Raw genomic sequence first — 98,747 nt, 5'->3', positions numbered from 1 at the left:
CCTATACACGTTATGTGGATATGGGCAGGCCTGGACAGTTGAACAGGCAGCAGGTTGAAAAGTTAAAAGAAGAAAATGGCTCTCCTGTTGCAAAACGGGAAATTGAAATCAAGCCTAATTCCGGGTATTCCCAGGAGTTTGATATCCGGGAAAATGATGTTATCCTGGTAAACTTTATTAAAAAATCTTAACCCATGAATATATTAATACCAAAGTTGAAAATAGTAAAGATAACCTGCAGCTGTATGCTTTTTTTTTGCTGCTGATAATAGGAATGGCAAATGCACAGCAAAGTCTGAATAATAGCAAGCAGGAAGAAAAAATCCGTTCCCTGATCAGCCAGATGACTTTGCAGGAAAAAGTCAGTCTGTTGCACGCGAATTCCAAGTTTTATGTATCGGGAATAAAAAGGTTAGGTATACCGGAATTCGCATTGAGATAGATTTTTAAAAAGAAGGTTTGATTTTTCTTTGGGAAAGTGTTCAAAAAATTTCAAATGCTGGTTTTTTTGAACACCCTCAATATTTAATATTATCCAGGTTAGAATAACACAGGAAATCAACAATATCGGTTAAATATTGTCTAAAGAACCATTATTCGCTGCGTGCGCGTTTTTTCTCCCTGTTAGTGTAACTCCGGCACTTGCAACAATAATCAATGCTACCGCAAGCCATTCGTAAAAAGACAAGTGTTCATGCAGGAAAAAGAGACCAGAAAATGCCGCTACGGCGGGCTCTAAACTCATTAAAATACTAAACGTTTTTGCAGGGATTTTCCGTAGCGCATGCATCTCAAGCGTAAAAGGAATGGCGCTTGAGAGCAAAGCCAGCGCAAATCCTGGCAACAGCATCACAGGCCTGAAATTAATTAATAATCCGTTGCTTATAGCTATTGGCAATACCAGGATAGATGCAAAAGTCATCCCAATAGTTACGGCTTTTCCTGCATCCATTATTTGGGATATGCGTCCGCCCAGTAAAATATATGCTGCCCAGAGTGCGCCGGCAAGCAAGGCAAGTAGTACACCAATAATATCCAAACCTTTATTGCTCCATGGTGCAACCAGTGCTATCCCTGTGGCTGCAAGCAGAACCCATAAAAAGTCTATCACGCGTTTAGAGCTGGTCAGGGCAAGCGCCAGGGGGCCTATAAACTCAAGGGCAACACCCAAACCAAGCGGTATGCGGGCTATTGCTATATAAAAAATGATATTCATTGCCCCTAACGTCAAACCGTACAAAGCAACAGCCTTCCATTGCCCGGTTGTCAAATTTAGGAGGTTGGGCCGGTTAAAAATGACCAGGATGATGGCGGACAAAACTATTCTTAACGAAGAAGTTGCAGCTGCACCAAGGACAGGAAATATGCCTTTTGCAATAGCGGCGCCACCTTGAAAACTAATTATAGCTAATAGTACCGCCAGCACAGCCGGAAATTCAAGCCCTTTTTTATTCTTCATTTTAAGGATGTTTTTCGCTGAAAATAATGTTTTCGCTGATAACAGATGTCAGTATAAAGTCAGTTCATAATACGATATTAGATATGAATTTATGAAGTAAGGACCACATCGCAACAAAATCACCCAAAACAACAAAGCCCGATATTTTGATACCAGGCTTCTTGTTCGATTCTAAATGTACTCCCCAATGGTACAGATTTCAAATCATTTTGTCAATGATTTGGAGTTGTTAATTAGCTTGATTGCATGGAATCAATGAATTTGAAAATAGAATGGGGAATTTATCGAACCATTTTGAAATAATTTTGCGGTTGAGGATGACGCTCACAGCTGATAATATTATGAAGCCACGGAAAGAACAAAGCAACCCATGTAAAGGACTAAATGCAGAAATGACTTTTTTTCGCAGGGTGCATTTGTACAGCCCGTTGCAGGCGAAGCCGGAAAGTTTATCTTTATGGAAGATGTATGGAACAAAACCAATCTGGAAAAGTCTGCTTATTAATGGTTAACTTTAAGTATAAGCGATGGCAAGATAGAAATTTATAACCCTTAACTTATGGTGACCGGATTTAGGACTAACATTTCAAAAAAAAATATTAATATGAACTTTATTAATAAAGTTGCATGTGCCTGCATGCTGGTACTATTTATTGCAAAAGGTGCCAATCTTCATGCGCAAACAAAAGCAGTATCTAAACCTTTGTTTGACGATCCCCTGGAGCATGGCGCTGCTGATCCGGTTGTCATTTACAACAAACAGCAAAAAATGTGGTGGATGTTTTATACTAATCGTCGCGCCATGTTAAATGATTCAACTGGTGTTCAATGGGTACATGGTACCAAAATAGGGATAGCCGAATCAAAAGACGGCAGGGTATGGAAATATAGAGATACGGCAAATATTAATTACCGCGTTAACCCTGGTTACACATTCTGGGCTCCGGATATCATTGAAAATAAAGGTTTGTATCATATGTATTTAACCTATGTGCCCGGAATATTTACTGATTGGAACCATCCCCGGGAAATTGTGCATTTAACCAGTACCGACTTATTTAATTGGAAATTTGAATCTGTTTTACCATTAGGTACGCATCACGTCATCGACGCCTCGCTCGCCAAAGTTTCAGACGGGTTATGGAGGCTATGGTATAACGATGAAAAGAAAGGTAAAGCAATAGCATATGCCGAAAGTACTGATCTGTATAACTGGATAGATAAAGGCACCGCCATACCGGCAAATGGCGAAGGTCCTAAAGTTTTCAGATGGCACAATAAGTATTTCATGATTGTGGATGTATGGAAGGGTATGGAGGTTTACAGTTCTGATAATTTATTGACATGGACCAAACAGGAGGACCGTATTTTAGAAAAACCGGGTAAGGGTGTGGATGATCAGGCAATTGGTGGCCATTGCGATGTAGTGGTAAATAATAATAGGGCTTACATTTTCTATTTTACCCATCCTGGCCGAACAAAAGATAAACCGGCTGTTAAAGGTTCATTCGGGAATAAGCGGAGTGTAATCCAGTTAGCCGAGTTACATTATAGCAATGGGGTGATATCCTGTAATCGTGATGAACCGGCCACTATCCATTTAGTGGATAAGTAAAACCCAGCCAATGGGACTTCCTGTATAATTTCTCCCAAGGCGTCTTTCGCTTTTCTCGCAAATTTTAATGAATTGGTTCGATCTGCCCACTTTCAGGAGCCACAAGCCTCACAGGAGGCTGATACCGGTGGCAGGTTTTTGGCCAAAAAGTAATAAACATAGAAAGAATGCCAGGAATGTTTGATAACCTAAGTTCGATTAATAATTGTTTAAATGGTCATGAAATTATCGTTCCTTTTACAAAATAGCAGTTTTCGTTTCTAATAGCAATTTTTGTTCTTTCAAAAAATAGTGTTTCATAATTGGGCCTGATATGATCATGGTTGCCACTGTCATTACCACTACCCCTTCAAACACAGGCTCGCTGATGATCTTTGCCTGCAATGCCAGCAATCCTAAAACAATTTCCTGCGATCCTCTCGCATTCATGCCGAAGGCTACTGCTATTGATTCGTTTTTGGTCATGCCGCTCATGGCGCTGCCAATACCTGCACCAACGAGTTTGGCAAGGCAGGCTATAATAAGGATGATCACTACAACCTCTAGATTAAAATTGGCTATAAAGTTCAACCTCAATCCAACTGAGGCGAAAAACAACGGCGCCAATACGTTAATGGTAAATTGATGTAGCACATGTTTATGTTTCTCAGTAAAATATGCAGAATCGTTGATGCCAACGCCAACCAGGAAAGCGCCAAATATACCGCGTACCCCAAGCCCTTCGGTAATGCAGGCGCTGATCAAACAAAGACAAACGGCCATGGTGAGTACCCTGCCCGGTTTTTCACTCTTGCCGGCAAAAGCCAGCAGCTTATGAATAAGCCAGCGTCCGGCTGTTAACATGAAAACTGCATAAAGGATAACTATGCTTACTGCCCAAAAGGAGGCTTCACCTTTTCCAACATTCATTAGCTGGATGATAACGGAGAATAATATCCAGCCCAAAAAATCATCAACCATAGCCGCTGTTAATACGATGTTGCCTATGCGGGTGTTCAAAATATCCAGGTCGAGCAATATTTTGGTGATCACCGAAAGCGCGGTAATGGACAGCGCTGTACCGAAGAACAACGAGGTAACCAACTGGTTATTAAAGCCGTTTGCAAAATGGCTCTGGTACAGGTACCATACCGCTGCAAAACCGATGGCAAAAGGAAATATAATACCGGTAAGGCTTATGCTGATTGCCTGTTTACCATTCTGCCTTATCTGTTTCAGATCTACCTCAAAGCCGGCTATGAACATCAGCAAAATAATACCAATATTGGCGATGCCATCAAATGCCTCGAAAGCATGCGGGGTAGCCAGGAAAATATCTTTAAAAACAGATGGAAATAACAAACCCAAAAGGGTAGGCCCAACAATGATACCCGCGAAAATTTCACCAATAATAGCGGGTAGTTTATACCTGCGGCATAGTTCGCCCAGCAGCCTCGCTGGTATCAGGATGATCAAAAGAATAAGCAGGAAATGAATTATCTCTGATGAGTTAAGTTTAGAAACCATATTTGAATAAATTATTGCAGGTTTTCTTTTACCTCAATTCGTAATTGATGGGTATTAAAAACATGTGAAAAAGGCTGGACGCTTTTTGTTAAAAACACACTGCCTCCAATTACACTATGGTGGCCAATAACCGTGCGGCCGCCTAAAATGGTACTGCGGGCGTAAATAACCACATTGTCCTCAACAGTGGGATGTCGTTTTGTTTCGGATAGTTCTTTACTTACCTGCGCGGCACCTAACGTTACGCCCTGGTAAATAGTTACATGTTTGCCAATAACACTGGTTGCACCAATAACTATCCCGGTACCGTGATCAATACAAAAAGGCACATCGATTTTTGCTTTGGGATGAATATCAACCCCGGTTTTACCATGCGCGTGTTCAGATAAAATCCTGGGCAAAATAGGAATTGCCAACCGGGTAAGCTGATGCGCTATGCGGTAAACCGCTATAGCATAAAAACCAGGATAGGATACAATAACTTCATGCACGCTTGTGGCTGCAGGATCTTTTTCGTATATCATGGAAGCATCCTGCCGCAAATCCTGGTAAATTTCATTCAATGAATCGTAAAATGAAATAACAGCTTCCTCAATATCAATATCGTTTGGGTCCAGGTAGCTTAATAATATATTTTCGAGGTCTATCTGGTTCTTTTTTAAATGGCCGCCATATATAGATAGTTTATTGGCATGGTTATTTGGAAACAGGAACTCAAAAAGATCAGACAGCCATCCAACGCAAGCTCTGATCTTTGGTGTAGCCTCCCATTCGGCTTTATGGGTTTCATAAAGCGTTTGTATAAAGCTGTCAAATTTATCGTCTTTCATGGGCCGGTTTATCTTTTAAGACTGTGAAGGGTATTTACCAGCAAATCTATTTCGGCACAGGTATTATAAAATGCAATTGATGGCCTTACCGTAGCTTCCACACCGAAACGCCTCAAAATAGGCTGGGCACAATGATGACCCGAACGTACGGCAATACCTTGTTGGTTTAATGCCGCGCCAACTTCTTCGGTTTTGTAACCATCCAGCACAAATGATAAAACACTGGCTTTATCGGGCGCTGTACCAATCAGGCGGATGCCTTTAACCTCTTTTAACAATTGGGTGGCATAAACCAACAGGTAATGCTCATATTGAGCTATAAGCGGCATTCCCAAACGGCTTACGTAATCAATTGCCGCACCTAGACCAACTGCATCGGCAATGTTACCGGTGCCTGCTTCAAATCTGCCTGGTGCATCATGGTATTGGGTGTGCTCAAAAGTTACATCCTTGATCATATTGCCCCCTCCCTGCCAGGGCTGGGTTTCATTTAGCAGATCCTCTTTGCCATAAAGCACACCAATACCCGTTGGGCCAAATACCTTATGCCCTGAGAAAACAAACCAATCGGCGTTTAAAGCCTGTACGTCAACCGGCATATGCGATACAGATTGTGCCCCGTCAACCAATACCTTGGCTCCCGCCAGGTGAGCCAGGTGCACGATTTGCGCGGCTGGCGTAACCGTACCTAAGGCGTTTGATACCTGGGTAAATGAAACCAGTTTGGTTTTAGGGCCCAGAAGTTTTACGTACTCATCAATCAATACCTGGCCGTCGTCATCAACAGGGATAACTTTTATTTTTAAACCCTTCTTTGCCGCCAACTGCTGCCACGGAACTATGTTGGCATGATGTTCCAGCTGGCTTACAATGATCTCGTCACCGGCATGCAGGTATTGCTCGCCCCAGCTTTTGGCCACCAGGTTAATAGCCTCTGTGGCGCCGCGAACAAATATGATCTCGTTGATGGAAGCCGCGTTTAAAAAGCGCTGTACCTTTTTGCGTGCACCTTCATAAGCGTCGGTTGCCCTTGCGGCCAGTTCATGCGCCGCGCGGTGGATATTGGAGTTTTCGTGCTCGTAAAAATAACTGATGCGGTCAATTACCTGCCGGGGTTTTTGCGTTGTGGCAGCGTTATCTAACCAAACCAGTTGTTTACCGTTCACCTGCTCCTGTAATATCGGGAAATCGCGCCTTACGAGGTTTACATCAAACGGCGGACTAATGATATTACTAAGGCCTGTCAGCTTAACCTTTTGCTGATCGGATTTAACCGCGGGTAAGCCATGATTGCCTGATAAAAAATAAAAGGGGACGTCCATAACGATAGGAGCACCGGTAAATGGCAACGCATTTGACGGACCCGATGTACGGATATCGCTTAATATTTTTTTCAGGTCGGTATCAAAAGCCTGATCCTGCTGATATGGCAATTGCACCAGGCTTTCAGGGGTTGATGAAAGCTGCTCAACCGGGAAGTTCTGCTTTAAAAGCATGTCTGGTATAAGATCTGTTTTCACCAGGTATGAGTCATAACCATAGCCTGGCTGTGCAGGAAATTGACCACCGAACGCTGTGGGTATGCTTTTCTGAACGGGGGCGGACGGGTTAGGGTGATCATTTAAATTAGGATCAACGAAACTGGTTTGCGGATCTTTAAGATTAACAGCATTATTTTGGTTAATTGCAGATGGCGAAATACCGCCGCCTCCAATTGTACTTGATGGAACTGACGCGGCGGGGGGATTTACCGGCGGTGCGGCTTTAAACAACCCCACATCCGCTATATTGCCGGGCAATTGAAAACCTTCTGTGCCTTGTTGAGCAGGCAATTGGTTTACAATACCGCCCGGTCCCGATTTAAAGAATTGGTTGGCCAGTTGCTCCAATTCCTGCAGGTTGGGTAAATTGTCTGGATTAATATTTGTACTCATGGTAATTACCTAAATCAACATCCTCTAAAACAGCTATAGCATCATCAACCAATACCGCTAAAGAGCAATAAAGCGAAACCAGGTATGAAGCAATTGCTTTGTTATTGATACCCATAAAGCGGACAGATAAACCAGGTGATTGCTCGCCCGGAAGACCAGGTTGGAACAAGCCTACAACACCCTGGCGGCTTTCGCCCGTGCGTAGCAGGATGATCTTTGATTTGTTGTTAACAATAGGCAGTTTATCTGAAGGGATTAGCGGTATTCCTCTCCATGTAATAAATTGTGAGCCAAACAAAGAAACCGTTGGCGGCGGTACACCGCGGCGGGTGCATTCGCGACCAAAAGCGGCAATGGCTAAAGGGTGTAACAAGAAAAAACCGGGCTCTTTCCAAACCTTCGTGATAAGTTCATCCAGATCATCGGGAGTAGGGGGGCCTAACCTGGTTTTAATTTTTTGAGAGGCAACAACGCTGCTTAATAAACCATATTCGGTATTGTTGATTAGCTCACTTTCCTGCCGCTCTTTAACAATTTCGATAGTAAGGCGCAATTGTTCACTTATCTGGTTATAAGGCTTGCTATACAGATCAGATACACGGGTGTGCACATCCAGTACAGTATTTACCGCGCTTAGGTTATACTCCCTTGGGTTTTCTTCATAATCAACAAAAGTTGATGGCAATTCACGTTCATCGCGGTTGGAGCAGTCTACTTCTACATTGTTAGCGTCTATCACCTTGTTTAAGCGGTAAACGCCCGATTCAACAGGGACCCAATTCAATAAATGGGTAAGCCAGCGTGGCGTAATTGTTGATAATTGTGGAACGGTACGGGTTGCTACCGCTAACTGCCTTGCGGCTACATCACCAAGGGCTGTTTGTTTTGCTTTTTGCTCTGCCATTTTTTAGTTAATAGGAATATGCTTTAAATAATGAATTTTAACGTGTCTTTAATACACAAATATACGACGTACAATTATAGTATATAAATTCTATAGATTTAATATACAATTGAATTTTTTCTGAAAAATAAATTTTATTAATATACCTGATGTTGAAGTTTAGGTATTTTAAGGTTGAGGAAATAAGAGGTAAACTGTTGTTTTTGTGCTGTTTGAAATAAGACTGTCTGTAGCTAAAGCGTTTTATAGTCAGCCAGTGTCATTTATTAGGATGCAATACAGCAACTCTCCAGGATGTAGTTAAAATAAAGAAAGTAATATTTATTACTATAAATTCTATGGAATTAGTAGTAATTATAAAATCTTTTTTTACATTTGCCCCTGTAATTAAATCACAACAATTAAATCATTTAAAAGCAACCACCATGCAACCCGAACTTTTACCTAAATACGGCCTTGCTAATTACCAGTCGACAGCTATTGCTTTTGCCTGCTGTTGTATGTCTTGTTGTTGCTGTTGATATAGCACAATAAGGATTTATTCCTTCCTCCTGAACCCGCTATTCATTGCGCCGTTCTGCTGATCTTTAGAATTTATTTTTTCACTAACAGGTGCCTTTGCCGGTATGTGCATCGTCATGCGGTATCTATACTATTTATCACTTAATACAGCTCATTATGACTATTAACGACGTTTCCCTGCTTGGAAAAAAGATATTGGTTGGCATCATTGTAACACTGATACCTTTCATTATCATTTTCGGTGGCCTGTGGCTTACCCGTAAACTGCTGGAGCGAAGCTCCAAAACCAAAACAGCACTGATTGTTCAACCTCAAAACAACCCCTCATGAAACTAGAACAAGCTACTAAAACACGGATAATTAAAAACGCCTTGTTGAGCCTGCTGCTTTACACGCTGCCCATTGTGCTCATGTTTGCCACATTTTATATAACCGGCGAACACCCCTGGGAAAAGAAACAGGTGCATAAAGAACAGAATACCATAAAGAACAAAACTGTAAACACACAACCACAAAGCAATGATTGAACAGATAAAACAACTAATAGAAAACCTTAACGGTTATGGTTTTTCCGTTTTGGTATTGGTGCTCGGCGTGCTCGAGTTTTCATTTGGCCTTTATAAAAAACGTTGGAACAAAAACGAAAAGTGGGTGGATATTGCCTGCTTTACGGTTCCCAAGCTTGTGGTAAAACCTTTGGTTGCTTATTACGGGCTTAAGGTACTGCCCGCCATACTGCCAGGTTTTAAAGATACCTTTAACTGGGTGCCGTTTTTCTGGGGATTTATTATTATAGCAGTTGCCGATGATCTTACCCAATACTGGTACCACCGCTTGCATCACGAAGTGCCGTGGTTGTGGCGTTTCCATCGTACGCACCATTCGGCATCATACATGGGTATGGCAATGGCCAGCAGGCAAAATATCATTTATACTATTTTCTTTTCGCAAACCTATTTAACAACTGCGTTGGTTTATCTTGGTTTGGGTATTCCTGCTGTTATTGTTAAGGGAATTAAGGGTACCATTACTACGCTGGCCCATTCAAGTATTCCATGGGACAAGCCGTTTTATCAATACAAAATATTACATCCGCTGGCCTGGGTACTTGAACGCACCATATCAACCCCGGCAACGCACCATGCACACCATGCCGCCACTACTGATGATGGGGTAGGCTACTACAAAGGCAATTTTGGCAATATGTTTTTTTTGTGGGATGTCATTTTTGGTACGGCACATATTTCGCGCAAGTATCCCAAAGCCTATGGCATATCACATTATGAAGGCGATCAATGGTATGCGCAGCTGGCCTGGCCTATATTTAAATCAAAAGTACCCGGAAGTGAGCTTGCTGCCGATGGTCCTGTGATTAAAGCGGATGTTCCTTTGCAGCCACACCAGTTATATAGGCCCGATCCTGTGGCTGAAACCGAAGCCAAACAGGTTGAGGCACCTTATCGGTTACAGCCTGTAAAAGCTTAACGAATAAGATAGTATTTATGCAGATACAGGTGTCATCCATACCAGCCATGCGGGGTTGGTATGGATAGTAGTGCCAGCCTCAAGGACATTGGTGCCGTTAAATTATTGTATTAATTAATGGTATGGAATATCCCGGTGTTGGATAGGCGAGTAAATTAAAACAATACCCCGAAATAAATAATTGATCTGCCTGTTTAACAGGCATAATGAGAAAGGAACATGAAAAAATAAAATAATTACTTACTGCAAATAGGGGAAAAGCAAGCTTTTCCCCGGTCATTAAAACAACGAAACAGGAATCGATTGGCGTTGAGCCTGTTTCAATTGTGTCATTTTAACTATTCAAATCTATGCAAAATATTGCAAAAGCAGGGAAAGGCTATGCCTTGCCTTTTTCCCGGCCTGCAGCATCTTTTACGCTGCAAATAATCGAGGGCGCTTTTCGTCCACAACAACTATACATCCCGTTTTATACGGTTATTGATCAGTCGTCCGGTTTTTCATCCTTTAAAAACCTGTCGACATGAGAAAACTTTTATTAATTACGCTCTTAGTACTTATTGCGTTCCCGCTGGTAACGTTTGCGCAGCAAACGCAACCTATTATCAATTCAAGACTGATTGGCCGTGTTATTGACGGTGCTACCAAAGAGCCCTTGCCCGGCGCAGTGGTACGTATCGAGGGTACCACACACGCGGTAACAACTGATATTGAAGGCAAATTTAGCTTTGTAACCGGGCAAAAATTCCCATATAAACTCATTATTACTTTTACCGGTTACGAAAAACAGGAGTTTATTGCCGATGGCAGCCCGGTAGAGATCCGTTTAAAAGATGCCCAAACTCAGTTAAACCAGGTAGTTGTAGTAGGTTATGGCTCGCAAAAACGTAAGGACATTACCGGTTCGGTTGCTTCTGTACCAGCGTTGGCTTTAAAACAACCCGTTCCCTCGCTCGACAGGGCTTTGCAGGGCTCGGTTTCGGGCATACAGGTTACACAGGCCACCGGGCAACCGGGTGCAGGCGTTACTGTACAAGTGCGTGGTGTAAACTCCATTAATGCCGTTGCTGAACCTTTGTATGTAATAGATGGTTTCCCCACGTCAAACAGCAATTCGTTAACCGATGCGGGTGTAACTAATGGTCCTAAAATCAATCCATTGGCATCTATCAATACGTCGGATATCGAAAGCATCGAGGTTTTGAAGGATGCTTCGGCTACGGCTATTTATGGTACACGGGGTGCAAATGGTGTTATCATCATCACTACAAAAAAAGGTAAGGCCGGTGTATCATCCATTAATTACGATGGCAGCTACGGTAAACAGGAGGTGATCAAAACCCTATCACTGCTTACCACGCCACAATGGGAGGCCTTACGTAACGATGCGCTGGTGAACAGCGGGAAAACCGCCCAAACCGAGGGGCAGCTTAACCCTTATAATGCCAATACCGACTGGCAAAACGCTGCATTCCGCAAAGGGAGCTCGCAAAACCACAGCCTTTCTATATTTTCGGGTACCGAAAGAACCCGCCTGGCTTTTTCGGGCAACTATTTTAAACAGGATGGGATCCTGCAAAATACCAATTTTGAGCGTTATGCAGGTCGTGTAAATGTTGAGCATGATTATAACGATAAGTTCAAGATCTCGTCATTTATTACAGGCAGCCGCACCAGAGCCCAGATAGCTCCGGCCGGTGTAGTACCAGCCATTTTATTGATGACGCCCACTACGCCCATTTATAATGCCGATGGATCTTTCTTTATCAAAAATATATTTGAAGGCACTTACGGTAACCCCATCAACACGCTGTATAACCAAATCAACAACACTACAACAAGTCGTGTTTTGGGCAATATCTCCGGCGATTATAGGATCACCGAAAACCTTACCGCGAGGGTATTAGCGGGTATCGATATCATCGATAATAAACAAAACCGGTACCTGCCCGCTTCAGTATATGAGGGCTCGGGTTATTCCGGTCTTGGCGAAACAGGCACGCTTAACTCATTCAACTGGCTTAATGAAAACACGCTTACCTACAATAAAAAATTTGGCAGGCACTCATTGAATGTACTGGCTGGTTTTACCCAGCAGCAATTCAAGGCAGAAGGCTCTATCAACGGAGCATCGGGTTTTGTTAGCGATTATGATACTTACAATAACCTTGGTTCGGGTAGTATCCCCTCTATATCTGGAAGCGGCTTTGCCATAGCCCCATCTACATCCTCAAACACCTGGGCCTTGAAATCATATCTCGGCCGCGTGAACTATGGATTTAACAGCAAATACCTGCTAACACTAACTTTGCGTGCCGATGGTTCATCGAAATTTGCACCAGGCCATCAATGGGCGTCGTTCCCTTCGGCAGCTGTAGCCTGGAATGCTTCGAGCGAAAGTTTTCTTAAAAACGCCACAGCCATTAGCCAGCTAAAGCTGCGCCTGAGCGCGGGGCAAACAGGAAACAGCGATATCCCCGCATACCAGTCATATTCGCAATTAGGTTATTACCGTTACAACTTCGGCAATACCACTGTTGCCGGCTTTGCGCCTAACAGCCTGTATAACCCTAATCTTACCTGGGAAAAAACCGCTCAATATGATCTGGGTTTCGACCTGGGTTTATTTAGAGACCGGATTAACATAACTGCGGATGTATACTACAAAAAAACCACTAACCTGTTGCTTTACCTGCCGCTGCCTGCAACAAGTGGCTTAACCGTTATTACCAATACTTCAATCACCAATCCGCAACAGTATGAAAACGTGGGCTCGGTGCAAAATAAAGGGTTCGAGATCGGTATAAACTCCCATAACCTAACAGGTGATTTTGTATGGAGTACCAACCTCGTATTCGCCGTTAACAGGAACAAAGTATTAAGCCTTGGCGGCAATGGCGTTAACCGATTCATTCCAGATTCGTCTCTGCCTTCTATCATTAAAGTTGGCGAGCCTATCGGTTCATTCATCGGTTATAAAACCAATGGTTTAATCCAGGCGGGCGGGCCGGTACTTACCCCGGCGGCCAACACATCGCCCGGTGCCCAAAACTACCAGGATATCAACGGAGATGGCAAAATAACACAGGTGGCCGATAGGGTGATTCTTGGTAACGCACAACCTAAATTTACAGGTGGTATTACCAATACTTTTTCCTATAAAGGCATCGACCTGAGCATATTCCTGCAGGGTTCATACGGTAATAAGATCTATAACCAGCAACGTAATGTATTGGAATTAGGTACAGGTTACACCAATGCTACCACCACTTTGCTTAACCGCTGGACACCAACTAACACCAATACCGATGTACACAGCGCTTTCCAGGATCCGGCGGCAACCATATCCGACAGGTTTGTGGAGAATGGCTCGTACCTGCGCCTCAGAAGCCTCAGTTTAGGATATACTTTCCCGCAATCGGTATTTTCCAAATCGCCAATCAAGAAAATCAGGATCTACGCAAACGCGCAGAACCTGGCTACCTGGACTAAGTATACCGGGTACGATCCGGAGGTGAGCAGTAATGAGCAGTCGGCCATTACCTCGGGTGTTGATAACGGGGCATATCCAAACAACAAGTCGTTTATTGTAGGTATAGGGATCACCCTGTAGCGGTTAACTTTTGATTTTTTAAAACATGAAAACTAAAAATATTAAATACCTGATCTTACTAATAGCGCTTGGTGCTGTTTCATGCGCTAAGCTCAATGAAGATCCCCGGTCATTTATACCGGCAAACCAGTTTTATAAAACCCAGGCCGATGCCGTGGCTACGGTTACAGCTGCTTATTCGTTATTGAACGCCGGTGCAAATGGTGTGCAAACGCCATATAATACCCTTTTTAATACCGGTATGAATTTTATGGGCGATGATGAAGGTCCTGGTCCCGGCGCTACAAACGCCGATGTGCGTTCACAGGCTGTGCTTGGGCATTCGGCATCGGGCTTACGTATTTTGCAGATCTGGCAGCAGCACTACGCGGCTATCAAAAAAGCCAATATTGCCATTGATACCATACCCAATATCAAATTTGATGCAACGCTAAACAAAAGACTTGTTGCCGAAGCGAAGTTTTTAAGGGCATTGTACTATTTTAATTTAGTGCGTTTGTATGGCGATGTCCCTTTGGTACTTCATGATCAAACATCCATTAACCTATCTGACCTGCAGGTTCCCAGAACAGCCGCTGCTACGGTTTATAACCAGATAGAGACCGACCTGACCGCGGCCGCTGTCGATTTGCCGAATAACTATACCGGTGCAGATGTTGGCAGGGCTACTGCGGGCGCCGCTTATTCATTGCTGGCCAAAGTTTATCTTACCGAGCGTAAATGGGACAAAGCCGTAACCCAGGCCGAAGCAGTGATCAATGGCCCATACGGGTACGACTTATTTGCCAACTATGCCGATGTGTTTTTGCCTGCAACCGAAAATGGTAAAGAACATATTTTCTCGGCCCAGTTTAAATCAAACTCGCAGGGGCAGGGCAATAACCAGGCACCTCGCTCGGTGCTGAACGGCATACCCGGCATGGTGGGCAGTTATGCCGATCAGGTGGTGTTTTACACGGTACCTGATGCTACCAAACCGGGTGGCGTGGATAAGTTTTTCAGCATCTATAAACTGTATCCGGCTAATGATAAGCGCAAACGGGTAAGCTTTGTAACCCGTTTCCAAAGCCCCACAACCAACCTGTATTATGGTAAGCTGAATGATGCCACTATCGCTAACGACTCGATCCCTTTCTTTAATAAATACTTCGACCCGGGCGTTGTGGCTAATGAAGCCGAATCGGGTGCTAATGTGCATATTATCCGCTTTTCGGATGTGCTGCTGATCCACGCTGAAGCCGAGAATGAACTGAACGGGCCAACGGCTAAAGCTTACGCATCTATCAACCGGGTAAGGAAACGTGCCGGCCTCGACGACCTCTCGGGGCTTGACCAGGCTGCTTTCCGTGATGCGGTTTATTTGGAACGCAGACTGGAATTTGTATTTGAATACCAGCGCTGGTTCGACCTGATCCGCGAGCGGGATGCATCAGGCAAGGGCATTCTTGAGGCAAGCTTGCTTAAAGTTGGCAAAACCAACGTAACCAAAGGCGCGGCGGGCAAATTTTACCTGTTCCCTATACCTCAGCAGGAAGTAGATAACAGCAACGGCAAACTCACCCAAAACCCTGGCTGGCAATAAAAGCACAATACCAAAGAGAACGGCAAATGGGGAATAAAATTCAGATCAAGCTATGCCGAATAATATCAAGATTAAATTAAATATTATGAAAAAACTAAACATCATTATTCTGCTGCTCCTGGCGGTTACAGGTATACAGGCTCAAACTTACGTACAAAAAAGATCGGCTAAAATTATAGTAACACCCGAAGTAAGTAAAAAACTGCTTGCCGAAGTACAGCAGCGCAAAGCCTACCTGGTAGATGTGCGCAGCCCGGATGAATATAACCAGGAGCATTTAAAGTATGCCACCAATATCAATATCAAGTCTGCTGATTTTGCCGATCAGATCAAAAAATTAGATAGAACAAAGCGCATATACCTGTATTGCCATTCTGGTAACCGGAGCGGTAAGGCTGCCGATTCCCTGGTAACGCTGGGGTATAGTTTGGGCTATAATATTGGCGGCATTGATAGCTTAACAAAGGTTGGTTTCCCTGTTCAACAGTTTCAATTTAAACCATAACATAAACATCTCATGAGGATATTAAATAATTTCATTCAAAAGCTACCGGGAAATTCCGAAACCGGTTATTTAAAAAAAATATGGCCTCTTACAATGGTCATCGGTTTAATTGGGTTGCAAAGTGCAAAGGCCCAAAATAATCAACCTTATGGCGGCGTGGTGGGCAAAACGCTTGATGATTCAAAGGAGTGGTGGCCCGAGCCTCGTAAAGCACCCACCGGCGCGCCAAATGTATTGTGGATTATTTTAGATGACGTTGGCTTCGGCGCATCAAGTACTTTTGGCGGCATCATCAAAACCCCTAATTTTGATACGCTCGCCAATAACGGCCTGCGTTATACTAACTTTCACACGGCTGGTATTTGCGCGCCTACACGCTCGGCCTTGCTTACCGGCCGCAATCACCATTATGTTCATGAAGGCGGGTTTTCGCATGTTACCCTGTCGGCCGGTTTTCCGGGTTACGACGGGCGTATCCCATCTGACAAAGGAACAATTGCCGAAATATTAAGGGAGAATGGCTATAACACTTTTGCAGTGGGGAAATACGGACTTACGCCCGATGAGGATGCTACTGATGCCGGTCCATTCGACCGCTGGCCCACAGGTAAAGGTTTTGATCATTTCTTCGGATTTTTAGGATCGGCCACCGATCAGTACAAGCCAGATTTGGTAGAGGACAATGCCCATGTAACACCAGATGGCCGCCACCTTACCGACCAGATAACCGATAAGGCTATATTCTATTTAACCCGCCAGCATAAAGCAGCGCCCGATAAACCATTCTTTTTATACTACGCACCAGGTGCCACCCATTCGCCCCACCAGGTGGCTGCCGAGTGGAGTGACTTATATAAGGGCCAGTTTGACAGTGGCTGGGACGATTTCAGGGAGAAAGTAATCGCAAGGCAAAAGAAACTGGGCATTATCCCGGCATATGCCAAACTGCCCGAGCGCAACCCGCGCATCCCGGCCTGGAACTCATTGCCTGCGGCAGAGAAAAAGCTGTACGCGCGCTTTATGGAGGTATACGCCGGTTACCTTACCTATACCGATCATGAAGTTGGCAGGCTTATCAATCATTTAAAACAAAGCGGCCAACTGGATAATACGTTGGTATTTGTGATTATTGGTGATAACGGGGCCAGCAAGGAAGGTACGGTTCACGGGGTTATCAACCTCAAAAAGAACTCGGCCAAACTGGTAGCAGAAGATACTTACCTGAAAACGAATATTGAAGATATTACCGATATAGGCACACCACAGGCAAGTACCAACTACCCCCTGGACTGGGCGCAGGCAGCTAATACACCATTTAAATATTGGAAACAGGATGCCAATTCAGAAGGCGGCACCCGCAACCCGCTTATTGTGTATTATCCAAAAGGCATTAAAGGTAAAGGGACCATTCGTACACAATACGGCCATGTAATTGACGTGCTGCCTACCACGCTTGAGTTTACCGGGATTAAACTGCCCGGGGATATCAGGGGTATTAAGCAAGATACCTTACAAGGCACTTCGCTGGTTTACTCATTCGATCATCCCGAAGCGCCGGCCCGCCACGTTTTACAGCATTATTATATTTTTGGTTCAAGGTCGGTTTATGTCGATGGCTGGAAAGCAGAGGCCGCACACCACCCGGACAATGTGGAACTGGGCGACTTTAAAGTGGGGCAGAACGTGCCGGATAAAAGCTTTGATGAGGATGTATGGGAACTATACAACCTGAACCAGGATTTTAACGAGCGTGTTGATCTTGCAAAAAAATATCCCGAAAAGCTAAAGGAGCTCAAAGCGGTTTTTGAAGAGCAGGCAAAGAAGAATAACCTGTATCCATTTATCGACTGGTACGATGTTTATCACCAGCGCATCCACCAAAACTATAAAAAATAAACCTGTAATCTTTTCAATATGAAAAACGCTTATAGAATATCATTAGCTGTTATAGCTTTTGCACTGGGCGGGACGCCGGCAATAGCGCAAACCTCAAAAGTAGGGGCCGCAAATATTCCGCCATCTGACCCGGCTACTTATAAAGGAGTTGAGGGCAAAACCCTCGCCGAATCAAAAGAATGGTGGGCAAAACCATTAAAAGCCCCTAAAGGCGCACCAAACGTTGTTTGGATTTTGTTGGACGATATAGGCTTTGGCGCATCGGGAACTTTTGGCGGCCTCATCAGTACACCAAATTTTGATACGCTTGCCAACAATGGTTTGCGGTATACCAACTTCCATACCGCGGGTATTTGCGCGCCAACACGGTCGTCGTTACTTACCGGGCGCAACCATCATTATGTGCATATGGGTAATTTTGCCCACGCCTCAACTGCCGCCGGTTTCCCCGGTTATGATGGCCGCATCCCGCCTGATAAGGGCACTATTGCCGAAGTATTACGTGCAAATGGATACAGCACCTTTGCTGTGGGTAAGTGGGGCGTAACACCCGATGAAGATACAACCGCCGTTGGCCCGTTTGATCGCTGGCCTACCGGCAAGGGTTTCGACCATCACTTCGGTTTCCTGGAATCGGCAACCGACCAGTATAACCCGCCACATTTGGTGGAGGATAACTTCCATATCAAACCGGATGGCCGTAACCTTAACGAACAGATCACCGACAAAGCCATAGCCTATATCGATGCTGCGCACAAGGCAGCGCCCGATCAGCCTTTCTTTTTGTATTATGCCCCCGGCGCCACCCATGCCCCGCACCAGGTAAGCAAGGAGTGGAGCGATTTGTATAAAGGTAAGTTTGATGAGGGCTGGGATGTATACCGCCAAAAGGTTTTTGACCGCCAAAAGAAGGCCGGCTATATCCCCGCGTATGCCAAATTACCCGAGCGTAACGAGCGTATCCAGGCCTGGAACAAACTGCCGGCTGATCAGCAAAAATTGTACGCCCGTTTTATGGAGGTTTATGCGGGATACCTTACCTATATCGACAACCAGGTTGGCCGGGTGATCAGCTATCTGAAAGCTTCGGGCCAGTTTGATAATACATTGGTTTTTGTGATGATAGGCGATAACGGTGCAAGCAAAGAAGGAACCGTTCACGGTGTTATCAATCCTAAAAACTCCGCACTTACCACTCCCGAGGCTGATTATATTAAAAAGAACGAAAGCGATTACGAAACCATCGGTACACCCGAAGCCTCAACCAATTATCCTTTAGGCTGGGCACAGGCAGCTAATACGCCATTTAAGTATTGGAAATCGGATGCAGATGCCGAGGGAGGTACCCACAACCCGCTGATTGTTTACTATCCAAAAGGCATCACCGAAAAAGGAGGCATCCGTACACAATACGGCCACGTTTCGGATATCTTCCCCACAACCATTGAGGCTGCGGGCTTAAAACTACCTGGTTATATCAAAGGCATTAAACAGGATACACTGCAGGGCAAATCGTTGTTCAGCTCGTTTAACAATGCCCAGGCAAAATCACTGCATACCCAACAATACTATTACATTTTTACCTCACGATCTATCTATAAAGATGGTTGGAAGGCCGAGGCGGCACATCGCCCGGATAATGTGGACCTGCTGAACTTTCCGCAGGGAAAAACTCTCCCTGAACGTAACTATGACAAGGATGTTTGGAAGCTTTATAACCTGAACGAGGATTTTAATGAACGTGTCGACCTGGCCAAAAAATACCCGGAAAAGCTGAAGGAATTGAAAGACTTATTTGATGCCGAAGCTAAGAAGAACCACATCTACCCATTTATCGATAGGGATGATATTAACAACAAAAGAATTCATCACCTCGAAAACAATAATTAAGCTTATGAAAAACTTAAAAACTATATTGCTGGCTCTGCTGGTAATTTTCACCGGCGAAGTAAAAGCACAATCGCCTGCGCTGTTATCAATTGAAGCTTTTGCAGCCAAATTAAAACAGGCCAAAGATCCGCAGGTACTTGATGCCCGCTCTGCCGAGGAGTTTGTGCAAAACCATATTAAAGATGCTATAAATGTTGATGCCAAAGCCGCTGATTATCAGCAAAAACTTGATGGCCTGGATCAGGATAAACCAACATTTGTTTATTCGATAGCCAACGGCCGCAGCGCTGTGCTTTCGCGCGAGTTGCGCGCCAAAGGTTTTAAAGATGTGGAAGAGCTCCCCGGCGGTTTGGCCAATTGGATTGGTTCGGGATATCCTATTATTTCGACTACAAAAAAAGGTGTATCGCTTTCCAAAGCACAGTTTACCGAACTCGCGGCCTCATCGCCATTGGTTTTGGTTGATTTTGGATCGAGGTATTGCGGTGCCTGTAAAAAGCTGGTGCCCGTGCTCGACTCTTTGAAGGCTAATGCCGCCTTTGCACCCAGGGTGATCAGCATTGAAGTTTATGACAATACCGCCCTTGCCAAAGAGCTAAAGGTAAACGTGCTGCCAACATTGGTACTATATAAAAACGGCAAGGAAGTTTGGAAAAAGCAGGGCTTTTCATCAACCACTCAAATTAAGGCCGCTACCGAACAAGTTAAAACCGGACTGGCTGCCAGCGGTAAATAAAGCACAGCTATGCTAAAACGAATCTGTTACTTACTTATCATTATGTTTTATATGGGGCCTGCATTTGGGCAGGCCCCTAAACAAAAGCCCAATATCGTTATCATTTTGGCCGACGATATGGGCTTTTCTGATATCGGCTGTTTTGGCTCCGAAATCAGCACCCCCAATATCGACAGGCTGGCCCGCGAAGGCCTTAAAATGATCCAGTTTTATAATGCCGGTAGATGTTGCCCATCACGCGCGGCGCTGTTAACCGGTTTGTACCCACACCAGGCAGGTGTTGGCGATATGGTAAAATATAAAGGCTCACCCGCATACCAGGGATTTTTAAATGAAAATAGCGCTACCATTGCCGAATTGTTAAAGGATGAGGCAGGTTATAATACCATTGTTTCGGGAAAATGGCACGTAGGTTTGCAGCAATCAGCACTGGCATATAACCGCGGGTTCGATAGGTCGTTTACGATGTTGAACAACGGCAGCAGCTACTTTAATTCGGCACCGCTGTATAATGATGGCAGCAAGATCACTTTTATGCTTAATGATAAAGAAGTAACCCGCAATGATACTTCAAAATACCTGACGCAGGCCATTACAGATTTTGCTGTCAAATCTTTAGATGAGATCAAAGAGCAGCAAAAACCTTTCTTTTTATATGTAGCCTACAATGCGCCGCACTGGCCTATCCAGGCCTTGCCCCAGGATATTGCAAAATACAAAGGCCAATACCTCAAAGGTTGGGATGTTTTGCGAAAACAACGCTATGAAAAACAGGTGGCTGCGGGTATCATCAAAAAACAATGGCAATTATCTGCCCGTGATGAGCGTGCACCGGCCTGGGATTCACTATCTCCCGAAGAAAAAGATAAATGGGACACCCGCATGGCCATCTACGCGGCGATGGTTTACCGGATGGATGCCTGTATCGGCCAGATCATAGCCAGTCTTAAACACCTGGGAAAGGATAAAAACACAATTATCCTTTTCGCCTCAGACAACGGCGGCAGTGCCGATGAAGTGAAAAGTCTGTCCACGGTTATCCAAAAATCTGGCTTGCCGGGCTCGGTAAATTCCATAGACAGTTACGAGATCCCATGGGCCAATGTAAGTAATACGCCGTTTAAGTTGTTTAAGCGCAATACGCATGAAGGTGGTATAGCAACACCACTCATAGCCTGGTATCCGGGGCAAATCAAAGCAGGCAGCATCAATAGCAGTCCTGGTCACCTGATAGATCTGATGCCCACCTGTCTTGATCTTGCAGGGGTAAAATATCCAACTCAGTTTAAAAACAGGCAGCTTACACCCTTGGCAGGTATCAGCCTGGTTAACGCTTTCAGAAACAAATTTTACAAAGGAAATAAAACACTATTTTGGGAACACGAAGGCAGCGGGGCTATCAGGAAAGGCAAGTGGAAGCTGGTGGCCGAACCTGGCCGGCCATGGGAGTTATATGATCTTAATGCTGATCGATCTGAAATAAAAAACCTGGCCGTCAAATATCCGGCTAAGGTCAAAAATCTTCAAAACGAGTATTCGGCCTGGGCGAAAAGTGTAGGGGTGGTTGATTGGGATACGATAAAGAATCTTTGAATTATGTATTATAGTCATTAGGAATGGATACTAATTTCTTCTTTTTCAGGCTTGCTAAAATATACGCATGACTTTTTTAGTATGTGTATTTGTTATTCTAATACAAAACAAATACTTTTTTTTATTCCCTACAACAATTCTGCTTGATCCCTTTATATGCGGCTTTTGAGAGGGGCTATAATGAAAAAAGCCCTAAATCATTGATTTAAGGGCTTAATGAAGCGTTTGACATCAGCTTCAGTACTCAGAGCGGGAATCGAACCTGCTTTGTAAGTCCCTAAATTATAATAAGTTATAAATTTCTAAAAGATCATTCAACGATTTATACAACACCATATTTAGCCATTAATCATTGTACTACAAATATAAAAAACTTTTGATCTTAGAAAAATTCAAACGATGATTTTTTATAAAAATTGGACCGACTTGAGCCGTATCCAATTATTTTCAATATTTTAAAATTTTCCAATAGTGATAATTTCCGAATTTTCCAGAAATGATTTGATACAGTTATTGCCTCCTCATAAAACCTGATTTTCGTTTTGGATACCTAAGCGTCGCTAAGAGCCATATTTATAATCAAACCAATGCCTCGACATTAAGTACCTTAAGAAAAAACAACAAATATTAAGAAAGTGTAAACAAATGAAAAAGACCGCATCATTTGTAATATGATACGGTCTCTTTTTATTAGTAGCCCGGATTTTGGACAATGTTAGGGTTTAAAGAACGCTGATCATTTGGAATTGGAAGCAGGTAATGCATTCGCTTAAAATTTCGATTGCTGGCTGGGTCCACTATAACCGCACCAGTTTGACTATCRACACCGTAAACAAATTTATTAGGATTGTAGATCGGATTATGGGTAATAGGATTCGTGCCGGTCGCGGTTTCCGTTGGTTGGCCGTTGTATTGCACAACCATACCCTCAATTGGCTTATTCAACTCTGTTTCGGCTATGCCCCACCGCTTCAGGTCATCATAGCGGCTGTTTTCCATGTAAAGCTCAAGTGCACGCTCCCTTCTTATCTCTCCCAGCATGGTAAGACTTGCGTATGGAGCAATCAAGGCATTGGTAAGTGGGGCAACCGAGTTACGTGCCCTGATTTTGTTAATCGATATGTTCAGATCTGCATCTGAAATAGAACCTCCGCTCAACTCACATTTGGCTTCGGCGTAAATCAAATAGACTTCAGCAAGGCGTATTTGCGGGTAATCATAAGATTCCTGGTAATCGGCCCTTGTAGATTCTTCAGAACAGAATTTACGATTCCCGTAGCCGCCGTTTATATTCGAATATAAATCCGGATAGAAAGGCTTTATTATAGCTGGAAAATTGAATGTTGTAATATAATTGGCCAAATTATAATTTGCGCCTGTGCTTGCACCAAATCCCCAATATTTATTTTTAGGAATATACACAAGGCTGCGTAGTCTCCATTCACGATTTTCAAATTCGTCGGTCATTTTCGCATACCCTTTAGCCAGTGGGGACACTGTAAAAGGAAGCCCGTCTGTGCATAGGTACATGTCCATCATTTTCCTTGAAGGTCCCCACCCCCCTAAGGTGTGGGTTAAATTAGCGTTGCCTTGTAAAAGCGTAAAGTCATAGTGGCTTGACAGGAGATATTCTTTATTAGCTACTTTGGTCAGCCCTTTCGGGTTTGAATTGGCGTCGTCGAGGTTGAACATGTAATAATAGCTCAGCGTGTCGACTCCATTGAACAATGAATAGGTATTGTCTGTCATTACCTGCGAGGCTAAGCTTGCAGCCTGGGTCAGCCATGTTGTTGTACTATCGGCCTTTTTCTGGTTTTGTGCCCAGTCGGTAGTGGTATTAACATACTTTTCCCAGGTTGCCTCATAAAGCAGAACGCGTGCTTTAAAAGCTTTGGCAGCTTGCTGGCTTACTTGTCCTTTATCTGCTGATGCAATGCTCGCCTCTAATGGTAAACCTGCAATAGCAACATCGAGATCCCTAAAAATCTGGTTTGCTACCTCGTAGCGGGTGTTTCTTGGTGCCTGAAGGTCGGCGGAATTTACAGATAGTACTTTAGTGGCAAGTGGTATTCCGCCAAATCGCTTCAACAGCAAAAAATGGTGCCATGCGCGAAAGAAATAGGCTGCTGCCACATATTGTTTGATCGCGGCCTTGTCGCCAGTGTAATTAGCCGCTGCTTCAATCAATACATTATTGGCCCGGATATACGCATAGGTATTTAACCAGTAAATATCAGTTTGCGGTGTCGATACTGCACCTTGGCCGTAAGCGCTGATTGCTAATGTCAAATCCGAGCCTGCATCCATGTAATCGTAAATATTACTGTTTGCGGCACCCTGAACATCTGACTTAACAGGACGGAAGCCTATCATTTTGTTGTAAAAATCATTAGAAAACGATTTGAACTGGGCAGCATTCTGAAAGAACGAGGCCGTAGTAGGCTGGTCGATCGGGTTCAGATCCAAAAATGTTTTTTTGCATGCGCTGGCTGAGATAATCAGGGAGAGCGCTATTATATAGTTTAACTTTTTCATTTATCCACAATATTTTAAAATCCAACTTCCAGTCCAAATGTATATGTCCTGATGAAAGGGTAACTGCTGTCAGAAGATGTTCCTCTTTCCGGATCGAAGCCGTCCTTAACAGAAGAGAATGTCAGCAAGTCGTTCCCGGAAACATATGCGCGTATCCGCTTTATGCCCAATTTGTCCATCAATTGTTTTGGAAGGGTATATCCGATGATCATATTTTTCAGTCGAACATAACGGAGAGTTTCCATGTTTACGTCATTAACTGCCCAGTTCCAGTTATTCCGGCTATTGTCAAATGACAATCTTGGGTACAGGGCATCGGTGTTGTCTGGTGTCCATGTTTTTCCAATATAGTACGTATTGATATTTAGGTAGTTGCGGAAAAATGGAGCTCTGCCATTCCCGCCACGTAATAAATTTTGTTTAAGTACTCCCTGGAAGAAGCCGGAAAGGTCAAAATTTTTCCAGCGTATGCCAAGATTTGTGCCGAATGTATAGTGCGGATCAGCATCACCTGCAAAATACAGGTCACTGGTATTCAAAACGCCGTCACCGTTCAAATCAACAACGCTTAGGTCGCCGGCACGCAGCTTACTATTTCCGGTCATGGATCCAAGGTTGCCAGCTGTGTTCGCGGTGTATTTCGCGGTATATGCGTCTGCGTCTGCCTGCGTTGGGAATACACCATTCGTCTTGTAAAGGAAAAGCGAATTGAGCGGATATCCCTGTAAAGGCAGGTTTTGTCCTGGTGCAATTGCAGTTGCGCCGGTTCGCTTAACCAAAAGATTTTTGTTGTTGCTTAAATTCAGCCCGATATTGTAGGAAACCTCGCCTATTTTATCACGCCAATTGAGTGTTGCTTCAAACCCGCGTACCCTGAGGTTGCCCGCATTGCTTGGGGGCGCATTTGCACCTAATACGCCAGGATAAACTAAACTGAGAATTAATCCTGTGTTTTTACGTTCGTATACATCAAAGGATCCGCTAAGCTTGTTGTTGAACATAGTGAAGTCGATTCCGATATTCTTGTTCAGCATCCGTTCCCAGGTCAGTGCAACATTGTATATATTGGAGATTGAATTGGTCCCCTGTACCGCTGCTGTATTACCGAATATTGCGGTTCCGGCGCCGATGCCGGACACATAGTTGAAAGCGCCAATTGCTCCATTTGTGCTTGATAAGCCATTGGTACCGCCCCCGAGTCCGCCGGTTTCTCCATAGTCCGCACGCACTTTAAGGAAGTTCAGGAACTTTAACGGTTTCATGAACTTTTCTTCCGATAAGACCCACCCGGCTGAAACGCTGTAAAAGTTTTGCCGGCGGTGATCTGCATCGAAGCGGGAAGAGGCATCACTACGGCCGATCAGTTCCAGAAGATAGCGTTTATTATAATCGTAGTCGAAACGCCCAAGGTACGATGTAAGTCCTACCTTAACGTCTGAGCTGTTATTGGTCGCGTTTACCGGGGTCGCTGAATTCAGGTCATACAGGCCCGGGTATAATAGGCTTGTACGTTGAGCGCCTAAAACCCTGTCTTCCTGTAGCTCGGCAGTACTGCCCAATGTAACTGCCACATTGTGCTTTTGCGCAAAGGTCTTATTGTAATCCGCAAGTACACCGAAGTTGTTGTAAACGGTATTTGAGATTGTTTCCCCTACGAAGGCTGGATTATAAATTGTTGAAGTTACACGGTCTCCCGTCCAGCTGTAAAGATTATAAGTTTGATTATATTCGTTTTTCATGCCGTCGCGCTTGGTGATTGCCGCCGTTCCGCTTATTGTTAAACCGTCAATGATATTTGCCGAGAGCCTGGTATTGAAACGGAAGAAGTTGTCTGTATTCCTGATACGACCACCGGCTTGTGTCATCGCCACCGGGTTACGGTAGCCATAATCATCATAGTAGTTACCAAGGCTGTTGTAAACGGGAAAAATGGGGGCATCAAAAAAGCCTGCTCCAACGCCATTTCTCGGGCTTTTTACCGATCTTGTATCGTACGCGATACCGGATTGCCATTTTACTTTTTTAGAGATCTGGTAATCATAGTTAAAGCGGGCATTATATTTTATTTCGCCGTCATAAGCTGTTTTAAGAACTGACTTATTGTTAGAATACCCCAAAGAAGCTGCATAGCCGGTATTATCTGTTGAGCCTGTAAGCGAGAGATTCTGTAGTTGAGAAGCTGAATTGCCATAGAGCGCGCTTTGCCAGTTATTATCGGCATAATGCGATACCAACCCGCTCGGTTGGGTATAATCAAATGATTCGCCGTTTGACATTCTTTGAAGGTTGGCAAGTGTCCATTGCGGAAGAAACTGAATTGGGTTGCCTGATGCGTCCACCCTGTCTTGCATTGATGTTTCAAGATAAAGGCTGGCCCATTGCATCATACTACCCCAGGGAACTGTTTTAGCAACTGTATTAATGCTGTAACTGGGATTGTAATTAACCTGGGCTTTTCCCTTACCTCGTTTGGTGGTAATCAATAATACACCTCCCTGCGCACGTGCACCGTAAATTGCGGCAGATGCATCTTTAAGCGCGGTTACTGATTCAATGTCATTAGGGTTTAAGGTGCTGATCTCAAAATCTGCTACCGTAGGCACACCGTCAATAATAATCAGCGGTGAAACAGCCGAAGTAGATGATTCCCCGCGCAGCCTGATGGTCAAATTTTCATTGCCCGGTCTGGGGGAATTTCTTGTAACAACCAAACCGGGAATCTCTCCCTGCAATGCAAGCGCCGCGTTGGGTACAGGCCTGTCTCTGAATACTTCAGATCCGACCTGGGAGATGGCACCGGTGAGTGTTTCTTTTTTCCTGGTGCCATAGCCCACTACGATTACCTCGTTCAGGTCATTCGGCACAGCGCTAAGGCTGATGTGCATAGTGGTTGTGATGTCTGCTTCAACTTCTAATGAACTGAAACCCACATAGCTGATTTGCAGGATTGCACCCTGCGAAGCGGCTATCTTGAAATTGCCTTTAACATCAGTTGCGACCGCTGTTGATGTTCCTTTTACCTTCACTGTGGCACCGATGATGGTTTCGTGGGTCTTTGCATCGGTGACTTGCCCCGATACCGTTGACTGGCCATAGCCGCGAAAACTTACCAATGCCAGTAGGATGGTAAATAACGTAGCATACAGCTTGTAATTAAGTACTGCTTTTCTCATAATTTATTCATTGTTTAATTAATTGGTTGTGCTGTTGGTTAACTAACGAAACGGCTGCTATTGCCGCCTGTTGGTGAAATGGAAAACACACGGCGTATCACACTTAGATGATTTCGCCATTCGGCTGTAATTTTAAGTGTGTCATGCATGATAGCAGAATCTTCAATAAGCGTAACAGGTGATTTCTTGGTTTAAAACGACTCATGGTTTAATTTTTGATTATCAGAAATATGATTTTTAAAGCCTGAATTGCGCTTCTTCAAGGATGACTTCATCCTGCGAAGCGGCATACTCATCATATTAAAATTTTTATCAAAAAAACAGTAGAAGAGCTGCCGGTTCTGATAAAAGACCACAAATTCCGTTTGAAATGATCAAGCGGCGCGATTCATACAGGTACTTAAGGACAGGTTAAATGTAATTCGCCGCAGAGCAGCCGGTTAATCGGCTTTGAATGTGGAACCTTCACGGACATTAATTTTAAAGGGGACAGGTTTCGGTAACCACATTCTGCCATTTCCGATTTCCACCGGCATCCAGAGATATCTGGAATCCCATTGGGACCTGGGCTTCCAGATATCTCCGAGAAATACAACAGTCGTATCTTTCCTTCCCGAAATTTTAAGTAGTAGTGTTGACTGTGAATTATACGTGTTGGTTTCTTTTGGCGCGATATCCTTGAAATCAGACCATGGTCCTTCAAGCGACGTGGCGGTAGCATATTTGTTCGCATTCGGTCTCCAGCCAGTTAATGCTGAGCCTATTGCATAATATAAGCCTTGGTAATGAACAATTGCGCCGCCTTCCATGTGTTGGCGGATCAGACACATTTCCCGTTCTATACCGAGGCAATCTTCTGTAAGTTTAACAATATGGAAGCCAAGTGGCCGGTCTTCAAATACAAGGTATTGCGCTCCGTCATCGTCGACAAATTGCCCGATGTCCCTGCTTTCGTGATCCAACGGGCGGAAGCTTTTCAGATATCGGAACTGCCCGTCCGGACGATCGCAAACCGCTATCCCAACCCGAGCATATTTATACGTAGCGTTATCGAGATGAAAATACATAACGAATTTGCCGGTTTTTTTACTTAAAAATACTTTCGGACGCTCAAGTATCCATTTAGGTCCCAGGTTTTCAGGGTCTGTAAATGCCACTACATCCCTCTTGAATTTCCAGTTCATAAGGTCTTTAGAAACGTAGCAGCTTACATAACGTATATTGCTGTCCAGTCCCCGTCTTCTTTCTTCACCATACCAGTAATATTTGTCTTTTACTTTGGTTATCCCGCCACCGTGGGCCTGTATATGTTCCCCATGATCGTCAAGCCATAATTCTCCGGGGGAAATATGGTCAGCATGCTGCGCGCGCGTTGTTTGCACGTTGAACATAGCAGCAAAGAATATTATGAATGGAATTGAATTTTTTTTGAGGAGCATATTCAAATTATTTAATTTTTGTTAGAAAGGGTGTTCCATGGCGAAATATCATTAAGCAAGGCCTCTTTTAAGAAGCCTCCAAAAACAGTGTCGGATGTTATATGGGAAGGACGAATTCTTACAGCCGGTTATACTCATTTATTTTCGTTTAATTTGGTACTCAGTTATTGTTGTTATCGCATACAACTACGCCGATATATTTTCCCACTTTATTAAGGCCGGATTACTTTTTGTGTTTAATGCGCCATTCAAAATCAACTCAATGAGTTGAGTATATTTTGGCTATTGTTTTGTCTTATTTTATAATAAGAGAGATTATGTTTTATTCAAAAAAGTATATTGTAACGTTATTAGGCTTTTTGTCTGTGCTCTTCGCATCAACGGCATTCGCCAAAAACACCGGCGCGGCTCAACTTATCACCTCGATACATTCTCCGGATGGACGTACCGTAGTTCAAATCAAGCTTAATCAACGGAATCGCCTTGTTTACAGGCTGACATCTGGCGGCCGGGTGATCGTTAATTGGTCGGCGCTGGGAATTAAAACGGACGGGCCAGTTCTTGACTCGCTTCGGTCCGCCCCTCTGGTAAGCAAATTAAAAGTCAGTTCCAGGTTTTCCTGGCCGCTTGGTGAAGATGCAGTGATTGAAGATAATTACGAGGCGGGCATTTTAAAGTGCCATACAGCAACCGGAATGTTCCAAATTTACGTGAGGTTATATAATGGCAGCCTGGCCTTTCGGTATGCTTGTTATAATTTGCCGAGGCGGCCGGTACGCCTGCTGGAAGAGGGTACAGAGATGAATTTTGCAAACGTAAGCACAATCTATCAATATCACGAGGAATCGGTATTCAGGCTTGTAAAGGTCGATTCTCTGGCGGGAGCCAGTGACCTTCCTTCAACACTAGTTGCGGCGGGCTGTGGTTATATCAGCGTTGGGGAAGCTGATAACAGAAATTACACCAAATGCGTGCTTATACGAGGGGAAAAGCCCAATAGCCTTGCATTCCGGTTTTATGTGGATACGCTTTATAGGGGACACAATGCTCCCTCCGTTCAAAAGGATACCATGGTCGTTTTCAGGGACAGTTTAGTGACACCATGGAGAACTATCAGTTTCAGCAAAACAGCGGCCGGACTGCATGATTTTAGTCAACTGAATTTGAAACTTGTTAATCCTCTATCAGCCAGGGTCCCTTCAGCCGTGGTGCCCGGAAAAGTATTCCGGGTACCCATCAACACCCGGGGCGCCCTCGATGGCGTTGATTTTGCTTCAAAAATGAATTTTCAATATATATTGATCGATGCAGGCTGGTACGGCGCCGAGTTCAGAACCGTATCTGATCCCACCAGGCCTTTGCCCGAATTTGATTTACCGCAAATTATTGCCCACGGTAAACAGAAAGGCATCGGTGTCATTCTTTATGTCAATTATGTTGGACTTAAGGCGAAGTTAGATACGCTGTTACCACTCTATAAAAAATGGGGCATCGCCGGTATTAAATTCGGATTTGTTGATGGTGGCACACAAAGAGGGCTATCATGGCTTGATACGGCTATGAAAAAAGTAAACAATTATGGTTTTGTGTTGAATGTACATGATCATTACAAACCTACCGGACTAAGCCGAAGGTATCCTTTTGTGCTCAGTTCCGAAGGCATTCGTGGCGATGAAAACAGCCCGGACGCTTTTCATAATACTGTACTTCCGTTTACACGTTTTCTTGCGGGTGCTGCTGATTTCACTTTTTGTTATCCCAACATGATCAATTCATACAATAAGAATGTTAACGTGAGTAAAGCGCAGCAACTTGCCCTTACTGTCATTTATTTTGATCCGTTACAAGCCATATTCTGGTATGGGCGTTCTCAGGACTACCAGAATGAACAGGAGATAGAGTTCTTTAAGTACGTCCCGACAGTGTGGGACGAAAGCAAATATGTTTGCGGTGATATCGGAAAAGGAATTTGTGTCGTCAGGCGCAAGGGCAACGACTGGTTCCTGGGAGGAGCGGCGGGTTTGGAGCCATGGACCGGGAAGGTTAGGCTCGGTTTTCTCAATAAATCAAAGTCGTATCGGGCAACGATATATGAGGATGACGATAATGGCGGGATTCGCAAAAGGACTACCAATTTAAAATATACAGAAATTTTGAACGTCAGTCTTAGAGCAAAGGGTGGAATAGCTGTTATTATCAGGCCATTGAATTAGCCCGTGAACGATATCTAAAACTATGTCTTTTATATCCAGCTGCTGCGCATTCAGATCAGGGATTTAAAAACCACACATAAATCATCATACTACCATGTACTTCATTTAATGATTTTCGGCAATTTGCTCAGATAAACTACGGGGTCAAAAAAATGATTTACCGCGTTTTAAGCTAAATTTTTACGTGTTATCGCTGCTACAGCTTACACAGGTCATTAAAAATCCCAACTCCGACTTTTCAGCCGGTTTATAAGCGTAAGCGGTTGATATTATTCCTCTTACATGACATGATACAAAATATACCATTGGTGGGCAACTGTTGCGCGATCGTTTTTAAGAGATATAAAAATTCGGATAATAAAAATTTATTTACTGAAGGTAGAGTATGAGGTTCTTTTTAATCAGTCATATTTTTATGATACATAACTTCCGCTTATCATGTGATGCTAGAAAGAAAAAGATCAAGCATGCACGTCACAGCGGGCTTAATTTGAAATTTTAGAAATATATGCTTTGTAAATAAATATGACCGTATCCAATTTCTTCAAAAAAATCGCTCTTTTATTGGTATTTGCAGGGCTTATCTATCGTACGTCTGCACAGGAGTATCCAAAGGCTATCCTAAGAGGTGATTATCCGGACCCGAGTATTATGCGTGACGGGAATGATTTTTACATGACGCATTCGCCGTTTACATATTCTCCCGGCTTTTTAATATGGCATTCGAAAGACCTGCTTAACTGGGAGCCGATAACACGGGCCATGCCAGATCTGGTTGGATCGGCCATGGCTCCCGACCTGTTGAAATATAAGGGTAAGTATTATATTTATTTTCCGGCCAATGGGTCTAACTGGGTGATATGGGCGAATGATATACGCGGTCCCTGGAGTAAACCCATTGATTTGAAGGTGACGCGTATTGATCCGGGACATGCAGTAGGCGAAGGCGGCAAACGTTATTTGTTCGTTTCTGCTGGCGGCATGGTTCCTTTATCAGATGACGGGCTTTCTGTAACAGGCGATCTGAAAGATGTTTACGCAGGTTGGGATTATCCAACAGATTGGATTACCGAATGCAAATGCCTGGAATCTCCGAAGATTTTTAAGAAAGGAGATTATTTCTATATGCTATCTGCCGAAGGGGGTACTGCGGGCCCGGCAACCAGCCACATGGTGGTAGCAGCGCGTTCAAAAAGTATTCAGGGCCCTTGGGAAAACTCACCTTATAACCCTATTGTACATACCTATAGTGCAGATGACCAATGGTGGTCTAAGGGGCATGGAACACTCATTGATGATGTAAAAGGAAACTGGTCGATAGTATACCATGCTTATGAAAAAGGATACCATACCTTAGGCCGGCAAACCCTTATTGAACCTATTGAATGGACGGCAGATGGCTGGTTCAAAACAGCAAAAGGAAAAATGGATTCCGGGGCCAAAGAAAAACAGCATTCATCGGGCTTTACGTTATCAGACAACTTCAATAAAAAAACGCTCGGACTGCAATGGACGGCCTGGAAAGGCTATGATACTAATGCTGTTCAGCTCAAACATGGCAGCCTTTATTTAAAAGCTAAGGGTTCTGGTCCAGAGGATGCGCAGCTTTTATTAACCACAGTCCCGGATACAAGTTATGAAGCACAGGTAGAAGTGAGTTTAACCGGGAGAAGTACCGGCGGGTTGATTTTGTTTTACAATGAGGAAGCTTTTGCCGGCCTTACATCCAATGGTAAAAGTGTTACCATTTATAAGAATGCAGACGCGCATCTCAACAAATCTGTGGCACTGGGAAGGCATTTTTATCTTAAAATAAAAAACAACCGGAATACCTGCGATATGCTTGCCAGCAAGGATGGCAAAAACTGGGTAATTTTCCAATCCGGCTTACGGGTATCGGATTTCAACCATAACAAATATCACGGCTTTTTTGCACTGCGGCCAGGTTTTATGTCAGCCGGAAAGGAAGGCGCTGTGATATTCGATAATTTTAGGTATGAGTCTGTCAACTAAGTGATATCCCAATAAAATAGTCATTATGCGAATATTAACATTAGCAGCGGTGCGCTAGGGAGGCCTTTGTTACCTGAGCTCTAATGGAGAAAATAGGCTGCCTGCGCATGCCTCGTATTTCGTTTACGAGTCGCGATCAGTAGCATTGAAAAATGGTTGGAAGTGATCGGAAACTTAAGTAAGTTACTCTTATGAATAATAGTTTATTAAAAAATTTAGTCTTATTATGGCTATTGTTTGTTGGGCTTGCAGTTAAAGCGCAGCAGAATAATCAGCCTTTACCTCAACCGGTTATCCCGGATTATGTTGCCGACCCCTCCGTGGTTAATTTTAACGGTACGTACTATTTGTATGGAACGGCCGATATTGACCGTGATTTGCAGGAAATGGGGCCACCTGTTGTATGGACCTCAAAAGACCTTGTTAACTGGAGCTATAAAGGAACGCTTTTTCAAGGTATTGATTGGAATAAACCTTACACCTATGGCCCCGAAGGAAAAAAGAAAACGGGATATTTCAGGTACTGGGCCCCTGGTGTGGTAATTAAAAAAGATAACCTTTATCACCTGTATGCTACCATTGTTAAGCCTGATGCAAGGCTCGGTACTTATCATTTAACGGCAAAGAGGCCGGAAGGCCCTTTTAAATTCAGCAATGGATCAGGTGTTTTCTTTAATCAGCCGGAAAAAGAAAGTGAAGAGACTAAGCCTGTCGTGGCTGATATAGATGGAGACCCCTTTGTAGATGAGGATGGGCAGGCTTATATTTTCTGGCGCCGAAGAAAAGCGGCTAAACTGAGTAAAGACTGGAAAACTATTGAAGGCCCGGAAGTATCTATTCCAACCAAGAGATCCGGTTATTCTGAGGGGCCCTTCTTATTTAAGCGAAACGGTATTTATTACTATTTTTATACATTATCGGGCGGAGCCAACTATGCTTATGCCTATATGATGAGTAAAACCGGCCCATTGGGCCCCTTTGTTGCCCCGGAGCAGGATATGGTGTTCAAATCCGATGTTGCGAAAGGCGTTTGGGGCCCGGGCCATGGTAATGTGCTGCGTATCCCCGGTTCAGATAATTATCTGTTTTTTTATCTGGAATACGGCCAGGGAGGCACAACCCGTCAGGTTTTTGTTAACCGCTTACAGTTTAACGCCGATGGAACCATTCAGCCCGCACAGGTAAATACTACCGGGATTGCGGGAATACCCAATTTGAACAAAAATACCCTCATACATCCTGTTAAAGTTACGGCTTCGAGCTCGAGAAGGGATACCGTTATCAAAACAACTATCGACACGGTAATTGATAAGTTGATTGCTATGCCTCCCAAATTTGTTGAAACTGAACTTGTAAGCGTTCAGCGTATAATGGATTTTAAACCAGAAAATGCTATTGACGGTTCAAACGGAACTTTTTGGATGAGCGACAATGCCGATAAGGAACCTTGGTATCAGATTGATCTTGGCACAATAAGGCGGGTGAATAGCCTGGAGCTCTTTTTCGTAAAATCTACACTGGGGCATAGTTTTAAAATCGAGAAATCGGAAGATGGGCATGCATGGAAAACAGTAAATACACTCGCATCGCAGGTGATTCACTCTCCCGAAGTGGTCAATAAAATAGGGAAAACCCGTTTCCTCAAATTAACCATCTTGTCCGGCGCGCCCGGTTTGTGGGAAGTTAAGGTGTATTGACAACATGGTAATACCTATGTACCCGTGAACTGGAATATAGAAATAGAACAATCCCGTTAACTGGAGATAAGTCTGTTTTATTTTTATATAAATAGATAAATAAGCAATCAACAAAAGGAAATCACACAGATAAATACACTTATAACTAAATGAATCGAATTTTAAAGCTCGTCGGAATACTTCATGTGTTGTTAATACAGTGCGCTTTTGCTTCAAAACCTGTTCTGGTTGATCAGCCCGATTCCGTTTATCTATTTTCGTATGGAGCCAATAACCCTTCGGTGGGCCTTCAGTTTGCATGGAGCCCTGATAAAAAGAATTGGAACCTGATTGGAGGAGGAAACGGATTTTTACGAAGCGATTATGGCCCTGGTGGCTCCCAGAAAAAGATGTTTAATCCATTTGTGATTTTTGGTGCAGATAAGATGTGGCATTGTATATGGAGTTTGAATGCTACTGAACAGATTTACGCCCATGCAGCATCAGAGAATTTGATTGACTGGAATCGTCAGAGTTATCCGGCGGTAAGCAAAGGGCAGAATTTTCTTCGCCCCGGAATTAAATTTGATTTGAACCAAAAAAACTATTTGGTTACTTATACAGATGCCAAGGGGAAGTTTTTCGCCGTTGAAACGAAAGATTTTAAAAGAAACGACCGCGGAAGGGAAATTTCCGCTGAAGATTACATCCCTTCAGTTGATGTTAACCTGCCTTCCAGTAAAGTAAGCGGGCAAATTCATCGGGTTAAATGGGCTGTAGTTGACCGGCTGATTAAAGCGTACGAACTCAGAAATTTCAAAAATATTGCAAAGGAGGAAACGACGCAGCAAGATGCTTACCGGTTTGCCGGACTAAAACCAATTGAAGCAAAATTTACTGTGAATGCAGAAAACGCCAAACCAATAAGTAATACCTTGATAGGCATCTTTTTTGAGGACCTCAATTATGCTGCAGACGGGGGATTATATGCAGAACTCATTCAAAACAGGGACTTTGAATACGATTTGCACGATAAGTTTGGAAGTGACAAAAGCTGGACTCGTTCTCATTCCTGGACTTCAGCAGGAGTGGGGGTTAGTTTTACAATTGATTCTATTGCCCCTGTTCACCCCAATAATCTTCACTATGCGGTATTAAAAACAAGTGCGAATGGAGGCTCACTTATCAATTCTGGCTTTGACGGCATAGCTTTAAAAAAAGGTGAAAAGTATAATTTCTCTCTATTTGCTAAACTATTAGATAAAGGGAAAGGAAATCTGAAAGTTCGTTTAATTGGGAATAATGGAGACGTGTTTGGAGAAACCATAATAGCTGTTGCTTCAGGCCCCTGGAGAAATTCAAAAGCTGTTCTTACTTCAAATGCCACCGTTACCGATGCGAAATTGGAATTGCAGGCTATTCAGGCTGGCAGGCTGGCCATTGATATGGTTTCTCTATTTCCTCGGGATACTTATAAAGGCAGAACGAATGGGTTGCGGGCCGATCTGGCAAAAACTATCGCTGATATTCATCCTCGTTTTGTCAGGTTTCCCGGTGGTTGTTTAGCCCATGGAGATGGTTTAAACAATATTTATCGTTGGAAAAATACCATTGGGCCGCTGGAAGCGCGCAAACCACAACGTAATATATGGCATTACCATCAGTCTGTTGGATTAGGTTATTTCGAGTATTTTCAATTTTGCGAAGATATAGGGGCGGAGCCTGTCCCGGTAGTTGCCGCCGGCGTTTCTTGCCAAAATTCCCGAGATGGAGGAAACGGGCAGCAAGGCGGAATCCCAATGGAACAAATGGATGAATACGTTCAGGATATAATCGATCTGGTAGAATGGGCAAACGGGGATGTTAATACCAAATGGGGGAAAATACGTGCTCAGGCCGGGCATCCCAAACCTTTTAATTTAAAGTATATCGGCGTTGGGAACGAAGATTTGATAACCGATATATTTGAAGAGCGATTTACAATGATTGTTAATGCTTTGAAAAAGGCTCATCCCGAGATTATAGTAATCGGAACTGCCGGGCCAAGTTTTGAAGGTACAGATTATCGGGAAGGCTGGGATGTTGCATCCAGGTTAAAGATTCCAATAGTTGATGAGCATTACTATAATAAAGCAGGCTGGTTTATTAATAATCAGGATTTTTACGACAGTTATGACCGGTCAAAACCTAAAGTTTACCTGGGTGAGTATGCAGCAACGGTGCCAGGGCAGGGCGCTAATTTTGAATCTGCCTTATCTGAAGCTATTTATTTAACTTCACTGGAGCGTAATGCTGATGTGGTAAGCATGAGTTCTTACGCTCCCTTACTTGCCAAAGAAGGCCACACCCAATGGAACCCTGATATGATATATTTTAACAATACTGAAGTTAGGCTCACAGCTGCTTACCAGGTGCAAAAACTTTATGGCCAAAATTCGGGAGACCAATACCTGCCAGCTTCGGTAACCCTGTCTAATAGCCAGGATGCGGTAAAAAAGCGGGTGGCTATATCAGTTGTACGCGATTCAAAATCTAAGGACCTGATCATTAAATTAGTGAACTTGCTTCCTGTTGCCGTTAAGGCGCTTACTGATTTTAAAAATATTACGCCTCTGGGAGAAAAAATAACGAAAACTGTATTGCAGGGGCAACTTACTGATAAAAATATCTTGCCGGCAGTTGCAGAGGCTCCACTTGCCGAAATTAATTCAACAGAATTGCCTCCGTATTCATTCACGATACTGAGAGTTAAAACGAAATAGAATTTCCGGAGAACTGGTCTTAACAAAACAAATTAATTTAACAATGAAAATAAGAATAATAATAGCCATTAAGCTTTTAGTCGTCGTAACTTTTATATCCCAACAGGCTATAGCCCAGAAAAAAATTAAGGAGAAAGATATGAGCGCTTACCTGATGGTATATTTCAAGGACGAGACACATAGCCTTTATATGGCATTAAGTAAAGATGGTTATTCATTTTCAGATATAAATAACGGGAAGCCGGTAATGGCGGGAGATACAATTGCCTTACAGAAAGGAATTCGCGACCCCCATATTTCACGTGGCCCTGATGGCGCATTTTATTTAGCAATGACAGATTTACACATCTTTGCTAAAAAAGCGGGCTATCGCGACACCGAGTGGGAAAGGGATAAGGAGTATGGCTGGGGAAATAATCGCTCGATGGTGCTGATGAAATCATGGGATCTGATCAATTGGAGCCGCAGCATAGTCAGGGTGGATCAGGCGTTTCCTGGCCTGGAAGATATAGGTTGTGCCTGGGCGCCCGAAACCATTTATGATAAGGATCAAAAGAAAATGATGATCTATTTTACTATGCGTTTTAAAAACGGCAAAAACAAAATATATTATTCTTATGTAAACGATGATTTTACCAAACTGGAAACAGCTCCGGAATTATTGTTCGAGTATCCGAAAAATGTATCCTATATTGATGCAGATATAACCCGGGTAGGGAAAAACTATCACCTGTTTTATGTGCCTCATGATGGTACTCCCGGTATTAAGCAAGCGGTATCCAAATCACTAAATAAGGGATACGTTTACGATGCTAAATGGTACGACCCGGAACCTAAAGCATGCGAAGCACCAACGGTATTCAAACGGATCGGCGAAAAAAAATGGGTTCTTATTTACGATATCTACGGCATAACGCCTAACAACTTCGGCTTTAGTGAAACCAGCGATTTTATAAATTTTAAGAATCTTGGACATTTCAACGACGGGCCCATGAAAGCGACTAACTTTTCTTCTCCTAAGCACTGTGCGGTTATTCAGCTAACAAAAAAGGAGGCAGAGGCTTTGGCTAAAAGGTGGAATTTTAATGCTCAATTTTAACAACGCCTAAAGCAGGTTATTGACGTGCCTATAGCTTACGGCGTACTTTAAGAGTTGAAGTTAATTTCTAAACTTCGACTCTTTTCTCTTTAAACACTACGCATAGTGGCAGAATTTGCAATGGGCTTTTTATGGGCCCATTAATCAAATCATGTTTTTACTTGACCAGGATACCCCGCCGATACTAAACATCTGATTCAGGGAGCTTCTAATTCCTTATTTCGTTATATAATTCCTTTTAAATTAACCTTTAGGTTCAATTTAGAAGGAATGCCTGCGTCAATAAATCTAAGTTATCTAATTAATGTATAACTAACCAAAACGAGACATTAAGCCCCGTAGGTTACATTTTAAGACCTCTTTAGCCGAAGGGGCGATTTAATTATTCCCAAAGTTTCTTTAATTATAAGCGGCGATGACTAAAGCTTAATCCATTCATTCCCTGCATTAAAAATTAAAAACTGACAGAAGGTAAAATCAGGCCCGTTTTGATCTATTATACCCCCTTCGATTGGCCGTTCTAGGCCTCTCAGCGAGTTCCAATTTGCGATAGTTTAGCGTACTCCACCGGCTAACAACCTTTTTTAACGGCATAACAATTTAGCGTTTAAAAGGTGGTTAGGAACTCCCTTACCGCTCGGGCAGATAGGAGTTTTGGAAGAATACAGAACCAATATAAATAAGAAAATATCAACTCGGGGTATTGCGAGATACTAATTGAGAAAACCATTATGATGAAAAATTTAGAGGAGCTATCCAACCTTTGGAGTGAGGTTTGTATAGGAAATAAACGTTCGTATTCCATAATCCATCAAAATCTTTATCCTGTGCTATATGCTTTAGGCAACAGGATGGTAAATGACGAAGAGCTTACCGATGATCTGATACAGGAGGTGTTTATTAAATTATGGCTAAGAAAGGAATCAATTGGTCCAATTGGAAATGTTAAAGGATATTTCTTTGCTGTTATGCGATCAGTTTGTCTTGGAAGCGACGCTTAAGCAAAGTAGAATGATTGAATACGCGTTAAATCGCTTGCCCGACCGCCAGCAGGAAATAATTCGGCTCCGATTTTTTGAAGGACTGACTTGTGCCGAGATTGGATCGATGACTGGTATAAGATATCAATCGGTTGTAAATCATGTATATAGGGCGGTTCAAACGTTGAGGGAATTGTATGGAGCCGAAGATGAACTACGGGTAGCCTGACATTTTGTACAAACCGTTTTGCCATCACTTAGTTTGCGTGCATTAGAATTACAAATAAGTTTTAGATGAAGTATATTTGGTTGTAGGTAGTACGATCATTTTTTAGTAAATGGGTTTAATGGTTCGGACAAAAAGCGGCGAATAATTATGCCTTTTTCCTTAACTTGTGTTTGTGTTGATTATAAAGATTGTTGTTGCAACATTTCATTTTGAGCCACTGTAACCCTATTAAACGGAATTCATAATGCCCTGTCGATCTCTTATTATTTTTGTTTTTCTCTTCATCGCATTTATAAATCCGTCTTTCGCCCAAAATCTCGGTTATTTAGGTTTAGAACAAGGATTATCCAACAACTCAGTAACCAGTATTTATAAAGACAAATATGGTTTTATGTGGTTTGGCACGTTAGACGGGTTGAATCGCTTTGACGGTTATAGTTTTGCAAAATATAGAAAAAGAGTTCGTGATCCGTATAGTTTGAACGATAACACTGTATATGGTATAACCGGAACCCCCGATGGTAAATTGTATGTAGGAACATCGAAGGGGCTTAGCATTTTAGATTATAAAAGTCTGAAATTTTCAAATGCAAGCTATATATCTGCAAGTTTGCCTGATCGTTCTGTTTTGCCTTTTAGTACTTGGGTACAGTGTTTAAAGGCCCGGAAAGACAATGATGTTTTTGTGGGATCGACTGGTTCTGGCTTATTGGTTTTGAAACACTCTTCTATGGTATTGCATCAAATACCTTTGTATGATAATGCTGTTATGCGGACAGATTATAGTGTCGAATCACTTAGCTTAGATAAAAACTCCAACGTTTGGCTATTAAGCAGGGGAGTTGGCTTATGCATTTACAATTCCAGATTGAACCGTGTTGAGATTGTCAATTCAACTATAAAAAACGGAAAATGCATGACGTTCGACTCAAGCGGCAACCTGTGGATAGGTTCCAATGCGGGGCGGCTGCTTAAATTCTATAATGGTACTGATAAAATAGAGCCTTTTGACATTCCAGGTGGGTTGACTGTGAACCGTATCATGGACGTCTGTTTCGAGAATGGCCGTGTATTATGGGTTTCAACCGACGGTGACGGACTGTTCTCCATAGACGTTGTTGCGAAAACCGTATTAAAGGCCTTCACGCAATCTGAAAAATCTTTATTAAGTAATGCAATAAGTACAATTTTTATTGACAAGGAATCGCGAAAATGGATAGGAACGATTAGAGGAGGAGTTAACATTATTGACCAAAAGAAGGATATTTTTAAAACTATCAAAAATGAACCTTTTAACAGTAATAGTTTAGCTCATAACACTGTTTTTTCATTCTGTGAAGATGGTGATGATATCTGGATTGGAACGGACGGCAAAGGGATTAGTATCTGGAACAGGAAAACCAATAATTTTAGAAATCATCTTTTTAAAGTTGATAAAGGTCATTTAGGAGCCAATCAAATTCCATCGATAATAAAAGACGATAAAGGCAATGTTTGGATTGGATCATATGGTTCTGGGGTTACCAGGTTTAATAAGGCAACTCAAACATTTGAAGAAGTTCAGTTTCAGCAAAAGAACATGGGGAGTATATATGCTTTCCGGTTATTTATGGATAGGGAAAAGGATATTTGGGTAAGTTGCCTCAGAGGCCCTTCTGCACGTAATGTAACAAAAGGATTGTATAAGTTTGATGCAGCAAGCAAGCAGTTTAAAAGTGTTCCGTATGCTGTTTACAAGGATATATTTTCCATTGCAGAAGACCACTCGGGTAACTTTTGGCTTGGTACAGTAAATAGCATTTTAAAGCTTAACAAGAAATCCGGAGCAGTTATTCAATATCGCATAGGTAGTTGTGTAAGAGCCATTAGAATTGACAAAACCGGTAATGTATGGATTGGATCACAGGGAAGTGGTTTATGGAAATTAACACCAGGAAATAGCAAATTTTCCGTTTATACCGAAGAAGATGGCTTGCCCAATGACGGTATTTTAAATATAGAGGAAGATAATCAGGGCTATATCTGGCTGGCAACTAATAATGGTTTATCCAAACTTAGTCCGAAGCAGTTAAGCTTTGAAAATTATCATGCTGATGATGGTCTTCAGTCAAATCAGTTCTACTATAATGCTTCGGCGAAATTAAGCTCTGGCGAATTATTATTCGGCGGCATAAAAGGCTTTAATGTGTTCAACCCATCTGCCATTAAAGCAGATAAAAATTTCCCGGCCCTAACTGTTACTGGTGTTAACGTCTTAAATACCTCCATAACAGCACAGAGTGAGTATGTTGATAATGTTATTGGTATTCAGGAAGTTAGTCGTATTTCGTTACCATTCGAGAAATCATTGTTTTCGCTGGAATTTGCAGCTTTGGAGTATACGTTTCCAGAAAAAATACAGTATGCCTATATTCTAAGAGGAAAAGACAAGGCCTGGAATTATATCAAAAACGGAGTTCGGTCTATCAGTTATGCAAGTTTAATGGACGGTAGTTATACACTCGAAATTAAATCTACCAATGCATCCGGCGTTTGGAATCCCCAAAGCCGTATGGTCAGGATTACTGTTTTACCTCCGTGGTATCGAACCTGGTGGATGTACTGCCTCTATCTGACACTTGCCGGAGGGGGGGTATACACTTATATTCGTTATCAAAGACAAAAAGATTTTTTTAAATATAAAGTTAAACTAACTGCTCTTGAAGCGGCCAAGGAGGCTGAATTAAATGAAAAACGAATATCATTTTTTACAAATGTTGCTCATGAACTAAGGACGCCTTTAACCCTGATTGTCAATCCGATAAAAGACTTGCTTAACAGCGATGGCGTAAATATTCATTCTGTTGATGTGGGCGCAGTTTACAGAAACACACGGCGGCTTTTGAGCCTGGTAGATCAGTTATTGTTATTTAAAAGCGCCGAGAACGATGTATCTGAGCTAAAGCCCGAGATATTAAATTTAAGTGAACTGTGCAATGAAGTGTTTTTATGCTTTAATAACCAGATAAAGGCAAAACACATCAAATATCATTTTGATAATGTAACAAACAGTTTGCCTGTTTTTGCCGATAGGGAGAAAATCGAGATAGTGTTGTTTAATCTTTTATCTAATGCGATTAAATATTGTGGCGAAAAGGGGAGTGTATCTTTTGTTTTAAGGGATGATGTTGATAGCGTTTCGGTGTTAGTGAAAAATACAGGGCCTATCATCCCCCCTCATGTTGGAGATCAATTATTTGATAAGTTTTTCAGGCTTAATCACCGTAAAGAATCGGCGAGGAAAAGTGGTTTTGGTATTGGCTTATTTGTTTCCAAAAAAATTGCGGAAATGCAAAAAGGAAGCTTAACCTATACGAGTGATGACGAGGCTGGAACGGTGTTTACTTATCAATTGCCAAAGAACATGGATAACATTTCTCCGGATTTTCAAAACGAAAAAAAATCTTCCGATGCTCATCTATTTGGCGAACTGTATATTGATTTTCCGGAGCCTGCATCTAAAGACGAAAAAACCATTTCAAAGAGTATGGATCAAGTTTTTAGCGACGTTGTCGAACGAAAACCTAATGTCCTTGTAGTGGACGATAATACCGAAATAAGGAATTTTCTTGAACAAATTCTTCATGATCATTATAACGTTTTTAAAGCAGAGAACGCCGAAGATGCCTTCAACATTGTCAGAAGCAAAGAATTAGATATTATAGTATCTGATATCGTTATGCCCGGAATAAGCGGCGTAGAATTTTGTTCCAACGTTAAAGAATCAGATGAGTTTGGCCACATTCCTGTAATTCTGCTTACCGGAACGACATCACCGGAGATTAAACTTAAAGGTATTGAATGCGGTGCAGATGATTATATTACAAAGCCGTTTGAAAGAGAATTACTTTTAGCCCGGATTAAAAGCATATTGAAGGGACGTGATTCATTAAAAAAATATTTTATTAATGACGTTACGCTTCAAAATAATAACGAAAAAGTTTCTGAAGAATATAGTGCTTTCCTAAAGAAAGCGACTGAGATTGTTGAGCTGCATCTTAAGGATAAAGATTTTAATGTAAAAGTATTAATCCTGGAAATGAGAATGAGCCGATCGAATGTGTTTAGAAAGGTTAAATCTATCTCAGGCCTCTCTATCAGCGAATTTATCCGGTATATCCGGCTTAAAAAAGCAGCCGAACTGATGATCAAAACAGATATCCAGGTTAAAGAGGTTGCGTACGAAGTTGGTATCAATGATTCCCGATATTTCCGGAAACAGTTTCATAGGGTTTTTGGAATAAACCCTTCAGAGTATATTAAAAAATATCGTCGTAATTTTTTAAAAGCCCCGGGGAGTTAACAAGGCAAACGGATCTAAATAGTTAACGACGATTAGCTGTTATTAATAATAGCTAACGGAATAGCTTATAACGTAAGGAAGATATAAGCATCAAACGATACCTTTGTTTTTATTGCCTGATCCTGGTTAAATGATCCAGGTCCCTTCGGTACCTGTATTGGCCAACAAAAGGCACAAATATTTGAATGCGCCTAAATTGCGCGATACATCAGTTTAGTGTTAATTATGTAAAAAACGTAATTCACTGATTGTTAAGTGTTAATATCGTGTTGTGTTTGAAATGTGTTAAGCTATGTTAACCCACTTTGGGGGAGTTAATATCTAACATTGCCGGATTCGGCCACTCATTTATTATAGTTTTACTCAGTTTTCTGATCTCCTTTCTGCTTGATATCTCAATATGCATTGGCGGGCGATGTGCTTAATCGAACCGCATTGGCATACATTTTCAGGAAAAGAGCCTTGAGCGCTTTTTGTCATAACCCATATTATCCATTTGGTAGAACTACCCAAATCTCCATGCTGTCTAAATTCAATTTGCACAGCCTGATTTACAAACCGGTTGACTGATCAACTGTCGGAATTAAATAATAATCTTTTTTTACCGAAATCTCTACAGCACAGAGTATTTGATCAATACATCATCAGTCATATGTAAAACTTTTCATGAGTTTCTAACCTAAGTTAAAACCCCGATATGATGAAACATTTACTTGACCAATTGAAACGGATAAGGCAAAGAAAATCCGTTTTTCTTTTACTAACCAGTATCGGCCTGATTCTTTCAGGTATTTCACCTGTGAAGGCCCAAACTTTTGTACATCCCGGTGTGGCCTTTAACCGGGCCGACCTGGACCAGCTCAAAGCCAATATTACCAAAGAGCCCTGGCTTTCGGCTTACAATACATTTAAGAGTGACTACCATTCCCAACTAAGTTACTCTCCTGCTGCGCCGCAGCAAACCGTAACCCGTGCTCCCGATTTGAATAACGGACAATGGAAGAATGATATGATTGCTATCCACAACCTGGCGTTTATGTGGTGGTTTACAGGAGATTCAACTTATGCCCGAAAAGCTACTAATATACTTGATGGCTGGGCGGTAACCAATACCACCTGGGGTGGTAATGAATCTATGCTGGATATTGGCGATTATGCCCAGTATTGGGGCGTAGGTGCCGAAATACTCCGCTCTACTTTTCCCGGCTGGACCGCGGCCAATACACAGCATGTAAAAAATTATTTTGCTAATGTGTTATTTCCAACTTCCTGGGTGCCTGGTCCCTTACGCGACCAGAACAAAGGCGCTCTTCAGTTAAAAATAGCCCTGGCTGCGTCTGTTTTTTGTGATGATGCCACCCGGTTTAATCAGGCGGTGGAGGTTTACAGGATGGATGCCGGGGGAGGCATGCGCAATTCACTGCCCAATGGCGAAGTTGGGGATGCAGGCCGCGACGACCATTGGCGCGTGCAGGCAGCTGCCCTGGCCTGGGGCGCAGAAGTTGCCTACAAGCAGGGGATAGATATGTTTGCCGAACTGGATAACCGGGTATTGGCAATCGGCGAGCTTTATCATAAATACGCCTTTGACGGAGCTACCATGACTTATATCCCGTTTGGGGGATATGCAAGTTATTGGACCAGCTGGGGGATTCAGCCCGGAGCAAGGGCCGGCGATATGACCAACCTCATTTACAGCGCTTATAATGTACGTAAGGGGGTAGCCACCCCTAATACCGACAGGATGAGGGCCGCATTGATGCAGTCCGGGGCCACTAATTATTCTCCGGCCGGTGGTGATTTTTTATATCTGAAATCATCCGATACTTCTACCGCACATAGTTTATCTCCTGTTTATTATCCTGCCGATCATGTGCAGGCGGTGAGCAACCTCACCAATATAGATATCGGTAATACCGGGTTGGCAGGCAGCGCTTCATACAGTAACGGGATCTGGACACTTAAAGGGGCCGGCACATCTACCAGTACAGCTTTCAGCTTCAATTTTAAAAAAGTTAGCGGCGATGCCGGTCTTGTGGTAAAAGTTGAGAATATGTCGCTTACTACCGGAGGCTGCGGTGTCATGTTACGCGAGTCATTAGCCCCCGGTTCAGCTTTTTATGATCTTTATCTTAACGCTACCGGCGGTGCCGGCAGGCATTGGCAACCCAAAGCTCCCTGGTGGCTAAAAATTGAGCGTGTAGGCACCCGCATATTTGTGTATCATACGCAGGATGGTGTTAACTGGACTAATGATGGTTGCTGGTATTCTGCAACGGGTTTTCCAACTAATTTGTACGCAGGATTTTATACCCTCTCAAACAATACGTCGGCGTTAAATACTGCCACGTTCAGTAATGTGGCCTATAGTCAAACCGCGCCAGCCGGCTCTCCGGAGATCAGCAGTGCTACCACAGCCACAGCTACCATTGGTGCATCGTTTAGTTATAGCATTATTGCCAGTGCTAATGCATCTTCCTATAGTGCCAGTGGCTTGCCGGCAGGGCTTAGCATTAATACGGCAACCGGCATTATTTCTGGTACGCCAATCACAATAGGGCAAAGCGAAATTTCCATAGCTGCTACCAATGCCAGCGGAACAGGTACAGCAACGCTGATACTTAACACGATAAATAACCAAACGCCCGCGGCGCCTGCTTCTGTTGCGGCATCGGTTGTTAACACTACACAAGTTAATCTTACCTGGGTAGCTTCAGCTAATGCAACCAGTTATTCGGTAAAACGGTCGCTAACTCCCGGGGGAACTTATACAACAATTCAGACAGGAATTACCGGTACTGGTTTTACGGATGTATCTCCTGTACCGGAAGTGAATAACTATTATGTTGTTACGGCCCTTACAGGGGATAAAGAAAGCGGTAATTCAAACGAAGTTTTTGCTGCCGTTCCTCCTGCAGCCCCGGCACAACCCACAGTGGTTAATAAAAACAACGAAGTTGATCTGAGCTGGAACAGCGCTTCAGGAGCAGCTACTTATAATGTAAAACGGGGCACAGTAAGCGGAGGCCCTTATATTACCGTAGCCAATGTGTCAGCTAATACCTATGCCGATATCAATGTTAGTAATGGAAATTCTTATTATTATGTTGTCTCTTCTGTAGGCGCTACAAAAGAAAGTGCTAATTCGCCGGAAGCTTTTGGCGTACCTGGTGCAAACTCATTTACATGGAGCCCAACAGCCATTACAGATTCGTTGAACCTTGCAGGCAACTGGGTTGAAAATATAGTTCCGGTAAATCCAGCCATTATAACTTTTGGTGCGGCAAGTGATAGCCTTTTAACTAATGATATTACTGGTTTGGTAGCCTCAAGAATTCAATTTGGCGCAGCTGCCAACGGAAATATCATCTTTGGTAATGCCCTGACAATGAAGAATGACCTGGTTAACAACTCATCCAGACCTCAGACTTTAGCCACTCCGTTACTGCTAACTAATCAGTTAAACGTAAATAGCGCCGCAGGCGACGTTGTTTTGAACGGAGGTATAAGCGGAACAGGTTCCTTAATGAAATCCGGGGCGGCTGTTTTATACGTTAAAGGAAATAGTAATAATACCTATTCAGGAAACACAATTATTAGTGGTGGTACTGTAGCGGCAGCGGGCCTGGGAACCGGAACTGCAAGCAATCCTACAGCAGGCCCATTGGGTGTAGGCAAAATTCAGATGAATGGAGGGGCGCTGCAAGCTACGGCCGGTGCCGACCTCAAATTGTATAACGACATAGAAGTATTGCCCGGAACCAGTTTTATGTATGAAGATGTTAATTCAATATCTCTTTACGGAAAACTATTAGGCTCCGGTACCCTGCAGCATGACGGGAATGATTATGCAGGCCTTAATCTCCTGGGCGACAATAGCCAATTTACCGGCACCTTTATCTCAAAGTTGAGAAGCGGTAAACAGCGAATACGTTTCGGAGTTCCCGAATCAGGTAGTGCAAACGCAAACTGGTTATTAGATGCGAATGCCGTTGATTGTCAAAGTATCGGTTTTTCAAGTGGAACGCTAAACTTCGGTGCACTCAACGGTCGTGGTTATATCCGTGCCGATGCGGGCGGTGCGCCTGTTATCAGTATTGGCGCCCTTAACACTTATTCCAGTTATGGCGGAACCATTAACGCTAATGGCAGTAGTTTGATAATTGAAAAAATAGGTACCGGCGTTTTAGAAATGTGGGGTAACCAGGCTTATGGCGGAACTACCACCGTAAAAGGAGGGAAATTATTGATAAACAATAACCCAACCAGTGGGGTTTTTGTTAGTCCGGTAATTATAGAACAAGGTTCACTGGGAGGCTGGGGACTAACTCAGTCCTCGGCAACTCTTGGAACCGGATCTGGTGCAGGTGCAATATTGGAGCCGGGATTTTTAAAGGTGGGCACTTTAAGTGTTGCAAGCCTTACCTTAAAGTCTGACGCTACCTACCAGGCCGAACTGAATTTGGGTACAGGTGTTGGCGATAGTGTTACAGCTAAAACAGTGACGTTGCTAAATAAGCCAAAGCTTGCATTAATTCCTATTGCGGGTACACTGCCATCAGGAGCTTCATATACGATTATTAACAATAGTGGAACTTCGCCTATTAACGGAATTTTCAACAACCTGCCCGAAATGTCTCTTATTTCGGCAGGAGGGTATAGTTTCCGTATCACTTACAGAGGAGGAACAGGTAACGATGTTCAGCTATTGGACGACCGTACCATACCGGTGGCGATTACCAGTGCATTAGCAGATACCGCGTTGATTGGCAGATCATTCTCTTACAGTATTACAGGTATTAAATCGCCAACCAGCTTTAATGCTACCGGGCTTCCTGCCGGTTTAAGCTTAAATGCTACTACCGGCGTAATATCCGGAACTCCAACTGTACCGGGAGTTTTTGCTGTTTCTTTAATCGTTTCAAATCAAGCCGGGGCAGATACAGCTGCCTTATCATTAACAATTTTAAGCACTACGGTACAAGGTGTTATAGTTGCCTCCGGCGATGCTAAGAATATAGTTGAGTGGAACCCGGTGGTAAACTTTAGCTACCATGTTAAACGTTCAACTACCTCGGGGGGAACTTATACTACCATCGGTTCGGTTTCGGGTACAAAGTTCACCGATACAAACGTGAGCAATGGAACCACGTATTACTATGTAGTAGCTGCTGTGGATAGTATAGGCGAAAATCCCATCAGTGCCCAGGTAGTGGCAACACCAAATACCGGGCAACTTACTTACCTGAAATTTGACGAAGCGAGCGGAACCCGGAGCATAGATAGCTGGGGTGCAAACCACGGAACATTAGCAGCCACTGCAAGCGGTAGTACTGGCAGAAGCGGACAGGCACTTAAACTGGATGCAACCGCTACTTCATATGCTACCCTTCCAACGGGTATAGTGAAGCCTTTATCTGATTATACCATATCCTCATGGGTGAAAATGGATGCATTAGCAAACTGGATGCGTGTATTTGATTTTGGAACAGGAACATCCAAGTACCTGTATTTATCCGTACAAACCGGAATTGCCGGCCAGGTACGTTTCGGGATTAAAAATGGAGGTTCAGAACAAGGGCTGAACTATACTTACACTGTTCCGCTTAATACCTGGACACACTTTGCAATTACTCAGTCGGGTACTACATTCAGTATGTATATTAACGGCTCTTTAGTTACTACTACTACAGCTATTACGATCAAGCCAGCTGATATTGACAGTACCACCCTAAATTACTTGGGTAAATCTCAGTTTCCTGATGCTATGTTTAAAGGTTCAATTGATGAATTTAAGATTTACAACAGGGCTTTAAGTGCATCTGAAATTGCTGCCGGTTATTTAAGTCAAACCATAACGCTAAATTCTATTGCCTCAAAATTAATGGGCGATGATGATTTTGATCCTGCTGCTACCGCCTCTTCGGGCCTTCCGGTAACCTATACCAGTTCGGACACTACGGTCGCAAAAATTTTGAATGGTAAAGTTCACGTTCTTTCTACCGGAACCTCAACCATTACCGCTACCCAAGCTGGAAATAGCGTTTATTGGCCGGCGCCGGCACAAACAAAAGTATTATCGGTTGCCATTACCAACAATACTCAGCCTACAACTTTAATTGGCAAAACATTTACTTATACCATTACCACTAAGCCGCTCAGCAATTTTGCGGCAACAGGCTTACCGGCAGGTTTAAGTTTAAACAGTACTACGGGTGTAATATCCGGTACGCCTACCGTGTACGGTACTTTTCCTATCGCCTTAACTGCCAGCAATGGTAGTAGTACAGGTACGCAAACTATTACGTTAACCGTACAGAATACTGCAGTAAGTAATGTTATAGTTGCAGCAGGCGATGCTAAAAACATCATGGAGTGGGATGCTATTCAGAATTTGACGTATAATGTTAAGCGTTCAACCACATCTGGCGGGCCTTATACCACTATCGGAAATGTGAGCACTACCAGGTTTACCGATACCAATATTGCTAATGGAACTACTTATTACTATGTAGTTGCTTCGGTTGATAGTGTAGGTGAAATGCCTCCGAGCGCTGAGGTAGTGGCATTACCTAATGTTGGTCAGGTTAGTTACCTGAAATTTGACGAAACAAGCGGAACTCGCGCCATCGACAGTTGGGGAGCCAATCACGGTACATTAGCAGCCACTGCAACCCGGAATGCAGGACAATACGGAACATCTCTTAAACTGGATGGCACAGCTACTTCATATGCAACGCTTCCGGCGGGTATTACGAGTACGTTGAATGATTTTACCATATCTGCATGGGTAAGAATGGATGCACTGAGCACCTGGATGCGTGTGTTTGATTTTGGGTCGGGCGCTACGCAATATATGTTCCTTACGGTTCAGGCCGGTGTTTCCAGTGGTAAGTCCATTATTCGTTATGGTACCAAGAACGGTTCGACTGCAGAACAGAGTCTTAGCTATAATTACACGTTCCCATTAAATACCTGGACCTACCTGGCGGTAACACGGGCAGGAAACACCACTACGATATATGTAAACGGCGCATCCGTTGCTTCATCAACAAACATTACTATTAAACCGTCGGTGCTTGGAAATACCACGCTTAACTACCTGGGTAAATCTCAGTTCTCCGATCCGATGTTCAATGGGTCCATCGATAATTTTAAAATATACGGCAGAGCGTTGATTTCCTCAGAAATAGCTTCAGATATGTTAGGCGATCAAATTATAAATTTTGCCGCTATACCTGTCAAATCTGTAACAGACGCAGACTTTGCTCCCGGTGCTTCGGTAACTTCTGGTTTGCCCCTGAGTTTTAACAGCTCAGACACCACAATTGCAACTGTTGTTAATGGGAATATCCATATTAAATCAGCAGGAACGGCTGTCATTACCGCTGCCCAGGCCGGAAATACTGCTTACAAAGCGGCAACTTCAATAAATCAAACACTCACGGTTCAAAAAGCAGTTCAAACTATCGCGTTTAATGTACTTCCCTCGAAAAATGTAAATGATACCGATTTTGATGCAGGTGCCACTGCAAGCTCAGGCCTATTGGTATCCTACGCAAGCTCCGATACCACAGTTGCAGCCATCGTAAACGGGAAAATTCACATCAAAGGAGCTGGTACGGTGAGCATTACTGCGCTGCAAAACGGAAGTGCTATCTATCTTCCTGCAACTTCGGTAACGCAAAGCCTTACGGTAAACAAACTGGCTCAAACTATTACTTTCAATTCCCTGCCTGCTAAAAGACCAGGCGATGCTGATTTTAGCATTTCCGCAACCGCTTCATCGGGCCTGCCGGTAAGCTTTGGCAGCAGTAATACAAACGTTGCCACCATAACAAACGGACTGGTTCATATTGTAGGAACCGGAACAACTGTTATTACTGCCAGCCAGCCGGGTAATGCAACTTATAAAGACACAACGCGTAGCCAAACCTTTACCGTTATCCCGCTTAACCTGCAGGTGCAGTACCAGGATGGCGATGCCGGACAACTGACCAATAACATCGCCCGCCCATATGTGAAGGTAGTGAATGCCGATTCTGTTGGCATAGCCTATAGCGAATTAACCATGCGTTACTGGTTCACTGCAGAGAATTATGCCGGCATTAATACCTGGATAGATTATGCCCAGCTGGGGAACAGTAATGTAAAAATGAAATATGTTCCGTTGGATCAGCCCCGGAATGGTGCCCTGGGTTACGTGGAATATAGCTTCACCGCAACAGGTAACCTGGGTGCTAACAGCAATACCGGGCAAATACAATCCAGGTTTGCCAACCAGGACTGGGGATTATTGAACGAGGCGGATGATTATTCCCATCAAAGCAATACCAGCAGCTATGCTAATAACAATCATATTACGCTTTACCGCAACGGGATGCTGATATGGGGAACCGAGCCGGCTGTTGCTACCCCGCTTACCAGCCTGAACGTGTTTTACCAGAATCAAAACACAGCTACCAGCGGCAATACCATCAGCACCTACCTGGCCATTAATAATACCGGGAATGTACCGGTAGCTTTTGGCGACATTACAGCCCGTTACTGGTTTACCAAAGACGGTACCCAGAACCTGAACTATTGGATAGATTATGCTAAAAAAGGCAGCGGTAACATCAGGGGCAATTTTGTACCATTAGGTACTGCGCTTACCGGGGCCGATACTTATTTGGAGCTTGCGGTAAATTCCTCAGCTGGTACCCTTTATCCTTTAAGTTCATCGGGCAACATTCAGTACCGTATTGTCAAAGCAGACTGGTCGAACTTTAATGAGCTGAATGATTACTCCTACATGGCCAAAGATGTGATGAAAGAGAACAACCACATTACGGTTTATTACAAAGGGCAGCTAATTTACGGGACAGAACCTTCGGCAGGCTCCATGTCATTCAAGAGCGCCCCGCTGGCCCTGGCTCCGCCGCAGCGCGACATCATCAACGAAGGAATTGTAGTGCACCAGGGCCTTTCGCCCAATGGGGATGGTATTAATGATGTGCTGATCATAGACGGATTAACGGCTTACCCGGATAATAAATTAACGATCATGAACCGCAGTGGTGTTAAAATATTTGAAGCAAAAGGCTATGATAACAGCTCGAAAGTGTTCGACGGGCATTCCAGCATAGGCGGCGCCATGCAGCAGCCGGGCACCTATTTTTACACGCTGGAATATAAGAAGGGTGAAGAAAATAAACATAAAACGGGTTTCATCATCATTAAATACTAATAGCACGGCATGATCCCGGATATGAATAAAATTTATAATAACAAGAAACCCCTGCTTGTTGCATTAAGCCTGTGCCTGTTACTTATAGTAACAGGCAACAGCGCTGGTGCCCAGCAGCAGGCCTTCAGTTATACGCAGTACATGGATAACCTAACGCCGTTTAACCCGGCCTATTCGCTTTTAGATAAAGTAGGCTCAATTTATACCCTGGCACGCAAGCAATGGGTAGGGATAGACGGGGCGCCGGTAACCTACCTGATCAACGGGAACCTGCCTATCGAATCGATTGATGGTGCAGCAGGACTAATCGTATTTAATAACCAGTTGGCCATTGAACATCAAACCGAAGTAAATGCCTATTTTGCAAAAGGGGTTCAGTTAAATTCAGAGAGTTATTTAGCGGTGTCGATCAATGCGGGTGTACGGAGCTATGCAGCCAATTACTCTACATTGGATTCTTCAGATCCAACCTTCAGGAATGATGTTAGGGGAACCAAGCCCAATATTGGCTTTGGCGTAATCTATTATACCGGTTGGTACTACCTGGGAATCTCGGCACCCGAGCTTACCATAACCAGTTTGGGAACCGCATCTGTACAAAACAATTCCAATTTCAGGAGCCATTATTACTTTTCGGGGGCATTGCTTGCCAATATCAACGAGGATATCAAATTTAAACCGGCAACATTGGTTGCCTACGCAAAAGGAGTGCCGCTTATTGCGGATATATCTGGTACATTGTATATAAAAGAGACCCTGGGGCTTGGCATCAACTACCGTACCGATAAGACCATGGCGGGGATTCTTACATTAAACATGAATGCCTTTCACATCGGTTACAGCTACCAATTAGGTACCTCATCAGCCAACCTCGGCGGCTTTAATAATGCTACTCATGAGATATCACTGAGCTACCGGTTTGGTAGGATAACCACTACTCCAATACTCTGAATAAAACTAATTCTTCCACGATCTGCCCCATAGACAGATCACGATAGAGAATGCGAATGATACTATACGTATTCCATGAGTATCTGGAAAGAAATTACTCGTCTTAGTTAATATAAAAGCTATACACTTTACATGACAACCATTAAAAGAATAATTCGCCTTTCGCTTTCCCCGGTTATTTCACTTTGCTTTTTTATTATAATCACCCCAGTTCGGGCAGAGAAAATTCAAAATCAGCTTAAAGCTTATCCGGCACCAACCGGAGCGGTTCAAAACAACGATTTCACCGTTCAAGTCCGTCAACCAGGTGGAAAATGGCAGGACCTTCCCGAATATCTTATTAAAGTTGACCGGGTTGTTGGCACGACTCACCAGGAGCAAAATTCCTCCCTGGCATATTTTGACTTTGCTGGTGATGTGGAGGTATCAGTTACCTATAATAAAGGAGCCATTAATGCGGCAAAAATAAGACCGTTGTCGTATGATATTAAACATCAGTTAAAGGGGCATACTATCTTTTTCAAACTATCAAAACCTGCAAATCTCTCGGTTGAAGTGAACGGTGATATCTTTCATAATTTGCAGTTGTTTGCCAATTGCGTGGAAGACTTCGTTCCCGACCCGAAGGATCCTGACGTGATTTATTATGGTCCGGGGATACATGAAGTTGCAGGCGGAGAATTAATGGTCACCTCTGGAAAAACGCTCTATCTGGCCGGAGGTGCGATTCTGAAAGGAAGGATTTTGATTCAGCATTCGTCGGATGTGAAGGTTTTAGGAAGAGGGATCATCGAGCAAGCGCCGTCCAGGGGCGTAAGAATAGCCTTTTCTAAAAATGTGACGATTGATGGGATTATTTGTTCACAATGTTTTACCGGGGGCTCGGAAAATGTGATCATTCGAAACGTAAAGGCAATCAGTTACTATAAATGGGGCGATGGCATGAATGTGATATCCAGTAATAATGTATTGTTTGATGGCGTATTTAATCGGAACTCCGACGATTGTACTACCGTGTATGGTACTCGTGGTGAATTTACCGGAGGCTGTAGCAACATTACTATGCAAAATTCGACTTTATGGGCCGACGTCGCTCATCCTATCCTGGTAGGAACACACGGCAACACGCCCAATCCGGACGTCCTGGAGCGACTCAATTATATAAATATCGACATCCTTGATCATATGGAAACGCAGTATGATTACCAGGGCTGTTTAAGCCTAAATGCAGGAGACAGTAACCTCATCCGAAATGTGCGCTTTGAGAATATCCGAATAGAAAATTTCCGGCATGGACAACTCGTGAATTTACGCGTTTTTTTCAATAGGAAATATTGCACCTCGCCGGGTCGGGGAATTGAGAATATAGTATTCAAAAACATCAGCTATAATGGTAACAATGCATTGACATCGATTATTGCGGGGTACGATGATCAGCATAAAGTAAAAAACATTTATTTTGTAAACCTCATGATCAACGGGAAAGTGATCAGCGATCACATGCCTGGTAAGCCGGGATGGTATAAAACTTCCGATATGGCAGGCTTTTTCGTAGGAGAACATGTAGAAAATATTTCATTTACCACCAACAGTCAATAACCCTAAAGTTGTTTGCCGCATTTTCCTAATTTTAACTACGAACGCGCCTCAATTATGAGGCGCATTCGTTGCAAAGAGATTTATTAGCTGCTTTAACGGACGTACATACTCGTATTCTTGGGGATTCCGGTCATTAAACCGACTTTGGATGGTGTAATTCCACTTTTTCGGCTCTTTAAGAGGTGGGGCAAGATTCAATTTTCAAAAAACAAGGAGTCCCCAATAGGCCTCAAACCACTTATAATTGATGCCAAGAAAAAATTTCTGTTTTAAATCAGATAAACTAAAGCTATAATATATCGTTTATTTAGGTATATTAAAATTTATGCCTTCAGAAACCTATTTTAAATTCCGTGACCGCTTTGAGCTATTTCCTCATCGTTACGATATCAGCTGGCCGATATTTACAGACAGGATTTTCGGTTTAAATTTCTTTGTAGATAAGATCTATAAAATTAGGGAAGATGAGTATGCTCCGTTTTACAGTCACCAATTAAATCACTACCTGGAAGAGAACGCTGGCCAGGAAGAGGCTTTTTTTAAGGTAACTATATACCAGTTGGGACAAAGAAAAATTTTTAAATTAACTGAATTATAGGTATATTTAAGACATTATGCCCCCGTTGACAGCTTTGTGCGTGGCCACGTTGCAAAGAAATAGGGGGCATTGTTCATTTGAACTTTTTAGCAAAATGAAAGGTCAATGAGTGTATCATGGCAGACAATTCTCTTATTGAATCCTCTGTATAATCTGTTTTTGCTATATCGTCTTTAAACATAACCAATCGTATTACATCGTCAGGAGCTACACCTAAAAAAACATCATTATCAATTATTCGATGTGCTAAAATATTTCTCTGCTCCATCGCTTTAAAAATATCAGCTTTCATGTGCTTGCCGAATGCATTATAACTGTCATACCATTGTTTGTCATTATTTTGGGCAATTTGTACAAAAATATCGAGCTTTGATTTAAATCCTATTCTTTCATCACCTAATATTAGTATTTGCATTTGATTTATTTTGTCATTGTTTTGACCACAAAAAAACTTTGCTATATACATATTTAGTAAAAGTTCCATATTTGCAAAGTCGTTTAATATTTGTCCTCTAAAACGAATGGATTTGTCAACTTTCTGCTTATAGTTATTTGCCATAGGCTATAAACCTACAAATATATTATTAAATAAATTAGGTAGTTATTGGGACAAATGTTATCTTTGTATAACAAAACGATAAAGCAATGACAACTAACTTTAAAAACCTTATCCAACTACTTGATTTCTTCAAAGATGAAGCAACATGTATTAACTACCTTGCTGTTTCTCGTTGGGGTGCTGAAGTTGCTTGCCCTCATTGCGGTAATGTTGGTGCTTATACTACTAACAGGGGTTACAAATGCAAAGCAAAAGAATGTCATAAGAAATTTACCGTTACCACTGGCACCGTGTTTGAAAACACTAAAATAGAATTGCGTTACTGGTTTGCTGCGATTTACTTAGCCACAGCCCATAAAAAAGGAATTTCATCTTTACAGCTATCACGTGATTTAAATATCACTCAAAAAACAGCATGGTTTTTATTACACCGTATACGCTTAATGTTGACTAACAATGCACCTCAAATGTTAGAGGGAGGTGTTGAGGTTGACGAAACATTTGTAGGTGGCAAAAACAAAAACCGCCATGCTAACAAAAAGATTGAAGGATCACAAGGCAGAAGCGCAGCAGACAAAACTCCGGTTGTGGGTATCGCTGAAAAGAATGTTTACACAATAGTAGAACGCCCACACAAGCTAATTGCAGGCCGTACAGTTAAAGAGAAAGTATACACAAAATATTCAACTGTAACCTTACAGGTTGTTGAAAATACAGAGGCCGCAACATTGCAACCGATCATGTTMAAAAACGTTAAGGCTGATAGCAAAATAGTAACCGATGCTTACAAGTCATATTGTGGATTAGTTAACAACTATGACCACGTAGCTATTAAGCACACAGAGGGCAATTACATCACAGTTGGCGAAGATCACACCAATACTATTGAGGGCTTTTGGTCATTGCTTAAACGGGGCATAATCGGAATCTATCATCAAGTCAGCCCGAAACATTTACACCGCTATTGCCATGAATTTGGCTATCGCTATAACGCCCGCGTTGTTAAAGATGTTATTAGATTTGAAGATTCAATCAAAAACATAAATGGCAAGCGTTTAACTTACAAACAACTAATCGCAGAATAATGGCAAAGGAAAAAAAAGAAAAAACACCGAAACCCAGGGCCGAAAAGTACGAAACCAAACTCGCTATAAATGGCGGGTTTGATGACGTTATTAAAGCTTCTTTTTTAGGTAAACCACCTGTAAAACAAGACAAGTAGAATCGAAACTTTATTTTTTTATAAAGTACTTTTGTTTTCAAAGTAAATTTTATACCTTTAATAGGCTTCATTTAAGTGGCCTATTAAAGGTATATTAACCATGATATTAGATTTGAAAATAACATTAGAGGGGCTTTTAGCTGTTATAGACAGTAATTCTATTCCTGAAATAACAAGAAAAGAAGCATTAAAATCAATTAATCATGCATTGGGCGTACCTAAGGCCGATAGCGGATCAACTCAAAATCATAAAAATCCTGAGATACAAACATCCCGGTAACCTTATTAATATACCTAACAAAATACACGTTAGTATAGTCAGTGCTTTTTGATAAAATAACCATTTGTTTATGTGGTTCTAAAGAACTGGCGACCATATCGCCGGATTTAAATGTTTCTTCCATGTTGGTTTAGTTTTTTCCTAAACTACGAAAATAAAAAGGTTGTCCCAACTGGTATATAGTTACCTTTTTTAATGATGTTTATGATATTATAAACAACAGGATCAAGTACTATAAAGGCCTTAAGCCATCAGGTAGCGCCTATGCCAAAGGATTGATTTTTACAGCTAAACTGGAAGTGTTTCTGGCATTCCTTAAAACCATTGATCAGTGGCATAAAACACAACCGTTGGAATCGGTCATCACCGATAAAAATAAACTGATCGACCAGTTAAAGACAAGAATAAAAGAACTGGAAAGCCAAATAAAAGAGTCCACTAAATACGAAGCCGGTGAAAAGATCGTGATTAGTAAAGGAGGCCTGCCGGTGTTTATAGATTTGGTTAATCAGATCAGAACATTGATCCTGCCCAATGATAACAAACTCGTCAATAGCCAAACAGAAAGCCCCTGGTATAAACTGATCGCCAAGAACTTTGTACATGGTGATAAACCCATCTCCATCGATACCGCCCACAACTATTTTCCCGCTGATAAAGATAATCCGCCGCCGAAATACACGATCATCTCTGAAAAAGACAAGCTCTTCAAAATTATTCAAAAGACTAAGAAATAGGCTTTTGTCTTTTCATTCGTGACCAAACGCCTCCAATGGTCATTCATTTTGCTGTTTTAGCCCTCACTTTTGAACCATTGTATTCAGTGGCTGGCATTTTATTGTTCTACTGAACAGGTTTAATAAAGAAAGGAGGGCATTGCCATGCGAAACTAAGCAAGATGTAATAAACAAAAATTGGGGGTCACCCTATCAAAGTCCCCAAGCAATAAAATAGGGCTTGCCCAAATTTGGGCAAGAATTATTCACAAAAAAAATATATTAAAATGACAGCAATTGAATTGATCACTAAGGAGGATTTAAGGGAGTTTAAAGGGGAGTTATTGAAGGAGATCAAACAACTGATGCAGCCGGGACAGGGGCAATCTAAGAAATGGCTGAAGAGCGTCGAAGTGCGGAAGCTATTGGGCATCTCGCCCGGCACACTTCAAAACCTTCGAATTAATGGAACACTGCGTTTTACCAAAGTAGGCAGTATCATGTACTACAAGCTGGAAGACATCAACAAGATCCTGGAGGGTGAGGGCAAATGAAGTTGCAAAAGGAAATTGTTAAAGAACTGGCAGGGTATGCCAGTCTCGTTAAGCGAATGGAGAAAGATAACCGGCTGCTGCCAACCCATCTAAGTTTGTTCACGGGTTTGTTTGTTTGCTGGCAGCGGGCTGGTTTTGTAAGCCCATTCAGTGTGACCCGGAAAACGCTCATGGCGTTTTCCAAGGTCGCATCCATCGCAACGTATCACAAGTGTATCAAAGAACTCGACGAATATGGTTATATCCGTTACCGACCGTCTTACCATCCCAGACTCGGCAGCCAGGTTTACTGGCCTGCCGGTTGGGAAGTGTAGCCTGATACTTTGTATCGGTATATATGTATACCGGGCTATACGGATAGCTGCATATCGGAATAACTGGTTATTCCGATATATGGTTAGACAGATATCCAGCTATATAAAATCCGGTGCAGCCAGGGGCTGCACCGGTAATGATTTGCTTCGCAAATCAGGAAGAAGAGCGGCGGTCGCTTCGCGAAAGCGAAGTGAGCGAGCGGGAGTCAGGTTACACCTGACTCTTCCGCTCGCCCTGCGGGGCCAGCACGGTTTTTAGTATACCAGAGGTATACTTTACCCCTTAGGAATAGCCATAAGGGCCGTTTTTCGTATACTTTACAGTATACCGTGGTTTTAGTGATTAATTACCGTTAATGAGAAAAGAAAAGTCGGAATTTCATGTACAAACAGTCAGACCAAAATATAAAAACGATACGGTTCCCGGTAACAGCCGATAACAAGCTGCAAAAAATGGCTGAAAAATGTGGCCTGACCAAGATTGAATTTTTTATTGCGATGGTAGATTATTTCTATAAGAGCAAGAAAGACCCTCGGGACCTGAACGATGAACTGTTAAAAAAAGAACTGGTTAAACGCAGCGATAATATTATCGGGTTTATCAGGACAATGGAAGATCAGTTATTACAGCCCTTGGTTAAATCATTTGAGGGGATGACCAATTCACAGATCAGCATCGTTAACTTTTTTAATCAGCATATCATTGCCCATAATAAGGATCAAAAGGCCGCCTATGCGGACCAGCAATCCACGCTGAACAGCATACAGACTTCGGTTAAGAACATCGAAAAGGCGCAGTACACCAAAGATGTCACCAAACGAAATTGTCTTGAAATTTTAGAATATTATATTCAGCACCGGGAAGCTATGGGGATGATGACCAAACAGGCCGATAAGGACAGCCTGATCCAAAATGTCCGGCAACAAATAAAGAACCTATAAAACAACTGCCATGCACATTAATATCAGCAAGAGCGAAACGGGCAATAATAAAGGCAGCAGCGGGCAGCTGGTCAGTTACCTTGAAAAAGAGAACCGGCAGCTTTATGAACAAAACCCGCAACTGGAACCGGAATACTGGTTTAACCAGGAAAGTCAACGAATTCAGCCTTACCAGGTACGTTATGATATTGACCACAATACCGACCGGCTATCCAAAGATGAGGCTAAGTTTTTCCTGGTCAATATCAGCCCGAGCGAAAACGAGCTGTTATTTCTTAAAGAGGAATTTGGCGAGAAAGGTGCCAGGCAGCAATTAAAGCAATATGCTAACCAGGTCATGAATGAATATGCCCGAAACTTTAAAAAGGATAAGGTGCAGGGCAATAGAGATATATTATACTTTGGCAAGCTGGAAAATCACCGTTATTATACCCATAAGGATGAAGAAATCAAACAGGGGCTCGTAAAACGGGGCGAACAAAAACCGGGTGAGCAAATGCACATACAGGTCATTGTCAGCAGGAAAGATATCACCGACAGCATCCGCTTAAGCCCCATGAACAATTCCCGGGGCAAGAATGCGGCACACAGCCTTAAAGTCGGGCAGTTTGACCGGGTGGCTTTCAAGCAGGCTGCCGAACGGACATTTGATCGGGTGTTTGATTATGACCGGGAACTCAAAGAAACTTTTGTCTATGCCAATACTTTAAAGCATGGCGACTACGAACAGAAATTAGAATTAAAGCAGCTGGAAAAACAGGAGCAGGAGCAAAAGCGGCAGGAAAAGCTGGAATTGGAAAGGGCGTTAAAACTACAGCAGGAACAACAAAACAGGGGGCGGAGCAACGGTTTAAAGATGGGCGGCTGGTGAATAGATCGGGAACAAATGCTCGGCTAAGGGCGCTGGGCAATTGATATTACAGACAGGGGAATTTGGCCTTGCAGCTGCGGCAGGTGGTTGTATTTCACCACGGGCTGCGCTCCGGGTTTCATTCCGCCATCAGCCTCGCTGTAGCACGTGCAGGAGTGTATTCGTTCCTCATACACACCTGCCTTTCCCCGGCGCGCAGTTGTCGGTTAGTCACAGCACCGCAGTCACAAAATTAGCTCACGCAGGAAAACGGTAAAGGGTATATGAACGGGGCAGGGGTGTTTTGTTTTTTTATTGGATTGCCCCGCCCTTGACCGTTTCCCTGCTTTAAGCTCCGGTTGTTTAAGCGGTGCAATGACTGGGTGTGTGTTGTAAATTCAGGATGGCCTAAAGTCCATTCGACTGCTGAAGTAATTCTACTTTTTCTCTTTCGCTGGCAAGAAGTTGCTCATAAAGCTTTTTATTTTCGTCATAAATCTCAATGAGCTTATCAATTGGGTTAAAAGTGCATTATATGACCTGAACTCGAACCACCATGATAGGTGTTTCCTATTATATGAACATTGCTTCTTATAATTTACAGTATACCTATAAGTTGTCAGGTTTAAAGCCAATTCTTGTTCGTTTTTGTGAGACAGCATCAGCTGCCATATGATCAAGATACTTAAAAACAATTTCCATATTTTGATCCTGCTCATTCAGTCTCGATTTAATTATTTCAATGTCAAGCTTTAATTGCGAATGATCCAAGAGTATCTGACGAATACGTGTAAATATTCGAATGATCTGTATGTTTACGTTTATTGCCTTTTCACTGTTTAAAATGCTGGATAACATGGCTACACCCTGTTCTGTAAAGCAAAATGGAGCATAACGGAGCCCCATAATATCTGAATTGGAGGTCACAAATTGTGACCTCCAATCTGAAAACTCTTCAGTCGTCATTTCAAACATAAAATCCTCCGGGAACCTGCTTATGTTACGTTTCACTGATTGTTTTAAAACTTTTGTGGCTACGTTATAAAGATCTGCCAGATCCCTATCAAGCATTACTTTTTGACCTCGTATGTGATAAATCTTCTTTAAAATATATTCTTCTGTTATTATTAAATTTTCCATTTGTTCGATGCTTTTTTGATTATTGAAGTACTGTTTAATTAGCAAGCTCTTTTTATAAGGGTTTCAATTATTAAACTCTCTGGCTACGTTTGGTAATTAGTTGGTTTATATCATCACTTACTTTGTTATCAGTTAGTTTCGCATAATGTTGCGTCTGTTTAATCGATGAATGCCCTAATATTTTTGAAACGGTTTCTATAGGTACTCCATGACTTAGCGTAACCGTAGTAGCAAAAGTATGCCTGGCGATATGAAATGTAAGTGGTTTTTCAATATTGCAAGAGTCTGCTATTTCTTTCAGGTAGGAGTTCATCTTTTGATTGCTTAAAACGGGCAGAAGCAATCCGCTTACAATGCATTTTGGATGTCCTTTATATTTTTCAACGATTGCTAATGCCTCAGGCATTAGGGGCATTCTGGTCGGAGTGCCGGTTTTCTGCCGGTTTGTAAATATCCAGAGATTTTTATCGATGCCGATGTTAAGTTCGTCAGATCGCAGTTTTTGGACGTCAGCATACGAAAGGCCTGTGTAGCAACTGAAAATGAAAATATCCCTCACATTTTGTAATCGTTCATTTTTGAAATTTTTAATAGTGATCGCGTTTAACTCATGTTCGGTTAACGCTAATCGTTGCACCGGTTTTTTAGTGAATTTGAAATTTGCAAAAGGATCTGACAGCAGCCATTTATTTTTAACGCAGATTAAAACGATCTTTTTGAAATTTGACAGGTATTTCATTGTCGAATTATGATTGCATTTTTGAATGCCTTTTAGCCAGAAATCAAATTCTGTTATCGTTTCATGGTCCAGTTTTTTGATATCAAGGTCCTCTGTGCCATATTTCCATTTTAGGAAGCACTTTGTATGCTCCAGGGTTGTTGTATATCGTTTAATGGTATTGTGTGCAAATTCAGTCCCTTCAAGCGCTTTAAGTTGCTGGTTATGTTTAGTGAACACCTCAATGATTGTTCTTTTTTCTTCATCTGTACTGGTAAGGTTTCTTTTTATGGAATCGGAAGTTAATTCCTTATCGGCTTCTATCAACCGGCGTTTAGCCTGGTAAACTTGCTGGGCAAGCGCATCCAGGAAATGGTTTAATTCTTTCGTGGTTTCTTTACTACCGGTAGATCGCCCTGTTTTTGCATTCCAGGCGGAGGTGTGACATTTTCTCTTAGTAGATAGTTCACTGGCCTTGCCATCAACTGTAATTCTTACGTAAATAGGGTAGGAGCCGTTTAGACTGTTTTTAGGTTTGCGCATAAAGAACATTAACCCGAAGCTTTTTTCCAACATAATCATTCAATAAAAAGGTTAAACAAATGTCGATTTTGACGGCTTTATTATCAAGATGTTTAGTTATTGAACATCTTGATATACAGTTGTTTGTAAGGTTTTCGTTGAACGATTTTGATTGCTCTTGCGAGTTCAACGAATCGTTCAACTAAAACATGCGATTGAATGAATCTTTTGGAGGGGTTTTTAAATAGAAAAGCCCCTAAATCATTGATTTAAGGGCTTTTTGAAGCACTTTGCCTGTGCTTTTGTACTCAGAGCGGGAATCGAACCCGCACTCCGTTTACGGGAACAGGATTTTAAGTCCTGCGTGTCTACCAGTTCCACCATCTGAGCAGGTGAGTAACCTTTTAAAAATAAAACCCTTCTTTTGATGGAAGGGCTTTGAGCGAAAGACGAGAYTCGAACTCGCGACCCCGACCTTGGCAAGGTCGTGCTCTACCAACTGAGCTACTTTCGCATTGGTATTTTTCCTGCTTTGAGTTGCTTTGCGGTTAACCGTTTGCCTATCTCGTTTGCGGGAGTGCAAATATAGACAGAAAAGCATACTCTGCAAGGAAAATTTTCACTTTTTTTTAAATAGTTTATAAGTCGCTGGCTTTCAAAACGTCAGCAATGATGTCGGCCTCGTATCCCCGGCTCATGGCGTACTGTTGAAGTTTATACCGGCGCTTAAGTTGATTTTTTTCGGTGAGTGTGTTAGCCTTTTTATCCAATAACCTTGTTAAGGCAGCCAGATAATCATCCGAATCAATAGTTAAAAGTGCTTTTTTTATCAGTATATCGGGTACCCGCTTTAGTTTAAGGCCTTGTTTTATCTTTATCCTGCCCCAGGCTTTCTGGCTAAACTTGCCCTTTGTATAGGCTTTGGCAAAGCGGTCTTCGTTTAAAAAGTTACCTTCTATCAGCTGGCTAATTACTTGCTCAACAGCGTCGGGCCATAATCCCCATTCATAAAGCCTGTCGCGTACTTCCTGTTGCGATCGTTCCTGGTAGGCACAAAAATGTTCGGCTTTAGCCAGTGCTGCTTTAGGGTCGGTGATCTTGATTTTTTTAGGGCCATCCATCAGAAACCAAAATTCGTTAAAAAATCTTCTATTGTTAGATTAATATAAGCAAATTCGTACCATGTTTAGCAATCAATACCCCATAACCCAGGTAAAGGAAATTATTAATGCCGGTGGTAATATTGTAAAGGAATATATAATTAGTATACTGTTTACCGATAGCCGGCGGATAAATAATCCTGCCGAAGGTTTGTTTTTTGCTTTAAGCGGCAGGCGTAACGGGCATGAGTTTGTTGCCGAGGCCTATGCCGCCGGTGTGCGTAATTTTGTGGTAGAGCATGGCCCGGAGTTTAACCTGCCCGGGGCCAATTTTTTAATAGTGGCCAATCCTTTAGTCGCCTTGCAGACTTTAGCCGCTTACCATCGTAACAAGTTTAGTCTGCAGGTGATAGGCATAACCGGGAGCAACGGTAAAACTATAGTAAAAGAATGGCTTTACCAGTTGCTGGTAGCCGATAAGAATATTGTGCGCAACCCCAAAAGCTATAATTCCCAAATTGGTGTACCGCTTTCGGTATGGCAAATAACCAGCCGGAACGATCTGGGTATTTTTGAGGCAGGTATCTCTACCATTAATGAGATGGTTAAGCTGGAGGCGATTATTAAGCCCCAGGTAGGCGTACTAACCCATATTGGCACCGCGCATGATGAAGGTTTTAGTAATCTGCGGCAAAAAGTACTTGAAAAATTACAGCTGTTTAAAAACTGTGAAAAGCTTATTTATAATTACGATCAGCTGATGGATTACCAGGCTGATATTACAGCCAAAGAAACATTTACCTGGAGCCGCAAATTTAACCAGGCCGATTTGTATGTTTTTAGCGAGACCGCGATATCAAAAAACTATTATATGCGGGCTTATTACCAAAACCGGGAAATAGAATGCCTGATCCCTTTTTCCGACCAGGCATCTATAGAAAATGCCATTGTTTGCTGGGCAACTTTGTTGGCGCTGGATTATAGCGCGGTTGAAGCAGATAAGCGGATAGAGCGCCTTACCCCGGTTAGTATGCGCCTTGAGCTAAAGAACGGGGTAAACAACTGTTCGGTAATTGACGACTCCTACAATTCTGATCTGCAATCGCTCGAGATAGCGCTTAACTTCCTGGGGCAGCAAAATCAACATCAAAAAAAGACACTTATCCTGTCAGATATTTATCAGTCTGGTTTACAACAGGACGTTTTGTACCACCAGGTGGCGAATCTTATAGGTGGTAAAGAGGTTGATAAATTTATTGGAGTGGGGGAGGCGTTAATGGCCCATCAAGCCTATTTCAATATAGCAGAGCAGCACTTTTTTAAGGATACCGCAACAATGCTGCTGCAACTGAAACAACTTGATTTTAAAGAAGAAACCATCCTGATCAAGGGCTCGCGCAGTTTTGAGTTTGAGCGGATTAGCCGGGTATTGGCGCAAAAAGCCCATGAAACTGTGCTGGAGATCAACCTGAATACGCTGCTCAATAATCTTAATTTTTATAAATCTAAATTAAAACCAGGTGTAAAAGTGATGGCCATGGTGAAGGCATTCAGCTATGGCAGCGGTACTTTTGAGGTAGCCAATATGCTGCAATACAATAAGGTTGATTATTTGGCAGTGGCGTATATTGATGAGGGCGTTGCCCTGCGGCAAGCAGGTATTAACCTGCCAGTAATGGTGCTTAATCCCGAAGTTTCGGCGTTTGATAAACTCACAGAGTATAAGCTGCAACCGGTAATATATAGTTTTGGTTTGCTTGACGATTTTGTAGGATATGCCTTAGGCCGAAATATTATAAATTACCCGGTACATATCAAAATAGATACAGGGATGCACCGTCTCGGTTTCGAAAATCATGATATTGCAACCCTTTGCGATATGCTGGAAGAGAACCGCTATATCCGTATCCAGTCAGTATTTTCGCACCTGGTGGCAAGCGAAGCGGCAAAGCATGATGAATTTACCAAAACCCAGGTAAAACGCTTTGAAAAAGCTTTTAAAGAAATAGAGAAAGCGCTTAATTATAAGGTGGTTAAGCACTTATGTAATACTGCGGGCATCATTCGCTGGCCTTCTGCGCAATATGATATGGTTAGGCTGGGGATTGGTTTATACGGAATAGATTCGGCAGTGCCTGCCGCGGATAATGCCTTGCAGCCCATTGCCAGTTTAAAAACAAGTATAGCGCAGGTAAAAAAAATCAAAGGCGGAGATACCATCAGCTATGGCAGGAGCGGTAAACTGATAAAAGACGGAAAAATAGCCACCGTTCGCATTGGTTATGCCGATGGCTACCTGCGCGCATTTGGCAACGGCATAGGTAAAATGCTGGTGAAGGGCAGGTTGGTACCAACAGTTGGTAACATCACCATGGATATGTGTATGCTTGATGTAACCGGTCTTAATGTACAGGAAGGCGATGAGGTAATTATATTCGACGGGCAGCACCAGCGCATTGAGGAACTGGCAAAGCAAATAGGCACCATCCCTTACGAAATATTAACTAATGTTTCGCAACGGGTAAAAAGGGTGTACTTTTACGAGTAGAAATAATGAGGCACTTATGAACAGATTTGCGCGGGGTTTAGTCACATATTTTGCAAAGGGATTATTGGTAGTTGTGCCCATAGGTGCGGCAATTTTTTTGATGTACTGGGGAGTATCAACAATTGATAAGGCATTAAATTTAAGCGATCTGCTGGTTGATAAAGCTGGAAAACACCTGTACATTCCCGGCCTGGGTATTTTAAATGTGGTGGTTGTGATCATGGTGGCCGGCATACTGGTTACCAACGTAATTACTGATCCTATAAAACGTTGGTTCAAACGCTGGTTTAACCGTTTGCCTATTTTCGCGTTCCTGTACTCATCGATAAAAGACCTTACCGAAGCCTTTGTTGGCGAAGAAAAGAAATTTAACGAACCTGTTTTGGTTGAAATAAATGAATTTGGCCTTAAAAAAATTGGATTCCTGGTTCAAAAGGATCTTGCGGTTTTAGGTTTACCTGGCGAGGTGGCTGTATATTTTCCGTATTCCTATTCGTTTGCCGGGCAGGTGATCATTATAGATGCCAGCAAGGTAAAACCCATTGATAAAAGCGCCGCCGACATAATGAAATTCGTGATATCGGGTGGGGTAAGTGGGTTGGATTAGGCAGCTTTTACCGTTGTTGCCTTTGCGGCCGGCACTTTCTTAAAACTCCTTATCGCCAGGAATACACTGATCAGCATTAAAACCGCCCCAAGGATATATGGTGCGCCGGGAAAGTATATACTTATACCACGGTGTGTAAACAGGTGGAATACCGAACTCATCAGCAAAGGCCCGATAATGACCGCCATACTGGTTAAACTGGTTAATGAGCCTTGCAGTTCGCCCTGCTCTTTAGGGGATACTGTGCCCGTGATAAGCCCCTGTAAGGCCGGTCCGGAAATACCGCCAAGGCAGTAAGGGATCATATACAGGTACATCATCCAGCCCCGGCTTACAAAAGCGATAAGCGTTAAGCCAATGGTATAAAATAATAACCCTGCTACAATATTTTTTTCCTGCCCAAATTTGGGTATGGTCCACCTTATCAATCCACCTTGTATGGCTACCAGCACAACCCCGATAAAGATACCCAGAGTTCCGATGCTGGGTAGCGTCCAGTTAAATTTCTCTATTAAAAAAAAGGATAGCACATATTCAACAGCTTTTTGTGCCACATAAACCAATGCAAATGCCCCAACCAATCCACTAAGGGCGGGGTATTTGGTAAGGCTGCGCAATGAACTTATGGGGTTTGATTTTTTCCACTCAAACCTGCGCCTGTTTTTAAGGCTTAATGACTCCGGCAATACAAAATATCCGTAGCCGGCATTTACTAAGGCAAAAGCCGCCGCCGCCATAAAGGGGAGTTTAACATTTAGTTCGCCAAGGTATGCACCCAAACCAATACCTAAAATGAAGCCCAGACCAGATGCTGCGCCAACTAAACCAAAATTAGCCGCACGGTTTTTTCCTGTGCTGATATCGGCAATGTAGGCAGTTGCTGTTGAGGTACTTGCGCCGGTAATGCCTGCAATGGTTCGCCCAAGAAAAAGCCAGCCTATGGTAGGGGCAAAGGCCATAAAAATATAATCGATACCAAAACCAAGTAATGAGCTTAACAATATGGGCCGCCGGCCATACTGGTCGCTCAAATTACCCAATATCGACGAGAACAGAAACTGCATGGAAGCATACGTGAAGGTTAAATAACCACTATATTGGGTAGCCGTGCTTACATCCACATGCCCCAAAGTTTCCAGTAACTTAGGCATCACAGGAATAATAACTCCTAAACCAAGCACATCAATAAACAGCGTAACAAATATAAATCCCAGCGCCGCCGATTGCTTTTTTTTAGGTTTTTCAGTCATTAATTTGATAAATGAATAATCGTTATAAAAGTTTTAGAATAAGTATAATAAATTGATTCCCAAAGGGCAATTATGATATTTAGTATTAAGATGACTTCTTTTTAAAACTCCTGATAGCCAATAATGCACTCACCAGCATCAGTAAGGCACCCAATATAAATGGCGCGCCGGGCAAATAAAGGTGATTTTTAAAATTGGTAAAATAATAAAAGAGGGTAGTCATTATCCAGGGGCCAAATATAGAGCTTAAGCTCATGAGGCTGGTTAAGCCACCCTGCAATTCGCCCTGTTCATTGGGGGGTACCTGGTTGGTCATTAAACCCTGCAGGGCAGGGCCTGCAATACCGCCCAGCGCATAAGGAATCATAAACACAAACATCATCCAGCTTTGGGTAGCGAAGGCAAATAGTATCAAGCCAAAGCTATAAAATAATAAACCTGTCCAGATGCTGCGTTCCAGACCTAATTTAGGTAAAGCAATACGGATAAGCCCGCCCTGTACCAGGGCTATCATCAGGCCGACAAAACCTAATGAGTATCCAATCAAATCCTCGCTCCATTTAAATCTTTCAATGGTAAAAAATGTCCATATACTTTGAACCGATTGGGCAGCAAAGTAAAGTAGGAACAAAGAGACGGCCAGGCCGATAACCGATGGATATTTCCTTAGCTGTAATAATGACCCAAGCGGGTTAGCCCTTTTCCACTCAAACGGACGGCGATGTTCCGCCGAAAGTGATTCGGGCAGGATGAAAAAACCATAGGCCGCATTTAACAAAGCTAACCCCGCAGCAGCAAAAAACGGGTAATGAACATTCCATTTACCCAAAATTCCGCCTAATACAGGACCGATAATGAAGCCCATACCGAAGGCAACCCCAATGAGTCCGAAATTTTGAGCACGTTTTTCGGGCGTGCTGATATCTGCGATGTAGGCCGATGCCGTAGTAAAGCTTGCCCCCGTGATCCCAGCAATAGTTCGGCCTACAAATAACCAGCCTATAGACGGGGCAAAGGCGAGAAAAAGATAATCTACCCCAAAACCTAAAAGCGAGATTAGCAAAATTGGTCTGCGCCCATATTTATCACTAAGGTTTCCAATAGCGGGCGAAAACAGGAATTGCATTACAGAATAGGCCAGCAACATCAACCCCGAATACAGTGAGGCTTCGCTTAGTGAACCATGTATAAGTTTTTCTATCAGCGCGGGCATTACCGGTATAATGATGCCAAAACCAATAACATCTATCAGCATGGTAATAAAAATAAAGCCTAATGCAGCCTGTGGTTTAAGTTTGGCAGGTTGATCCATAGCCGCAAAATAACGATAAATTGTTACCGGGAGGATAATAACTTTCAGAAAAATCAGGCCCCGCAGTTAAAGAATACCTATTCTCCCGTTTCAAAATCATTGCTATTTTTTTTATGTTTGAAAAGTTTTGGCAAATCATAATGCCTTGAAATGATTAACCTTTACCTCAATACCTTTCAATGACAACAACCATTAAAAACAGGATAACATCAATTGATTTTCTTCGCGGTACCATCATGATCATCATGGCGCTTGATCATGTAAGAGATTACTTGTATTACGGCTCGTTTTTGTTTGATCCGCTCGACCTGGAAAAAACCACTGGCGCGTTATTTTTTACCCGGTGGATAACGCATTTTTGTGCACCTATATTTATGTTGCTTGCCGGTACATCGGCATTTTTAATGAGCCGGAAGAAAAGCAAAGCAGAATTGTCCGTTTTCCTTTTAAAGCGCGGCCTTTGGCTGGTGTTTCTTGAACTTGTTGTAGTAAATTTTGGCTGGAATTTTAATATCACCTTTCCCATGCTGTTGTTTATTACTATATGGGCATTGGGGATAAGCATGATCGTACTTGCAGCGTTGATTCACCTCCCCAAAAAGCTGATCCTTGCTTTTTGTATCATACTTATATTCGGTCACAATTTGTTTGATGGATTTCATGTAAACGGCAACACATTACCGGCCTTTGGCTGGTCGTTGCTGCATGAGCAGCGCCCTTTTATGTGGCACCATGAGCTTCTCTTAATCGGCTATCCTATAGTTCCGCTGGTTGCTATTATGCCCCTGGGCTATTGTCTTGGCGAGCTGTATGCCCCGGGATTTGATGTTGAGAAAAGAAAAAAGATGCTCTTTATAATGGGTGCTTCGGCCATTGTGTTGTTTATACTGCTCAGGTTTAGTAATGTATACGGCGACCCTGTAAAATGGAGTGTTCAAAAAAATGCCTTTTTTACTTTCCTGTCGTTTATTAGAGTGAATAAATATCCACCCTCGCTGTTATATGTTTTAATGACGCTTGGCGCCGCCTTTTTATTCCTGGCATTTACAGAAAAATTGCAAAATGCAGTTGTTAAAGTTGTATCGGTTTATGGCAGGGTACCTATGTTTTATTACCTTATCCATATTTATATCATTCACTTAATAGCTTTGGTCGCATCCGCGTTAACTCCCGGGCAGAACTGGAAAATCTGGATCCTTGATCAGCCAATATGGTTTACAACAAGCCTTAAAGGGTACGGGTTTTCGTTACCGGTTGCCTACTTTGTATGGTTTATTATTGTGGCCGCATTATACCCCTTCTGTAAACGTTATGATGCCTACAAACAAGCCCACAAAGAAAAATGGTGGCTAAGCTATTTGTAGCCGCTTATGGGCTAGGGCACCAAGCAAAAAGTATTGCATAAAAAATGCCGCCTTTTCTGTGGCGGCATTTTTTATGCAGATAATTTTAAAAGTTGGGTTTCAACACGTATTTGTTGTAGAAACGTGTAATGTGCTCAACAGCTTCTTCGGCCGTATCAACCACACGGTAAAGCATCAGGTCGTCGGAGTTGATGGTGTGCTGGTCGTTCAGCATTTTTTCCTCAATCCAACTAAACAGGCCTTTCCAGTAATCGATACCAACAAATATAATCGGAAACCGGGCAATTTTACCGGTTTGTATCAGCGTCATAGCTTCAAACGATTCGTCCATAGTGCCAAAACCACCAGGCAATATGATAAAGCCCTGCGAGTATTTCATAAACATTACCTTACGGATAAAGAAGTAATCAAACTCCATGATCTTATCCCTGTCGATATATTTATTGTGGAATTGCTCAAAAGGCAGCTCGATATTTAAACCTACCGATTTACCCCCGTTTTCATAAGCGCCTTTATTAGCGGCTTCCATAATACCGGGGCCGCCGCCCGATATTACGCCATAGCCATGCTCGGTTAGCAGGCGGGCGGTTTCTTCGGCCAGTTTGTAGTACTTATTGTCGTTATGGGTACGTGCCGATCCGAATATAGATACACAAGGGCCAATTTTTGCCAGTTTTTCAAAGCCGTCAACAAATTCGGCCATTATTTTAAATATCTGCCAGGAATCGGTAACCTTAATTTCCTGCCAGTTTTTGTTCTCAAATGCTTGTCTTATTTTATCGTCTCCGGTCATATCGTTTGTTTTGTAGTCCTTGTAGTCCGAAAGTCGGGAAAGTCCGAAAGTCCGGAAGTTGTTTAATTCAATGATAATGCATTATTATTACTTATAAGCTGTGTGTCTTAAATACTTTCAGACTTTCGGACTTTCCGTCTTCCGGTCTTTCGGACTCGAGCTCAGCAATAAGCCGACAAATGTAATTAATCCGTTTACAATGATAAGCTCATTGCTAAAAACATATCCGCCTAAAAGTGTTTTTGATTCGGCGTTTAAAAAGTAACAGATGGCAGGCGATGCCATGCAAATAAATGGTACCAGTTTATCMTTAACCTGCCTGTTACCCACAAATAACCCGAAGGAGTAAAGCCCTAATAATGGCCCGTAAGTATAGGAGGCTACAGCGAATATGGCGCTCACCACAGCCTCGTTGTTTATGGCATTAAATATAATGATGGTTAAAAACATGAGCCCCGAGAAGGCGATATGTACCGTATGCCTGGTACCAACCTTCTTTTTGCTGTTCAAATCCTGGCTTTTGTTAAAGCCTAAAAAATCAACACAAAATGAAGTGGTGAGCGCCGTTAGGGCCGAATCGGTTGTGGCAAATGTAGCGGCTGTAAGCCCAAGCATGAAAACCATGGCCGGCACAATACCCAAGTATTGCAGGGCGATGGTAGGGTACAGGTAATCGGTTTTATCTACATGAATGGCGTATTTGTTGGCATACAGCCAAAGCAAAGCGCCCACGCTTAAAAAGAAGATATTGATCACCACAAACACCGCCGTAAAGCTGAACATGTTTTTCTGTGCTTCTTTTATGTTTTTAAGGCTGAGGTTTTTCTGCATCAGGTCCTGGTCAAGCCCCGTCATGCCCACGGTGATAAACAATCCCCCTAAAAACGCTTTGGTAAAATGGAATTTACTGCTCAAAAAGTCATTAAAGAAAAATAATTTAGAGTAGCTGCTGTTTTTGATGGCATCGGCAGCTTCAAAAATGTTCATGTGCAGGCTGTCGCAAATAAAGTAGATGGATAAAAACACCGACAGCACCAGGAAAAAGGTTTGCAAACTATCGGTAATGATAATCGTTTTTAATCCCCCTTTAAAGGTGTACGACCAGATAAGCGCCAAACAAATGAGCACCGTTACGGCGAAAGGAATATGATAACTATCAAAAATGAATTTCTGCAATACAATTACCACCAAATAAAGCCTGAAAGCTGAACCAATAACGCGGCTGATGAGGAAGATGCCGGCAGCGGTTTTATAGCTCCAGGTGCCTAACGCGCCCTCAATGTAACTATAAATAGAGGTAAGCTTTAGCCTGTAGTAAAGGGGGAGCAATACCGTGGCGATGATAATAAAGCCCGCGGCATTACCCAGCACAAACTGGAAATACGAGAACTGATCGCCGGATGGGGCGCCTACTTTGCCCGGTACCGAAATAAAAGTTACCCCACTCAAGGCTGTACCTATCATCCCGAAGGCAACCAGGTACCATTTAGAATTACGGTTGGCCACAAAAAAGGTATCATTATCTGATGCCTTGCGCGATGTTAGCCACGAGATAACCAGTAATACCGCAAAATAACCGATGATAAAAGAAAGTAATACTCCGGGAGACATATGTTTTATTTATTCCGAAAAAGCCAAAGTCAGGCAATCCGGGTTGTTTTTTTTAAAGGTGCTTATAATATGCAAAATACACAAGTAGGAGTAGATGATTGGGGAGAAATTGTGATTCTTGAATGAAGGGTTCAGTAGAACAATTAAAAAATATCATTATAAGTACCTGATAGGTACGCAATGACGACTTGTTATATTTTTTCTATATTGAGCCTTCAACCGCTAAATATTTATCATGATCCGTAACATCCTACTGGTTACTTACCGCAATCTGGTTAGAAATAAAGTTTATGCCTTTATTAATATAACGGGTTTGGCGCTGGGCATGGCAGCGTTTATATTGATTTATGCCTATGTGAATTTCGAGAAAAGTTTTGACAGGCAACACCCGGATGCCGCCAATATTTACCGTGTTGAAAGCCAGTTTTACAAGGTCGATAATTTAACCGATAGCTGGCCAACCAGTACCAATGGCTACGCCCCCGCCATGAAGGCCAACTTTCCCGAAATTGCATCATATACCCGCATTAACTGGAACAACTCAGAGCGGGTTGTAAAATTTAACAACATCAAGTTTCGCGAACAGCATGTTTGCTTTGCCGATAGTAATTTCTTCAGTTTTTTTGCATACCCTTTATTAAACGGCGATAGGTTAACAGCGCTTACCCAAATTAATTCGGTAGTTATCTCCGAGTCGGCAGCCAAAAAGTATTTTGGCAATGCCGATGCCATGGGCAGGGTTATAGATATAAGCACCCTTGATAATACCCTGCATTGTATGGTTACAGGTGTGTTTAGGGATCTGCCTGTAAACTCAACCATGCGGTTCAGCATGCTGGTATCATGGGCCAATACCTCTGAATTTGCCAAAAACTTTTGGTATCAGCATGAAAGCTACACTTTTGTGAAACTGAAACCAGGTGCCAATATACCGGCGTTGGAAGCAAAGTTCCCGGCGCTGGCCGAGCGTTATAAAACCGGCCCGTCTTTAAAAGAATTGAAATGGGCCATCCATTTGGTGCCGCTAATACAGGTTCATTTAAACCCCGCAAAACCATACGAAATAGAAGCAAAAGGCAACCGTTTTGCTGTCGGCTTTTTAAGCATCATAGCGTATGTTATCCTGTTGATAGCTTGTATCAATTATATCAACCTGGCAACCACCAAATCGGTCGACCGGGCCCGTGAGGTTGGCATCCGTAAAGTAAGCGGCGCCCATGCATCCCAATTAATCACTCAGTTTCTTACCGAATCGTTAATTATTAATCTTGCTGCACTATTTATTGCAATTATCCTGGTGATAGTTGCCCGCTATAGCTTAGTACATTATTTGTACAGTGAAGGCAGCTATGGCTTACTATTCAACAACGCGTTGTATTTAAAAATAGCAGCGGTGTTTGCGGGCAGCATTTTGCTTTCGGGCATTTACCCAGCCACTGTTTTAGCAAGAATGAAACCCATAGCTGTGCTTAAAGGCCGGTTTGCATTCTCTAAAAGCGGCGTGTTGTTACGCAGGGGAATGGTAGCCTTCCAGTTTATGGCATCAGTGCTGCTTATAGCAGGCACATTTGCGGTTTACAGGCAAATTGTTTATATGAGCACACAAAATATCGGGGTAAATATCAACCAGACTATCGTTATAAAAGCACCTGTAAATACACCAGATTACGGGCAAAAAATAGTTGCTTTTAAAAATACATTACTGGGCTTTGCAGGGGTGAAGGCTGTAACCATGTCGGGAGCTGTACCGGGCAAAGAAGTGGGCATGTTTTTAGCCAACAGGCGTTTTGGAGCGCCAAAATCGGAGGAACGTACTTACGAAATGCTTAAGGTTGATCATGATTTTATGCGGGCTTATAATATGCAGTTGGCAGCAGGCAGAGCTTTTGATAAAAGCCGCCCGGCTGATTCAACCGGTGTGGTGATGAATGAGTCGGCAGTGAGACAGTTCGGTTTTGCATCGGCAGAGGAGGCCGTTGGTCAGAAAGTGTGGATTGAAACCATTGATAACCATCCCGAAGAAATTATTGGGGTGATAAAAGATTATCACCAGCAATCGCTGCAACAAAAATATACCCCGCTTGTACTTTTCATGGACCCGGCCCTGTCATGGATCCCCGCAAACTATTTCTCCATAAAAGTAAGCCAGGGCAACATGCCCCAAATGGTTGATAATATTAAAAACACCTTGAACAATACTTTCCCCGAATCATCATTTGATTTCTTTTTCCTGGATGACTTTTATAACCGCCAGTACCGGCAGGATATTCAATTTGGCCATTTGTTTACATTGTTCTCTTCATTGGCCATATTTATTGCCTGTATAGGCCTGTTTGGTTTAACTGCCTATTCTGCCGCCCGTCGTACCAGGGAAATAGGAGTGCGTAAGGTTTTGGGGGCATCGGTACAAAATATTATATCCCTGCTCACCTGGGATGTGGTAAAACTTATCCTTATATCAAGTTTAATTGCCGTCCCACTGGCTTACCTGTTCATTAATCAATGGTTAAACGGTTATGCTTTCAGGGTTAAGCTTACCTGGTGGCAATTTGTACTGCCTGCATTTGCATTGGTTATAATAGCGGTGGCTACTACATTTTACTTAACTTTTAAGGCGGCGCTAACTAATCCTGCTACAACATTGAGGAATGAGTAAAGACCTCATCCAACCCTTTTTTAAGGTGAGGTTTTTGATTTGCATGTTTATTTTAACTTTAATTTTGGGGATTTTTTAGAATCCGTTTTTTCGTGAAGCATATGCCAAAAAAGCTGAATGTTTTGGCCATTTTCTGTTAATTTTTTACCTGTAAACCTTATTTCTTTGTATTGCCAATGTAATGCTTTTAAAATTATGGGTCACAGATATTGTTTAACGCTTGATTTGGTTGATGATGCCAACCTGATTGCCGAATACGAGAAATACCATCAAATCATCTGGCCCGAAATTCATAAAAGTATTACCGACTACGGTATTACCAGTATGGAAATTTACCGTTTTGACGTAAGATTGTTTATGATCATGGAGACAGATGATAGTTTTAGCTTTGAAAAGAAGGCTGCCGCTGATGCTGTCAATCCCAAAGTGCAGGAATGGGAAGCCCTGATGTGGAAATATCAGCAACCTTTAAAAGGTGCGCTCAAAGGCGAAAAGTGGGTTTTAATGGATAAAATATTTTCGCTTTAAATTATTGCCAATTACACAACTAAACATACACATCTCATGCTAAAAAAACTGCAATTATTAGTAATGCTGGCGCTTATAACCGCATCCTCGGTATCGGCCCAAAAAATGATAGGTAATGAAACCGACGCCCAAAAGGATAAACGTATGGAGTGGTGGAAAGACAGCCGCTTCGGGATGTTTATTCACTGGGGCTTATATTCGGGCGCCGCAAGGCATGAGTGGGTAAAGCATAATGAAAAGATTGATAATGCAGGTTACCAAAAATATTTCGACCAGTTTAACCCGGATTATTTTGATCCGCAGAAATGGGCCCGCCAGGCTAAGGCTGCAGGTATGAAATACGCGGTGCTTACCACAAAACATCACGAAGGTTTTTGCCTTTTCGATTCAAAATATACTGATTATAAAGCGCCAAACACCAAAGCCAAACGCGACCTCGTACGTGAATATGTAAATGCCTTCAGAGCTCAGGGGCTGAAAGTAGGTTTTTATTATTCACTGTTAGATTGGCATCACCCTGATTATACTATTGACGAGATTCACCCGCAATCACCTGCTGATAAAAGCGATGCCTCATATGCTAAGCTGAATAAAGGCCGCGATATGGCCAAATACAGGCAGTACATGCGTAACCAGATCACAGAGTTGTTAACTAATTACGGTAAAATTGATATCCTTTGGTTGGATTTTTCATTCCCGCGCAAGGACGGACATGGCAAGGGAAAAGATGAATGGGGAGCTGTTGAATTGTTAAAACTCATCAGGAAATTACAGCCGGGTATCATTGTTGATAACCGCCTTAACCTTGAAGAATATAAAGATGGCGCCGATTTTGAAACCCCGGAACAGGTAAGCACTGCCGAACTGGCCAAATACCGCGGCAAAACCTGGGAAACCTGCCAGACATTTTCGGGCTCATGGGGATATTACCGCGATGAGAATACGTGGAAAAGCCATCGTCAATTACTTGATCTGTTGATTACTTCGGTAAGCAATGGTGGTAACCTCATCCTGAATGTTGGCCCTACCGCCCGCGGCGAATTTGATTACAGGGCAACAAGGGCGTTGGATAGCCTGAGTCATTGGATGCATGCCAATGATAAGTCAATTTACAACTGTACCTACGCACCCGATACTTATAAAGTACCCGAAGGCACCAAACTCACCTATAACAAAGCAACCAAACGTTTATATGTACAGTTGTTTGATTATCCAAAAGGAAAGCTAATTTTGCCCGGCTATAAAGGAAAGGTGAAATACGTGCAGTTTTTAAATGATCACTCCGAGCTGTTATTCAAACCCTCGGGATCGGATGACCTGGAAGTAACCCTTCCGGCTAAGCCTGATTACGAGATCCCGGTTATTGAATTAACGCTCAATAATTAAGATAAAGATTAAGACAAAGGAATTTGATATAATGTCGCAAAAAGAAACATTTTTAAAAATTCACCCGCATGATAATGTGCTGGTAGCCCTGCAAAACCTGGAGCAGGGAACTATAATAGACTTTGAAGGGTCAACCTTTCCGTTGGTTGATCGTGTGGCCGCCAAGCATAAGTTCGCCATAAACGAATTAGTGCAGGGCGCCGAAATTTATATGTACGGCGTACTGGTTGGTAAAGCCACCAGTACTATATCAAAAGGAGGTGTACTTACCACTGCCAACGTACACCATGCTTCAGACAGCTTTCGGTTAGGCGAGCGTAAATTGAACTGGCATCAACCAGATACCGGTAATTTTAACGGCAAAACTTTTAACGGCTATCACCGCACCGATGGCTCGGTTGGTACGGCCAACTACTGGATAGTAGTTCCGCTTGTATTTTGCGAGAACCGCAACATCCAGGTATTAAAGGAGGCCTTGGTTGATAAGTTGGGCTATAAAAAAGCTAAAAGCTATGAAGGGGATGTTGAGCAATTGATGGAGCTTTACCGGGCAGGAAAATCTGTTGAGGAGATATTGAATGCCGATATACAGGCAAGCATTGATAAGCCAAACTCAAAACGGTTGTTCAAAAATATTGATGGAATAAAATTTTTAAACCACAGCATGGGCTGCGGTGGCACCAAGGATGATTCTGTTGCGCTGTGCGGGTTGATTGCCGGTTATATAACCCATCCAAATGTTGCAGGGGCAACAGTGTTAAGCCTGGGCTGCCAGCATGCGCAGGTGAGCATATTACAAGCCGAGATTGCAAAACGCGATCCTGCTTTTAATAAACCAATGGTGGTGCTGGAGCAGCAAAAAGTAGGTACCGAAAGCGAATTGTTACAACAAGCTTTGAAACAAACATTTGCAGGTTTGGTACAGGCCAATCAAACCCAGCGCGTGCCTGCGCCGCTTTCAAAATTATGTATTGGTTTGGAATGCGGTGGGTCTGACGGTTTCTCTGGTATTTCGGCTAACCCGGCTTTGGGTTATGTGTCTGATCTGTTGGTTACTTTGGGCGGTTCGGTAATTTTATCTGAGTTTCCGGAGCTTTGCGGGGTTGAACAGGAGTTGAGCGATCGTTGTACTGATGAGGATATGGCCAATCGTTTTATGCATTTAATGACCACCTATAACGCACGTGCCGAGGCCGATGGTTCGGGCTTTTATGCCAACCCTTCTCCGGGTAATGTACGGGATGGGTTGATAACCGATGCCATTAAATCGGCGGGAGCAGCAAAAAAAGGTGGTACATCGCCGGTAACCGCGGTTTTGGATTATCCAGAAAAGGTAACCAAGCCGGGATTGAACCTGTTATGTACACCCGGCAGCGATGTGGAAAGTACTACGGCCGAAGTAGGGTCTGGTGCTAATGTGGTATTATTTACCACCGGTTTGGGTACACCAACGGGTAACCCGATTACCCCGGTGATCAAATTATCAACTAATACTGTTATGTTTGAGCGCATGCCCGATATAATTGATATCAACTGCGGTACCATTATAGAGGGAAATGAAACCATTGAGCAGGCTGGCGAGCGCATTTTAAATTACGTGATCCAGGTTGCCAGCGGCGAAGCCGAACCAAAATCAGTAAAGCTTGGCCAGGATGATTTTATACCATGGAAGAGGGGAGTGTCGTTATAAGTGCCTAACCCAACCCTCTCCAAAAAAAGAGCTTTAAAAAATTGGCAATATAAATTTGTCATGCTGAACGAAGCGAAGCATCTGTTCGCCACTATGCACATTAATTATGCATAGTCCGCTGATAGATCCTCGTTCCTCAGGATGACTGTGAATATGAAGAGATAAACGTTAAACTCAATATGTTTAAACTAACTAATAAATCAGTAGTAATAACCGGCGGCGGCAGTGGGATAGGTAAGGCCATGTCTGTACTTTTTGCGCAGCAGGGCGCTACTGTGCATATCATCGAACTAAATGATAAAGCTGCGGCCGATACAGTAAGCGAAATTGAAGCTGCAGCCGGTAAAGCCAAAGGGTATGCCTGCGATGTAAGCAACCAGCAACAGGTTTTGGATACTTTTACACAAATAGGGGTAATTGACATTTTAATTAATAACGCGGGTATAGCGCATATTGGCCGCGCGGATACCACCAGCACTGCCGACTTTGAGAAAGTGTTTAATGTAAACGTAAAAGGTGCATACAATTGCCTATACGCTGTTATCCCGATGTTAAAAGCAAATGGCGGCGGGGTTATATTAAATACTGCATCAATTGCAGCCAGCGTTGGCATTACCGATAGGTTTGCCTACTCGATGAGTAAAGGTGCTATACATGCCATGACGCTATCTGTTGCGCGCGATTTTCTGCATGATAATATCAGGTGTAATTGTATTTCGCCGGCACGGATCCATACACCTTTTGTAGATGGCTTTATTGCTAAGAACTATGCCGGGCAGGAAGCTGAGATTTTTGAGAAACTTTCCAAAAGCCAGCCAATTGGCAGGATGGGTAAATCTGAAGAGGTAGCTGCATTGGCACTTTACTTATGCTCAGAAGAAGCCGGATTTATTACCGGGACAGATTACCCAATCGATGGCGGATTTATTACCCTAAACAATTAGAAAACAGATATTAACAATACCAACATATGAAGCTTATCCGATTTGGCGAAAACGGCAAAGAAAAAACAGGAGTGATCCTTGAGAATAAAAAATACGATACTTCGGCTTTTGGCGAAGATTATACTGAGCAATTTTTTGAAACAGATGGACTTGCCCGTTTAGCAGCTTTTATAAAAGACGCACAACTGCCACAGGTTGCGGATGATGTGCGTTTAGGCAGCCCAATTGCCCGTCCGTCAAAAATTATCTGCATTGGTTTAAACTACGCCGATCACGCCCATGAAACCAATGCGCCGCTACCGCCCGAGCCGGTAATTTTTATGAAGGCTACCACAGCTATAGTTGGGCCGTTTGATGATATAGTTGTACCCAAAAATTCTGTAAAAACAGACTGGGAAGTAGAGCTCGCTGTAGTTATAGGCAAAAAAGCATCTTATGTAGATGAGGCCGGCGCAATGGATTATGTTGCAGGATATGTATTGCATAATGATGTATCTGAGCGCGAGTTTCAATTGGAGCGTAACGGCACCTGGGATAAAGGCAAGGGTTGCGATACCTTTGCACCGCTCGGCCCGTTTTTAGCAACTGTTGATGAAATTGAAGATCCGCATAACCTCAACCTTTGGTTAAAAGTTAACGGCGAGATCATGCAAAAAGGCACTACCTCAAATTTTATATTCAACTTACCACAAATAATATCATATACCAGCCAGTTTATGACCTTGCTGCCTGGCGATATTATTTCAACAGGAACCCCTGCCGGTGTCGGCCTGGGTATGAAACCTCCTGTTTATTTAAAGCCAGGCGATGTGGTTGAGCTTGGGATTGATAATCTTGGTGAATCAAAACAAAACGTAATAGCATATGGATAAAATAGATTCGCACCAGCATTTCTGGGTGTTTGATCCGGTCAGGGACAATTGGATCAATGATGAAATGGTGGTGCTCAAAAATGATTTTTTACCTGCCCAACTGTTGCCTGTTTTACAAAAAAACGGGATAGATGGTTGCGTAGCAGTACAGGCCAGTCAAACAGATGACGAAACGATGTTTTTGTTAGAGCTGGCTGCCGAAAACCCTTTTATAAAAGGTGTAGTAGGATGGGTTAATCTCATGGCTGATAACATCGAAGAACAACTTGAGGCGTACGGACAGTATAACCAGCTTAAAGGTTTCAGGCATATATTACAGTCCGAACCGGATAAGCAATATATGCTGCAGCCTGCTTTTCAAAATGGTATTTCTGCGCTGCAAAAGTATGGTTATACTTATGATATCCTGATATACCCCGAACATTTGCCCTATGCGGCACAATTGGTTAGTAGTTTCCCCGATCAGAAGTTTGTGGTTGATCATATGGCCAAGCCACCCATCAAAACTAAGGAAATCAAAGACTGGCAGAATGATATCGAATCATTAGCCAAACATCAAAATGTATATTGTAAAATCTCGGGCATGCTCACGGAGGCCAACTGGGCCCACTGGGAAGTTGCAGATTTTACCCCATACCTTGATGTAGTACTTAACGCTTTTGGCGCAAACCGCATCATGTTTGGTTCCGACTGGCCGGTTTGCCTGCTGGCAGGGGCCTATAAGGGTACCATGCAGGTAATGCACAACTTTATTGAAAAATTATCTGCTATTGAGCAGGAATTGTTTTTTGGCGGTAACGCCGTTTCGTTCTATAACTTATAGTCATATCAAATTGATAGTACCACTTTCATTTTGATAATTCTAAGCTTACTGGCTTAAAGCTTCGTAAGTTTTTCATTGACAACCTTATGCCGGTCACCTATGTCGGCATCTATAAGGTTTACAAACATTGTAAGCAGTTTCTGACCGGGGTCAGGGCTAACTTTCTTACAAATGTGCACACTCCGCATCTACCTTTATTTTTATTGAACAGTAACAATTGCTTAAGAATAGGCGTTGGTATATTATTGGCACATATTTAGCTATATGATTGTTATGATTGCTGCTGAAATTTTAAACCGATAAGTAGTTCTACTTTATTTACCGTTTTAGATGTGCATTCTAAATAATTTATTTAAAACGTCATGTATATTATTTTATTCCAAATTGCCGCCCTGCTTGCTGTAATCATTTTACCGGTATTCATTATTCGTGCTAAAAGGCGTAAAAAATCCAAAAACGTAGTTAAGTACAGGATTGATACTGATACCACTTATGCCCGCTATGCCATCAACGAAAATGGTTTTCTTGAAGAAATAAACCAGGATAAGCTTTACAAGCATAAACATTAGTATTTATACAGCACAAAATGAAAGACGACTGTCCCAAATTAAGGGCAGTCGTCTTTTTAGTATCGGGGGAGTATCAAGTATTTAGTATCAAGTATCAAGTAAAAATTGCAAGGTATTTCCCTGCCTTGATACTCACTTTTGTGTCAGGTACCACATTATCTGCAAGGTGTATTTTCCTGTCTTGATACTTGATACTAATTACTTGATACTTACTAAAATTAATGCTCATCAGCACTTGGGCCGTAGCTGCCTGGTATAGGAATATTAAGCAGGCGTAAATACACGCCTAACTGCGCCCGGTGGTGCACAATTTGCGAATAGGTCATCCTGATCACCTCGCTCTTTGTGGATTTATTTAGCACCTGGTCGCCGTTGCTCAGCGTCCATGTTTTAGAAAATTCCTTTTCATCGGCTTTCTCTAAAGTGGCTTTACCGCTTGCCAATGATTTTTCATAAAACTTTAACAGGTCGGCAGTATTGCCTATCGGTTCAACTTTATAGGGGTTACGGGCAAAATCAAGTCCGTCGGTAGTAAGCGCCATGGTAACCCAGGCTGGTAGCTCGGCAATGTGTGCTGCCAGGTGCTGTACGGTCATGCTTTTTTCATGTGGTTGCCACTGAAATTTTTCGGTTGGTACACGCTCAAGCATTTTTCGGGTGGTTTGAGCTTCCTGCTCCATTTCTTTTAATAACATTGGGATGATTGACATAGCTTTTTGTTTTTGATTATGATTCAAAGTAACAACCGGCCAATGACAGCCCTATGTCAGCAGGGTTTTATAAAAGATAAAAAACTTTAAATTAAGTTTGTTAACTAATTTTAAATAGGTCAATCTGTTGCAATTGATAATTAAGGTCTTATGAAGCAATCCCAAACTAAGTAGGTCGGATCTGCGAAGCTACTCTGTAAGTTGGGGATTGCTTCGTGCCTCGCAATGACGGTCTTTTTATTTATTTTTAAACAGCTTCTTAGCTTTTAGCTTTGTGTATTCAGCTTTTAGCTTTTTTTTGCTAAAAACTGGTGGCTTAACTTATATTAGTAGAGGTTTTAAACCCGCCTTTATGAGAAAGATATCCTTGTTTTTTTTACTGTTAAATTTTACCGCCTATGCCCAGCAACATAAAAAAGCGGTCATTATGCTTACCTATGATGATGCGCTTGCATCTCAATTAAATATTGCTATCCCGCAGTTGGATTCTTTGGGGCTTAAAGGAACTTTTTTCCTTATAGGCAATATCGGGCAGGCTACCATCCCACGTTGGCGCCAGGTAGCTTTAAAAGGGCACGAGCTGGCTAATCATACTTTATATCATCCCTGCCTCCTTACTTCAGTTAAAGGCAATCCGGCAAATAACTCGGCCAACTATACGGTTTATACGATGATCCGTGAAATTGCAGAAATGAACAACCTGCTGTTCGCCGTAGATGGTAAAACAAGCCCGCGTACTTATGCTTATCCTTGTACCGAAGTAACTGTTGGCGGCATTAAATATGTTGATTCATTAAGGCAATCGGGTCTGGTAAAATACGCCCGCATTGGCGGCGGTCCCGATGCGGTGATCACCGATTTTAAAAAGCTCGATCCGTTACTGGTACCTGCCTGGGGAATACCGACAGGTGTTACCGGCGATGAGCTGATTGCTTTTGTAAAGAAGGTGCAGCATAGCGGCGGCGCGGGCGTACTAATGTTTCATGGCGTTGGGGGCGATTATCTTACTACGCCTGCAGCTGCCCATAAGCAATTACTGTTATACTTAAAGCAGCATGAAAAAGAAATTGAGGTAACCACCTTCCGGGCAGGGATGGATGGGGTTGCCAAAGCCAATCATGATTAATATACTTGGTTCTCCAATTATAACCATGAAACGTATTTTTCTTTACCTCCTGTTTGCTTTGCCGGCTACATGCATGGCACAAAGCCTTGTTGTTGACAATTTATCGTGCGAATACCTGATAAACCCGGTAGGTATCGATATAACACATCCCCGGCTAAGCTGGAAGATAGTTTCAACACAAAATAACACACTACAGCAGGCCTATACCATTACAGTTGCAACTGATGCCTCTTTTTCATCGGCAAAAACGGTTTGGAATACAGGTAAGGTAACTTCCGATTCATCGATACTGATCACCTACAACGGCACGGCTTTAAAATCGGCTACGCGTTATTACTGGCGGGTAAAGATCCGGGATAACCACAACCATACATCGGCCTGGAGTAAACCCGCGTATTTTGAAACCGGCCTGCTTGCCACAAGCGACTGGACGGCCAGCTGGATACAGCCCCTGCAGGATAGCCTGCGCAAAGTACCTGCCCAAATGTTGCGTAAACAATTCACCGCATCAAAAAAAATAGTATCGGCAAGGGCTTATGCAACCGCGCATGGTTTATATGAATTATACATTAACGGTCGCAAAGCAGGCAACCAGGTGCTCACCCCGGGTTGGACGGAGTATAAAAAACGCTTGCAATACCAGGTTTATGACGTAACCGCTATGCTGCAACAGGGCGATAATGTGATTGGGGCTATGCTTGGCGATGGCTGGTTCAGAGGAACTGTAGCCTATAAAAACCAATGGGGCTTTTGGGGTAAAAAACTTGCCTTACTATGTCAATTGCAAATCACTTATGCTGATGGAACGGTAGAAAACATCAATTCTGACAGTTCATGGAAAAGCACCCAAACCGGCCCCATAACACTTAACGGGATTTACGACGGCGAAAACTATGATGCCCGCAAAGAGATACCCGGCTGGGCAAATAAAGGATTTAACGATGCCGCCTGGACACCTGTAAGCGTTGTGGATATAGATAAAAAAACACTGGTAGGAGTTGAGAGCGTTCCGGTACACAGGATTGCTGAACTTAAACCTATAGCCATTTTTAAAAGTGCCAAAGGCACCCAAATAGTCGATTTTGGGCAAAACCTCACTGGTTGGGTCCGCCTTAAAGTAAACGGTCCGGCAGGAACAACCGTCAATATCAAACACGCCGAGGTGCTGGATAAATTTGGTGAGTTTTATACGGCCAACCTGCGTGGAGCTACTTCAACAATCAATTATACCCTGAAAGGCGGTGGAGATGAAGTATTTGAACCTCATTTTACCTTTATGGGTTTCCGGTATATTGCTGTGGAAGGCTTCCCGGGAGAGTTGAAACCCGGCAACTTTACCGCGGTGGTAGTGCACTCAGATATGGGCGTAACCGGCGAATTTACCTGCTCAGATACCATGATCAACAAACTGCAGCACAATATTTTATGGGGACAAAAAGGAAATTTTTTAGATATTCCTACCGATTGCCCGCAACGGGATGAGCGTTTGGGCTGGACTGGCGACGCGCAGGTTTTCTCGCGTACGGCAGCATTTAATATGAATGTGGCGCCTTTTTTTGCCAAATGGATGAAGGATGTCGCGGCAGATCAGTTCCCGGATGGAGGCGTGCCTTTTGTGGTGCCCGATGTTTTGCAAACCAATAATACAACTTCGGCAGGTTGGGGAGATGTAGCCGTTATTGTGCCCTGGACAATGTACCAGGTTTATGCCGATAAACGCATCCTTCAAACGCAATACCCCAGTATGAAAGCTTATGTTGATAAGATCATCAAAAGAGCCGGCGCGAACCGGATCTGGAAGGGCGGCAGTGTTTTTGGCGACTGGCTATTCTATCGTCCCGGCATCTATGATTTTTCGGAACCTAATGGCTATACCAATCCGGATATGATAGCTACGGCTTTTTACGCGTATTCATCAAAACTACTTAGCCAGGCTGCCGGTGCTTTGGGTAATACTGCCGATGAAAAAAAATATGACGATGTTTTTGAGGAAGTAAAAAAAGCATTTATTCATAACTATATGACGCCTACAGGCCGCATATTTGCCGATTCGCAAACGGGCTATGTGCTGGCCTTAAAGTTTAACCTGGTGCCCGATAGCTTAAAGAGCAGGGCAGCCGCTTATTTGGTTGAGGATGTTCGCAGCCGTAACAACCACTTGTCTACCGGGTTTTTGGGTACACCTTACCTGTGCCAGGTACTATCACAAAACGGCTATGCTAATGTGGCTTATGACCTGTTGCTGCAAAAAACCTATCCCTCCTGGTTATACCCTGTAAAAATGGGTGCAACCACCATTTGGGAACGCTGGGATGGCATCAAAACCGATAGTACCTTTCAGGATAAAAGTATGAACTCCTTTAACCACTACTCATACGGCGCCGTTGGCGATTGGATGTACCAGAACATAACCGGTTTGCAGATTGGCAAGCCTGGCTACAGGTATATTGTACTGAAGCCGCAGCCAAACCCTAAATTTACATTTGCCAAAGCCACTTTCGAAACCATGTACGGGCAGGTGCTTTCGGCCTGGGAAGTTAAGGATGGTGTAATGCAGGTGCACGTTAAAATTCCGGCTAATACAACAGCGGGTTTAACCCTGCCAAAGGCTCACCCCGAAGATGTAAAACAGGATGGTAAGCCGGTAACCGGCGCCAGTACCGATGTTGATGGTGTTACTGTACAGCTTGGGTCTGGCGAGTATACATTTAATTATCCCTGGGTGGTGGTGAATGAAAAGATTGCCTCAAAGCAAATCAGATAAATATATTATTCAACCAACTGGTTAAACAACCTATTTAGTGTTGCCTCCGCATCAGTACACAAACCCGGATGCACCTTTGACGATTGTACCACGGTGCTGCGCGTGGCTGTAAGCCAGCGAAAACGGGAGGCTATATCCAGTTTGGCTATAGGGCCTGCAAGTAAGTCGCCATTGGTGATTTTTTCAAACGAGTTGATATTATCCTTCAGGCATTCCAGATCCAAACCAGGTGCAAAAGCGCTGATCCTGGCTTCATCAACCTGCAGCATGGCTTTTAAAAACTTTTGCTTTGGGCAATAAACTATAACGCCGATATTTATAAACTCCTCGCGCTCTACCCTTGGTACAACGCGTATTACGGCATACTCAAATAGTTGATCGGGCATGGTTGGCTTCATTTACAAATATTGCCGATGATGCAATACGGGTTATTAAAAATTGAGTGTAAACTTCCCTGCGTTCCGCCGGCGTACCATTTCCAGATTCATCTGTAAGCCAGTCGTCAGGAATTAAATTTACAATATTACGAATATGTTCGGGTGTTAAAATGTCATGAAACTCAGCATCAACCACATCCAATTCTGATGCCTGGGGTAGCAGCACATGGTCTTTAACCTGTACAAAGGGTCTTTTAGCTGATTCTTCCCAGTTATGCCAGGAGTGATGGAAATACAAGGCAGCGCCATGATCAATAAGCCAGAGCTCCTTATGCCACATCAGCATATTGGTATTGCGCGGGGTTCTGTCTACATTGGTCAGCAGGCAATCGAGCCATACTATTTTTGATGCCAGCTTTGCATCTAAGGTATTAACCACCGGGTCGTAAGTTATAGCACCCGAAAGATAGTGTAAGGCAAGGTTAAGCCCGACACTAAACTTCAGCAGGTCCTGGATCTCTTCATCCGCTTCCGACCGGCCAAAGGCTTCGTCAAGGTTGGCAAATACCAGCTCGGGTACTTTTAAACCAAGCAGGCGCGCAATTTCGCCGCCAATAAGTTCGGCAATTAAGGCTTTAACACCCTGCCCGGCGCCGCGAAATTTAAGCACATATAAAAACTCATCGTCACCCTCGGCAATGGCCGGTAGTGAGCCGCCCTCGCGCAGGGGGGTTACATAGCGGATCACTTTAATGGTTCTGAGTTGTGGTTCAGCGTAATTCATAGACAAGGCGAAAATTAGGGCAAATTTTTGAGAAATCAGTAAGCCGATTTTTTATTTCCTTCATCCCAAAGATAAATCCTATTTTGGGCGTATATAACAACATGCAGGCATATATTTTAGGTATCGATATTGGCACAGGCAGCACAAAGGCTGTTGCGGTTGCTTTAACCGGCGAGGTATTAGGCGTTACGCAACAACATTATGCTATTAACAGTCCCGAACCCGGTTACAGCGAACAGGATCCCGTACTGATATGGCATGCTTTTGTGGAATGCCTGCAGGAGGTTACCACTAAGATAGGGTTTGGGCCACAGGCTATAAGCTTTAGCAGCGCCATGCACAGTATTATACCTGTTGATGAGGCTGGAATACCATTAGCCCCGATGATAACCTGGGCCGACGCGCGAAGCGAAAAGATAGCACAGGCTTTAAGGGATTCGGCAAAAGGAGAAGAGATTTACCGGATAACAGGTACGCCAATACATGCCATGTCGCCGCTATGCAAGCTCATGTGGATGCGTACTAATAAACCGGAGCTGTTTTCCCGGGCCGATAAGTTCATCTCGATAAAAGAGTTTATCTGGTTTAACCTGTTCAATAGCTTCCAGGTAGATTATTCCATTGCATCAGCAACCGGACTATTTGATATTTTAAAACTGGAGTGGAGCGGGGAAGCCTGTACTTTGGCAGGTATATCTCCTGATAAATTATCGCGCCCGGAGAACACTACTTATTATCGTAACGATTTAGATGCTGATAAAGCAACCTTGCTTAACATCCCGCAAAAAACAAATTTTGTTATTGGTGCAAGTGACGGGGCCTGCGCCAACCTGGGGAGCCATACCACCGGACCAGGCATTGCAGCTTTAACAATTGGAACCAGCGGAGCCGTCAGGATCACCAGCCCGAAGCCGGTTTACAATTTCGAGGGCATGACCTTTAATTACCTGCTTAATCAAAATACTTACGTATGCGGCGGCGCGGTAAATAATGGCGGCATTGCCATTAATTGGCTGCTGAATAACTTTTTGCAAAAGGATAAACTTGCCACAACAGATTACGACGAGCTGTTTAACGCTATTGATACTGCACCGGCCGGGAGTGATGGCCTGCTGTTTTTACCTTACTTGTATGGAGAGCGGGCCCCCCTTTGGGATACCAAAAGCAGCGGGGCATTTATTAATATAAAACCGGTACACACCAGGGCGCATTTTTTAAGGGCGGCATTAGAAGGGGTTTGTTTTGCTTTGTACGATGTGCTTAAAACTGTTGAGGATGCCTCGGTTAACATTATCCAGGTTAACATTAGCGGGGGCTTTGTAAGCTCGGGTACGTGGACGCAGGTACTGGCTGATATCACCGGAAAAAAACTGATGGTATCGCAACCCGAAGATGCATCGGCAGTTGGGGCGGTTTACCTGGCCATGCAGGTGCTGCATGCTGAAAGTTACAGCAGTTTAAGCCACATTAATAGCCAAACGGCCATCCAACCAAATGAAGAACATCACAAAATGTACAGTAAACGTTTTGTGCTATTTAAAAAGCTTTATAAAGATTTAAAACAAACGATGCACCTGATGAACGATATGGATGTTTAGTAAACGCCAATGCACTTAAGTTGCATTGTTTTTACCCTGTTTTACCTGAAGCCGAGCGCACGTGTAAAGCGGTAACAACAGTAAACTATAACGGGTGCCGCAAGTATATCTACAGTGTAATGGATGTGTTGAACCATCAGTAGCAGCATTACAATTAAAGTAGCTGCAAGCGCAATACGCTTATCGTTCTTCCGCTCAAGGTTAAGGTAGATCATAACCAGCGTTGCAGTATGACCCGAAAAGAAAAGATCTTTAGTAATAGCTGCATGGCCGTAAAAGTAGCCTGTGAGGGGATCAACCAAAGGAATTAACCCAGCAGGTGGGTCAAGTTTTACAAAACTCAAAGTTATAAACCGGGCTATACAAACAAATATAAGTGTCCAAAGATAGGTCATGCCCAATGCTGGTTTGTATAGTGCCCTTATCATCATGAGTATCGCCATGCCCCATATAATGGCAAAAATGGGTACCGATACATCAAAGGCAGGTAAATGAGCCAGGAACCAGTCATTTAATACCATGCCGTGTCTTTGTTCAATACTCCTGAAAAAGGAGGGCATAATATTAAGGATGGCCACAATAAGCATAGTACCTACAATAAGCCTGACACGCTTTAAGCTCGTGTCAAATGCATTTTGCCAGTTAAGTTTTATTTTGTATAGTGCTATCAGTGTCACAGTTTCATCATAGTAATAGTCTGCAAAAGTAATTTATTGACGCTTGTATTAAAAATATGTTACAACAATGTTAATTTAATTTATCAAAAATAATACCATATATTAAAAGCAATATTGTTGCATTTGATTTATATTTGCAGCATGGATCTTCATAAAACCTCTGCCCGGTTGGATAGCATTGGAATAACAGCCTCAACTATATGCGCCATTCATTGCGCCGTAGTGCCATTATTATTTACCAGCCTGCCGTTAATTGGCCTTGGCTTTTTAACGCGCCCGTGGATAGAGTGGGGGATGATTGTTTTGGCGCTGCTGATAGGCGTGTATTCGATAGGTTTATCCTTTCTCCGCAATCATCGCAAGCCAATGCCCTTAATTTTATTGGTTGCAGGGTTTTTTATTATAATACCTGGTCATGCTTTTTTAACCGGTGTAACGGAGAGTTTTATTGTGCCTGTTGGAGGGTTAACAATTGCTTTGGCACATTATGTAAACTATAGATATGTGGGTGCGTGCAGGCATGAACCTTCACGTTATAAATAAATCATACCGAACTCGTTTCGGCACCCCATAAGCACGGTGTACAGTATGCAGACTGCCCATCCTGTGAAATATTGAAACAAGTTACCCATGGCAAGTAGGAGAATCCCAGACTTACGAAGTTTTTAAAACTTCGTAAGTCTTTCGCCGATTTGTCATTCCCCCTTCAGAATTTCGCGAAATTTTACCACTCAGGATAGCAATTGGAATTTAAAACCCAAACTCTCCATACTCTACAACTGCCGAATCGCAAATGTAGGTGGGGACAATGCCGGTGGCAATTATCCGGTTCTCGGCATCAAAAGGCAGGGTATTACCTGATAGCACCAGGACTGTATCCAGCCCAAATTTATTGCCGCCTAAAATGTCGGTTTGCAGGGTATCGCCAACCATAACTATATCTTTTTTGCTGATTGGCCTTTGTTCGCGCAGCAGGTCATAAGCAAACATGAACATCTGCGAATCGGGTTTACCAAAGCGGATAAACTCTTTGCCAACAATTGCTTCAATCATGCTGGCCAAACCACCAACGGCAATGGATACATCGTGCTTGGTTCGTGGATAGGCCCGGTCTGTATTGGCTACAATAGCAGGTATGGTTCTTTTGCGTAAAATATTTACGGCCTTGTTCAGGTCATCAAACCAATCAAAGCCTTCGTCGTCCAAAAATACCAGGGCGTTTACCTTATCAATATTGTCCTCGTTTATCTGGCTTACCGGCAACGTATGCAAACCCGAGCTATCGATATAATGTGCCGAATCGGGTGTACCCAAATAGGCCACAATACCATCGCTTACCTTCAAATCAAGATAATCTTTGGTAAGCATGCCCGATGATATGATCCTGTTGGGAGTTATGGCAAGCAGGCCTTTGGTATTATATGATTCTGCCAGTTGCGCCGGGCTTCGTGATGCATCATTGGTAACAACGTAATATTCTTTATTTTGCTGTTCCAGGTAGTCGAAAGTGCGCTCTATACCGGGCAGCAGGCCCTTATAGTTTTTGAGTACACCAAATGCATCAAAAAAAACAACTTTATACCTGTCAACGATGGATTTAAAGTTTTCTATTCGTTTCATGCTTATGTTTGATGTAATGAGGCTGCAATATGCTTAAATATTAAAGCATTGCCTATTTTAATTTAAGTGCATCGATGATCTTTTCTGCATCAAAGTCCCTGTCGACCGACGGAAGGTATGTATTAAAGGCCTCTGTTTGCAATTTTTGGGCATATTGTTCACTAAAAAAGTGTTTTCCATCTTTTATTACATAGTTCAGGATAAAAAAGCGGTAAGCCTCCTTCATAAACCTGATCTCATCGGCGGTAAGCGGGTTTACCTTGTGATATTCTTTCAGGAACAGTATAAACCTGTCTTCCATCATGGTATTGATCACATAGCTAAATACCGTGCGATCTCCTACGTTTGATACCACACGACTGAAAAAGTAAAAATCCAACACCCGGTAGCTCATCCTGAACCAGTCATAATCCCAGCGCGAATAAAGTTCAAGATTTGGAGTAACCGAGAAGTTGCCTATGTTCCAGTCGATGAATACCGGGATGATCTCGAACGAGCTCATGTTGTATTTCGACCGGTTTTTCATAAAGGTATCGCAGTGATACTTCAGGAAATCGGCCTGCATGGCGCTGCCAAACTGTTTCTCGTTGGTTTCCAGCTGGTGCATCAAGGCAGAAATATCGGTACGTAACGTTTTTGAGGATTTGGGTAATACATTTTTGACCCTTGAACAAGCCTTATGAAATTTACCAACCTGCTGGCCAAGCTTTTTAATTTGATTTTCGTCCAATCTGCGCGGTAAGCGGTTTAATATGCGGGTAGGATTATAAAAAACCACCCAGGCATCTGTTTTGCCGTGTTTGTAATGGTAAATATATACCCTGTTATTTTTAAGCAGGGAACGGGCAAGTAAATTTTCGAACGGGTAAAGCAGGTTATTGGCTAACGTTTGGATGATGCGGTGATCTTCTTTAAAGTTTTCAAACTTGCCAAAATAAGATAGTTTAGCTATGATGATATCATCATCATCAAAAGTAATGCGGTACACATGGTTGGTAGATACCATTGCGCTGATATCCTCAATAAGCCTGATGGTTTTTGAAGCATCATAACCTTCCCATGCTTTTTTAACAATGATGGAATAATCCATTTTTAAAATTGGTTTATAATTAGAATTTTGCGGGTGCAAATGTGCGCAATAATAATCAGATTATCTCAAAGTACCTTTTCAATTCCCAATCCGTAACATGTTTTGCATATTGGCGGTGCTCCCACAGGCGTGTTTGGGTGAAGTGCTCTACAAAACCCTCTCCAAAAAGCTCCCTGGCAACAGGCGAGTTTTGCATATCTGTGGCGGCATCAAACAGGTTTTTGGCCAGCACGCCGTTGCTTTTATCCTCATAGCCATTACCTACGGTAGGCTGTATGTTTAATGGTAATTTATTTTTTATACCGTATAAGCCCGAAGCCAAGGCGGCGGCAATAGCCAGGTAAGGGTTGGTATCTGAACCTGGTATGCGGGTTTCTAACCGGGTATAACCAGGTGTTGTGTTTATAACGCGCAGTGCCGTGGTACGGTTATCTACCCCCCAGGTAATGGTGGTAGGAGCCCAGGCACCTTCAACCAAACGTTTATAACTGTTAATGGTTGGGGCATACATAGGCAGCAGGTGCGGCAGGCAGTATAACTGACCAGCAAGATAATGCTTATGCAGATCGCTCATTTTGTTTGGATCATTGGCATTGTAAAACAGGTTGTCGGCTTTATCTTTACTCCAAAGGCTTTGGTGGATGTGGCCGCTGCAGCCAGGCAGGTTTTCGGACCATTTGGCCATAAATGATGCCATAATGCCGTGCTTATAAGCAATTTCTTTAACGGCGGTTTTAAAAAGTACAGCTTTATCGGCAGCAGCCAAAACCTCATCATGAGCAATGGCTGCTTCGTAAACGCCAGGGCCTGTTTCGGTATGCAAACCTTCTATCGGGATATTGAATTGCGTAAGCAGGTTAAACAGGTCGTAATAAAAATCGCTGTTTTGCGAGGTTCGTAATATGGAATAGCCAAACATTCCCGGCGTAAGGGTATTGATACTGGTAAAGCCCTTGTCGTTGATGGATTGCGGTGTTTCCCTGAAGTTGAACCACTCAAACTCTTGTGCAAATTCGGCGTGGTAGCCCAGGTCTTCACATTCTTTTACTATTTTTTTTAACAAACTACGCGGACAGGCCGGGAGTGCATCGCCGTTAGGATCGCTATAATCGGCCAAAAAGAAGGGGATATTGTCCTGCCACGGTATGTTACGAAGGGTATTCAAATCAATACGGCAAAGTTTATCGGGATAACCGGTATGCCAGCCGGTAAGCTTTACGTTATCATAACAGGCATCACTGCTATCCCACCCAAAAACCACATCGCAAAAGCCATAGCCGCTTTGCAGGCCTTCAATAAATTTTTTAGGATGAATAACCTTGCCACGCAAAACACCATCAATATCGGCAAATGCAAATTTTATTTTCTGGATGTTATTTTCTTCTATATACGCTTTAATCTGTTCGTGGTTCATGGTATAAAATATAAGGCCGGTTTCAATTTAGCAAGGCCGCCATTATGGTGTAAACATAAAAAAATGCCTTTAGTGTTTACAAATATTCATACGATTTAGGTATTACCTTTGTTTGCAACAGTTTTATTTAATGTCAACAACAAACCAGTATTTATTTGTTTATGGAACGCTGCTCATGAGTGGAAATGAGTTTGGCAATTATCTGCAGCAACATTGTACGCCGGTGGGGCTGGGCAAATTTAAAGGCAGGCTTTATGATGTTGGTGAATACCCGGGTGCTATAGCTGATACAAATACACAACAATATGTTCATGGCGGTATTTATTTAATGGATGAGCCAGGCAGCATATTGAAAACAATTGATGATTACGAGGGCATTGGCCCCGCCGAACCACAACCTCATGAGTATGTAAGGGAGTTGGTTGAAGTGGAAGCAGCTCATGGAGTTGTAACCTGCTGGGTTTATCTGTATAATTGGCCGGTTAACAAACTTGCACAAATAGTTAATGGCGATTATTTGCAGCACCTTACTAACAGAGCTGATATATAAGGCATAAAAAAATCCCCTGGGTGTTTTACAACCAGGGGAAAATTAAAATTAGAAGTATATGTGGGGGATTAAACTTTAGCTGTTTTTACAGTTTTAATAATCACCGCTGCTACTTTATATGGATCAGCAGCCGAGTTAGGACGACGATCTTCAAGGTAACCACTCCAGTTATGCTCAACAGCGTAAAGTGGGATACGGATAGAAGCACCACGGTCAGATACACCATAGCTGAAATCGGTAATTGAAGCAGTTTCGTGTTTACCGGTTAAGCGCTGATCGTTATCGGCACCGTATACAGCAATACACTCAGTAACCGCAGGACGGAATGACTCGCAGATAGCTTCGAAAGTAGCTTTGCTGTTTGCAGTACGTAAAGTTGTATTTGAGAAGTTAGCGTGCATACCAGAACCGTTCCAGTCTAATTGACCAAGCGGTTTGCAATGCCAGTTGATAGATACGCCATAGCTTTCGCCAATTCTTTCTAATAAATAACGTGCAACCCAAATCTGGTCACCAGCTTCTTTAGCGCCTTTAGCAAAAATCTGGAATTCCCACTGACCTGCTGCTACTTCGCCATTAATACCTTCAACATTTAAGCCGGCTTCTAAACACACGTCTAAGTGTTCTTCAACAATTTCGCGGCCGTAAGCATTATTTGCGCCTACAGAGCAATAGTATGGACCTTGTGGGCCTGGGTAACCGCCAGCCGGGAAACCAAGTGGTTTATTAGTTTTAGGATCCCATAAAAAGTATTCCTGCTCAAAACCGAACCAGAAATCATTATCATCATCCTGTATAAGGGCACGACCGTTTGACTCATGAGGTTTACCTGTTGAATCTAAAACTTCGCACATTACCAGGTAAGCACTTTTTCTTTGTGGATCTGGCACTACAAAAACTGGTTTTAAGATACAATCTGATGAGCCACCTGGTGCTTGTTCGGTTGATGAGCCGTCAAAGCTCCAGTTATCCAGATCTTCTACTTTACCGCTGAAATCTTTTACGATCTTTGTTTTGCTACGCAGGCTTTGTGTTGGTTTGTACCCATCAAGCCAAATGTACTCGAGTTTAGTTGCCATTTTTAATTAATTTGTAAAGTTGGGGTTCTATTGATAGTTTTTGTATTAATCTCGCCAATTAATAAGGCGAATTTAAATCTTTTTTACAAAAATCACTATGATTTAATGTTTTTTTTATAATTTTTTTCAGTAAACACCACTAATTAACTGTAAATACATAATATTTAACTTAAGAAACCG

72 protein-coding genes, 2 tRNA genes and 1 pseudogene are annotated in these 98,747 nt (G+C 42.8%); 49 read left to right on the top strand and 26 right to left on the bottom strand.

Features of this window, described 5'->3' with window-relative positions:
- A pseudogene (locus AC1DQW_RS21230) lies at positions 1-191 on the top strand (GH39 family glycosyl hydrolase); the annotation flags it as partial.
- Between the two features lie 380 nt (positions 192-571).
- Here AC1DQW_RS21230 and AC1DQW_RS21225 read toward each other — a convergent pair.
- Positions 572-1,459, bottom strand: coding sequence for an EamA family transporter (locus tag AC1DQW_RS21225; protein ID WP_477455892.1), 888 nt, complete (start codon positions 1,457-1,459; stop codon positions 572-574).
- Between the two features lie 604 nt (positions 1,460-2,063).
- On the opposite strand from AC1DQW_RS21225, the gene AC1DQW_RS21220 reads away from it, so the two are divergent.
- On the top strand, positions 2,064-3,074 hold the full coding sequence (locus AC1DQW_RS21220; protein WP_477455891.1) for a glycosyl hydrolase: 1,011 nt from the start codon (positions 2,064-2,066) through the stop codon (positions 3,072-3,074).
- Between the two features lie 237 nt (positions 3,075-3,311).
- Here the strand turns inward: AC1DQW_RS21220 and AC1DQW_RS21215 are convergent, their stop codons facing one another.
- The 4 genes from AC1DQW_RS21215 to AC1DQW_RS21200 are packed head-to-tail and all read right to left on the bottom strand — an operon-like array spanning position 3,312 to position 8,248.
- Positions 3,312-4,580 (bottom strand): cation:proton antiporter, encoded by a 1,269-nt coding sequence (locus AC1DQW_RS21215; protein ID WP_477455890.1) that lies wholly within the window; start codon positions 4,578-4,580, stop codon positions 3,312-3,314.
- Positions 4,581-4,591: 11 nt separating this feature from the next.
- The gene (locus tag AC1DQW_RS21210; protein WP_477455889.1) at positions 4,592-5,410 is read right to left on the bottom strand and encodes a serine acetyltransferase domain-containing protein; all 819 of its coding nucleotides are present in this window, start codon (positions 5,408-5,410) and stop codon (positions 4,592-4,594) included.
- Between the two features lie 8 nt (positions 5,411-5,418).
- Complete coding sequence (locus tag AC1DQW_RS21205; protein ID WP_477455888.1) at positions 5,419-7,344, bottom strand: family 2A encapsulin nanocompartment cargo protein cysteine desulfurase; 1,926 nt, start codon at positions 7,342-7,344, stop codon at positions 5,419-5,421.
- On the bottom strand, positions 7,328-8,248 hold the full coding sequence (locus AC1DQW_RS21200; protein ID WP_477455887.1) for a family 2A encapsulin nanocompartment shell protein: 921 nt from the start codon (positions 8,246-8,248) through the stop codon (positions 7,328-7,330). Before AC1DQW_RS21200 ends, AC1DQW_RS21205 begins: the two co-directional genes overlap by 17 nt.
- Before the next feature lie 678 nt (positions 8,249-8,926).
- Between AC1DQW_RS21200 and AC1DQW_RS21195 the strand changes: the two genes are divergently transcribed.
- The 11 genes from AC1DQW_RS21195 (at position 8,927) to AC1DQW_RS21145 (ending at position 22,070) form a co-directional block, all read left to right on the top strand.
- Entirely contained in the window at positions 8,927-9,100 is a 174-nt protein-coding gene (locus AC1DQW_RS21195) for a hypothetical protein (RefSeq protein ID WP_477455886.1), read from the top strand.
- The gene (locus AC1DQW_RS21190) at positions 9,097-9,297 is read left to right on the top strand and encodes a hypothetical protein (protein ID WP_477455885.1); all 201 of its coding nucleotides are present in this window, start codon (positions 9,097-9,099) and stop codon (positions 9,295-9,297) included. Before AC1DQW_RS21195 ends, AC1DQW_RS21190 begins: the two co-directional genes overlap by 4 nt.
- Positions 9,290-10,255, top strand: a complete 966-nt coding sequence (locus AC1DQW_RS21185) for a sterol desaturase family protein (RefSeq protein WP_477455884.1) — start codon at positions 9,290-9,292, stop codon at positions 10,253-10,255. Before AC1DQW_RS21190 ends, AC1DQW_RS21185 begins: the two co-directional genes overlap by 8 nt.
- Before the next feature lie 350 nt (positions 10,256-10,605).
- Positions 10,606-10,782, top strand: coding sequence for a hypothetical protein (locus AC1DQW_RS21180; RefSeq protein ID WP_477455883.1), 177 nt, complete (start codon positions 10,606-10,608; stop codon positions 10,780-10,782).
- On the top strand, positions 10,779-13,868 hold the full coding sequence (locus AC1DQW_RS21175; RefSeq protein ID WP_477455882.1) for a SusC/RagA family TonB-linked outer membrane protein: 3,090 nt from the start codon (positions 10,779-10,781) through the stop codon (positions 13,866-13,868). The genes AC1DQW_RS21180 and AC1DQW_RS21175 overlap by 4 nt, the downstream gene beginning before the upstream one ends.
- Positions 13,869-13,893: 25 nt before the next feature.
- Entirely contained in the window at positions 13,894-15,450 is a 1,557-nt protein-coding gene (locus tag AC1DQW_RS21170) for a RagB/SusD family nutrient uptake outer membrane protein (protein WP_477455881.1), read from the top strand.
- A gap of 85 nt (positions 15,451-15,535) precedes the next feature.
- On the top strand, positions 15,536-15,955 hold the full coding sequence (locus AC1DQW_RS21165; protein ID WP_477455880.1) for a rhodanese-like domain-containing protein: 420 nt from the start codon (positions 15,536-15,538) through the stop codon (positions 15,953-15,955).
- Positions 15,956-15,967: 12 nt separating this feature from the next.
- Positions 15,968-17,851, top strand: coding sequence for an arylsulfatase (locus AC1DQW_RS21160; protein ID WP_477455879.1), 1,884 nt, complete (start codon positions 15,968-15,970; stop codon positions 17,849-17,851).
- Between the two features lie 18 nt (positions 17,852-17,869).
- Entirely contained in the window at positions 17,870-19,741 is a 1,872-nt protein-coding gene (locus AC1DQW_RS21155; RefSeq protein ID WP_477455878.1) for an arylsulfatase, read from the top strand.
- A gap of 4 nt (positions 19,742-19,745) precedes the next feature.
- The gene (locus AC1DQW_RS21150; protein ID WP_477455877.1) at positions 19,746-20,477 is read left to right on the top strand and encodes a thioredoxin domain-containing protein; all 732 of its coding nucleotides are present in this window, start codon (positions 19,746-19,748) and stop codon (positions 20,475-20,477) included.
- A 9-nt stretch (positions 20,478-20,486) separates the two neighbouring features.
- Positions 20,487-22,070, top strand: a complete 1,584-nt coding sequence (locus AC1DQW_RS21145) for an arylsulfatase (RefSeq protein ID WP_477455876.1) — start codon at positions 20,487-20,489, stop codon at positions 22,068-22,070.
- 690 nt (positions 22,071-22,760) lie between these two features.
- On the opposite strand, the gene AC1DQW_RS21140 is transcribed toward AC1DQW_RS21145, so the two are convergent.
- The 3 genes from AC1DQW_RS21140 to AC1DQW_RS21130 all read right to left on the bottom strand — a co-directional run bounded on the left by AC1DQW_RS21140 (position 22,761) and on the right by AC1DQW_RS21130 (position 29,217).
- Complete coding sequence (locus AC1DQW_RS21140; RefSeq protein WP_477455875.1) at positions 22,761-24,605, bottom strand: RagB/SusD family nutrient uptake outer membrane protein; 1,845 nt, start codon at positions 24,603-24,605, stop codon at positions 22,761-22,763.
- A gap of 14 nt (positions 24,606-24,619) precedes the next feature.
- Positions 24,620-27,778 carry a SusC/RagA family TonB-linked outer membrane protein gene (locus AC1DQW_RS21135; protein ID WP_477455874.1) on the bottom strand — a complete coding sequence of 1,053 codons (3,159 nt, stop codon included), beginning with the start codon at positions 27,776-27,778 and terminating at the stop codon, positions 24,620-24,622.
- 440 nt (positions 27,779-28,218) lie between these two features.
- Complete coding sequence (locus AC1DQW_RS21130; RefSeq protein WP_477455873.1) at positions 28,219-29,217, bottom strand: family 43 glycosylhydrolase; 999 nt, start codon at positions 29,215-29,217, stop codon at positions 28,219-28,221.
- A gap of 317 nt (positions 29,218-29,534) precedes the next feature.
- Between AC1DQW_RS21130 and AC1DQW_RS21125 the strand changes: the two genes are divergently transcribed.
- The 12 genes from AC1DQW_RS21125 to AC1DQW_RS21070 all read left to right on the top strand — a co-directional run bounded on the left by AC1DQW_RS21125 (position 29,535) and on the right by AC1DQW_RS21070 (position 56,908).
- Entirely contained in the window at positions 29,535-31,430 is a 1,896-nt protein-coding gene (locus AC1DQW_RS21125; RefSeq protein WP_477455872.1) for a glycoside hydrolase family 97 protein, read from the top strand.
- 525 nt (positions 31,431-31,955) lie between these two features.
- Positions 31,956-33,443, top strand: a complete 1,488-nt coding sequence (locus tag AC1DQW_RS21120) for a family 43 glycosylhydrolase (RefSeq protein WP_477455871.1) — start codon at positions 31,956-31,958, stop codon at positions 33,441-33,443.
- Positions 33,444-33,634: 191 nt separating this feature from the next.
- Positions 33,635-35,140 carry a family 43 glycosylhydrolase gene (locus tag AC1DQW_RS21115; RefSeq protein WP_477455870.1) on the top strand — a complete coding sequence of 502 codons (1,506 nt, stop codon included), beginning with the start codon at positions 33,635-33,637 and terminating at the stop codon, positions 35,138-35,140.
- Between the two features lie 149 nt (positions 35,141-35,289).
- Positions 35,290-37,881, top strand: coding sequence for an alpha-L-arabinofuranosidase C-terminal domain-containing protein (locus tag AC1DQW_RS21110; protein WP_477455869.1), 2,592 nt, complete (start codon positions 35,290-35,292; stop codon positions 37,879-37,881).
- Positions 37,882-37,924: 43 nt separating this feature from the next.
- Positions 37,925-38,980 (top strand): glycoside hydrolase family 43 protein, encoded by a 1,056-nt coding sequence (locus AC1DQW_RS21105; RefSeq protein ID WP_477455868.1) that lies wholly within the window; start codon positions 37,925-37,927, stop codon positions 38,978-38,980.
- A 734-nt stretch (positions 38,981-39,714) separates the two neighbouring features.
- Positions 39,715-39,981, top strand: a complete 267-nt coding sequence (locus AC1DQW_RS21100; protein WP_477455867.1) for an RNA polymerase sigma factor — start codon at positions 39,715-39,717, stop codon at positions 39,979-39,981.
- Entirely contained in the window at positions 39,923-40,189 is a 267-nt protein-coding gene (locus tag AC1DQW_RS21095; RefSeq protein ID WP_477455893.1) for an RNA polymerase sigma factor, read from the top strand. Before AC1DQW_RS21100 ends, AC1DQW_RS21095 begins: the two co-directional genes overlap by 59 nt.
- 244 nt (positions 40,190-40,433) lie before the next feature.
- Positions 40,434-44,531 carry a hybrid sensor histidine kinase/response regulator transcription factor gene (locus tag AC1DQW_RS21090; protein ID WP_477455866.1) on the top strand — a complete coding sequence of 1,366 codons (4,098 nt, stop codon included), beginning with the start codon at positions 40,434-40,436 and terminating at the stop codon, positions 44,529-44,531.
- A 697-nt stretch (positions 44,532-45,228) separates the two neighbouring features.
- Positions 45,229-53,760, top strand: coding sequence for a LamG-like jellyroll fold domain-containing protein (locus AC1DQW_RS21085; protein WP_477455865.1), 8,532 nt, complete (start codon positions 45,229-45,231; stop codon positions 53,758-53,760).
- Between the two features lie 21 nt (positions 53,761-53,781).
- Positions 53,782-54,711 (top strand): PorP/SprF family type IX secretion system membrane protein, encoded by a 930-nt coding sequence (locus AC1DQW_RS21080; RefSeq protein WP_477455864.1) that lies wholly within the window; start codon positions 53,782-53,784, stop codon positions 54,709-54,711.
- 132 nt (positions 54,712-54,843) lie between these two features.
- Complete coding sequence (locus AC1DQW_RS21075) at positions 54,844-56,310, top strand: glycosyl hydrolase family 28 protein (protein ID WP_477455863.1); 1,467 nt, start codon at positions 54,844-54,846, stop codon at positions 56,308-56,310.
- A gap of 325 nt (positions 56,311-56,635) precedes the next feature.
- Entirely contained in the window at positions 56,636-56,908 is a 273-nt protein-coding gene (locus AC1DQW_RS21070; protein ID WP_477455862.1) for a hypothetical protein, read from the top strand.
- Between the two features lie 73 nt (positions 56,909-56,981).
- On the opposite strand, the gene AC1DQW_RS21065 is transcribed toward AC1DQW_RS21070, so the two are convergent.
- Positions 56,982-57,467: a hypothetical protein gene (locus tag AC1DQW_RS21065; RefSeq protein ID WP_477455861.1), complete on the bottom strand. Its 486-nt coding sequence runs from the start codon at positions 57,465-57,467 to the stop codon at positions 56,982-56,984.
- A gap of 86 nt (positions 57,468-57,553) precedes the next feature.
- Between AC1DQW_RS21065 and AC1DQW_RS21060 the strand changes: the two genes are divergently transcribed.
- From AC1DQW_RS21060 to AC1DQW_RS21025, 8 genes are all read left to right on the top strand, one after another.
- Positions 57,554-58,552: an IS1595 family transposase gene (locus AC1DQW_RS21060; RefSeq protein WP_477455860.1), complete on the top strand. Its 999-nt coding sequence runs from the start codon at positions 57,554-57,556 to the stop codon at positions 58,550-58,552.
- Positions 58,552-58,689 carry a hypothetical protein gene (locus AC1DQW_RS21055; RefSeq protein ID WP_477455859.1) on the top strand — a complete coding sequence of 46 codons (138 nt, stop codon included), beginning with the start codon at positions 58,552-58,554 and terminating at the stop codon, positions 58,687-58,689. The genes AC1DQW_RS21060 and AC1DQW_RS21055 overlap by 1 nt, the downstream gene beginning before the upstream one ends.
- A 100-nt stretch (positions 58,690-58,789) precedes the next feature.
- Positions 58,790-58,969 carry a hypothetical protein gene (locus AC1DQW_RS21050; protein ID WP_477455858.1) on the top strand — a complete coding sequence of 60 codons (180 nt, stop codon included), beginning with the start codon at positions 58,790-58,792 and terminating at the stop codon, positions 58,967-58,969.
- 275 nt (positions 58,970-59,244) lie between these two features.
- On the top strand, positions 59,245-59,706 hold the full coding sequence (locus AC1DQW_RS21045) for a hypothetical protein (protein WP_477455857.1): 462 nt from the start codon (positions 59,245-59,247) through the stop codon (positions 59,704-59,706).
- A 266-nt stretch (positions 59,707-59,972) separates the two neighbouring features.
- Positions 59,973-60,239, top strand: a complete 267-nt coding sequence (locus AC1DQW_RS21040; RefSeq protein ID WP_477388706.1) for a helix-turn-helix domain-containing protein — start codon at positions 59,973-59,975, stop codon at positions 60,237-60,239.
- Positions 60,236-60,553, top strand: a complete 318-nt coding sequence (locus tag AC1DQW_RS21035) for a hypothetical protein (RefSeq protein WP_477455856.1) — start codon at positions 60,236-60,238, stop codon at positions 60,551-60,553. The genes AC1DQW_RS21040 and AC1DQW_RS21035 overlap by 4 nt, the downstream gene beginning before the upstream one ends.
- Before the next feature lie 381 nt (positions 60,554-60,934).
- The gene (locus AC1DQW_RS21030; protein WP_477455855.1) at positions 60,935-61,495 is read left to right on the top strand and encodes a BfmA/BtgA family mobilization protein; all 561 of its coding nucleotides are present in this window, start codon (positions 60,935-60,937) and stop codon (positions 61,493-61,495) included.
- A 10-nt stretch (positions 61,496-61,505) separates the two neighbouring features.
- The gene (locus AC1DQW_RS21025) at positions 61,506-62,366 is read left to right on the top strand and encodes a DUF5712 family protein (RefSeq protein WP_477455854.1); all 861 of its coding nucleotides are present in this window, start codon (positions 61,506-61,508) and stop codon (positions 62,364-62,366) included.
- Positions 62,367-62,954: 588 nt separating this feature from the next.
- Here AC1DQW_RS21025 and AC1DQW_RS21020 read toward each other — a convergent pair.
- The 5 genes from AC1DQW_RS21020 to AC1DQW_RS21000 all read right to left on the bottom strand — a co-directional run bounded on the left by AC1DQW_RS21020 (position 62,955) and on the right by AC1DQW_RS21000 (position 65,846).
- Positions 62,955-63,485 carry an ORF6N domain-containing protein gene (locus AC1DQW_RS21020; protein WP_477455853.1) on the bottom strand — a complete coding sequence of 177 codons (531 nt, stop codon included), beginning with the start codon at positions 63,483-63,485 and terminating at the stop codon, positions 62,955-62,957.
- Positions 63,486-63,555: 70 nt separating this feature from the next.
- Positions 63,556-64,779: a site-specific integrase gene (locus tag AC1DQW_RS21015; RefSeq protein WP_477455852.1), complete on the bottom strand. Its 1,224-nt coding sequence runs from the start codon at positions 64,777-64,779 to the stop codon at positions 63,556-63,558.
- A gap of 251 nt (positions 64,780-65,030) precedes the next feature.
- Positions 65,031-65,115: transfer RNA gene (locus AC1DQW_RS21010), tRNA-Leu, on the bottom strand.
- Between the two features lie 51 nt (positions 65,116-65,166).
- Positions 65,167-65,239, bottom strand: a tRNA-Gly gene (locus AC1DQW_RS21005).
- Between the two features lie 124 nt (positions 65,240-65,363).
- Positions 65,364-65,846 carry a regulatory protein RecX gene (locus AC1DQW_RS21000; RefSeq protein WP_477415394.1) on the bottom strand — a complete coding sequence of 161 codons (483 nt, stop codon included), beginning with the start codon at positions 65,844-65,846 and terminating at the stop codon, positions 65,364-65,366.
- Between the two features lie 61 nt (positions 65,847-65,907).
- Here AC1DQW_RS21000 and AC1DQW_RS20995 point away from each other — a divergent pair, with 61 nt between their 5' ends.
- Both AC1DQW_RS20995 and AC1DQW_RS20990 read left to right on the top strand, forming a co-directional pair.
- On the top strand, positions 65,908-68,373 hold the full coding sequence (locus AC1DQW_RS20995; RefSeq protein WP_477455851.1) for a bifunctional UDP-N-acetylmuramoyl-tripeptide:D-alanyl-D-alanine ligase/alanine racemase: 2,466 nt from the start codon (positions 65,908-65,910) through the stop codon (positions 68,371-68,373).
- 16 nt (positions 68,374-68,389) lie between these two features.
- On the top strand, positions 68,390-68,980 hold the full coding sequence (locus AC1DQW_RS20990; RefSeq protein ID WP_477455850.1) for a DUF502 domain-containing protein: 591 nt from the start codon (positions 68,390-68,392) through the stop codon (positions 68,978-68,980).
- On the opposite strand, the gene AC1DQW_RS20985 is transcribed toward AC1DQW_RS20990, so the two are convergent.
- Positions 68,977-70,230 (bottom strand): TCR/Tet family MFS transporter, encoded by a 1,254-nt coding sequence (locus AC1DQW_RS20985; RefSeq protein ID WP_477455849.1) that lies wholly within the window; start codon positions 70,228-70,230, stop codon positions 68,977-68,979. The genes AC1DQW_RS20990 and AC1DQW_RS20985 overlap by 4 nt on opposite strands.
- Positions 70,231-70,315: 85 nt before the next feature.
- Positions 70,316-71,542 carry a TCR/Tet family MFS transporter gene (locus AC1DQW_RS20980; RefSeq protein WP_477455848.1) on the bottom strand — a complete coding sequence of 409 codons (1,227 nt, stop codon included), beginning with the start codon at positions 71,540-71,542 and terminating at the stop codon, positions 70,316-70,318.
- 179 nt (positions 71,543-71,721) lie between these two features.
- Between AC1DQW_RS20980 and AC1DQW_RS20975 the strand changes: the two genes are divergently transcribed.
- Complete coding sequence (locus AC1DQW_RS20975; RefSeq protein ID WP_477455847.1) at positions 71,722-72,906, top strand: acetyltransferase domain-containing protein; 1,185 nt, start codon at positions 71,722-71,724, stop codon at positions 72,904-72,906.
- Positions 72,907-72,991: 85 nt separating this feature from the next.
- On the opposite strand, the gene AC1DQW_RS20970 is transcribed toward AC1DQW_RS20975, so the two are convergent.
- Positions 72,992-73,699 (bottom strand): LOG family protein, encoded by a 708-nt coding sequence (locus AC1DQW_RS20970; RefSeq protein ID WP_477407003.1) that lies wholly within the window; start codon positions 73,697-73,699, stop codon positions 72,992-72,994.
- A gap of 117 nt (positions 73,700-73,816) precedes the next feature.
- Positions 73,817-75,310, bottom strand: a complete 1,494-nt coding sequence (locus AC1DQW_RS20965; protein WP_477455846.1) for a sodium:solute symporter — start codon at positions 75,308-75,310, stop codon at positions 73,817-73,819.
- Positions 75,311-75,545: 235 nt separating this feature from the next.
- Here AC1DQW_RS20965 and AC1DQW_RS20960 point away from each other — a divergent pair, with 235 nt between their 5' ends.
- The 8 genes from AC1DQW_RS20960 to AC1DQW_RS20925 all read left to right on the top strand — a co-directional run bounded on the left by AC1DQW_RS20960 (position 75,546) and on the right by AC1DQW_RS20925 (position 84,778).
- Entirely contained in the window at positions 75,546-77,966 is a 2,421-nt protein-coding gene (locus tag AC1DQW_RS20960; protein ID WP_477455845.1) for an ABC transporter permease, read from the top strand.
- A gap of 195 nt (positions 77,967-78,161) precedes the next feature.
- Positions 78,162-78,494, top strand: a complete 333-nt coding sequence (locus AC1DQW_RS20955) for an L-rhamnose mutarotase (RefSeq protein ID WP_477455844.1) — start codon at positions 78,162-78,164, stop codon at positions 78,492-78,494.
- Positions 78,495-78,530: 36 nt separating this feature from the next.
- Positions 78,531-79,880 (top strand): alpha-L-fucosidase, encoded by a 1,350-nt coding sequence (locus AC1DQW_RS20950; protein WP_477455843.1) that lies wholly within the window; start codon positions 78,531-78,533, stop codon positions 79,878-79,880.
- A gap of 31 nt (positions 79,881-79,911) precedes the next feature.
- Positions 79,912-81,570, top strand: a complete 1,659-nt coding sequence (locus AC1DQW_RS20945) for a UxaA family hydrolase (RefSeq protein WP_477455842.1) — start codon at positions 79,912-79,914, stop codon at positions 81,568-81,570.
- Positions 81,571-81,749: 179 nt separating this feature from the next.
- On the top strand, positions 81,750-82,514 hold the full coding sequence (locus AC1DQW_RS20940; protein ID WP_477455841.1) for an SDR family NAD(P)-dependent oxidoreductase: 765 nt from the start codon (positions 81,750-81,752) through the stop codon (positions 82,512-82,514).
- 26 nt (positions 82,515-82,540) lie between these two features.
- The gene (locus tag AC1DQW_RS20935) at positions 82,541-83,386 is read left to right on the top strand and encodes a fumarylacetoacetate hydrolase family protein (RefSeq protein ID WP_477455840.1); all 846 of its coding nucleotides are present in this window, start codon (positions 82,541-82,543) and stop codon (positions 83,384-83,386) included.
- The gene (locus AC1DQW_RS20930; protein ID WP_477455839.1) at positions 83,379-84,209 is read left to right on the top strand and encodes an amidohydrolase family protein; all 831 of its coding nucleotides are present in this window, start codon (positions 83,379-83,381) and stop codon (positions 84,207-84,209) included. Before AC1DQW_RS20935 ends, AC1DQW_RS20930 begins: the two co-directional genes overlap by 8 nt.
- 362 nt (positions 84,210-84,571) lie before the next feature.
- Entirely contained in the window at positions 84,572-84,778 is a 207-nt protein-coding gene (locus AC1DQW_RS20925; RefSeq protein WP_477455838.1) for a hypothetical protein, read from the top strand.
- 218 nt (positions 84,779-84,996) lie between these two features.
- On the opposite strand, the gene AC1DQW_RS20920 is transcribed toward AC1DQW_RS20925, so the two are convergent.
- Positions 84,997-85,488 (bottom strand): DinB family protein, encoded by a 492-nt coding sequence (locus AC1DQW_RS20920; protein ID WP_477455837.1) that lies wholly within the window; start codon positions 85,486-85,488, stop codon positions 84,997-84,999.
- 352 nt (positions 85,489-85,840) lie between these two features.
- Here AC1DQW_RS20920 and AC1DQW_RS20915 point away from each other — a divergent pair, with 352 nt between their 5' ends.
- Both AC1DQW_RS20915 and AC1DQW_RS20910 read left to right on the top strand, forming a co-directional pair.
- Positions 85,841-86,614, top strand: coding sequence for a polysaccharide deacetylase family protein (locus tag AC1DQW_RS20915; RefSeq protein ID WP_477455836.1), 774 nt, complete (start codon positions 85,841-85,843; stop codon positions 86,612-86,614).
- 25 nt (positions 86,615-86,639) lie between these two features.
- Entirely contained in the window at positions 86,640-89,378 is a 2,739-nt protein-coding gene (locus AC1DQW_RS20910; RefSeq protein ID WP_477455835.1) for a glycoside hydrolase family 78 protein, read from the top strand.
- 5 nt (positions 89,379-89,383) lie between these two features.
- On the opposite strand, the gene AC1DQW_RS20905 is transcribed toward AC1DQW_RS20910, so the two are convergent.
- Together AC1DQW_RS20905 and AC1DQW_RS20900 are read right to left on the bottom strand one after the other, a co-directional pair.
- Complete coding sequence (locus AC1DQW_RS20905) at positions 89,384-89,764, bottom strand: DUF3037 domain-containing protein (RefSeq protein ID WP_477455834.1); 381 nt, start codon at positions 89,762-89,764, stop codon at positions 89,384-89,386.
- Positions 89,745-90,539, bottom strand: coding sequence for a HipA family kinase (locus AC1DQW_RS20900; RefSeq protein WP_477455833.1), 795 nt, complete (start codon positions 90,537-90,539; stop codon positions 89,745-89,747). Before AC1DQW_RS20900 ends, AC1DQW_RS20905 begins: the two co-directional genes overlap by 20 nt.
- A 101-nt stretch (positions 90,540-90,640) precedes the next feature.
- Here AC1DQW_RS20900 and AC1DQW_RS20895 point away from each other — a divergent pair, with 101 nt between their 5' ends.
- Entirely contained in the window at positions 90,641-92,137 is a 1,497-nt protein-coding gene (locus AC1DQW_RS20895) for a gluconokinase (RefSeq protein ID WP_477455832.1), read from the top strand.
- A 41-nt stretch (positions 92,138-92,178) separates the two neighbouring features.
- On the opposite strand, the gene AC1DQW_RS20890 is transcribed toward AC1DQW_RS20895, so the two are convergent.
- The gene (locus AC1DQW_RS20890; RefSeq protein ID WP_477455831.1) at positions 92,179-92,814 is read right to left on the bottom strand and encodes a phosphatase PAP2-related protein; all 636 of its coding nucleotides are present in this window, start codon (positions 92,812-92,814) and stop codon (positions 92,179-92,181) included.
- Positions 92,815-92,955: 141 nt separating this feature from the next.
- Between AC1DQW_RS20890 and AC1DQW_RS20885 the strand changes: the two genes are divergently transcribed.
- A complete protein-coding gene (locus tag AC1DQW_RS20885; RefSeq protein ID WP_477455830.1) occupies positions 92,956-93,357 on the top strand; it encodes a MerC domain-containing protein in 402 nt (133 codons plus the stop codon).
- A gap of 207 nt (positions 93,358-93,564) precedes the next feature.
- Here AC1DQW_RS20885 and AC1DQW_RS20880 read toward each other — a convergent pair whose 3' ends face one another.
- From AC1DQW_RS20880 to AC1DQW_RS20870, 3 genes are read right to left on the bottom strand one after another with little or no spacing between them, the layout of a single operon-like run.
- The gene (locus AC1DQW_RS20880; RefSeq protein WP_477455829.1) at positions 93,565-94,434 is read right to left on the bottom strand and encodes an HAD-IIA family hydrolase; all 870 of its coding nucleotides are present in this window, start codon (positions 94,432-94,434) and stop codon (positions 93,565-93,567) included.
- A gap of 52 nt (positions 94,435-94,486) precedes the next feature.
- Positions 94,487-95,524: a hypothetical protein gene (locus AC1DQW_RS20875; RefSeq protein WP_477415346.1), complete on the bottom strand. Its 1,038-nt coding sequence runs from the start codon at positions 95,522-95,524 to the stop codon at positions 94,487-94,489.
- A 55-nt stretch (positions 95,525-95,579) separates the two neighbouring features.
- On the bottom strand, positions 95,580-96,938 hold the full coding sequence (locus AC1DQW_RS20870) for a glutamine synthetase family protein (RefSeq protein WP_477455828.1): 1,359 nt from the start codon (positions 96,936-96,938) through the stop codon (positions 95,580-95,582).
- A gap of 130 nt (positions 96,939-97,068) precedes the next feature.
- On the opposite strand from AC1DQW_RS20870, the gene AC1DQW_RS20865 reads away from it, so the two are divergent.
- Positions 97,069-97,488 carry a gamma-glutamylcyclotransferase family protein gene (locus AC1DQW_RS20865; RefSeq protein WP_477455827.1) on the top strand — a complete coding sequence of 140 codons (420 nt, stop codon included), beginning with the start codon at positions 97,069-97,071 and terminating at the stop codon, positions 97,486-97,488.
- A gap of 68 nt (positions 97,489-97,556) precedes the next feature.
- Here the strand turns inward: AC1DQW_RS20865 and AC1DQW_RS20860 are convergent, their stop codons facing one another.
- Positions 97,557-98,567 (bottom strand): glutamine synthetase beta-grasp domain-containing protein, encoded by a 1,011-nt coding sequence (locus tag AC1DQW_RS20860; protein WP_477455826.1) that lies wholly within the window; start codon positions 98,565-98,567, stop codon positions 97,557-97,559.
- Positions 98,568-98,747 lie beyond the last annotated feature (180 nt).

The sequence above is a fragment of the Mucilaginibacter sp. P5_A4 genome (assembly GCF_056400605.1).
The sequence above is the reverse complement of the archived record's forward strand: the minus strand, read 5'-3'. Positions and strand labels throughout refer to the sequence as shown.

Bases quoted from the DNA above. Each gene is read 5' to 3' on its own strand.
- AC1DQW_RS21225 (WP_477455892.1), bottom strand. From the start codon at position 1,459: ATGAAGAATAAAAAAGGGCTTGAATTTCCGGCTGTGCTGGCGGTACTA.
- AC1DQW_RS21220 (WP_477455891.1), top strand. From the start codon at position 2,064: ATGAACTTTATTAATAAAGTTGCATGTGCCTGCATGCTGGTACTATTT.
- AC1DQW_RS21215 (WP_477455890.1), bottom strand. From the start codon at position 4,580: ATGGTTTCTAAACTTAACTCATCAGAGATAATTCATTTCCTGCTTATT.
- AC1DQW_RS21210 (WP_477455889.1), bottom strand. From the start codon at position 5,410: ATGAAAGACGATAAATTTGACAGCTTTATACAAACGCTTTATGAAACC.
- AC1DQW_RS21205 (WP_477455888.1), bottom strand. From the start codon at position 7,344: ATGAGTACAAATATTAATCCAGACAATTTACCCAACCTGCAGGAATTG.
- AC1DQW_RS21200 (WP_477455887.1), bottom strand. From the start codon at position 8,248: ATGGCAGAGCAAAAAGCAAAACAAACAGCCCTTGGTGATGTAGCCGCA.
- AC1DQW_RS21195 (WP_477455886.1), top strand. From the start codon at position 8,927: ATGACTATTAACGACGTTTCCCTGCTTGGAAAAAAGATATTGGTTGGC.
- AC1DQW_RS21190 (WP_477455885.1), top strand. From the start codon at position 9,097: ATGAAACTAGAACAAGCTACTAAAACACGGATAATTAAAAACGCCTTG.
- AC1DQW_RS21185 (WP_477455884.1), top strand. From the start codon at position 9,290: ATGATTGAACAGATAAAACAACTAATAGAAAACCTTAACGGTTATGGT.
- AC1DQW_RS21180 (WP_477455883.1), top strand. From the start codon at position 10,606: ATGCAAAATATTGCAAAAGCAGGGAAAGGCTATGCCTTGCCTTTTTCC.
- AC1DQW_RS21175 (WP_477455882.1), top strand. From the start codon at position 10,779: ATGAGAAAACTTTTATTAATTACGCTCTTAGTACTTATTGCGTTCCCG.
- AC1DQW_RS21170 (WP_477455881.1), top strand. From the start codon at position 13,894: ATGAAAACTAAAAATATTAAATACCTGATCTTACTAATAGCGCTTGGT.
- AC1DQW_RS21165 (WP_477455880.1), top strand. From the start codon at position 15,536: ATGAAAAAACTAAACATCATTATTCTGCTGCTCCTGGCGGTTACAGGT.
- AC1DQW_RS21160 (WP_477455879.1), top strand. From the start codon at position 15,968: ATGAGGATATTAAATAATTTCATTCAAAAGCTACCGGGAAATTCCGAA.
- AC1DQW_RS21155 (WP_477455878.1), top strand. From the start codon at position 17,870: ATGAAAAACGCTTATAGAATATCATTAGCTGTTATAGCTTTTGCACTG.
- AC1DQW_RS21150 (WP_477455877.1), top strand. From the start codon at position 19,746: ATGAAAAACTTAAAAACTATATTGCTGGCTCTGCTGGTAATTTTCACC.
- AC1DQW_RS21145 (WP_477455876.1), top strand. From the start codon at position 20,487: ATGCTAAAACGAATCTGTTACTTACTTATCATTATGTTTTATATGGGG.
- AC1DQW_RS21135 (WP_477455874.1), bottom strand. From the start codon at position 27,778: ATGAGAAAAGCAGTACTTAATTACAAGCTGTATGCTACGTTATTTACC.
- AC1DQW_RS21130 (WP_477455873.1), bottom strand. From the start codon at position 29,217: ATGCTCCTCAAAAAAAATTCAATTCCATTCATAATATTCTTTGCTGCT.
- AC1DQW_RS21125 (WP_477455872.1), top strand. From the start codon at position 29,535: ATGTTTTATTCAAAAAAGTATATTGTAACGTTATTAGGCTTTTTGTCT.
- AC1DQW_RS21120 (WP_477455871.1), top strand. From the start codon at position 31,956: ATGACCGTATCCAATTTCTTCAAAAAAATCGCTCTTTTATTGGTATTT.
- AC1DQW_RS21115 (WP_477455870.1), top strand. From the start codon at position 33,635: ATGAATAATAGTTTATTAAAAAATTTAGTCTTATTATGGCTATTGTTT.
- AC1DQW_RS21110 (WP_477455869.1), top strand. From the start codon at position 35,290: ATGAATCGAATTTTAAAGCTCGTCGGAATACTTCATGTGTTGTTAATA.
- AC1DQW_RS21105 (WP_477455868.1), top strand. From the start codon at position 37,925: ATGAAAATAAGAATAATAATAGCCATTAAGCTTTTAGTCGTCGTAACT.
- AC1DQW_RS21100 (WP_477455867.1), top strand. From the start codon at position 39,715: ATGAAAAATTTAGAGGAGCTATCCAACCTTTGGAGTGAGGTTTGTATA.
- AC1DQW_RS21095 (WP_477455893.1), top strand. From the start codon at position 39,923: ATGTTAAAGGATATTTCTTTGCTGTTATGCGATCAGTTTGTCTTGGAA.
- AC1DQW_RS21090 (WP_477455866.1), top strand. From the start codon at position 40,434: ATGCCCTGTCGATCTCTTATTATTTTTGTTTTTCTCTTCATCGCATTT.
- AC1DQW_RS21085 (WP_477455865.1), top strand. From the start codon at position 45,229: ATGATGAAACATTTACTTGACCAATTGAAACGGATAAGGCAAAGAAAA.
- AC1DQW_RS21080 (WP_477455864.1), top strand. From the start codon at position 53,782: ATGAATAAAATTTATAATAACAAGAAACCCCTGCTTGTTGCATTAAGC.
- AC1DQW_RS21075 (WP_477455863.1), top strand. From the start codon at position 54,844: ATGACAACCATTAAAAGAATAATTCGCCTTTCGCTTTCCCCGGTTATT.
- AC1DQW_RS21070 (WP_477455862.1), top strand. From the start codon at position 56,636: ATGCCTTCAGAAACCTATTTTAAATTCCGTGACCGCTTTGAGCTATTT.
- AC1DQW_RS21065 (WP_477455861.1), bottom strand. From the start codon at position 57,467: ATGGCAAATAACTATAAGCAGAAAGTTGACAAATCCATTCGTTTTAGA.
- AC1DQW_RS21055 (WP_477455859.1), top strand. From the start codon at position 58,552: ATGGCAAAGGAAAAAAAAGAAAAAACACCGAAACCCAGGGCCGAAAAG.
- AC1DQW_RS21050 (WP_477455858.1), top strand. From the start codon at position 58,790: ATGATATTAGATTTGAAAATAACATTAGAGGGGCTTTTAGCTGTTATA.
- AC1DQW_RS21040 (WP_477388706.1), top strand. From the start codon at position 59,973: ATGACAGCAATTGAATTGATCACTAAGGAGGATTTAAGGGAGTTTAAA.
- AC1DQW_RS21035 (WP_477455856.1), top strand. From the start codon at position 60,236: ATGAAGTTGCAAAAGGAAATTGTTAAAGAACTGGCAGGGTATGCCAGT.
- AC1DQW_RS21030 (WP_477455855.1), top strand. From the start codon at position 60,935: ATGTACAAACAGTCAGACCAAAATATAAAAACGATACGGTTCCCGGTA.
- AC1DQW_RS21025 (WP_477455854.1), top strand. From the start codon at position 61,506: ATGCACATTAATATCAGCAAGAGCGAAACGGGCAATAATAAAGGCAGC.
- AC1DQW_RS21020 (WP_477455853.1), bottom strand. From the start codon at position 63,485: ATGGAAAATTTAATAATAACAGAAGAATATATTTTAAAGAAGATTTAT.
- AC1DQW_RS21015 (WP_477455852.1), bottom strand. From the start codon at position 64,779: ATGTTGGAAAAAAGCTTCGGGTTAATGTTCTTTATGCGCAAACCTAAA.
- AC1DQW_RS21000 (WP_477415394.1), bottom strand. From the start codon at position 65,846: ATGGATGGCCCTAAAAAAATCAAGATCACCGACCCTAAAGCAGCACTG.
- AC1DQW_RS20995 (WP_477455851.1), top strand. From the start codon at position 65,908: ATGTTTAGCAATCAATACCCCATAACCCAGGTAAAGGAAATTATTAAT.
- AC1DQW_RS20990 (WP_477455850.1), top strand. From the start codon at position 68,390: ATGAACAGATTTGCGCGGGGTTTAGTCACATATTTTGCAAAGGGATTA.
- AC1DQW_RS20985 (WP_477455849.1), bottom strand. From the start codon at position 70,230: ATGACTGAAAAACCTAAAAAAAAGCAATCGGCGGCGCTGGGATTTATA.
- AC1DQW_RS20980 (WP_477455848.1), bottom strand. From the start codon at position 71,542: ATGGATCAACCTGCCAAACTTAAACCACAGGCTGCATTAGGCTTTATT.
- AC1DQW_RS20975 (WP_477455847.1), top strand. From the start codon at position 71,722: ATGACAACAACCATTAAAAACAGGATAACATCAATTGATTTTCTTCGC.
- AC1DQW_RS20970 (WP_477407003.1), bottom strand. From the start codon at position 73,699: ATGACCGGAGACGATAAAATAAGACAAGCATTTGAGAACAAAAACTGG.
- AC1DQW_RS20960 (WP_477455845.1), top strand. From the start codon at position 75,546: ATGATCCGTAACATCCTACTGGTTACTTACCGCAATCTGGTTAGAAAT.
- AC1DQW_RS20955 (WP_477455844.1), top strand. From the start codon at position 78,162: ATGGGTCACAGATATTGTTTAACGCTTGATTTGGTTGATGATGCCAAC.
- AC1DQW_RS20950 (WP_477455843.1), top strand. From the start codon at position 78,531: ATGCTAAAAAAACTGCAATTATTAGTAATGCTGGCGCTTATAACCGCA.
- AC1DQW_RS20945 (WP_477455842.1), top strand. From the start codon at position 79,912: ATGTCGCAAAAAGAAACATTTTTAAAAATTCACCCGCATGATAATGTG.
- AC1DQW_RS20940 (WP_477455841.1), top strand. From the start codon at position 81,750: ATGTTTAAACTAACTAATAAATCAGTAGTAATAACCGGCGGCGGCAGT.
- AC1DQW_RS20935 (WP_477455840.1), top strand. From the start codon at position 82,541: ATGAAGCTTATCCGATTTGGCGAAAACGGCAAAGAAAAAACAGGAGTG.
- AC1DQW_RS20930 (WP_477455839.1), top strand. From the start codon at position 83,379: ATGGATAAAATAGATTCGCACCAGCATTTCTGGGTGTTTGATCCGGTC.
- AC1DQW_RS20925 (WP_477455838.1), top strand. From the start codon at position 84,572: ATGTATATTATTTTATTCCAAATTGCCGCCCTGCTTGCTGTAATCATT.
- AC1DQW_RS20920 (WP_477455837.1), bottom strand. From the start codon at position 85,488: ATGTCAATCATCCCAATGTTATTAAAAGAAATGGAGCAGGAAGCTCAA.
- AC1DQW_RS20915 (WP_477455836.1), top strand. From the start codon at position 85,841: ATGAGAAAGATATCCTTGTTTTTTTTACTGTTAAATTTTACCGCCTAT.
- AC1DQW_RS20910 (WP_477455835.1), top strand. From the start codon at position 86,640: ATGAAACGTATTTTTCTTTACCTCCTGTTTGCTTTGCCGGCTACATGC.
- AC1DQW_RS20905 (WP_477455834.1), bottom strand. From the start codon at position 89,764: ATGCCCGATCAACTATTTGAGTATGCCGTAATACGCGTTGTACCAAGG.
- AC1DQW_RS20900 (WP_477455833.1), bottom strand. From the start codon at position 90,539: ATGAATTACGCTGAACCACAACTCAGAACCATTAAAGTGATCCGCTAT.
- AC1DQW_RS20895 (WP_477455832.1), top strand. From the start codon at position 90,641: ATGCAGGCATATATTTTAGGTATCGATATTGGCACAGGCAGCACAAAG.
- AC1DQW_RS20885 (WP_477455830.1), top strand. From the start codon at position 92,956: ATGGATCTTCATAAAACCTCTGCCCGGTTGGATAGCATTGGAATAACA.
- AC1DQW_RS20880 (WP_477455829.1), bottom strand. From the start codon at position 94,434: ATGAAACGAATAGAAAACTTTAAATCCATCGTTGACAGGTATAAAGTT.
- AC1DQW_RS20875 (WP_477415346.1), bottom strand. From the start codon at position 95,524: ATGGATTATTCCATCATTGTTAAAAAAGCATGGGAAGGTTATGATGCT.
- AC1DQW_RS20870 (WP_477455828.1), bottom strand. From the start codon at position 96,938: ATGAACCACGAACAGATTAAAGCGTATATAGAAGAAAATAACATCCAG.
- AC1DQW_RS20865 (WP_477455827.1), top strand. From the start codon at position 97,069: ATGTCAACAACAAACCAGTATTTATTTGTTTATGGAACGCTGCTCATG.
- AC1DQW_RS20860 (WP_477455826.1), bottom strand. From the start codon at position 98,567: ATGGCAACTAAACTCGAGTACATTTGGCTTGATGGGTACAAACCAACA.